Origin of the sequence: Vibrio sp. 10N.261.51.F12 (assembly GCF_041471725.1) — a bacterium.
In the GTDB taxonomy this organism is placed as follows: Bacteria; Pseudomonadota; Gammaproteobacteria; order Enterobacterales; family Vibrionaceae; genus Vibrio.
In genome coordinates, this window is sequence record NZ_JBFROV010000046.1 from 1 (window position 1) to 91,189 (window position 91,189).

The following is a 91,189-nucleotide window of genomic DNA, read 5'->3' on the forward strand; positions in this document are numbered from 1 at the left end:
TAAATCTAGAAAGCCAAAATCATATAATTTTTTTTGATGGCCCCTTACTCGAACCGGGCTCATTCCTGCGAGTCTTCCAATCTTTTTTCTACTGAGTGTATCAACGTAGCCAAAGTCATTAGAGTGATAAATTAGCAATAGTAAAACTAATCTATTAGCGAGGTTGATTTTGCTTGGAAAATTTGTGCCCGATATGATTTGAGGTGCTAGTTTGCAGAATGGTGAGCTTTTATCGATGTTGTTAACTCTATCGATAGGTGGCGTTACTTTATAATGATAACTGTGACTACCCTTTGGTGTCTTCCTGTCCCTCCTTACCAGAAGTTCTCCACACTCAAGTTCCTCGATGGCTTTACTTAACGTGCTCTGGCTTAGCCCCAATGAAAGCCTTATTTCCTTAGTTGTGCTCTTTAGCTCAAAGGAGGAGGTGTTTGAGTATAGAAGCAGCTTAATCCAAACCATTTTAGCTTCAGGTGATAAGGCTGTGACGTTAGGATTATTATCAAGACTTAATAAGAAGTTCAGTATCAATTTCAGGCTCTTCATTAGATAAACCTAGTAATAGAAGGGGTTGGTAATAGGTATTAAATAGAGATCGAATACTACGTACTTCACATGGTATTTAAAGTAGTACTCAACAAATCTGATGATACTGTCACGTTAAAATTTCCTAAGTAAGTTAAGATGGTGTGATATGAACAATTGAGACATTGAGTATGAATGGTAAAGATGACTTACAATCTTGGTTAACCAAATCTAAGGCTCAAGAGCAGTGGGCTAAGGGATACTTGCTAAAAAAGGCCAAAGGGCTCTCTGGCGTATATGGGGTTGATGTTGCTAGATCGTGGTTAGAAGGAACGAGTGCGCAGGAGTTCCTTAAAGGTTTGAGTGTTAGTGATATATCCCATCGAGAACTATTGAGAAGTGCTCGAAGTGCATGGCGCACGAAAGTAGCAAGGAAGAAGATAAAACCAAAGTCTGTATCTCTACTAATGAGACCTACTCATTAGTAGAGATAATGTCAAAAAGTCGTAATTCATCAATAAAAAACGTGGTTGAGAATCTATTAAATAGGTCGGTAAATGACGTGCACATGATTCAACAAGCGGAGTCGATTAAAGATAAGTTTGACAATATGAATCAAGAAATTGAGCGATTGGATAAACTTGTTGAAGAGTTAGAAACAAAACATGCAAAAGAAATTATTGTTAAAAGTTCTGAGATTAACGAGCTACAGTTAGCAATAGAAAAAATGAAGAATGGGAATCAATCGTTAGATGTTGAAGAGCCGAAAGCTATCTATGCAAACAAACATAGAAATGCTGTCGGTCAGTTTTAATCAGTTTATTAAACTGTGATTGAAGCTATAAAGCTAAAAGTTTTCACCAACAACTTTAATGGCTTTCCTACCCGTTAGTGAGCCAGTTCCTTGAGCTGCTGTTTCGATATGTTCACTCCACCAGTGCATCATAGGACGGCGGCGCTCTAGGTAATCAGTTCGATTGTACGTAGCACGTACTTCATTTTTATCGATATGAGCTAAGGCCGCTTCAATTAAGTCGGACTCAAAGCTTTGTTCATTGAGAGTTGTAGAGGCGAGGGCTCTTAGTCCATGAGCGTGAAGTTTTCCTGCATAACCCATACGTTTAAGTGCCATGTTTGCAGTTTGGCTATTCATCGCTTTCTTGGGGTCACTAGCACTAGAGAACACGTAGACGGAGTGACCAGATAATGCCTGCATGATTGTTAGGATTGCCAACGTTTGGTCTGTTAGTGGTATTCTATGTTCTTTGCGCTTTTTCATTCTTTCAGCAGGAATAATCCAGAGATTGTTTTCAAAATCAATTTCGTCCCAACGTGTACCACTGGCTTCACTTGGTCGCGCTAAAGTATGTAGTTGCCATTCAATAAGGCACCGTGTTTGGATTTTAATACTCGCTTGATTTAATGCGCTCATTAAGTCTGGAAGCTCAGCAGGTTCGATGGTAGCCATGTTCTTTTTGGATGGTGTATCGAAAGCTGCGCGAATTCCAGCAAGAGGGTTGGCGTGTACTAGGCCAGTGTTCACAGAAAAAATCATCACTTCATTGAGTCGTTGAGCGACTCTTTTTAGTGTTTCTAAGTTGCCTTTTATTTCTAGTGGGCGTAGTACTTTTATCACCATTGGTGCAGATATTTGGGATACCGGAGTTTTTCCCAAAGACGGGAAAAGGTGCAGCTCGAATGAGCGCCAAATATCATCAGCGTGATCCGGGGTGACTTTCTTCTTTTTCTTGTCAAACCAGCTCTCAGATACATTGCGTAATGTATGCACAGTGATGGCAATATTTTCTTCTTGTTTCTTTTGCCTATGTTCTTTGGGGTCGATACCTTGGCTAATCAATTCACGATGTTCTGCTGCAATTTTTCTTACTATCGCAAGTGATAGATCCGGATAGTTGCCAAGAGTCATACGAATTCGTTTTAGTGAGACGGGGTGTTTATAGATCAGGCACCAGACTTTATTGGCGTTCTTCCTCACTCGTAGCTGTAAGCCGTTACCATCGTAAAGGTCGTAATCTTTATCTTTCGGTTTGGCTTGTTTTACTTCTGTTGCAGTTAGTTGTGTAACTCTTCTTGCCATAATCAACATCCCCATACAAAAATAGACACCCAAGAATGGCACCTTTTTGTTTTGGGTGTCTATCTGGGTGTTTATTATCTTGAGCTGTTACCGAACAAAAGTAAACCTCAGTGGATAGTGGTGGATTGTAAGTTGTTGATTTTAATAAGTTACAGGCACAAAAAAAGACGCCCGTGGACGTCTTTAAATGTTGAATTGGTGGAGCTGGCGGGAGTTGCCATGAAACACCTTATAAGTCATTGAATTCAATGCTTTGCGATTTTTTGTTCGTGTGCTAATTAACGAATTAGTACCATACATTAGTAGGTTTTGTAGGTGTTTTCAATGAGTAAGTTGATGGTCGTAGTTAAGAAATCAATAGAATGGTTATTTGATGGGTTCAGCTCCCTACTTAGGAGTTGAACCCGCGTCCGTTTATTTTGGGTCTAGCTTTCGTTTAGATCTTGCTTCTAACTCACTTCTCAATTGGGTTACTTGCTTTCTTTGATGGCTGGGTAGTTCAGCAGTAGATAACTCTTCAAAGGTTTTGATTAGTCGATTGATCTGCCTATTTTGCTGGCGATAATCATTTTCTTCCTTGGCTTGAAACCACTTATCTGCTTGTGTTTGTAACTTAATGATAAGAAGTTGAGCATCTTTAGCCTCAGCTGCTTTTTGCTCTCTATATTTCCATGCTTCAAGTCGCCTTCCTCGAGCCTTCTCGTGAGGCTTATATTCTTTGTGGTCTAAGCCTGTATGTTTAAGTACTGCTGCATTAAAAGCCTGTTTTAGCAAAGCGGTACACTTCTTTTGTTGTAGTTTTCTTAATACTTTACCGTTTAAAACCTTTCCGATTATGAGATGAACATGATCTCCAGCCCCACGAGTACCAGATTGCTTTTGCTGATGTAATACAGCACGGATCTGATACTTGAATTGTTTTAACTCTTCAGGTTTGAGCTCTAGCAGCTTACTAATTGCTAAACAGCAATCACTTATGATTGCTTTCCAATTTTCAGGTGTTGGTCGATGGCCTCTCGGTAAGGTTAAAACATACTCCATAGCATAGCTGGATATAGGCCTACCACCCTTGCGATTAAGGTGCTGCTTTACTCGGAACTGCTCCCCAACTAGAGCAATCCTTTGTGAGGTTTTAGCGCTTCCGAACAATGAAACTATAGCTTCTGTAGTGCGGTGATTTGGGTGGTTTTCAGCTAATAGGTAACGCTCTCTTGCCATTACCCCATCGGTGCCATGTTTTGTTGCCTCGGTTGTTATCGTCCAGTTTTTAATCATACTTTTCCTAAAGCATATAAATTCAAACAACCTATTTCAATCGTGTTGTATTCATGAGTATTCCAGATAGGCAAACCTCGTGCTTCGCTGAGTATTTTGCTTCTGGTGAGATTGGGGTACCCCCTCTCAACTCCCCCTAAAAAAAGTTGAACTACTTCTACTCAATTTGTATGTTTTAAGAAAATCATGGAAAAACAGAATTTTGAGAAGAACTTAGCCAATAGCATGGCGACACCAGAAATGAAGTCAGAACAAATCCGTTTGGTTGTGTTGATGCATTGTCAAAATGCAGGTTTCGTAAGCAAAAAAGATCAGGAAGCTAACACACCCAGATATGAGTGGTTATTAGAGGTTCTAGAGTTGAATCTGTTGTCGCTAAACTTACTAGATCAAATCATCTTAGATGTGAGCAATCAGCTTTTCCCTTTAGATGTAAAAACAGAAATTGATGCTAAGGCGATTTCGATTGTTAAAGATATAGCCACAAGAGTAATGGCAACTGCAGTTATCTACCCTTCTCCTAATAGTGTTGAAGTGACCACTAGTACAAAGCAGAGGCTTGAAATGAAATAGTGTCAACCTATCAGACAGTTGATCGTTATTATGATGTTGTCCCCTGAATTATGCCTATCGCTACTTCAGGGGGTTCTCTTTCATGACTTACACAAAATTATTTCTGTTAGATACTGGGGAGGGGCAAACTTGAATCGTTTCATCAGCTAAACTCATAACTAGTTTCCCCAATGCTGTGATTTGAGTGAGAGTGTTAACCACGATCCAACAATAAATTTCATTTATTGCCGACTCGCGATTGATATGAAAAGCGATAACCAAAGTTTCAGGGATTGAAAAAAGAACCTACAATCCCTACATTTTTTAGAAATTCGTAGGTGTTGTAGGTTGGTTATTTTCTATCGGAATTCGGGATGAATCTCAAACTGCTTTCTCGGGGACTCAACCCACCTGATGTAACCTTTGGATTCAAGCTCATCTAGAGCCTCTTCCCTTGAGTTCTTCGCCGTGAGGTTGCTCCATCCCTTCTGTGCTAGCTGCTGCTTGGTGAATGAGCCATCAAATTTATCAAGCCTCTCTAGCAGAGATCGTGCTGGACTTGAGTTCTTCTTTTGTGAAGAGTGTTTTCCAATTTGAATTATTTTTTGCATATGGGCATCGAGATATTCTAGCCATTTGATAGCTCTTTCAAGGTTATGAACTCGAATTCGTTTGGAGTCAGAGGATTTAATATCCGCACAGTTTTCAGCTTCCTCAATTAGATGGAAAATCAATGATAACTTTGCCACCAAAGCAGGGTGTTTTCCTTTAATAGCCTGCCAACTCTCATCCATGTCTCGAATCTTTGTTGCGAACTCTTCTGACCAGCTTCCCCACAATAGTTGTGCATCACTATTGAACCTGCAAGTTTCAGTTTCATTGTGTTCAACATTAGCCAGTTTCATGAAGATACTGGACACAACTTCTTTGTGCTCATGGTCTGGAGCAACATCCGTATAGGAACCTTGATTTGATTCAGGAAAAACAGCCAGTTGAAATCGCTCAAACAACCCATCATTCCCTTTTCCAGAGTTTCGGTCTTGCAATACTTCTGATAACCGAGATGGTTGTATTCCTCCGAGAATTGAAACTGCTAGAGAGGGAATTACGATGTTTTCTCGACCAACTCTCTCCACTACATAAGGCGACTTTGATGCATTGAATGCCTGCAAATACATCGCACGCTCATGTTCTCGTCCATTTTTAGCCAGCTCTTTCAGCCAACCTACCAATTCATCACGGAATAAAAGTAGGCCGTTCGGGTTGCCTACAAGCTTAATCAGTAGAGCCTCGATCGTTGTATCATTAGCTATTAAAGCTCTCACTAATGCTTGAGGTTCATCTGTATTCGCAATTTTGTCTGAAAGCTCCCTTGCTTCTTGTTCACGCCCTTCGGAAAGCAAGGATTTAAGCTCAGATTTCATTTCATTTTTCTGGCTCTCAACCAACTCACGTTTTACTTCTGCGTATTCGGCACTAGCAATGTTCATTGGGTCGATGATCTTTTGTTGCACGTCATGTAGGAATGCCATTGCAGCTTCCATGCTGGGTGTTTTTTTCATTGAAGGAGTACCAATAACCATTCCCCATAGTATTGGGCTCACCTTCCACCCTGTATCAAACTCTTTAGGTTGAATCTCAACCGATTGACCGACCAATGCCCCGATACAGACGAGTAGAGATATAGCAATATAGTCCACGGGCGCATTATCCATGCGTTGCGCCTCACGTGTTGCAAACTTCTGCATTGATGAGGGCAGCAAATCAATATCGAAAGGCGGTACTGCGATCATCTCGGTTGTTAATGGCTTAGGCTGTTGCCATTCATAACTTGTTGCCTGTAGTTCAGCCGCTGGCAGTAATACCGGAGGGGTAGAAGATATCTCAGCATGGTTGACAACATGTTTAGGTGGATAACTAACCGCTACATTAGAGTCATTGACACCGTTACTAGCCACTGTACCGTTCTTGGCATCCTGTTTATTCGAGCAAGCCGTAGACCCCTTTGTAATTACAGCCGATTCTTGTTGAGGTGCTGTCTTCTTTGGTTGTATGGCATTGTAGAGTCTCTCGACAAGTTCAAAATTCATCATTGAGCGTTCCCAGTGTTACTGATGGTAAGGTGTGACGTGTTTTGTAAAGGATGTATCGATTGTATTCACGCATTCCGCAAGCAAATCAAGAGGATATGAATGACCATAGGTCGAGTAGGTAAACCCGTGCTTGCTGTGCCCAACTAGTGCGTTTGCGAGTTCTTCCTTGATACCGGATTTCATCAGCTCTGACGTAAAATTGTGTCGCAGCGAATGCAGATCATGTCCAGTTCCAAACCCATTTTTATCCCGCCAGTATTGAGCCCATTTAGTCGCGTTCGTACTTTTCATACCTTTGCGAACAGGTAGTTCTGGAAATAGCTCGCCACTTAAATTTGTGGCGAATTCAATGAACCCTAGCCGGAGTAGCTCTTTGGCGATTGGAACCTGACGAACTGAATTTTTCGTCTTGACTCGCTGTTCCTCACCCTCATCGGTAATGAGGATGTACCAAATGTTATTACGCTGAATGATATTTTCAGCCCTGAGTTGACATACCTCGTTCAGACGTGCACCTGTATAGCGCAATAACAACGGAACCCAGTAGTGATATGGTTTTTTTGGGGTACCAGATGTGAACCAACCAAACTTGAACAAAATAACCAGTTGCGCCTCGGTAAGAGGAAAGCGTTGATTTGGGGTTTCAGACTTACCTGCTTTCACCTTCATACCACAGAAAGGGTTTATGTCAGTGACCTCCATTTTCTGTAAGTATTTGAAAAAAGAAGAACATGCTTGAATCTTGCCCCTTACTGTAGCTGGTGCTAGTACTTGCTCATTTAGTGCCTTATTTATGGCGATCGCCTGAAACAAATCTAGGTCCTTAAAGCACTTCTTCTTGTGTACATTAGAAGGTACTTGCATTAACAAGCGCTTAGCCATTAGCGCATCTTTCCCACGAATGTCAGAGATTTGCTCTTTATTGGTCAGAAACAATACTTGAGAGATTTTTGCGATGTTTTCATCGACGGTGTGTAATTCTTGGCCTTCACCAAGAAGATATTTCCGATACTCGTTAACCCAATAATCTATAGGGTTATCACCTGTAAATTTATGTTTGATGTATTTAATGAGGGTTTTCATTATTGCTCCTGAAATAACCTTAGTCGACAAATTTACTGTCTTTTCGATTATTATGATGTGAGCAAATAGAATCGTATTCAATCCCCTCCGTGGCACAAAAGCTATATAGGTTGATCTTAATCAAGTTTGTAAACTACTGTTTTTAAAGTAAAAAAACACTTGATCATGAGTCGGTATAGCTTATGTTTTGGGTTGTTTTTTAAGTTCTGAATAATAACTAAAAAACACTTAAACATAATGCTAAGTGTTTGATTAATCATTGCGTGGTTATTTGTTTTTACATGACTTTTTTTATTTTTTAAAGTTTTCTATAGTTTAAAAAGTTTAAAAAACTCTAATATTTAGACTAGACATTAAGTCTATATTTATATGCTTTATGCACATATTAAGAAAGGAGCCTTAAAACCAAAAAATAAACTGGTCAGACCTCTTTTTGGTTGTTTTTTTGGTCCATCAGCGCAAGGTAGTATATCTTTTCACTTCATTGGACGTTTCATCTTTCAGATTTATGGTAGTGATCATTAGCAATTTTAGTGAAAGGCTCTTTCTAAAGTGGTCAAAAGTTGTTCTGCCATGAAAGTGTCCGATGATCTCGGATACTGCAGTTTCGGGGAATTTTCTTTTAGCTAAGCAAAAGCTCTTAGTAGTATAGGACGACCTATAAGCCAAGCTCAATGAAATCAGCGAGGAAGGGGCTTTACGGCGCGAGCTGAGGTTCTTTTGGTACTGCTTTTGAGCAATACTCCATTTGCTCAGAGAGTTATAGTTACTACATTCACAGGTAATTCGGGAAACTTAATTCAGAATAGTCATTTACACGCAGCAAGGTTAATGCAGAAGCTCAAGCGGATGTACTTGGATCTTTGAGAGCTGACTCATACACGATCTGACACTTGTGGTGGTGAAGCGTGACCTAATCGTACAGACTGTTCCTTATGTCACGAAAAAGCGCTTCTGGACAAAAATCAGTTTCATCGATTATTTTCCATTTGCATATTAAGTTACAAAAGTTGAGGAATCCGAGTAAAGGATTCCTCAAATAGCTACAGATATCTCAGTTTATGTTGAAATTAACTCTTGGAGCTGTTGGCGTACATCGCGGCCTTGTCCGTCTTGTTCAACAGCCATAATGAACAGACACTTCCCATTGCTCAGTTCTGCCCACTTATCACCGATAGCACGCTTTCCCGCTGAGTCATCATTGGTTACATATGCTTCACCTTTGTACTCTACGACCAACATTCGTCCATCGTTAAGTTCACATACAAAGTCTGGGTAAAATTTATTATGAGCCAATGGCAACCAGAATGACGCTTGATCCCGGCGTACCAGATTACGAATCCAATATTTTACCTCTGGTAGACCATCTATGGCTTTAGCACACTCGTATTCCTCACCTGTAGCTTTCAGATCCTCAATAAGGTTCTGCGGAAAGTAATGTTTTTGAAATTTGTAGCGACCAGAATAGTAAGGTGGACGAGATGGGTAATGGCTCGGCTCGAAGTGGTACATGAATTCATCGGATACACACGCTGTACTTTCAGCACCGAACAAGCACGCTTGATACCCAGTTCGCTGAGCTTGTTTACGGTACAGGCGGATGAGGTCTCGAATAGCACGGGCCAATGGGAACTTATTGCGAACCAAAGCTGTAAGGGTCAAGTTACGTTTTTGAAGCAAATTTTTGACAAGGCGACCTAAGAAGCCAACAAGCTGATGTTGCAGCACGTCCGGTTGTCGCAATTCCCTATCTAGCCAGCGGACGAGATCTTGTTCTGTAACGTCAATAAAGCCTTGGTTGAAAGCGATGACTTCCTTTTGGTCGGCAACCTTGTAGGTGAGTGACTTACCATCCATGTCAATCGCAAAACTATTGCTTGTCTCGTTCATTACAAAGTTGGTCAACTCTGCTGGGTAGTCGAGCAGATTCCAGCTGTGTGCGTGAAGGAAAACCTCTGACTCAACCAGTTCCAACTCGCCTTGTTCCATCATGCACAAATAAGGAAGCGAGCCGAATTTTTCCCCACGTTCTGATGGTGCCTTCATAGCTTCGATTGCCTGATTATGTACTCGAACATCACGTTCAAAGGCTTTACGTTTCTTGCCCGATTTTACATGTTTCGTTAGCGCTTTTTGTATGCTTGGTGAAACTTCGCCAGTCACTTTGACTACTGCGGTGTCGGTTTGCTCATCCCGAGTCATCGTAATCTGTTTCTTCTCTAATTCGGAAAGAATTGTTAAGTCTGGTAGATCCTCAACCTCTACTACAATAGCGGGAGATGGTGTCGGTTTTGCTTGAGTTTGCTTCGGCTCACCACCAAATAGATCCCCTTGACCACCCGTCGGAGCCTGCTCTCGTAAAAATGCTGCGATCTCCATTTCTTCAAAGCCCATAGCGATGAGCTTATCCGTCAGCTCTTGAGCTGCTTTTGCGAACTTCGACGTCGCAAGATGCGCATAAGCACGGTTCAAGTCTTCAATGGCTCGACGGCTGGCATACGGCATACGCAGCACACGACCAAGTAGCTGTTCAGCATCTTTACTAGAAGATACTTGCTTTACCGAGCAGAATACGTAGGCAAAGGAGCAATCCCAACCTTCTTTAAGGGCTTCGATAGTAATGATGTATTCAATTGGGCAATTTTGATCGAACAGATTGATCCCATCTAATTCTCGTTGGCTACCTGTTGCTACAGCAATCTTATCTTCAGTAATGCCAAGTTGATTGATCAGGTGGTCTTTAAGTACTTCAACAGTGACTTCACCTTTTTTGTTTTCAGCTTGGAACAAGGCTATTGGGCGGATGTAGTCCTCATCTTTTTGAGCGTCAGTCTGTAGCTTGTTACGTGTGATCACTGCATCCTGAACTGCATCTTGCCAGTTTTGATGCTCTGTCAAAACAATCGGCAATTTAATCATCTCTTCGGCTTTCAATTCGGCCGCTGAGACGTGAAATAGAATGTTACTACCGTTTGCGCTAGTGGTATTTGGTGTAGCTGTAAACTCAATGACAGCAGCAGGGTGTACACGTCGCAAGGTGTCAAAGGTTAAGCTGGTACGAGCATTATGAGCTTCATCCACGATCACCACTGGCCGATACAGGGCTAATAGGTTCGCAAAAGAGAATTTGATGTTGCCAATCTCACGACTACTCAAACCATTCTCTTGTACATCAGCCTCAGAAACCGTCTCTAAGAGCGGCAAAGAAGGGTGGTTTGCAGAAACCTTGGCAAAGTGAGGCTCAAAGTTTTCGTGATAAGCGTACACCTTGCGACCAGAGGTGTCAGTAACTCTCAGGTTAGCTAGGGTCGATACGACCACAATAGCTTTGTTGCCTAAATCTTGTGGCCGAATTTGAGTCACTTCATCAATATCGAGCACCAGTACTTGGCGATTAAAAGCGGCATCAAGTTTTTCACGATAAGGATGGCCCGGTGTTTTCAATGCTTCTACCGTTTGATCGCGAATCGTGATGCTTGGTACTAGCCACAGTGCAATAGGGGCTTCGGTCTCTAGGTAATGACGTGCGGCAACGTCAACAGCATGTGAGCCCAGAACGGTTTTACCACCACCAGTTGGGATACGCATACAAAAATACGGAACTTGCTCGAAACCGTAATCACGATAGGCATGTGGGGGGAGTTCTTGCTCTTCCAGTGCCAATTTGTAAGCATCTTCTACACTGTCGCTGCTTAGGCAGTGAGAAAGGAAAGATTGCATCACATCAACGGCACGTTGTTGATAACCTTTTAACTTAAACATTCTGTGGATTCCTTATCAAAGAGTGCCGACGTCGTACGGGATCTGCTTAAACGTGATGTTAGCTTGCTTCAAGCGAGCCTCACCTAAACGACTAGATTCACCGTAAATCACGATACGTTCATGTTTATCGATGTCCGGTAAATTGTTGAGTACTTTACTTGTTAGTACATTGCCACCTGCTGGTCGGCGATCACCTAGGATGCCGTTATATAGCAAGTAGTATGCCGTGTCATTATGGACCCCCAGTAATGGGGTATCCGCTTTATTGCCAAGTGGTGTTTTGGTTTCTAAATACCAGATATGTGACGCTAAGGTTGGGAACTTAATGTCAGTATTGAGGCAACCGTATTCGTCGAATACAGCTTCGCCTAGCTTATAGAAGCGAAAACCTCCACCGCCAGTCCATTGGACAGAACTGGAAATCCCGCCTAATTCACCATCAATAACTTGTGTTAATCGAGGAACACAGTGGGAAATAGCATGCTCGCCAATTTCTACCCCAATAAAGCTTCTTCCCATTTTGTGAGCTGTTGCTGATGTAGTTCCTGAGCCCAAAAATGAATCAAGGACTAAATCGCCTTCGTTAGTTGCGATTGTTAGAACAGTTTGAATTAGCTTTTCTGGCTTTGGTGTTGTGAAGGGGTCATCACCAAATAAAGCTAGCATCTCTTTCATTGCATCTTGAGTATGGCCTGCAAGAGTATGCTTCCAAAGGGACATGGGCATCATTCCCTTGTTTATCTCAGAAAAAAAATTCTTCAATGCTGGCTTAGTATTTTTACCTGACTTACCCCACCAAATACGATTCTCAGCGACGTGTTTACTGTGGACTTTTTTTGACATTGCCCATACACGGGTCTTACTTGGCCAGATTTCTTCACCAGTATTTGGTTGTAGGATTGGATAATACAGATTGGGTCTTTCATCTGAGGAATAACGACATGTATAGTCCATAGCCTTCCAAGGCCCTCTCGGGTCTTCATCAGGATTCTTATACCTTCCAGTTTGATCCTCTGTCATCGGCAACAAGTTTCGTTGGAAAGATGAGCTTTTTCGGTAACAAAGAATATGGTCATGGACATAGCCAAGGTCTTTGGTATCTGGCGGCGGAGCATAACGCTTTTCCCAAGCTACATCACAAATGAAGTTATTACGTCCAAAAATCTCATCCATTATTACCTTTAGATAGTGCGCTTCATTGTCATCGATGGAAACCCAAATACTACCATCTTCAGATAACAGTTCTCTTAGTAACTCTAAGCGAGGATAGATCAATGAAAGCCAACGGCTATGTTCCAAGTTGTCATCGTAATATTTGAAAGCACTCTTAGTATTGTATGGAGGATCAATAAATATACATTTAACTTTGCCTGCATAATGAGGTATCAAGGCTTTAAGCGCCTCAAGATTATCACCTTGAATCAGTAAATTTTCATTATCGGCATCACCATAGGAGTGCTCTGGTACTTCTTCCAGTAGCCTGTAAGTACATTTTTGAGACGTTGTTATCGCTTCGTCTTTGTTAAGCCAATTCAAAATGGGCATTTTAGATCCTCAAATTTTATCTACGTCTAAGCCAGCTTGCTTCAATCGGCTGGTAAGGTTTCTCATTTTGCTAAATTCGGTGCCGTAGCTGGGTTTGAGGCCGACTTCTTCGCAAAACTCTTTTGCTGTGATGTCTTGAAGTTCGTCAGCGTATTTAATCGACTGCAAGTGCAACTCAGCCATAAAGCCGTTCCGTGGAGCTGAAGCAAGTGCTTTCTTAATATCTTCTCTAATCATTTTGTCCATAATGTACTCAATATGATTTATAGTGCTCGCTGGAGATTTTAGCAAAATTAGCTAAAAAAGCTAATTGGTCTTAGACGAATGGGCACTTATGAAGTGTCATGCTGAATTGTAAGAAAGGAAAAAGCCGAGTGAAGCTAATAATGGGGTAAAAGTGAGCTAAAGTAACCTGTCAGATCTGATTGTATCGCTGTTAGATGACTGGCAGATAATGTCCTGATTAATCCAGTTTAAATTCCTCGTACCACTACAGTACAGACATAGCAAACAAGGTAAAGAGGATTCTTCAGAACACATTCCCCATATGCAATAATGAAGAGCCATTCTGATAGAGAATGGTGCTTGGGTTCTCGAATAAAGCTTTATTATTCAAACCCTTAACGGGTGCACCAATAGAGTCTGTTACACCGCTACCGCAGTAGCCTACATTGAAAGCCCCTTAAATGGGGCTTGCCTTTTGATTAGATACTAACAACTTTCCAATAACTCAACCTTTGAACAACCTCAACTTGTTGGTTTACATGCTCTTGATAGTCGACTTCTACACAACTGTTGAACCTTGAAGTCACTTTAGTTCAAGCACACAAACGTTTGAATACGTTCGGTGGCTTTATCCTCTAGCTTTACGATGTTTTCGTGCAGTAGATTGATGGACAGATTCTTACCGTACCTGTCGAAAGTGATGCTTCCATGACTGTGCCCAATAAGTTCTGCTACAACGGTCTCAGACACCAATTGTTCCTTTAGTTCAGTCGCAAAAGTATGTCGAAACGAGTGGAAATCGAGCCCTCTTCCAAACCCCAATGCCCTCTTATGACGTCCATACCACTTAGATGCAGAGGTACCATATCCATCACGTTCATGTTTTAGCTCAGGGAAGATTCTTGGTGTTTTAAGAGTCTTAATAAAGTCTATAAAGCCAAGCTTAATGAGAACAGGGTGTAATGGGACTTTACGGCGGGAATTTAGGTTCTTTAGGCGCTGCTTTGGTTGACTATCGTTGATATCGATTACCCATAGGTTGTCGACTTGGATTACGTCACAAACGTAGAGTTGGCTTAACTCATTGAGCCGTGCACCAGTGTAGCGAGCAAGCAAAGGTAGCCAGTATTGATAATTGTGTCTGAACTTCAGCTTTGTATAGATTTCTGAGCTAAAAATAGTAGATAACTGGGTAGGGGTATAGGCACTCTTTGCCTCGCTGATCTTTTTATCACTGGTAAATCTGAAAACCTTAAATGGATTTATATCGCAATACTCCATTTGCTCACACCATGTAAAGAATGAAGATGCTTTTTGGAAATAGTCTTTCACACTGCTATTGCTAAGTGTGGGTAGACCTATTTCACTATTTTTTTCAATTGCTTCTAGTCCAGAAAGTCCCGTAAATACATCGTGTTTCTTTATATTTGTAGGGTAATGATAGAGTAGTTGTCGGACTCTTTCCGCATCTGGTCTGCGAATTTGGTTGATAGATAGCTTACCTGAGAGCTCTAGTACCACTTTACACTTTAAGTAGGCGGCCATGGCTGTTTTTTCGGTAATATGACTTCGTTTGTACGTGAGGTACTTACCTAGCGCATTTATTGGTGCGAGTTTAGTTGGTTGCCTCTTTGGTGTGTGAATGGTTGGAGTGATATTACTTGAAGTAGCCAAGAGCTCGGGATTGGATTGCTTGTTTATAACTTGCCTGATCTCTAGCTCCAGCTTTAAAGCTTCTATGATAGCCAAATCCTTGGAAGAGGTATTCAGGGACTTTTTGATCTCTCTTCTTCCATCAAAGAGCGGTCTATGTTGCTTTGAGATCTGATACCGGAACTGCCAAATACCAGATGAGGATATCTTTAGATAGCGCATTTTTAGTACCAACTTTTAGTACAAGTGGCACACGAACGAAAAATAAAGACAAAAAAAGGCGGTAAGTCAATAACTTACCGCCTTTCCAAACGTTTGGTGGAGCTGGCGGGAGTTGAACCCGCGTCCAAAAATCATTCATCATTGGTACTACATGCTTAGTCGATCTTTAATTTCACCAAGTACCTGCGAACCGACACGCTAGTAAATGACTATCCTGAATTAAATTTCGAACTTCATCTCTCAGGCGGGAGAATCCGATCTAGCTAGTTTGGGTTTGACTCTTTGTTATTCCCCGTCTTACAAGCGGAAGCTAGGGCAAAGAGGCTCTCAGCAGGTTATTAAGCTGCTAGTGCGTAGTTTTCGTCGTTTGCGACTATTTTTTTGCGGCTTTTAACGTGGCCAACCGCCCCACGGCATGCACCTCAGACTTCAAAATTCCTGTCGAATCCTAAATCAGCCCCAAGTGTTATTTTTCATAGTACCAGAAAAGCTAAGCCTGTCTAGTAGCTGAAAGTTCAAGTGGTTAAGATTAGCGCAAATTACTCTTCATAACTCGTGCTTTGTCTCTTGCCCAGTCTTTTTCTTTTAAATCTTCGCGTTTATCGTGCAGCTTTTTACCTTTAGCCACACCGACTTTGAGTTTTGCCCAAGAGCGAGACCAATATAAAGAAAGCGCGATGAGTGTCATACCTTCACGATTGACACGACCGATAAGGTTATCGAGCTCCTTGCGGCGCATAAGCAGTTTGCGCACACGTGTGGGTTCGGCCACTATATGAGTAGACGCTTGATTTAGCGGGAGAATAGACATGCCACTGATGTAGGCTTCGCCATCGCGTACAAAAACGTAGCTTTCGACGATGTTAGCTTTGCCCTGACGAAGTGATTTGACTTCCCAGCCCTGTAGCTCAATACCAGCTTCGATATCATCTTCAATGTGATATTCGTGGCGAGCCTTTTTGTTTTGCGCGATAGTGTTACTACCCGCTTTATTTTTTGAGTTCTTTTTTACCATAGTGGCGCCATTATAAGGTGAGTCTGGAGTTTTAGGAAAGGCTTTTGTTTCCGCCCTATGAATTTACCACGACTCGCCAGTGCTTTGATATATTTGTCTTGAATGAGTTGGGAGCTTGAGCTGAATCATGGATATCAGTAGAATTGAACCTAGCCTTTTATTACGAGATGTATTTATGCCACAAGTGAAGCGTTCAGCGTTAGTGATGTTCAGTGCTGACCAAATGTTCAACTTGGTCAATGATGTTGCCAGTTATCAAGAGTTCTTACCAGGGTGCTCCGGCTCTCGAGTGCTTGAATCATCGTGTGTTGGCATGGTGGCATCGGTTGATGTATCGAAAGCGGGCATTAGTAAGACGTTTACAACGGCGAATACTTTGGTTCAAGGCAGCGAGATATTGATGGAACTGGTTGATGGCCCTTTTAAGGCGCTAAAAGGAGTTTGGTCGTTTATTCCTTTGGATGATCAAGCGTGCAAGGTTGAACTTAAACTCGATTTTGAATTTTCTAGCAAGATGATCGAGCTGGCATTCGGTAAAATATTCCATGATGTCACCAGTAATATGGTGAATGCTTTCACCAAGCGTGCGAAAGAGGTGTATTGAAATGAATGCTGAACAGCCATTGATCCACGTTGAAGTGGTGTATGCATTACCTCAAGAGCAACGTGTTTTTACTATCGTGGTCAATCATGAATTAACGGTAGAAGAGATTATCGAAAAGTCAGGGGTATTAGCGGTCTACCCTGAGATTGACTTAAAGATGAATAAAGTGGGTGTTTTTAGTCGCAATGTAAAACTAGATGCAACCGTGAGAGATAAAGATAGAATTGAGATCTATCGCCCTTTGCTTGCTGATCCTAAAGAAATTAGACGTAAACGTGCGGAGCAAGCTAAAGCGGGTAAGTAACTTGTCATTTATGCCGCTACAAGAGTGCGAGGAAAAGCCTCAAGTATGACAATGTTAAATAATAAAAAAGCTCGCGATGCGAGCTTTTTTATTTGGATTTAGTTCAGGCTTTCGAAAAACTGATCACTCGCTTCGTAATCACCAGAAATCGTCGTTAATGTGCCGGTGGCGTCGAAGTCGACGACAAGATTTCGTTGTACTGGGTCATTGTGGCCCTTCGTCGCATGGTAGACGTAATACCAAGTATTAGGGTAACCATTTTCGATAAGCATCGGTGATCCAAGAACAAAGCGAACCTGTTCTCTTGTCATACCAAAACGTAACTGTTCAACCGCATTTTGTTCGACAAAATTACCTTGGTTGATATCAATACGATAAACGATTTTCTCTATTACTGAACAACCCGTCAGTAACGTTAGGGCGAGTGGTATTGCTGCCAACCACTTTTTTAATTGCATAGCGTCAATTTACAACTTTGATTTTTTAAACTTAACCGATAATAAACAAGGATGAGGCAGATGTAAAAACATGTCTGCTTCATAATGTAAAAAGAACACTGATTTATGAGTCAGATTACAATCCTTGCTGAAATCTATTGGTTTAGGGAACTTAACGTCTAAGCTGCAATCAATAATTCTTTTGCATTCGCTAGGGTAGACTCTGTAATTTGGCTTCCACCCAATAAGCGAGCGAGTTCGCTTATGCGCTCTTGTTCACTTAGCGCATTCATACTCGTTTCAGTTTTATTGCCTTTGGTTGTTTTGGTGACAAATAATTGATGATGACCATGACCAGCGACTTGAGGTAAGTGAGTGACACACAGTACCTGCGTGGATTCGCCAAGCTTTCTCAACATTTGTCCGACTACGGCCGCTGTTGGTCCACTGATGCCCACATCAACCTCATCAAAAATGAGGCTAGGTGTATCGACTTTCTGAGCCGTAATAACTTGAATAGCCAAGGAAATTCGTGATAGCTCACCACCAGATGCTACTTTTGCGATAGGCTGCATGGGTTGGCCAGGGTTGGTTGATACCAAGAAGACCACCGAGTCCATTCCGGTCGGAGATGGATGTTCAGATTGAAACGTCACATCAATAGCAAATTTAGCTTTATCCATACTGAGCTCGTGCATGCTTTGTGAGATGAGTTTGTTCAGCTCTTTAGCGTAACGGCCACGTGACTTACTGAGCTTTTCACAAACCCGGGTGTATTTTTCGTAAAGAGCAGCGACTTCTTCTTCCTTAACTGACATGGTTTCTTCAGAACAATCTAGCTGTTCTATTTGAGTCAGTAAGCTTTGATGGTGCTGGTAAAGTTCATCTGGAAGCACATGATGTTTACGAGCAAGCGACATGATTTTTGAAAAGCGTGATTCCACATAAGCCATTCGCCCAGGATCCACGTCGACTTTATCAAGGTAATCACGTAGCTCTGCATTCACTTCTTCAATTTGGATCATGGCTTCTTCTAGCATCGCTGGTAAAGGTGCAAGCGCAGTATCTAGCTCTGAGAGTTGAATGAGCTTGCTGCTGGCGCTTTGCAGTAACGCTAGTGCATTGACGTCATCACCTTCGTAAATAATATCAATGGCTTGTTGGCATGAAGTCGCAAGCTCTCCACTGTTGGCTAAGCGCTTGTGTTCTTGCTCAAGTTCTGGAAATTCTTGTTCCTCAATAGCGAGCTCATTGAGTTCCTTAATTTGATATTCAAGTAACTGCAACTGAGCTTGGTTATTGGCGCTGTTTTCTTTGAGTTTACGCAACGCAATATCGGCGCTTCGCCAAGTTTGGTAACTATTACGGACTTGTTTTTGTAAGGTGGTATGACCGGAATATTGGTCCAGTAATGAAAGTTGATAGTCGCTTTTCATCAGTTGATGGTGGGCGTGTTGCCCGTGAATGTTGATCAGCGTTTGTCCCAAAGATTTAAGTTGGGATAATGGCACTGGGCTACCATTAATGAAGGCTCGAGAGCGACCTTCTTTAGTAATGCTTCGTCGCAAGATACATTCACTACCATCATAGAGATCGTTGTCTTCTAACCATCTGGTGGCGTGGATATTATCATCAATCATGAAGGCGGCGGTGACTTCGGTTTTATCTTCACCAATTCTTACCGCACCAGCGTCAGACCGCCCACCGAGACAAAGGCTGAGAGCGTCAATCGCGATGGATTTACCCGCACCCGTTTCTCCAGTGATGGTTGTCATCCCTGTACTGAGTTCTAACTGCAGAGATTTTACAATAGCAAAATTATTAACACTTAGATGAGACAGCATTTTCGTTACCTGTTTAAATCAACATTACTGTATATAAGGTCAGTATATACTGTTTCTTTATACAGTAAAGTTGTTCAATGGTTTTTTATGAGATTTAGTGCACGGATATCAGCAAGAAAGTAGATGAAGAGAGTGACAAAGCAGCGACAAAATAAGGAGGGAAAGTGGTATTCAATAGCGTTCAAAGAAATGGCAAGAAAAAGCCATGCCAGATGGGCATGGCTTTATACGCGGTGCTTAAAAGAGTTTGCTTGACCAGCCAAGCTTGTTACGCAAGACGTGATAGTAACTGTAATCTTTAGGGTGGATGAGCCTTAGTGCATTTGGGCTTTGGAAAATATGAATTTCATCTCCCGGCGATACGGGCAGTGAAATCTGCCCGTCACAGCTGACTTCTTGCGTGCCACGATTATCAGGCGACACGATTAATTTGATGCGGCAATTGCCGTCAACAACCAGTGGTCTGCTGGACAGCGTATGAGGGAACATAGGAACTAACGAGATGGCGTTGAGTTGAGCGGATAGAATAGGGCCTCCACCAGATAACGAATAAGCCGTGGAGCCCGTTGGTGTCGCAACGATTAATCCATCAGAGCGCTGACTAAAGGCAAAGGTATCGTCAATGTAGACCTCAAACTCAATCATGCGAGCCACCTGTCCGGGGTGCAATACCGCTTCATTTAAAGCAGCATTATGGCTTTTTACTTGCCCATGGCGATGGATCTCAGCCTCGAGTAAAAAACGCTTTTCCTCAACATATTCACCTTGTAAAACGGATTCAAGCGCTTGATCAAAACCTTCAGGGTTCAGATCAGTGAGAAAGCCTAGGTTGCCACGATTCACACCAATGACGGCGACATCAAAGCGTGATAGTACACGTGCTGCACCCAGCATGTTGCCATCCCCACCGACGACAATGGCAAGGTCGGCTTCTCGCCCAATTCTGACGAGGCTGAAAAAGTGCTGTCTTGGAATGTCGACAAGAATATCAATTAATCGGTCATCAACGAGGACTTCATAACCCTTAGACGTAAGCCAATGAAACAATTCTTTGTGCGTCTGAATTGCTTTCTGTGCTCGGGGTTTACCTATGATGGCGATCACCTTAAAGGTGTTTTTCATATCACTTCCAAACTTTTAGTGCTTGAATCAAAAATCTTCATCCCCATAATATACCCAAAGTATTTATATATGCAGTGTTTGGAATGAAATTAATCCAAGTTTCTGGCTTGGCCAGCATGCATTGAATTGAATAGAGTATTTCGGAGAGACCATGAACAACGAAGAAAACAAAGTAAATAAAGACGATCTGCACACACAAGATGTTGAAACACAAGACGCCGATGTGGTGGGTTCTGACGCTGATGTTGAATGGAACGAAGAATCTGAGCAAGATATCCAAGAAGCTAAGATCGCTCAATTAGAAGCAGCATTGCTGTCTAGCGAAGCTAAGATTAAAGAGCAACAAGACTCGGTATTGCGCGCAAAAGCTGAGATGGAAAACATGCGTCGTCGTACTGAACAAGAAATTGATAAGGCACGTAAATACGCGCTGAATAAATTCTCTGAAGAGTTGCTGCCTGTGATTGATAACCTTGAACGTGCAATCGCAGCAGCTGATACAGAGAATGAAGTGGTTAAGCCGATCGTTGAAGGTGTTGAACTGACGCACAAAACATTGGTTGACGTAGTGGCTAAATTTGGTCTTAAAGAGATTAACCCTGAAGGCGAAACGTTCAACCCAGAACTGCACCAAGCGATGTCAATTCAAGAGAGCGCCGATCACGAACCTAATACTGTGATGTTCGTCATGCAAAAAGGTTATGAGCTGAACGGCCGTGTGATCCGACCTGCGATGGTCATGGTCTCTAAATAGTACTCAACGAAACTTTTGATAGAGAGAGTCAGCTTTATCATTAGTCTAAGTATTTCAATTAAATGAAGCCATATGGCTTCATTTTTTTTGGTTAAAAATATCAGTAACCATGTTTGCATTAGGTTTTTATATTGTTTCATCGAGGTAACAAAATGTAAAATTAATGCTTTATTTTAACCTCTGAATCTGTAAGATGCCCTGAGTTTTCTATCAATAAGAAAGCAAATAACTAGAAATACACAGGGAATCAACACAACATTCTGGAGTCTATGAATGAATAAACCACTATCCCAAAAGATCTTCATTGGTCTATTTGCTGGTCTACTGATTGGTACTGCAATTCAATACTTGTTCGCGGGCGTTAGCCTCTTTGATCAATACCTACTTGGTCTTGCGGAAGGCGTGGGCGGTATGTTTGTATCGCTGATAAAATTACTTGTTGTACCACTCGTCTATGTATCTATCGTTTGCGGTATTGTAGAACTTAAAGACATTAAATCCTTTGGCCGCCTGGGCGGTAAAACTTTTGCGCTTTATATTCTTAATACTGTCGTTGCGATTACCTTTGCACTGACTATTGGCATGATTGTTCAGCCAGGTGCTGGCGCTAACCTTGGCGGTACCGTTGCTGCAACTGTCGAGCTTACATCGACGACGACGCCGGATATCTTCTCGCTGATCACAAACATTGTACCAAGCAACCCTTTCCAAGCGTTTGCTAATGGCGACATGTTACAGATTATATTCATGGCTATTTTGACTGGGTTAGCGATTCAAGCCCTAGACAAGAAGGGTGGCCCAGCAATCAGTGCATTTAAAATGGGCAACGATATCATGATGAAGCTTATCGGCTTGGTGATGAGTCTTGCGCCATACGGTGTGTTTGCATTGATGATTCAACTTGGCGCTACTTTAGATGCGGGTACATTGGCGTCTGTTGCCGGATATGTTGCCCTAGTGGTGGGTATTCTTATCCTGTGGATATTTGTGGTCTACCCGATTATGGTTGGGGTCACAACGAAAGTGACACCGGCTCAATTTATGCGTGCGACGCGTGAGCAAGTTCTATTTTCATTATCGACGGCCAGTTCAAATGCAACCATCCCTGTGACAATGAGAACGTTGACAGACAAGATTGGCGTGTCTAAATCTGTCGCTGGTTTTGGTGTGCCTCTTGGCGCAACTATGAACATGGCTGGGGTGTCTATCTATATTGCGATTGCGACTATCTTTATTGCAAACGCGTTTGGTCAACCGATCCAGATGACGGATCTCGTGACAATGGGCTTTACTATCTTGTTGTTGTCGATTGGCGCCGGTGGTGTACCTGGTGGCGGTGTGGTGATGATTGGTGTACTTCTACATCAACTAGGGTTGCCACCAGAAGGCCTAGCTATTGTTGCCGCCGTTGACCGTATCAATGATATGTTCTGTACCAGTTCCAACGTTGTCGGCGATACTGCTGTGAATACGATTGTTGCGCATACAGAAGGTGAGATTGATTCTGAGTCAGTCAATGATGCCGCGCCGATTCAAGGGCAAGCATAAGCCACATAAGCAGTAACGCGCGAAGCGTGAACTCGATGAAACGGAGCCTTTGAGCTCCGTTTTTTGTCTAAATACAATAAAAATGCAATTTTTTTTAGCGCTCTCCCTTGAAAAGCGCGTCGCTGCCCTTATTTATGGTTCATACAGAAAACAAACCTATTTTGAGTTGGTTTTCAAACTGGCTCTCAGTCCCAATGTTGGGCATTAGAAAGCGTAATTACAGAATTTATTCGGAGATAGCCTGATGGGTAAGATCATTGGTATTGATTTAGGTACTACTAACTCATGTGTTGCAGTTTTAGACGGCGACAAGCCACGCATACTTGAAAACGCGGAAGGCGAACGCACAACCGCATCGGTTATTGCTTATACAGACGGTGAAACTCTTGTAGGTCAACCTGCAAAACGTCAAGCAGTGACTAACCCAGAAAATACGTTGTTTGCAATCAAGCGTCTTATCGGTCGTCGTTTTGAAGACGAAGAAGTTCAGCGTGACATCGAAATCATGCCTTACAAAATTGTTAAAGCTGACAATGGTGATGCATGGGTAGAAGCGCAAGGCCAAAAAATGGCAGCGCCTCAAGTTTCGGCTGAAATCTTGAAAAAAATGAAGAAAACGGCTGAAGACTTCCTTGGTGAAGCAGTAACGGGTGCAGTAATTACTGTTCCGGCTTACTTTAACGATGCACAGCGTCAAGCAACCAAAGATGCAGGTCGTATCGCAGGTCTAGAAGTTAAACGTATCATCAATGAGCCTACAGCGGCTGCATTGGCATACGGTCTAGACAAGAAAGGCGGCGATCGCACTATCGCGGTTTATGACCTTGGTGGTGGTACATTCGATATCTCTATCATCGAAATCGATGAAGTTGAAGGTGAGAAAACGTTTGAAGTACTTGCAACTAACGGTGATACACACCTTGGTGGTGAAGATTTCGATACTCGTCTGATCAACTACTTGGTTGAAGAATTCAACAAAGAGCAAGGCATCAATCTTAAGAACGATCCACTTGCTATGCAACGTGTTAAAGAAGCAGCAGAGAAAGCAAAAATTGAGCTTTCTTCTACTTCTCAAACTGACGTGAACCTACCGTACGTAACGGCAGACGCGACAGGTCCTAAGCACATGAACGTTAAAGTGACTCGTGCAAAACTAGAATCTCTAGTTGAAGACCTAGTACAACGTTCACTTGAGCCACTTAAAGTTGCACTAGCAGATGCAGATCTATCAGTAAGCGACATCAACGACGTTATCCTAGTGGGTGGCCAAACTCGTATGCCTATGGTTCAAGCTAAGGTAACTGAGTTCTTCGGTAAAGAACCACGTAAAGACGTAAACCCGGATGAAGCAGTAGCAATGGGTGCTGCAGTTCAAGGTGGCGTACTTGCTGGTGATGTGAAAGACGTACTTCTTCTAGATGTTACCCCTCTTTCTCTAGGTATCGAGACAATGGGCGGCGTAATGACGAAGCTTGTTGAGAAGAACACAACGATCCCAACAAAAGCGAACCAAGTTTTCTCTACTGCAGAAGACAACCAAAGCGCGGTAACTATCCACGTTTTACAAGGTGAGCGTAAGCAAGCGACTTACAACAAGTCTCTAGGTCAATTCAACCTAGAAGGCATTCAAGCTGCTGCTCGTGGTATGCCTCAAATCGAAGTAACTTTCGACCTTGATGCGGATGGTATCCTACACGTATCTGCGAAAGACAAGTCGACAGGTAAAGAGCAGAAGATCACTATCCAAGCATCAAGTGGTCTGAGCGACGAAGACATCGAGAAAATGGTTCAGGAAGCGGAAGCGAACAAAGAAGCGGACAAGAAGTTCGAAGATTTAGTTGCAACACGTAACCAAGCGGACCAAATGATTCACGGTACTCGCAAGCAAATTGAAGAAGCGGGCGAAGCGCTTCCAGCGGAAGAGAAAGAAAAAATCGAAACCGCTATCAAAGAGCTAGAAGAAGTGAAGAGCGGCGATGATAAAGAAGCTATCGATGCTAAAGTTCAAGCGCTAATGGCTGCTGCTCAAAAGCTAATGGAAATGGCACAACAACAAGCGCAAGGCGCTGACGCAGAAGCTGGTGAACAGCCTAAGCAAGAAGACGACGTTGTTGATGCTGAGTTCGAAGAAGTGAAAGACGAGAAAAAATAATTCTTGTCGCTAGGCTGCCTAATCTCGGAGCCGGAGAGGCACGTTTTCCTCCTCTGATTTAGGATGGTTTAGCTGAGAGGACTCTTCTTAGAGTCCTTAAAAAAGCGATTTATACGGGCGTTTAGGGTAACCTTTACGCCCGTATAGTTATCATCTGTCTTTCTAGATAAGGAATTGCAATCTTTATCTAGAACGATACAACCCCAAAACAGCGCTGGGCTGTTTGTCGAAGTAATTGGTACCAAGCAATATGTCAAAACGTGATTTTTACGAAGTATTAGGTGTAGGTCGTGATGCGTCTGAACGCGATATCAAGAAGTCCTATAAACGTCTAGCTATGAAGTTTCACCCGGATAGAAACCAAGGTGATGAATCGGCGGCAGATAAATTTAAAGAAGTAAAAGAAGCGTACGAAATCCTAACTGACCCTCAGAAAAAAGCCGCATATGACCAATATGGCCATGCAGCTTTTGAGCAAGGTGGTATGGGCGGTGGCGGCTTCGGCGGCGGTGGCTCTGGTGATTTTGGCGATATTTTTGGCGATGTTTTCGGCGATATCTTTGGCGGCGGTCGACGTGGCCAATCACGCGCTCAACGTGGTTCTGATTTACGCTACAACATGGAGCTCTCGTTAGAGGAAGCGGTTCGTGGTGTATCAAAAGAAATCGAAGTTCCAACATTAGTTGAGTGTGAACCTTGTGACGGCAGTGGCGCTAAAAAAGGCTCATCACCACAGACTTGTGGTACTTGTCATGGGCATGGCCAAGTTCAGATGCGTCAAGGTTTCTTTGCGGTACAACAAACCTGTCCAACCTGTAATGGGCAAGGCAAGATTATTAAAGATCCATGTAATAGCTGTCATGGTCAAGGGCGTATTCAAAAATCTAAAACGCTGAACGTGAAAATCCCAGCAGGTGTTGATACTGGCGATCGTATCCGATTGTCTGGTGAAGGCGAAGCTGGCGAGCAAGGCGCACCAGCGGGTGATCTTTACGTGCAAGTTCATGTCAAAGAACACCATATCTTTGAGCGTGAAGGTAATAACTTGTACTGTGAGGTGCCGGTAAGCTTTGCTCAAGCGGCGCTTGGTGGTGAAGTTGAAGTACCAACGCTTGATGGCCGTGTTAACTTGAAGGTGCCAGAAGAGACACAGACTAGTCGTATGTTCCGTATGCGTGGCAAAGGCGTGAAGGGTGTACGTGGTGGCGGTGTTGGAGACTTAATTGTTAAATTGGTTATTGAAACACCAGTGAAACTAAGTGCCCGCCAAAAAGAATTACTTCGCGAGTTTGAAGATACTTGTGGTGGCGACGCGGCAAATAAGCATCAGCCAAAATCCGAAGGCTTTTTCAATGGCGTTAAGAAGTTCTTTGATGATCTAACCAGCTAATCAGCTCGGTGATAACAACCTAACCGAGTTGTATTACAGTAACCCGTCTAGATAAAGGTCACAGTTTAGCGAAGAGAAGCTCGCCTCATATGGCGAGCTTTTTTGTATCTGGAGCATAGATATCAATCTACTTCCAACAAGCCTCCGGAAGCGCAATACCTTTGGAATCTATGGTCATTACCCCTTCTTTTTTTAAACACGTATCTTGTGTTTGCTTGGTAGCTGCTTGGGCTAGTGCGATGATCGTATAGGCGGCATCAGCCGAGCTGACCACCTTGAATTGATAACGGTCCCACTCCGATTCACAAGCGAGACATTGCCCATTTGAGATAACTCGAGTGAAGTCATAGCCCGCACTATAGCTACGTTCGAGTTCAAGTTGTATCTCAAGCATATCCCCCAAGGCAATCATTCGATATGCCTCTCGAGTGTGTTGAGTATAGGTGGGATACACCACCGCACTTAAGACACCGAGTACGGCTAAAGTGATAAGAAGTTCGATCAAGGTCAAACCAGATTGAATCTGATGGCTTGTTTTACATTTCATTTTATTAACTCAGCCCAACTGTCTATTTTTTATGGCTTTTATAGTGTTCTCGCCTGATAGGATTTGTGCAATATCTATTCGATTGTTGTGGAAGGTTACATTGGGATTTGAGAAATGGTTCGCGGATTTACCCTACTAGAGCTAATGATTAGCGTGTTTGTGATGGCGGTGTTGATGATAGCAATCGTGCCCAACTTTTCAGGGTTGTCGAGGGAGACTAAGGTAGAGCGAGTTGCTCAAGAAATCTATGGGTTAATGATGCAAACCAAGGCCCACGCTATTATGAGAAATGAACCATTATGGGTTCACTTTAGTAATCTTCCTCATGGTTCGGAGCTTGGGGAGTGGGATATTACGGTAACGAATGATGCCTCTTCATCGACAGCTGCTGTCTTTACCCTGCATGGCCAACCTTATAAGAGTGTCTATATTCAACTCAATCACAATAGCCAGCAGATTAAGTTTGACCATTTGACCGGTGTCGTCTTATCTGCAGGGACGCTGACTATCAGTCCTTATTCTCAACAAGAGTCGGGGATTAAAATTGTTACCTCATCAGCTTCAGGTCGAATCGTCATCTGTCAGTTTGGGAGCCGAGAATATGGGGTCGGGCGGTGTTCATCGTGAGGCTTTGTCGTGAAAAAGGCGGTTCACTTATTGAGATGCTGATTGCTTCGACAATCGGTCTCATTGCGATTGGATCCATTGGTTCAATTTACCTAGTGGTGCAGCAGCACGCCTCTGAGCGCTCCCAAGTGTTATTGCTTAATCAAGCGATGGCCACCGCTGCTCGTCGTATTCAAAATGATTTACTCAGAGCAGGCTACAGCGAGTTAGGAACCACAAGCCGACCATTGGGGGCGACGTCGACGATACATGTCTCTGCAGACGGAGCTCGCGCCCAATACGTGTACTGGGACGATCATCAAGAAAGTGGTGCTGAGTATGAAAATGTATTGTGGACATTCTCTGCTGCGTCTCAATCGTTGCGAATTTGTCGGTATCGTAAGAACACGATTCTTGATACGAATTATTTCAGTGCGAAGCGTTGTACGTCGTTACTTGAGGAAGACTTGATTTCAGTGACTCACTTTGCTTTGGGGGTATTTAATGTCTCTGGCCCTAGTGCCAGTAAGCAATATCTCCATTTGTCTATGGCTGCTCAACTTAGAGGTAACTCAGAGGTCACAGCAAGTATGGAAAGAAAGTTTCTCATTAGGAATGGTCAATGACGTCTATGTCGAAGAACCCCCAAAGAGGCATGGCAACATTGATCACAACCGCTTTATTGTTGTTGGTCGCCTTAGTCGTGGCATTGGGCGGTTATAAATCGACGTTCTACGAAATAAAAAGAGCGCAAAATGAGGTGTTATCTCGTCAAATGCATTGGCTTGCCGAAGGCGGTATTGAATGCGGGTTGGCTATCAATAGAATGAACCCTAGCATCCCCCCTTTGAGTCAAAACTATTCGTTGTGCCAAGAGAGTGCTGTCACGGTTGAGGAGATACCCAATAGCTCGACGGAATTTACCCTGAGTGCGCTGGCGAAAGGGACGAAAGGGAGGAAAAAAATTAAACGCACCATTCAGTTTCAAACGAGATATACAGGGGCAATTCAAGCTCGATCTGATTTGATGTTAATCGGTTCTTATTACTTTACGCCTGAGCTCACCGGCATTGATACGTGTGTATCGGTTCGCTATCAAAATGCCCTAATTTTAAGAGGTGCTTTTAAAACCAAGTCTCCCTCCCTATCAACACCTTGTCATGCAATGATGCAAACGGACACTAGCTTGGTGACCTGCCCGGCCAATACGGCAAACGGCAACTGTGTCGAACACGGTAGTCATGACGTTTATGTCAACATAGCGGGTCAAAATGATGGGTTAGTTGGTGACGGGAAATTGTTAGAAAATGATTTTGTTTATACTGCGGACCTTGACCCGTTCCAGTCGTTCTTTGGTAAGCCTAGATCGGAATTAGAGTCAGTAAAGTCTGATTTTGAAATCGTTGCAGGCACGCTCATTCCCGACGCTCTTGGAAGTTGTCAGGAGCGGATAAGAAAGGCATTTGAATTCACTGATAAGGTTTGGGTTGAAGGGGACTGCGACCTTGAAGATGGCAGCAGCATGACCGATGCAAAACTAGGTTGGAAACCAAAAGTGTTAGTGGTTGAAAATGGGGTATTAGCAGTGCGAGGAAGTCATACCTTTACTGGGATGATCTACCATTTATTTACGTCGGGCATTGGAGATATGACAAAGCGTTGGGATCATAACGTATCGAGTTCAGCGTATATACCAGTGAGTCTAACGACGACACAGAAAGAGAACTTGGTATTTATGGTTAGCGGTTCTTTTAAACCCACTGGAGGGTATGTACTTGATACACCAGGAGGGATGAGTGTATTTGATGGTGCTGTTGACCTGGATTTCGATCGTGCCGCGATTCCTGATTTCGCGTCTTTTGTTAAATGGAAAAAAGGTGCGTGGCGTGACTTCTAATCAGCGAGGCTTTAGCTTAATTGAAGTTATGATTTCTTTTTGTTTGATTAGTGTTGGTGCATTAGGGCTAGTAAAAATGCAAACCTACATTGAGCAACGCGCCGATTATGCATCGCAAAGCATTAAGGCACTTGGACTGGCAGAGTCACAGTTCGAGTGGTTTAGAACACGCGGCGCAGATGCCGCGATGTCGACATTGTCTATTGCTGATTTTGATACAGATATTGTTGATGGTATAGATGCGACCCATCCCCCTTTTTTGATCAAATGGACCGTCAGTACTGGTTTATTAGTAGGTCGCGTTAAAACAATTGATATTGTGGTGACATGGCCTGATCGGACCGGACAACACCAATCGATAAATTTACAAACCAAGCTCTCGCAATACAACGAATTTGACTAGCTTCGTAAGCGGCGAGTACCTGCCGGATTTCTGATTTTTTCCTTTCTCATTTTTTATCATCACGAGTGATATTGTCACGCATTGCATTGGCCTCCTAACTTGGTCGATTAGTGCGCTATTATTATATAATTGGGTGTTTTACGTGCTAGTTAGAGGAATGTTTTGAATATGTGCGAGTTAATGTTGTTTTAATGTTATCTCTACTGGTGTTTTTTGCAAAATAAGTCTACAAAAATGGAAATACTTTGAAATTATCTACTATTTTCGTTTTTTTTAAATAAAATGAGCACGAAGAATTTATAACACAGTGAAGCTACCCAAAGTTCACGCATTACAACATCAAAATGGAGTTACCATGAGTAACCAAAATATCAATCAAGCACCAACTCCAAAGCCGAGTGGAATGGATCGCTTTTTAAACGCAATTGAAAAGGCAGGGAACAAGATTCCTGATCCTGCTATTCTCTTTTTCTGGGCGCTCGTCATTGTTTGGGTTGCCTCTGCTGTCTTATCTAATGTTAGCTTTGACTTAATTAACCCGCGTACTGGCGGTGTGCTTGAAGTGAATAACTTGCTAACAGGCGAAGCGCTAGCAAGCTTCTTAGCCAACATGGTTACAACGTTCACAAGCTTTGCGCCACTTGGTATTGTATTGGTTGCAATGTTGGGTGTTGGTGTTGCTGATTCATCTGGCTTTATCCAAACTGGCCTGAAGAAGATGTTGAACTTCACGCCAGCAAAACTTCTTACACCAATGTTAATCTTGGTGGCTATCGTTTCTCATACTGCAGCCGACGCTGGCTATGTATTGGTTATCCCGCTTGGTGGCATCATCTTCCATGCTGCGGGTCGTCACCCACTGGCTGGTATTGCTGCTGCGTTTGCTGGTGTGTCGGGTGGTTTCTCTGCTAACTTTATTCCGTCTGGTATTGATCCGCTATTGGCTGGTTTCACACAAACTGCCGCTCAAGTATTAGACCAAGATTATGTGATTAACCCACTTTCAAATATTTTCTTCACAGGCCTATCTTCAATCCTAGTGATTGCAATTGGTTGGTACGTAACAGAGAAAATCATTGAACCACGCCTTGCTAATCTTCCTGTTGATGAAGATGCAGAAGAAGCGCCTGATCTGGGATCGTTTAACGAAACAGAATCAAAAGCTTTCCGTGCTGCAGGCTGGGCTATGATGGCTGGTATTGCGTTGCTTGTGGTTGCGCTTATGCCTGAAAACTCGGCACTTCGTTCTCCTGAAGGCGAGCTAACAGCGTTCTCTGCTCCTATCATGCAGTCGATTGTACCTTTGATCTTTATCCTGTTTATTATTCCGGGCATTGTTTACGGCCGCGTTTCAGGGACGTTTAAAAACAGCAATGACATCATTAAGGCTATGTCACACACCATGTCTACCATGGGTGCATACATTGTAATGTCGTTCTTCTGTGCTCAGTTTTTATCCGCATTTGCTCAATCAAACATTGGTACGATGCTGGCACTTTACGGTGCAGAAGGTCTGAAAGCGATGAACCTTCCGGGTCAAGCGACTATCGTAGGGATGATTCTTCTTACTGCGTTTGTAAACCTTCTTGTTGGTTCTGCATCGGCTAAATGGGCGCTTATTGGCCCAATCCTAGTGCCAATGCTTATGGCTGTTGGTATCTCTCCTGAGCTTTCTCAGGCGGCTTACCGTGTAGGTGATTCTGTGTCTAACATCATTTCTCCACTTATGGTGTTCTTCCCGCTAGTTGTGGTTTACTGCCAACGCTACGTTAAATCAACGGGTATCGGTACGCTAGCTTCATTGATGATGCCATTCTCTATCGCTATGCTCATTGGCTGGACGGCCTTCCTGCTTGCTTATTGGGCACTTGGTATCCCACTAGGTATTCAAGCACCTTACACTTACACGATGTAAAGGTAAGGGGTCTGCGCCGATGAAATACACGGGTGCAACCTAAAGTGATAAATAGAGAAAATCCCGTCCTTGAGACGGGATTTTTATTCTGTTGAGCACTTTAAAAAAAGGGCGCTTTGGCCATGAGTTACGTTTACCCATTAAAGTAGGGAAAGAGCAACATTCAGCGCAATGCTCATCGAGAGGTATTTAAGAAACTGGCGTGAAACCGAAGGTGATCGTCTATAAAGCTTTGGATAAAGAAATAGCTGTGATCATACCCAGGCTGCATCCTAAGTTTTACATCACTACCAGAAACTTCGGCAGCGGCCAGTAACAACTCAGGCTTGAGTTGTTCTTGCAAGAAGCCATCATCTTCCCCCTGGTCGACGAGAATCGGTAGCGTCGCCATTTTTGCCTTTAGCAGCTCGACACTATCGTATTCTTTCCAGCCGTCTACATTGTTGCCTAGGTATTGACTAAAGGCCTTTTGCCCCCAAGGACAATTCATTGGGTTAGTGATAGGACTAAAGGCTGAAATAGAGCGATACTTGTCGCTATTTTTCAGGCCGATTGTCAAAGCGCCATGCCCGCCCATGCTATGCCCTGAGATGGATTTGTCTTGCGTCACAGGGAAATGTTGTTCAATCAGTGCCGGCAGCTCATCAACGACATAACGATACATATGATAGTTTCGGTTCCATGGCGATTGAGTGGCATTTAGATAAAAACCTGCACCGAGCCCAAAATCATACGCACCGTCAGGATCATCAGGAATGCCTTCGCCACGTGGGCTGGTGTCTGGTGCCACAATGGCGATGCCTAATTTAGCGGCCATCTTGAATGCGCCCGCCTTTTGCATAAAGTTTTCATCGCTGCATGTTAAGCCTGACAACCAATATAAGACGGGTACGGGCGTCTCTTTGCTGGCTTCTGGAGGAAGATAGACCGCAAATCTCATCGCGCAATCTAACGCGCTAGAGTGATGAGTATATTGTTTATGCCAACCACCAAAGGCTTTTGCTTGGCTAATGTTTTCAATAGTCATGGGGATTATTATGCTCCAAAAAAAGCCCTAGGTTTGAGCCTAGGGCTTAGTCGATATTTATTTGCTGTAGTGAATAACGGTACGGATACTTTCGCCTTTGTGCATTAACTCAAAGGCTTCGTTAATCTCTTCAAGCGGCATCGTGTGCGTAATGAATTCTTGTAACCCAAACTCACCCGCCATATAACGGTCTACAATTTCTGGCAGTTCGCTGCGGCCTTTCACGCCACCAAATGCGCTACCACGCCATACTCGTCCTGTGACAAGCTGGAATGGGCGAGTGGAGATCTCTTGCCCTGCGCCAGCAACACCGATGATAACTGATTCGCCCCAACCTTTGTGGCAGCACTCGAGAGCTTGACGCATGACGTTGACATTACCGATACACTCAAATGAATAGTCCACACCACCATCGGTCATTTCAACAATAACTTCTTGGATAGGCTTATCGAATTTGGTTGGATTGATTACATCCGTTGCGCCCAGTTGTTTAGCAAGGTCAAACTTGCTCTCATTGATGTCGACACCAATGATACGACTCGCGCCAGCCATGCGCGCGCCGATGATGGCTGACAGGCCAATACCGCCTAGCCCAAAGATAGCGACGGTGTCGCCTTTCTCTACTTTGGCGGTATTCAGTACCGCGCCCATGCCCGTCGTGACACCACAACCCAGCAGACAAACCTCTTCAAGAGGGGCTTCTTTGTTTACTTTTGCGAGTGAAATCTCTGGCAGCACGGTGTATTCAGAGAACGTAGAGCAACCCATGTAGTGGTAAATCGGCTGTCCGTCTTTATAGAAACGTGTTGTACCATCTGGCATTAAGCCTTTGCCTTGTGTTTCACGAACGGCTTGGCAGAGGTTCGTTTTACCCGATTTACAGAATTTACATTCACCACATTCAGCGGTGTAAAGTGGAATAACATGATCGCCGACTTCAACGCTGGTGACACCTTCACCAATCATCTCAACAATACCACCACCCTCGTGACCAAGGATGCTTGGGAAGATGCCTTCAGGATCGTCACCAGATAAAGTAAACGCATCTGTGTGGCAAACGCCAGTGGCGACGATTTTCACTAATACTTCACCCGCCTTCGGCAACATAACATCAACTTCTTCCATTTTAAGAGGTTGGTTTGGCCCCCAAGCTACGGCCGCGCGAGATTTAATAAATTGTTCAGTCATGATTACTTCCTTCCAAAATCGGTAGAGATAGCGTTGTTATGATTCACGGGTGAATTCAGTCTTGTAAGACTAGCTCACTGTGCGTCATTTGCATTTGATACCGCCAGTATATTTGTTTCTTAAAAAATGATAATTAGCAAGATTTGAAATAAACTATTACCACAGTGTAATAATCAGGGTGTTTTATGGCAGATTGGGAAGGCGTAAATGAATTTGTTGCGGTGGTTGAAAGCCAAAGTTTTACCGGTGCCGCGAAACGGCTTAACACATCGGTGGCCAATATTAGTCGTCGTGTGAATGCACTAGAACAGCGTCTAGGGGTAAAGTTGTTGGTGCGAACGACCCGAAAAGTATCAGTGACAGAAGCGGGGGAGAGTTACTTCCGACACTGTAAACCGCTACTTGAAGGCTTGATGAGTGCGGAGCTTGCGGTGACTCAATTGCAAATCGCCCCAAAAGGATTAATTAAGGTTACAGCGCCCGTTACGTTTGGGGAGCAATCATTAGCCCCCATTTTGCATCAGTTCCTAAAGCTCCACCCACAAATTGAGTTGGATGTTATGCTCTCAAACCAAAAAGTCGACTTAGTACAGGAAGGGTTTGATCTAGCGATTCGTTTAGGCCAGCTTGATGACTCGACAATGATGGCCAGAAAGCTGCTTGATCGGCAATTGTTTGTTTGTTGTAGTCCTGATTATCTGGCCACTTACGGTGAGCCGCATACGCTGTCTGAGCTAAAAAGGCATCAATGTCTTAGAGGATCCGTTAAACACTGGCGCTTCTCAAATGGAGGCAGTGAGCGAATGATCAATATTAATGGTCGATTACAATGTAATAGCGGTTACGCATTAGTCGATGCAGCGTTAAAAGGTTTGGGTATCGTTCAACTTCCCGATTATTATGTGCAGTCTTACTTGGAGTCGGGCGAGCTGGTTGAATTGCTCACCGACTATCGTGGTGAAAGAGAAGGTATTTGGGCGTTGTATCCACAAAATAGAATGCTAACGTCGAAGGTGAGAACATTGATCGATTATCTTGTTGAGGCATTTCGTTAACATGACAAAAGAACATACGGAAGAAGCGGTGATTTACAGCGAAGATGATCAGCGGTTTATGCGCCGAGCAATAGCGTTAGCGAATGAGGCGGAGCTCGAAGGAGAAGTTCCCGTCGGTGCGGTGCTTGTTAAAGACGGTGAGGTTATTGCTGAAGGATGGAATCGATCCATTGGCCAGCATGATGCAACTGCGCACGCGGAGATTCAGGTGTTGAGAGCGGCTGGGAAAACACTCGGGAACTATCGCCTACTTGATACCACATTGTACGTGACGCTAGAGCCATGCCCGATGTGCGCGGGTGCGTTACTCCATAGCAGAGTGAAACGAATCGTTTATGGCGCGCCAGATTTGAAAGCGGGAGCGGCAGGGACGGTACTTAATTTATTTGAGAGTCAGGCTTCGTATCATTATGCTGACGTTGAGGCGGGGTTGTTGGCTGATGAGTGCCGAGGTCAGCTTCAAGCGTTTTTTAAGCGCAGACGAAAAGAGATCAAAGACGCCAAAAAAGCCAAGCGTGAACAAAAAGAAAAAGGAACAACAAACACCTGATTGCCAGGTGTTTGTACAAAATAGTTTAAGGCGCGATAAGCTGCATGAATGCACGATTACGCCAAATGATTTTTTTCTTGTTATTGGCCAGTTTACGTTTTCGGCGATTAGCCGAGACCGTTTTACTCAGGTTTTTTGATTGTACTCGTCTCTTAGCAAGCATGAAACGATCTCCTATCACTAATAATTAGTTGTCTCAGTGGGCAGGTGAGGGGGGAATCAAACATCCCTTATCCTCAAAGTGCGCTACAGGTGTATACATTGCGGATGTGACAATATCATTAATTTAGGATGAGTTGGCGCTTTTTCATAGTTTGAGTGCCGTCGCATAATAATCAAGGGTAAAAACGGACGTAACTTTCGACGCGTTTTTACCCTTGGATGTCTGCTATCTCAGCAGGATTATTTTATCGGCACAAAGCCATTCTTATTGAGTGTCACCTGACGCGCTGGCTTCACTTGACGAGGTAGTTTTATTTTCAGGCGATGATGCAACAGCACTGCTGACCGAATGAGAGATTGAACCCTCAGCGCCAGATACCGGTTCTATGGGGGTAATGACCTCTATCCCCTCAGTGCTATTATCCAGTGCGGCCTCGGCGGCAATTTTCTTGTCAACGTGGCCAATAATACTTTGATAGTAGCGGCGAATGTTTTCGACATAGTTTTGAGCCTCATCTCCACGAGCATAACCATATCGAGTTTGACTGTAGTATTTCTTTTGGCGCAATAGAGGCAGGCGATCTTTAACATCAGCCCAAGCGTCAGGGTTACCACCTTGGCGCTTAGTTAGTCGTCGAGCATCCATCATATGACCAAACCCAAGGTTGTATGAGGCAAGCGCAAACCATATTTTTTCGTGTTCGGGAATGGAATCGGGGACTCGGCCGACGATATAGCGCAGGTACTGTACGCCACCACGAACAGACTGCTCAGGGTCAAGGCGGTTAGTCACATTGACAATTTTAGCCGTTGGTAGGGTCAGCATCATCATCCCACGCACCCCAGTTGGAGATTTGGCTACGGGGTTCCAATGTGACTCTTGATAGGCTAGAGCAGCAATTAGGCGCCAGTCGAACTCTTGAGAGTACTGTTTAAACAATGGTGACCATTTCGGTAGTTTACTGTCGAGAGCTCGAATAAAGGCGCGCGTGTCGACGTAATCGAATGTACCGATATGACCGATGTATTTCTCTTCTAGGTTGGCGAGGTCACCGCTTTGTTTGAGGTTGCCAAAAAACTCGATAAGTAATGCGTATAAACTCTCATCATCCGATTTACGCATATACCAAGATATCGGTTGGTCCTCGGTCATTTCAAAAGCAAGGGCTAAATCTGGGTAGATTCGTTGCGAAAGAGAGAGTTCGACCGAATCTGCCATGGTGAACAGTAGCTCGCCTTCAGAGACTTGCTTGAGCAGATCGTTGACATCGGCATTGGCATCGACTTTGTAGTGAAATTCAGGGTTATTTTCCGCAACGTTATCCAACGTCCGCTCAAAGTGAGAGTCTTGTACGACAGCAAAGATGTCCTCCCCCTCGGCTTTTTCGACTAATTCCGCCTGATTTGCTAAAAGCTGTTCTAGGTTTCTTGGGCGCCATTGGCCCTTTTTATAGACTACTTGTTGGCTGACGTAATAATACGCTGGACCTGCTCTAAATTGCTTAATTCGTTGAGGAGACTGGCTTAGCCCTGCGGAAATAATATCAATCTCCCCTTTCTCTAGGGCAGGGAAGAGGCTCGCTAAACGATAAGCGGGTTTCATTTCCAGTTTTACGCCTAATTCATCAGCAAACTGACGTGCGAGCTCATAATCGAGCCCTGTCGGGCCATCGGGGCCGATATAATAAGAAAGCTGATTGTTAAGCGTGCCGACTCGAAGCACACCACGCTCTTTGATGCCTTCTAGCTCACTTTTAGGATCAGAATCAATCTGGCATCCAAAGAGCCCTAAAGATAAGGTCAACAAGGAGGCAAGCTTTAGCCAACGTATATCAGAAATATTTCGCATTAATTCATTTATCTCACAAGAACTATGTTGCCTTTATACCAAAGCTAGAACTTCTGGCAAAGCAACATCATAGAAACTCTCGTTTACTATCACTTTATCGACATTGAACGACGGTTTTTTGTCTTTCGAAAAAAAATGACGAAAACGTTTGCGTTAGTGGTTACGTCACAAAAAAAAATACACTATAATACGCCCGAATCAGGGTAGGAGAAATTGGCATACGTTCATTTTTATGATGTAACCAATTGAATTTATTCCAATATCACCTCAAATCAATTGCATAAGAGACCTAAGCACATGAGAATTTTGCGTGGCTCCCCAGCTCTTTCTGAGTTTCGTGTTAACAAGCTAGTCGATCTTTGTCGTGAACTAAGCCTACCTGTAACGGGTATTTATGCTGAGTTTGCTCACTTTGCCGATCTAACGTCAGACCTAGACGCGTCTGAAATTGAAAAGTTGGAAAAGCTACTGACTTACGGACCAACAATCGAAGAGCACGAACCAACGGGCACATTGTTACTTGTCACGCCTCGTCCGGGTACTATCTCGCCATGGTCGTCTAAATCGACAGACATTGCGCATAACTGTGGTCTTAATAAAGTCTCACGCTTAGAGCGTGGTACCGCTTTTTATGTTGAGTCTTCTACTGAGCTAACTAAGCTTCAATTAGTTGAGTTAAAAGCGATTCTTCATGACCGCATGATGGAAGTTGTTTTTTCTGACTTCGATTCAGTGTCGGCGCTCTTCACGGTAGCAGAACCTGCTCCTTATGCTGAGGTTGACTTATTGAACGGTGGCCGTAAAGCCCTCGAAGAAGCGAACATCACGCTGGGTCTTGCACTCGCAGAAGATGAAATTGATTACCTTCTTGAAAGCTTCACTGAAAAGCTAGGTCGTAACCCGACTGACATCGAGCTTATGATGTTTGCACAAGCGAACTCAGAGCACTGTCGTCACAAGATCTTTAACGCTGATTGGACTATCGATGGCGTTAAGCAAGAAAAATCATTGTTTAAGATGATTAAGAACACGTTCGAAGTAACACCAGAGCATGTGTTGTCTGCTTATAAAGATAACGCCGCTGTCATGAGTGGTTCAACCGTTGGACGTTTCTTCCCTGATCCAAAAACACGTCAATATAACTATCATCAAGAAAAGACTCACATCTTGATGAAAGTAGAAACGCACAACCACCCAACGGCAATCTCTCCGTGGCCAGGTGCATCAACAGGTTCAGGCGGTGAAATCCGTGATGAAGGCGCAACCGGTATTGGTGGTAAGCCAAAAGCAGGTTTAGTGGCGTTCTCTGTATCTAACCTTAAGATCCCGAACTTCGTTCAGCCTTGGGAAACGGATTTTGGTAAGCCAAGCCGTATCGTAACGGCGTTGGATATTATGCTAGAAGGCCCACTAGGTGGCGCGGCATTCAACAACGAATTTGGTCGTCCTAATCTACTCGGTTACTTCCGTACTTACGAAGAAAAAGTTAACTCTCATAACGGTGAAGAAGTTCGTGGTTACCACAAGCCAATCATGCTTGCTGGTGGTCTAGGTAACATCCGTGATGATCATGTTCAAAAGAAAGAGATCCCAGTCGGTGCAAGCCTAATCGTGCTTGGCGGTCCAGCGATGAATATCGGCCTTGGTGGCGGTGCGGCATCTTCAATGGACTCTGGTTCTTCTTCTGAAGATCTAGACTTTGCTTCTGTACAACGTGAAAACCCAGAGATGGAACGTCGTTGCCAAGAAGTTATTGACCGTTGTTGGCAGCTAGGTGATGCCAACCCAATCGCATTCATCCACGATGTAGGCGCGGGCGGTATCTCGAATGCACTTCCTGAGCTGGTAGACGATGGTGAGCGTGGCGGTATTTTCAACCTACGTGACGTGCCAAACGATGAGCCGGGCATGAGCCCACTTGAGATCTGGTGTAACGAATCTCAAGAGCGTTACGTAATGGCGGTTGCTGATAAAGACATGGCAACGTTCGATGCCATTTGTAAGCGTGAGCGTGCACCATACGCAGTCGTTGGTAAAGCAACGGAAGAGCGTGAGCTTAAACTTGAAGATTCACACTTCGACAACACGCCAATTGATATGCCAATGGACATCCTATTAGGTAAAACGCCTAAGATGCACCGTGATGCGAAAACGCTAAAAGCAAATAACCCAGCGATTGATCGTTCTGGTATCGAAATGAATGAAGCGGTTGACCGTGTTCTTCGCTTGCCAACCGTTGCCGAAAAAACATTCCTTATCACCATCGGTGACCGCTCGGTAACTGGCCTTGTTGCTCGTGACCAAATGGTTGGCCCATGGCAGGTTCCTGTTGCTAACTGCGCGGTAACTGCAGCTAGTTACGACTCTTACCACGGTGAGGCGATGTCTCTTGGTGAGCGTACACCAGTGGCACTACTAGACTTCGGTGCATCGGCTCGTCTAGCGGTTGGTGAAGCAATCACTAACATCGCAGCGACGAACATCGGCGATATCAAACACATTAAACTGTCAGCGAACTGGATGTCTCCAGCGGGTCACCCAGGTGAAGATGCTGGTCTTTACGAAGCGGTGAAAGCCGTTGGTGAAGAGCTTTGTCCTGCACTTGGCTTAACGATTCCAGTTGGTAAAGACTCAATGTCGATGAAGACCAAGTGGGAAGATAATGGCGAGCAAAAAGAAGTCACGTCTCCGCTGTCTCTTGTTATCACTGCATTTGCCCGTGTTGAAGATGTTCGTAAGACAATCACGCCGCAGCTTCGTACCGACAAAGGTGATTCAAGCCTAGTACTTATCGACTTAGGTAACGGCAAAAACCGTATGGGTGCAACAGCACTTGCACAGGTTTACAAGCAGCTTGGTGATAAGCCAGCAGACGTAGACAACGCAGCGCAGCTAAAAGGTTTCTACGAAGGTGTTCAGGCGCTAGTTGCTAACGACCAAGTTGTCGCTTACCACGATAAAGGCGATGGTGGTTTATTCGTAACGCTAGCTGAAATGGCATTCGCAGGTCACTGTGGTGTTAATGCTAATATTGAAACATTAGGTGAAGACGCATTAGCCGCATTGTTTAACGAAGAGTTGGGTGCTGTCATCCAAGTTCGTAACGATGACCTAGACGCCGTACTTGCTACGCTTGCTGCAAATGGTCTAGAAACGTGTTCACACGTAATCGGTTCTGTTGAAGCTTCTGATGCGCTCGTGATTAAGTCTGGTGAATCGGTAGTGATTGAACGTAACCGTACTGAACTACGCACAATCTGGGCTGAGACCACGCATAAAATGCAATCACTTCGTGATAACTCTGCGTGTGCAGACCAAGAGCATGAAGCGAAGAAAGATAACTCAGACCCAGGTCTAAACGTTAGCTTGAGCTACGATGTTAATGAAGATATCGCAGCGCCATATATTGCGACAGGTGTGAAACCTAAGATGGCAATTTTGCGTGAGCAAGGTGTTAACTCTCACGTTGAAATGGCCGCGGCATTTGACCGCGCAGGCTTTGAAGCCACCGATATCCACATGAGCGATATCCTAACGGGTCAAGCGGTTCTAGAAGAGTACAACGGCCTTGTGGCTTGTGGTGGCTTCTCTTACGGTGACGTACTAGGTGCGGGTGAAGGTTGGGCTAAGTCAGTTCTGTTTAACGACGCTACGCGTGACCAATTTGAAAACTTCTTCAAGCGTGAAGATACGTTCTCTCTAGGCGTGTGTAACGGTTGTCAGATGTTGTCTAACTTGCGTGAATTGATTCCGGGCGCAGAATACTGGCCTCGTTTCGTGCGTAACGAATCTGAGCGCTTTGAAGCTCGTTTCAGCCTAGTAGAAGTTCAGAAGTCTGATTCTGTATTCTTCAACGGTATGGAAGGGTCTCGTATGCCTATCGCTGTTTCTCACGGTGAAGGCCGCGTAGAAGTGCGTGATAACGAGCACCTAAACGCGATTGAAAATTCAGGTACAGTGGCGCTACGTTACGTTGATAACAACGGTAACCCGACGCAGCAATACCCGAATAACCCGAATGGTTCGCCAAACGCTATCACCGGTCTAACGACAACGGATGGTCGTGTCACGATAATGATGCCTCACCCAGAGCGTGTATTCCGTACGGTTGCTAACTCTTGGGCTCCAGAAACTTGGGGCGAAAACGGTGCTTGGATGCGTATGTTCCAAAACGCGCGTAAGAATATCGGTTAATCGATAGTCAACGACAGAGTAAATTGAAAGGTCGTCAGCAAGAGTGCTGACGACCTTTTTTATTATCAGTCGTTTTATGGCAATTATTCATGACTTAACACGATAAAAAACCGACGCTGTTACGAAAAATAGTGGAGCGTAATTGAGCTAATTGTGTTCTAATACCGCGCTGGCTTAGGGATGGCTGACAAAGTAACGATAATTATGTTGGAACATCCCTTAACAAAACCCTTAGGAATCATCTAAATGTCTGAAAATAAAAAATTTGCTATCCGTCTTACGGAAAAGCGCAACGGTTGGTCTGCAGAAATTACTCGCCAAGTAACCTCTCGTAGAACAGTAGTATCTAAGCGTGAAATGGGTTTTGAAAGCGAAGAGCTAGCACAAGCATGGGCTGAGAAAGAGCTCCAAGGCTTTATTGCAAGCCAAGCGGAACGCAACGTTCGTAAAGCTGATGCTCGTAAAGAGAAAGAAGCGAAAGAGCACGCGAAAGAAGCCTTAAAAGCGGTAAAAGCAGCCGCTCGTCAAGCTAGCGCAGAGCAAGAAGACGAAGAGTAATAGTTTTTAGTACGGTTGACGGGTCGTGATTCGTTGATTGATACGCACAAAAAAGCCGCTGTGTTATCAGCGGCTTTTTTGTGCGTGTTTTTCATGGAAAGGGCTAATCGCCTCAGTGCTTAAATAGCATGGTGTTTAACGTCGTATGGTGCTTAACGTCGTATGGTGTTTAATGTCGTATGGTGCTTAAAGTAGCGTTGTGAATCAACGGATTGGTTAGCTTAAGACACCTGCTCTTCGAGTTTGACGACGAACTCTGACGGAAGCTGCAGCTGTTTCGCTAATTCCTGCAGGTAGGCTTTTTCCATAAAGTTTTGTTCATCCACGACGAGTAGACTTGCAAGGTAAATTTCTGCTGCTTGTTCAGGCGAGCGTGAAAGCTGGGCAATATAATGCGGATCCAGCGGTTTAGCGATTTCAGCTTGGACCAATGCCTGAACATGAGCGTCGGCATGCATTTGTTGAAGGGCTTGATCGATTTTACTCATTTCAGCATCGTCGATATGCCCGTCAGCTTTTGCTGCCCCAATCATGGCTTTGAGAACGATTTCTTCATGATTGGTATTGGCAAATTCATCGATGGTCGCACCTTGTGCGTCTGGTGTGTTCTTTTTATCCCAATCGTTATAGATTTTGAATGCAAGCGCACCAAGTGCCGCAGCACTGCCGACGCCGAGTGCGGTTTTACCCATTTTTTTTGTTTTCTTCGAACCCATTAACATGCCTAATAAACCACCGCCTACGGCGCCTGCACCCAAGGCTCCTAGGGTTTTTTTGTCACCGAGCGCTGAGCTGATGTTAGACGATGATTGTGAGGCTTTTTGAGTCGCGCTGCTAACGACATCTGACTTGAGTGCTTGATTAAGTAGTGATTTCAAATCCATCGTATTCTCCAAAATGTGGTAGAGGAACTCATGTAGGCAAGTGGTGAGTTATTGCCATTGAACGCGGTTGCCAGTTGAATAGTCCTGATGGTAAAGGAGTGAAGCTGAACAGAAGATGAAGAGGGTTCGCTTTTTTTAGTGGATATTAGGTGAATCGACGAATGAACTGGGGATCCTTATTGGCCACGTAAAGAAAAAGGCAGCCGATTGGCTGCCTTTTCGATCGTTAAGACTCAACTGGATCGTATTAATATCAATAGCGAAGTTAGTTAATCGTTAAGCTAACTGTGCTTTGATGTGCTCTACGATGTCAGTGATAGCGATTGGCGCTTTTTCACCGTTGCGACGGTTCTTATATTCGAAGTTGCCTTCGTCCATGCTGCGATCGCCAATTACTACAGTGTGCGGAATGCCAACTAGTTCGATATCTTTAAACATCACACCTGGACGTTCTTTACGATCATCGAATAGTACTTCGATACCCATCGCCGTCAATTCTGCATAAAGCTTTTCAGCGGCTTCTTTGACACGCTCAGATTTGTGCATGTTCATCGGAACAATCGCAACCTGGAATGGTGCTAGCGCTTCAGGCCAAATGATGCCGAACTTATCATGGTTTTGCTCGATGGCAGAGGCAACAACACGTGATACACCAATGCCGTAACATCCCATTTCTAGCGTTACACTCTTACCATCAGGACCAAGCACATTACAGTTCATTTTTTCTGAGTAGTTAGTGCCTAGTTGGAAGATATGGCCGACTTCGATACCACGTTTGAGTTGCAGTGTACCTTGACCACATGGGCTTAAGTCACCTTCTACTACGTTACGTAGGTCTTCAACTTGTGCAAGCTCAACGTCACGACCCCAGTTAATACCGAAGTAGTGTTTACCATCTACGTTTGCGCCCGCACCAAAGTCACTCATTACTGCAACGCTGCGATCTACAATGAATGGTAGCTCTAGACCTACAGGGCCTAGTGAACCTGGACCTGCGCCGACAAGAGCACGAATTTCTTCTTCCGTTGCCATCTCCAGTGGTGATGCCACTTGAGTTAGGTTTTCTGCTTTGATTTCGTTGAGTTCGTGATCGCCACGAATGATCAATGCAATGATGTCCGCATCAATGTGGTCAGACGCTTTAACAAATAATGTTTTAACGGTTTTCTCGATCGCGAGTCCGTGCTGCTCTACCAGCTCAGCGATGGTTTTTGCGTTGGGTGTATCAACCAGCGTCATTTCTTGAGTTGGCGTGGCAAGTTCAGCCGTTGGCGCAAGCGCTTCTGCTTTTTCGATATTTGCCGCGTAATCGGACTCAGAAGAAAAGGCGATAAGATCTTCACCACTTTCAGCTAGTACGTGGAATTCGTGAGAGTTTTTGCCGCCAATTGCGCCTGTATCCGCTAGAACTGGACGGTAGTTTAGTCCCATACGGTCAAATGCTTTACAGTAAGCGTCGTGCATCGCCTCGTAAGACTTTTGTAAGCCATCTTTGTTGATATCAAAGCTGTAAGCATCCATCATTGAGAACTCACGCGCACGCATCACACCAAAACGAGGGCGTCTTTCGTCACGGAATTTGGTTTGGATTTGATACAGATTCAAAGGAAGCTGTTTATACGAACTGATCTCGTTACGCACAAGGCTAGTGACCACTTCTTCTGCTGTCGGACTTAGAACAAACGGACGAGCATGACGGTCAGTAAAGCGAAGTAGTTCTGGGCCCATGGTTTCAGAGCGACCGGTTTCTTCCCACAGCTCAAACGGCTGAACAACGGGCATTAAGATCTCGACTGCATTGGCATTATCGATTTCTTGACGAACGATGTTTTCGACTTTACGCAGCACACGTAGACCAGTAGGTAGCCAAGTATATAGACCTGAAGCTAGCTTACGAATCATACCTGCACGTAGCATCAGCTGGTGGCTGATAACTTCTGCGTCGTTTGGAGTCTCTTTCAGAGTGGAAAGAAGGTAGTTACTGGTACGCATTCTATGGTATCCGTTTCATCATGATAATAAGAGATTCAAGCCTGAGCTCAAATCGAGTTAAGCCGACTATGATATCAGCGTATTGCTGTTCTACAAAGGTTCAATCGTTGTTACCAATACGGATTCGTCCATTATTTTGAATTTGACGTTCCAGTCATACAGTTTGACTCCGTACTCTTTGTGATCGGCTTTGCCTTTTCGGTATGCGGGCCTTGGATCTTGTGCGAGCACTTGTGAAATCACTTGCCGTTTATGATCCCCATCCTTGTTCTGACTCAGGAAAGAGTCAGCGCCTGGAGTAAATTGAACATCGATGAGTTCAGGCTCCTCTGAAGCGTATCCCCCTTGAGCATGTGGAATAGAGTCGGAATAGGGGATGTAGGGCTTGATATCAATAATTGGTGTGCCATCGACGAGATCGACACTGCCTAGGTGAATCAATGTCTGCGCACCTCTTTGTTCCACGCTTTTTAATTCAACCGCTGACATCCCAATGCTATTGGGCCGAAAAGTTGAGCGCGTCGCAAGAACCCCCATTCGTTCGTTACCACCAAGGCGAGGTGGTCGCACTGTCGGCTTCCAACCCGCGTCGATGTTTTGGTCGAATAAGAACACGATCCATAAATGAGTAAACTGCTCGATCCCCTTAATCGCTTCGGCACAGTTGGCTGAACCTGATAGCTCAATGGTTGCTGTTGCCGCTGGTACTAGGCGAGGTTGCCGTGGTACCGCAAACTTTTCTTTATAGGGGGAGATAACCGTTCCAATAGGCTCAATAGTAAAGGCCATGATGGGTACCAATCTAATTGTTAAATAATAGGGATCATTTCAAATAGCGGAAAACAATACAAGTATTGTCTCTCCTGCTATGCGCCTGATTGATGTGTTAGCGCTGTTGATTGGCTTTGTCAATATTAAACGTTGTAATTTAAGCTAAAAATAGCTCAAAAACCGCGCTTTATTAATATCTTGCAACACATTCGGCTTTAATTTGAAACTATCCTAACGTACTCTGCCGCAGCGTTTTGTATGACTGTTAGAAATTGACGCTAACGAATGTCACACGCCAGGACAATATAATAAAAGGAGGGGACAGATGAGTTCATCTGCTGCAATGAAACACAACAAACCGAAAAAGCCTATATTTACCCGTTTTTTAGACGGCGTTGAATACTTGGGGAACCTATTACCTCACCCAATTACACTCTTTGCTATATTCTGTGTCGCCATTTTAGTGATGTCCGGTATTGCCGGTTACTTCGATGTTGCGGTTGTGGATCCTCGCCCAGAAGGCGCGGCGGGTCGTGCCGCTGATGGCATGATTAAAGTAGTAAGCCTGTTTAACGCAGAAGGCTTGCAACTGATAGTGACAAACCTTGTCACTAACTTTACTGGTTTTGCACCGTTAGGTACGGTACTTGTTGCTATGCTTGGTGTGGCGATCGCTGAACACTCAGGTATGTTGTCGGCAGCAATGCGTGGCCTCGTTATGGGTGCTTCTCAGCGTATGGTTACGGTTACGGTCGTCTTCGCTGGTATTATTTCTAATACGGCTTCTGAGCTTGGTTACGTCGTTCTTATCCCGTTAGCAGCCATGCTGTTTCACTCTTTAGGACGTCACCCTCTCGCCGGTCTTGCCGCCGCCTTTGCTGGTGTATCTGGTGGGTATTCTGCAAACTTGTTAATCGGTACGGTTGATCCGCTGCTTTCAGGCATTACTGAAACAGCGGCGCAAATGATTGACCCTACTTATTCGGTGGGTCCTGAGTCAAACTGGTACTTTATGTTTGTCTCTACCTTCTTTATCTCAATCACGGGTGCGTTCGTGACGGAGAAAATTGTTGAGCCAAAACTTGGTAAATACAATGACGAAGAAGCGGCGGAAGACCTGTCAAATGACCGTATGGGTAAGCTGACAGATATCGAAAAGAAAGGCCTAAAAATGGCCGGTATTGCTGTGCTACTAGTGAGTGCGGTGATCGCGTCTACGATTGTTCCAGCAAATGGCGTACTTCGCTCTGCAACCGGAGAAGTGGCGGGTTCACCTTTCTTGAAGAGTATTGTTGCGTTTATATTTGTGTTCTTCGCGATTCCTGGTTTTGTCTACGGCAAAGTGACCGGTACGATGAACAACGATCGTGATGTGATTAATGCCATGTCGAAGTCGATGTCTTCAATGGGCATGTACATTGTGTTGGTTTTCTTTGCTGCGCAGTTTGTGGCTTTCTTTAAGTGGACTAACTTCGGTCAAGTATTCGCTGTGGGTGGTGCAGACTTTCTACAAACGATTGGCTTGACTGGACCTGCACTGTTTTTTGCGTTCATCCTGATGTGTGGTTTCATTAACCTTATGATTGGTTCTGCGTCGGCACAGTGGGCGGTGACAGCACCTATTTTTGTTCCAATGTTAATGCTTGTAGGCTACGCACCTGAGACGATTCAAGCGGCATACCGTATTGGTGATTCAACCACCAACATCATTACACCAATGATGAGCTACTTTGGTCTTATCCTTGCTGTTGCAACACGTTATATGAAGAACCTAGGAATTGGTACTTTGATCGCGACAATGTTGCCGTATTCACTGTGCTTCTTAGTGGGTTGGAGTGTGTTGTTCTATCTTTGGGTATTTGTATTCGGCTTACCAGTTGGTCCTGGTGCCGCAACTTATTACACGCCTTAGTCGATGATAGTCATCCACATGCTTTAAAAATAAAAATGCTCCCAACTGGGAGCATTTTTTTGTAGAAGAACGCTATTTAAGCTTCTCTAGATCCGCTTCAATCTCGGCAATTTTACCGGAGACGACTTTTTCCAAGTGACGAAGGTCGGATAGAATTTTTTGCTTAACATCTACTTCGCCAATCTCGACGGGCTTGGTGATGGTGTTTAATTCATCAATGACCAAGGTTAAGTTTCGATTAATCTCTGTGATTTCTTTGTAGCCTTGGCTACTACTATTTACCCGAACGTTTTTTACTTGCCTTGGGTATTTGAACTTAACACTCTTCGCAAACAATTCCCCTTTTTGCTTACGAAAATAGATTTTCAACACATCCTTGTGCGCTTCTTGTCGAATTGAGTAACGCTCAATTTGTTTAGGATCATGAATGCCTAAACTTGTGAGGTTTGGGTACATAGTTTACCTCTTTCATTGTGTGTTCTTGTTACAAATGTAGCAGTCAATTCGTGAGGTAGATAGTCAATTTGTGAGGTAGATAGTTGATAACGTGGGCGATTAAGAATAAATGTGGCGAAGATCGCTTATTCGTTGTTCACTGAAGGCGTAAATGGCTAGGCGTACAGTTTACTACTAACCATTTACGTCGAGTTGATGGGGTTAACTGGTTAATTGTTCTGAGATGGTGTCATGTAGCTTCTGTTTGAGAATTTCCTCTTCTTCTTCTGAAAGACGGCCACCTGTTGAGCTTGTTAGGATAAACAAATCTTCTGCTCGCTCCCCTATAGTGGTGATTTTTGCGGCGTGAAGGCTTATATCACACAAGGCAAAGGTTGCACCGACTTTGGCCAATAAACCCGGCGCATCAAGTGCGACCAACTCCATTAAGGTGCGTTTCTTGCTTTTTGTCGGTAGGAAATCCACCTTTGTTTTGACATTAAAATGCTTCAGATTTCGAGGTGCTCGGCGCGCTTTAATGGTGCTTGGTTTCCCGCTTTCCAATACACGCATCAGGTGTTTTATCACCGCAGCATGTCGGGTAGTATCAATTTTTTTACTGTGCTGATCGAGCACCATGAACGTGTCGAGCACAAAGCCATCTTTGCTTGTCATGATTTGTGCATCATGGACGTTGAAGTTACGTCTATCGAGTTCGGCGACCACGTTTGCAAATAATGCGGGTTGATCTTTGCTGTAGACAAATACTTCTGTGCCGCCGCGAGTGGCTTTCTTACTCATCAATACCAGCGGTTTTGCGGGGTCATCTGATTTGAGTATATGCTCACAATGCCAGGCAATTTGTTTGTGTGTATGCCGTAGGAAGTAGTCGGCTTTAAAGCGTTGCCACAGCACTTCAATCTCTCGCGCAGAAAAGCCTTGTTTGCGTAACAATGCAGATGCGAGTTGTTGATTGTGGCGAATGCGGTCTCTAACGTCGACAGGGGTTTCTAAGCCTCGTCGCAGGACTCGTTGTGTTGAATGGAAGAGTTCGGCAAGCAGGGTGCGTTTCCAGCTATTCCAGAGCTCAGGGTTAGTCGCACAGATATCGGCAACCGTTAAACAAACGAGGTATTCAAGGTGTTCTTCGTCATGCACTTTTTTTGCGAATTCAATGATGACGTCGGGATCGTAAATATCGCGGCGCTGCGCTGTCACTGACATTAATAAGTGGCTCTGAACCAGCCAAGAGACCAATTGAGCCTCTGGTTTGGATAGACCATGCTCAATACAGAAATCATACGCTTCCACAGCGCCAATTTCAGAATGATCCCCCCCTCGGCCTTTGCCTATATCATGAAAAATGGCCGCGAGAATTAACAGCTCTTTCTTTTGCATGCGAGGGTAGACTTCACAACAAATAGGGTGTTTGGAGTGATTCTCTTCCTGACTGAAGGTGTGAATATGATTCAGTAACCGAATGCTATGCTCGTCTACGGTGTAGACGTGAAATAGGTCGAACTGCATTTGACCTACGATTTGGCTCCACTGTGGCAGATACGCTGCCAGAACACCGAGCTTATGCATGAGTCGAAAAGCGCGATGCAAGGCGTTGGGGTGCCGGACAAGATCCATAAACTTATCGCGTGCGGCTGGGATTTCATGTAAAAACTTATTGAGCCTGCGTCGAGCGGTGCGAAGCTGCCTTAGTGTCGCGGGGCTCACCCCCTCAATACTGGAATCGTTGGCAATGTGAATGAACATGTCCAATATCGTTTCCGGACGAGCCTGGAATAGCGCCGGTTTTCTCGCTTCAATGAGTTGACCGCGGCGTTGAAAGTCATCATCCAAGATCTCGGCGGTAACGATCTGTCCTTTGTTTATGATGGCCTGATCGAACAATTTAAGCAGCATTTTGTTCAGCTCTGCCACTCGACGTAAGGTTCGGTAAAATTCTTTCATCATCATTTCGACAGCGACATTACCTTCACCAACAAAACCAAGGCTATCGGCGACTTGTGCTTGATGACCAAACGTGAGTCGGTTGTCGTAGCGTCTTAATTCAATGTGCAGAGCGAAACGCACCCGCCACAAGAAATTCTGGCATTCAACCAACTCACGATATTCCGCATCGGTTAGAAAGCCAAAGCGACTCATCTCATACAGAGAGGTGGCACCAAAATGTCGACGAGCCACCCAACTGAGGGTGTGAATATCACGCAGTCCACCTGGCGTCGACTTGATGTCTGGTTCGAGGTTATAGGTTGTGTCATGGTATTTGGCATGGCGAGCTTTTTGTTCAGCAATTTTTGCGCGATAAAAATCTTCAGAGGTCCAAAATGCATCAGAGTCGACAACCTTTTTAAGTTGAGTAAAGGTATCTTCGCTGCCGCATAAATACCGCGCCTCTTGCAAATTTGTTGCAACGGTAAGGTCAGATTGCCCGATATCGACACACTCCTGGATCGTTCGAACCGCATGTCCCACCTCTAAGCGCAGATCCCATAAAAGCGTAATGAATTCGCTGACAATGGTTTCTAACGCGGGGGTGAGCTTATGACGAGAAACAAAAAGAATATCAATATCCGACAGGGGATGAAGCTCCCCTCGGCCATATCCACCGACCGCGACTAAGGCGAGGTTGGTTTGATTGTTTAAGCCAGTCCGTTTCCAAAGACGGCTCAATAGTTGGTCAATGTAGTCTGAACGACCGAGGATGAGATCCGTAATCGGGTGGTGGTTCAAAAATTCATGCTTTTGATGATCAGAGAATGTGTCGAGCTGCGATTTGAGTTCAACCACTGTAAGCTGTTCATCACTTAGAGTTGTGGGCGTTTGAAAAGTCATAGAGAAGCAATCCGTGCAAGCAAAAGAAAAGACTAACTACGGTTATACCAAAATGGCGGGGATAAAAAAATATCCTCACGTTGTGAGGATATTTTTAAAAAGCGTGTTTAGCGAGTGATTATACGTTGTTCATGTGGCGAGGAATCGTTTCTTCACTGCGTAATGTGAGGACTTCACAACCTGTTTTCGTCACAACAATCGTATGTTCCCATTGCGCAGAATTTTTGCCATCGCCGGTGTAGACCGTCCAGTCGTCATCTGCATCAATGCTACAACCAAATTTCCCCGCGTTGATCATTGGCTCGATGGTAAACACCATCCCTTCTTTAAGAACACGACGGTCGGCATTTTTATAATGAACCACTTGTGGCTCTTCATGAAACTCGGAGCCGATACCGTGCCCACAAAAATCTTTCACAATAGAAAATTTAGCGCGTGGGTTATTCTTGTTGTTTGTTTTTATGTACTTCTCTATTTCAGTACCAATGGCACCGACGGTCGAACCTGGTTTGACGGTTTTCATGCCGATATACAGTGCTTCTTGTGCGACCATGCATAATCGCTTATCGGCTGGTGCTACGTCGCCGATCAAAAACATTTTCGATGTATCACCATGGTAGCCTTCAGGGCGAGTGTCTAGGGAGGCATTCTCGTCATTTGGAATGATGACGGTGACATCGACGTTGACGATATCGCCACTTTTCAATACGGCTGGTTTGGTTTTACCTGTTGTTCCCATCGTGTCTTTGTCGGCAGGGATGCCATGACAAACAATATGATTAATAGAGGTACAGATGGATTTAGGGTAGCCGTGATAGTCGAGTGGTGCCGAGTAAGCGCCATTTTCTCGAGTGTGTTCAGCACAAATTCTATCAAGCTCCTCGGTGGTCACACCCTCTTTAACATGGGGTTCGATCAGTTCTAAAAGCTCGGCCGCAAGTTTTCCTGCGATGCGCATTCTTTCGATTTCAGCTTCAGTTTTGATTTTGATAGACATTTGTGTTCTCTACTCTCTAATTTGACGCGTTATTCTAACAACGACAAGATTAAGCGCAACAAGAATAAAACTCGTTTCTTGAATTATAGTCTTGGTAACTCTAGTCCGACTAAGCAAATCTCGTCGAGAAAAAGTGGTTTTATTTTGTGCGTTTGTTGTGATTTTTCTGGTATTGAGACCATGAAATATGGTATAAAGCGCGCCAGAATCTAGAGTCTGTTTCTTCCTTGTGGCGAACTGGCTCGAGATCCTAAACATACTTTAATTTAAATCACACACATTTCGTCACATGTTCCGGGGTGCTTGAGTAATCATTCATACCAAGTCGGATTCATGGGAAGTGTGGAGGCCTAACCCCATAGAGGATTTTAAAATGGCAACTGTATCAATGCGCGATATGCTTAAAGCTGGTGTTCACTTCGGTCACCAAACTCGTTACTGGAACCCAAAAATGAAGCCATTCATCTTTGGTGCTCGTAACAAAGTTCATATCATCAACCTAGAAAAAACGGTACCTATGTTCAACGATGCACTAGCTGAGCTAGCGAAAATCGGTGAGAAGAAAGGTAAAGTTCTTTTTGTTGGTACTAAGCGCGCTGCATCTGAAGCTGTTAAAGAAGCTGCAATCAACAGCAACCAGTACTACGTGAACAACCGTTGGTTGGGTGGCATGCTTACGAACTACAAAACAGTTCGTCAGTCTATTAAACGCCTGAAAGAATACGAAGCGCAAGCTCAAGACGGTACTTTCGAGAAAATCACTAAGAAAGAAGCTCTAATGCGTACTCGCGAAATGGAGAAGCTAGAGAAGTCTCTTGGTGGTATCAAGAACATGGGTGGTCTTCCTGACGCTCTATTCGTAATCGATGCTGATCACGAGCACATTGCTGTTAAAGAAGCAAACAACCTAGGTATCCCAGTTTACGCTGTAGTTGATACTAACTCTAACCCAGATGGCATTGACTTCATCATTCCTGGTAATGACGATGCAATCCGTGCGGTACAGCTTTACCTAAATGCTGCTGCAGACTCGGTTAAAGAAGGTCGTAACAAAGATGTTGTTGTTGCTGCTGCTGCTGAAAAAGACGGTTTCGTAGAAGAAGCTGAATAATAGCAACTATAATTTATACTTAGTTTTGGGCGACATCGAGTCTTCATATAAACTGAGTTATAGTTAGCAATCAGGGGCCCAATGAGAGCCCCTGATTTTTACCTGGTTTGGAATCAACTGAGGATTTTAGAATGGCAACTGTAACTGCTGCTCTTGTAAAAGAACTTCGCGAGCGCACAGCCGCTGGCATGATGGAATGTAAAAAAGCGCTTGTTGAAGCAAATGCTGATATTGAATTAGCAATTGAAAACATGCGTAAAAGTGGTGCGGCTAAAGCAGCTAAAAAAGCAGGCAACGTTGCTGCTGAAGGCACAATCATCATTAAAGAAGACGCTGGCGTTGCCGCTCTTCTTGAAGTGAACTGTCAAACTGACTTCGTAGCAAAAGATGCAAGCTTCCTTGCGTTTGCTAACGAAGTTGCTGATGCTGCACTAGCTGAAAAGCTAGATGTTGCTGCTCTTCAAGCTAAATTTGAAGATGCACGTATCGCTCTAGTAACTAAAATCGGTGAGAACATCAGCATCCGTCGTGTTGAGTTCATCGAAGGTGCAAACGTTGGTTCTTACCGTCACGGTGAGCGTATCGGTGTTGTTGTTGCTGGTGAAGCTGACGCAGAAACAATCAAGCACATTGCAATGCACGTTGCAGCGTCTAAGCCTGAATTCGTAAACCCTTCTGACGTACCTGCAGACGTAGTTGCTAAAGAAAAAGCGGTTCAAGTTGAAATCGCAATGAACGAAGGCAAACCACAAGAAATCGCTGAGAAAATGGTTATCGGCCGTATGAAGAAATTCACGGGCGAAATCTCTCTAACAGGTCAGGCTTTCATCATGGAACCTAAGAAAACTGTTGGCGAAATCTTGAAAGAAAAAGGCGCTACAGTAACTAACTTCGTTCGTTTAGAAGTTGGCGAAGGCATCGAAAAAGCGGCAGAAATGAGCTTTGCTGATGAAGTAGCAGCGGTACAAAAAGGTTAATCCTTTTTTGTCTCGTTGATATGAAGACCGTAGCCAAGGCTGCGGTCTTTTTGCGAGTAAGCTAGATGGTATTTTTTAACCATCATGAATTAGGATTTCAATCCAAGGCGCTGAATCACAGTGACATTGGAGTCTTAATCCATGACCGTTAATCAACAACTCTCTTTGGAAGGTGAACTCCATGACAACGAACCCAAAACCAGCGTATCAACGTATTCTGTTAAAACTTAGTGGTGAAGCGCTGCAAGGCGAAGAAGGCTTTGGTATCGACCCATCTATCTTGGAGCGTATGGCTCAAGAAGTGAAAGAACTGGTAGAACTGGGTGTTCAGGTCGGTGTCGTCATTGGTGGTGGCAATCTTTTCCGCGGTGCTGGTCTTGCAGCCGCAGGGATGAATCGTGTTGTTGGTGATCATATGGGTATGTTGGCCACTGTGATGAATGGCCTAGCACTGCGTGATGCTCTGCACCGTGCTTATGTAAACGCACGAGTGATGTCTGCCATTCCTCTTAAGGGTGTATGTGATGATTACAACTGGGCTGACGCGATTCGTGAATTGCGTCAAGGTCGCGTGGTAATTTTCTCAGCAGGGACAGGTAATCCATTCTTTACGACGGACTCAGCTGCGTGCCTACGTGGTATCGAGATTGAAGCGGATGTGGTTCTAAAAGCAACGAAAGTGGATGGCGTATACAGTGCTGACCCTGTCGCTAACCCAGATGCAGAATTATATGATAAGCTTGCGTACAATACTGTTCTCGATAAAGAGCTTAAGGTTATGGACTTAGCTGCGTTTACTCTGGCTCGCGATCATAAAATGCCTATTCGTGTGTTCAACATGAACAAACCTGGTGCACTTCGTCGAGTTGTGATGGGTGAAGCAGAAGGCACACTTATCAGTGATGCAGAATAATAGTAAACTTTGTCGTTAGGATTTATCGAGCGAAATAACCTAAATGCGTACTCGCATTTAGGTGCACATTATTAAGGTGATACTGTGATTAACGAAATCAAACAAGACGCTCAAGAGCGTATGGAAAAAAGTGTTGAAGCACTGAAAAACAACCTGTCAAAAATTCGTACAGGTCGTGCACACCCAAGCCTACTTCAAGGCCTTTCTGTTGAGTATTACGGTGCGCCGACTCCTCTTAACCAAGTCGCTAACGTTATTGCTGAAGACGCTCGTACACTTGCGATCACAGTTTTTGATAAAGAACTGACGCAAAAAGTAGAGAAAGCGATCTTGATGTCAGACTTAGGTTTGAACCCAATGTCAGCGGGCACGGTTATTCGTGTACCACTACCACCGCTAACAGAAGAGCGTCGTAAAGACCTTGTTAAGATTGTTCGTGGTGAAGCTGAAGGCGGTCGTGTAGCGATTCGCAACATTCGTCGTGATGCAAATGGCGATCTTAAGGCGTTGTTGAAAGACAAAGATATCTCAGAAGATGAAGATCGCAAAGGACAAGACGAGATTCAAAAATTGACTGATATTGCTGTGAAAAATGTCGATGACATACTTGCAGCAAAAGAAAAAGAGTTAATGGAAGTTTAATCCTTAACCACTTAACTCTCAGAAAAACGCTGTGCTGACAGCACAGCGTTTTTTTATGCTACTCTACCTTCCCAAATTATTACTAAACTCTTTTATGCTAAACTCAGAACTCTTCAATGACTCCCTTCCTCAACACATTGCTATCATTATGGATGGTAACGGTCGCTGGGCTAAATCCAAGGGGAAACCACGCGTCTTTGGACACAAAAAGGGGGTTTCTGCGGTTCGAAAAACGATTTCAGCAGCGGCAAAGCTAGAAATTAAAGCCGTGACTCTTTTTGCGTTTAGTAGTGAGAATTGGCGTCGACCTGAAGAAGAAGTTGGTTTGTTGATGGAGCTGTTCATTACGGTTTTATCAAGTGAGATCAAAAAACTGCATAAGAACAACCTGCGACTTCGCATTATTGGCGACACAAGCCGCTTCAATGAACGATTGCAACGTAAGATTGCCGATGCAGAAACGCTGACTGAAAATAATACCGGAACAGTGATCAATGTCGCAGCGAATTACGGCGGCAAGTGGGATATCACTGAGGCGTTCAAGAAGGTTGCGGTTCAGATAGAGCACGGTGAGTTGAAGGCTGCAGATATCACCGAAGACATGATCTCAACGCATGTGACTATGTCTGACCTCCCGGATGTGGATCTCCTGATTCGCACCAGTGGAGAATGCCGAATCAGTAACTTTATGCTTTGGCAAATGGCGTACGCAGAGATGTATTTTACCGAAGAATTTTGGCCAGAGTTTAATGAAGATAGCTTAGTGGAAGCGATTACTTGGTTCGTGAATCGCGAAAGGCGTTTTGGTTGTACCGGAGAACAAGTCAAAGCGTTAATGGAAGCCAATTAAGGACGATCTAGTTTGAAACAACGAATTATTACAGCTCTAATCCTCGCTCCGTTGGTGGTTTGGGGTATATTTTCTTTACCACTGATGTGGTTTTTGCTCGCAGTGACCGCTATCACAATGATTGGTGCCTGGGAGTGGACGCAATTCACACTTAATCACTCACGACTCGTTGCGATGATTCCGCCAGTCTTGGTGACGGCACTGTCCTTGTTTGTTGTTCCATATGATGTGGGTGCGCTTAATCAAGTAGGACTTATCCATATTGCTATCCTAGGCATAGGAACGGGCTGGTGGTTAATTGCGAGTGGTTTGGCAATGACATACCCTAAATCTGGCTCATACTGGCAGCATTCTAATGTTCTGAGGCATCTATTTGGCCTACTTACCTTACTGCCGTTTCTTTGGAGTATCGTTATACTCCGAGCGCAAGGTTACCACCAAGACCCATATCACGGTGCCAAATTGGTGTTGTTTGTTTGTCTCATTGTTTGGGCAGCAGATAGCGGTGCGTATTTTGCTGGAAAGAGCTTTGGTAAGCGCAAAATGGCCCCTAATGTGAGCCCGAATAAGACCATTGAAGGCTTATTTGGTGGCGTAGCCACTGCTCTCCTTGTTGCGTGGGCGACATCGGTCATTTTTGATATTCAGTTTGCCAGTTTTACTAGCATGACTATTATTACGTTAGTAACAGTGGTGATTTCTGTTCTTGGAGATCTTGTTGAGAGCATGTTCAAACGCGTTTCTCAAATAAAGGACAGCAGTAATATTATCCCTGGCCATGGTGGTGTACTGGATCGCGTCGACAGCCTCACGGCTGCCTTTCCTGTTTTTGCTCTTCTTTATCTCATTTTCTAATATAGAGTAGGGAACAATCACCGTTCCCTACTCGATTTTAAAGCGGTCGTATTAGCATGCAAAATCTAACCATACTTGGTGCTACGGGTTCCATTGGTGCAAGCACTCTAAAAGTGGTCGCTGAAAACCCTTCACTCTATTCTATTTACGCTTTAGTCGGTGGTAAAAACGTCACTAAAATGGCGCTCCTATGCTTACAGTGGCAACCTAAGTATGCTGTGATGGCTGAAGAGGCAGATGCCAAGCGACTAAAAAATGAATTGAATGGGCTCGTCGAAACACAGGTCCTGTTTGGTCAGGAAGCCATGTGTAAAGTGTCTTCTGATGACGCCGTAGATATGGTGATGGCTGCTATTGTTGGCGCAGCTGGCTTGTTGCCAACACTTGCTGCTGTGAAAGCAAGTAAGCGAGTATTGTTAGCAAATAAAGAAGCATTGGTGATGTCGGGGCAGTTGTTTATTGATGCCGTTCGTAACTCTGGCGCACAGTTGCTTCCCGTTGATAGCGAACATAATGCAATTTTTCAATGTCTCCCTCAAACGATTCAAACTCAGTTAGGGCATTGCGATTTAGCGCAAGCGGGTATTGATCATATTTTGCTGACAGGCTCTGGGGGACCATTTCGCTATAGTGAGACCTCAACGTTGTCTTCGGTCACTCCCGCGCAAGCGATCGCGCATCCTAATTGGTCTATGGGGCCTAAGATCTCGGTTGATTCTGCAACCATGATGAATAAAGGTCTTGAGTTTATCGAGGCTAGGTGGCTATTTAATACAGCTAAAGAGCAACTCAAAGTCATTATTCATCCTCAGTCCGTTATTCACTCTATGGTCCAGTATCAAGACGGGTCTGTCCTTGCGCAAATGGGACAGCCAGATATGGCAACACCGATAGCATTCTCGATGTCTTATCCAGAACGCATTCCTGCAGGTGTACCGCCACTCGATTTTACAAAAATGTCGGAGTTAACTTTTTTAGAGCCCGACTTTGCACGTTATCCATGCCTAGAATTAGCCATTGAGGCGTGTTATGAAGGGCAACATGCGACAACAGCCATTAATGCGGCCAATGAAATCGCAGTGGATGCCTTTCTGTCTGAGAGTATAAAATTTACAGATATTAGCCGGATAAATGACCATGTTATGTCGAAGGTTTGTTCGTCAGGTGAATTTAAACAGTTAAGTGACTTGGAAAGCATTCTTGAGCTAGATAGAATGGCTCGAATCTATGCGAGCGAATTTGTTCGTGGCATGTAACGATAGACCTATAAATCACAAGCCATTGGCCGTGAGAGATAATTTACGATGACAGATATACTGTGGAACTTTGCCTCCTTCGTTATTGCATTAGGCATCCTTGTGGCAGTACATGAATTTGGCCACTTTTGGGTAGCAAGAAAGTGTGGGGTTTATGTCGAAAAGTTCTCTATTGGCTTTGGCAAATCCATTTGGTCAAAAATGGGTAAAGACGGCACTGAATACAGTGTTTCTATGATCCCTCTTGGCGGCTATGTCAAGATGCTAGATAGCCGTGTTGATGAAGTCTCTGAAGCAGATCACAAGTATGCTTTTGATAAAAAGCCTCTTTGGAAAAGAACCGCTATCGTAGGAGCAGGACCTGCGTTTAACTTTATATTTGCGGTTTTTGCCTATTGGTTGGTTTTTTTGATTGGTGTTCCAGCCGTTAAGCCTGTTATCGGAGAGGTAACGCCTTCTTCAATTGCTGCTCAAGCTGGATTTGAACCGGGTATGCAGATTCGTTCTATTGATGGTAAACAGACTCTAGATTGGGAATCCGTGAATCTTGGCTTAGTCTCGCGTATTGGCGATAATCAAATGACGGTCACAGTTTCATCGAGTGAACAAATAGGAACAGATAAAAAATTAACATTTGACTTGTCGAGCTGGAACTTTAATCCGGAAACAGAGTCTGCTATGGGGACGCTTGGATTTAGACCATACTCGCCAGCCATTAAAACGACGCTAGTAAACGTAAGCGATGATGGAGCAGGTGCTGCTGCTGGCATAGTGGCGGGGGATACGATTGTTGCGATTAACGAACAACCGATAGATGAATGGCAACAAGTGGTGGAAGCGATTCAAGCCAACCCAAACACACCAGTTGATATTGTTGTTGATAGGAATAATGAAAAGCGCACACTGACACTTATCCCTGATTCGAGGACACTTAAAGACGGGAGAAATATCGGATTCGCGGGCATTGCGCCAGACATGGAGGCATGGCCTGAAGATTATCGATTTGAGCTTCAGTATGGCCCCGTTGAGTCAGTAGGACGAGCGTTCGTTAAAACAGGTCAAATCATAGAGCTAACCGTGTCGATGCTCAAAAAATTGATTACCGGTGATGTTGGCTTAAATAACTTGAGCGGCCCTATTTCTATTGCTAAAGGGGCAGGGGCGACAGCCGATTATGGATTGGTTTACTTTTTAGGCTTTTTAGCGCTGATCAGTGTCAACCTAGGAATAATAAACCTGGTGCCATTACCGATGTTAGATGGTGGTCATTTGCTGTTTTTTGCAATCGAAGCAGTGATTCGCAGACCGGTGCCAGAAAAAATACAAGAAATGGGCTATCGAGTGGGAGGCGCTATTATTTTTTCACTCATGTTAATAGCAATTTTTAACGATTTTTCACGCCTCTGATATCAGAATTTAGGCAGCAGTATTAGCAAAGGATTAATTAGAGCAGGTATGGCGATTAAGCATTTTCTATTCGCGTCTCTACTAGCGACCAGTGTGTCGGCGAATGGAGCTGAGGATTTTGTTGTACAGGACATTCGTATTGAAGGATTACAAAGGGTGGCACTTGGTGCTGCTCTATTGAAAATGCCAGTACGGATCGGTGACACGGTTGACGGGAAGGATATCTCAGAGATCATTAATGCACTTTATAAATCAGGGAACTTTGAAGATATCAAAGTGTTACGTGATCAAGATGCGTTAGTGGTAAAAGTAAAAGAACGACCAACGATTGCCAGTATTTCCTTTTCAGGAAACGAGGCAATTAAAGAAGAACAGCTGCAACAGAACCTAGATGCATCCGGTGTACTTGTCGGTGAGGCGCTCGATCGCACCACACTAAGTAACATTGAAAAAGGGTTAGAAGACTTTTATTACAGCGTGGGTAAATACAACGCTAAGGTTCAAGCGGTTGTGACGCCACTGCCACGAAATCGTTCGGACCTAAAGTTTGTCTTTACTGAGGGCGTGTCGGCGAAAATAAAACAGATTAACTTCATTGGTAACAAAGTGTTTACTGATAGTGAGTTACGTTCTCGTTTTAACCTAAATGTCGATGTTGCATGGTGGAATTTCCTAGCGGATGACAAGTATCAGAAGCAAGTCCTTGCCGGTGATATTGAAGCGCTTAAATCGTATTACCTTGATCGCGGCTATCTGAAGTTTAAGGTTGATACGACTCAGGTTTCGATCTCGCCAGACAAAAAAGGCGTCTACATCACCTTAGGGATAGATGAGGGGGCACCTTATCAAGTCGAAAACGTGAAGTTTCGTGGCCAACTCATTGGTAAAGAAGCCGATTTTAAAGCCATGGTTCCATTCCAGGATGGTGATACTTACAACGGCTCTAGCGTGACCGCGTTAGAAGAGAGCATCAAGCGTGAACTCGGCCAGTCAGGGTATGCTTATCCACAGGTTCGTACGATTCCTGAATTTGATGACGAGAATAATACCGTATCGTTAGTTATTAACGTTGAGTCGGGTAATCGGATCTATGTCCGTGATATTCGTTTTACCGGCAACAACTCGACGAAAGATGAAGTATTGCGACGTGAAATGCGTCAGATGGAATCCAGCTGGTTAAACTCCAAATCTATCGATGTTGGTAAGGATCGTCTTAACCGTCTTGGCTTTTTTGAAACGGTCGATGTGCAAACGGTTCGAGTACCGGGCTCGGAAGACCAAGTTGACTTGGTGTATGACGTCAAAGAAGCGAACTCAGGCAGTGTAAACTTTGGTGTTGGTTATGGTACTGAATCGGGTATCAGCTTCCAGGTCGGACTGCAGCAAGATAACTTTGCTGGTAGTGGCGATCGCGTTGGTATCAGCGCCATGACCAATAAATACCAAAAAAATGTCACACTGGATTATCGAGACCCATACTGGAACCTAGATGGTGTCAGTCTGGGTGGTCAGATTTTCTATAACGAATTCGAGGCTTCTAAAGCTGGGATTATTGACTATACCGACCAAAGTTATGGGGCAAGTTTGACGTGGGGTTTCCCCGTTGATGAACTGAACTACTTAGAGTTTGGTGGTGGTTATACGCATAGCCGATTAGGCAACATCAAAGAATACGTTCAGATAGAAAAATTCTTACAAGCACAAGCCGATAATATTGATGCTGATGGAAATCTTCTTACCGATGATTTCCATATGACAGCAGCATGGACTCGAAACAACCTAAACCGAGGTCGTTTCCCGACAGCCGGCAACCATCAAAAACTCTATGGTAAAGTGACGGTTCCTGGATCGGATGTTCAATACTTCAAGAGTCAATATGATGTAAGACAATACTTTCCTATAACACAAAGTCACAATTTTACGTTATTGTTGAAAGGCCGATTAGGTTACGGTAATGGTTATGGGCAAACCAATGGCAACGATAACCTGTTGCCATTCTATGAAAACTTTTATGTGGGTGGTTTCTCAACACTGCGTGGCTTTAGGCAGAACTCAGTGGGGCCAAAAGCGGTCTATGATGACCCTAACGGCTGTTCCAGTAATGCTGGTGGCAATAACCCATGTTATTCCGCGACAGAACAGTCAGTAGGTGGTAATGCGGTTGCGCTTGCGAGTGTGGAGTTAATTGTTCCTACTCCGTTTGCATCGGATGAGTTCCGTAACCAGATTCGTACCAGTGTCTTTGTTGATGCTGCAAGCTTATGGGATACTGAATTTACTCATATCGCCGCTGACCCTAACATGTCCGGAAAAGAGTATTATTATGATTATTCGGATCCTTCAAATTACCGTGCATCTTTAGGGGTCGCGGTGCAATGGATGTCTCCGATGGGACCATTGGTATTTTCATTAGCAACGCCAATCAAGAAGTTTGAAGGTGATAAAACAGAAGCCTTTACCTTTACGATCGGTAATACGTTCTAGCGTTAGAACTAACACATAAACTATAGACTCACACATTAAGGCTATAGAACTTATATACACACAGAGGAATTGACCTTGAAAAAAATGATGAAAGCGGCTGGTCTTGGCCTTGTTATCCTAACGTCTTCACTTTTTGCTAATGCGGCAGAAGCGGCGCAAAAAATTGGCTATGTGAATACGCTGCAGGTATTCCAAGCTTTACCACAGCGCGAGGCAGTTCTTCAGAAGCTTCAAAATGAATTCAAAGATAAAGCGGCAGAGCTGCAAGCAATCCAAGCTGACGCAGCTAAGAAAATGGAAAAACTGCAACGTGATGGCGAGCTGCTAGGTTCTGAGGAAGTTGAGAAACTTCGCATTGAAATCGGCCAACTTGACAGCAAGTACAAGATTAAAGGTCAAGCACTTGAGAAAGCAAGTCAACGCCGCGAAGCCGAAGAAAAACAGAAACTATTTAAAGTGATTCAAGAAGCGGTTGAGAAAGTAGCGAAGAAAGAAGGCTACGATATGATTATTGATATCCAAGCGGTAGGTTACGCGAAAGAAGACTTCAATATTTCACAAAACGTTATCGACTCACTTAAGTAATAGATTAGCAACACGGTAGGACAATTATGACTGAAATGACATTGGCTCAGCTCGCTGAGATTACTGATGCGGAGCTGCATGGCGATGAGAATACTATCATTCGCGCGGTGGCACCGATGGATAGCGCTGCAAAGGGCGAGATTACGTTTCTAACGAACGTAAAGTACGCGAAACATCTCGCTCAAAGTAACGCTTCCGCAGTCATGGTTAAAGCCTCTGAGCTGAAGCATTGTCAAACCAATGCTTTGGTTGTTGCTGATCCTTATATTGCTTATGCAAAAGTGGCGCAAGCGCTAGATCATACTCCTGAAGCCGCAGATGGTATCGCACCTAGCGCCGTCATTTCACCTGATGCAACAATCGGTAATAATGTGTCGGTAGGGGCAAACGCTGTTATTGAATCGGGTGCAGTACTCGGCGATCATGTACAAATAGGCTCAGGCAGCTTTATTGGCAAGGGTGCTAAGTTGGGAGCGCACACTAAGCTGTGGGCAAATGTGAGCATTTATCACCATGTGGAACTCGGTGAGCAGTGCCTCGTTCAGTCAGGTGCCGTCATTGGCTCTGATGGCTTTGGTTATGCGAACGAGAAAGGTGAGTGGATTAAAATTCCACAAACCGGTACGGTCCGCATTGGCAACCGTGTTGAAATTGGCGCATGTACGACGATTGATCGCGGCGCCCTTGACGATACAATTATTGAAGACAATGTGATTATTGATAATCAGTTGCAGATCGCGCACAACGTGCGCATCGGATATGGTACGGCCTTAGCCGGTGGCACCATCATTGCAGGCAGTACAACGATTGGTAAATACTGTCAGATTGGTGGTGGTACGGTCATCAACGGGCACATTGAAATTGTCGATGGTGTTATCGTGACTGGTATGGGGATGGTGATGAGAGGCATTTCAGAGAAAGGTATCTACTCGTCCGGTATTCCATTGCAAACGAACAAAGAATGGCGCAAAACAGCGGCACGCGTGCATCGCATTGATGACATGAATAAGCGACTGAAAAGCGCTGAGAAACAGTTAAGTGATAAAGAAGACTAGAATCGTTTCTTCTTTTCAAAAAGGCTCGCCATTTGCGGGTCTTTTTATTGTTTGTACACTAGCATCTTACGTCCACTCACTGCCACTTCGCAGGATTTGGGTATATAATGCCTGTAGTAAGATATAAGAATTAAATTAGGAATAAGACTTTGAGTACTGATACGAAAATAATGACCATCACTGAAATTCAAGAATTGCTGCCTCACCGTTACCCGTTTCTATTGATTGATCGTGTAACTGACTATGAAGAAGCAAAATATCTTAAGGCAATCAAAAACGTATCAGTCAATGAACCTCAGTTCACCGGTCACTTTCCTCAAATGCCTGTTTTCCCTGGAGTGTTAATCTTAGAGGCGATGGCACAAGCCACAGGCTTGTTGGCATTCAAATCTTTTGGTGCGCCCCAAGGTAATGAACTGTATTACTTCGCCAGTGTTGATAAAGCAAAGTTCCGTAAACCCGTTACACCGGGCGATCAGCTGATTATAGAAGTGGAGTTCCTCAAAGAGCGCCGCGGTATTGCTGCCTTTACTGGTGTTGCAAAAGTAGATGGCGAAGTGGTGTGCTCTGCTGAGCTAAAATGTGCCCGTCGAGAGTTCTAATATGATTCATGAAACCGCTAAAATCCATCCAAGTGCAGTGATTGAAGGTAACGTCAGTATTGGTGCTAACTCCACTGTCGGTCCTTTCACTTATATTTCTGGTGATGTAACGATAGGTGCAAATAACGAGATTATGTCGCATGTCGTTATCAAAGGTAACACGACATTAGGCGATGATAACCGTGTCTTTCCACAGGCCATTATTGGTGAAGAAAACCAAGATAAGAAATATGGCGGTGAAGATACTCGAGTCATTGTAGGTAATCGCAATGTTATCCGTGAAAGCGTCCAGATCCATCGTGGTACGACTCAGGATAAGACACAAACTGTCGTGGGTGACGACAACCTACTCTGTGTGAACGCCCATATTGCTCATGACGTGATTGTTGGAAATCATACGCATATTGGTAACAATGCCATTCTTGGTGGTCATGTTACGGTTGGTGATCATGCAGGTGTGATGGCACTATCGGCTATCCATCCTTTTTGTACTGTAGGCGCCTATGCGTATGTTGGTGGTTGTTCTGCCGTCGTTCAAGACGTTCCAGCTTACGTGTTAGCTCAAGGTAACCATGCCACCCCATTTGGGTTAAACCTTGTAGGGTTAAAACGTAATGGTTTTGAAAAACCGGAGCTACGCGCGCTTCAAAAAGCCTACAAAGAGATGTATCGCTCAGGAAAAACATTAGCGGAGGCTAAGCCTCTATTGGTAGAGTTGGCTGTTGAGTTTCCTTCAGTCAATCGACTCATCGATAGCTTTGAAAATTCAGAGCGCGGCATTATTCGCTAATTATACAAAGGCTAAGCATGTAAAGGCTGAGCTAGAAAAAGATCGCGGGTACTATACTTAGCGGTCTTTTTGTCTTTTAGGAATGATAAAATCTAACACGTTTACAAAGGTATAAATCATGGCAAGAGCACTCCGAATCGGCATTGTAGCGGGCGAATTATCCGGGGATACCTTAGGTGAAGGATTCATTAAGGCGATCAAACAGCGTTATCCTGACGCTGAGTTTGTCGGCATTGGTGGGCCTAAAATGATCGCCCAAGGCTGTGAGTCTTTGTTTGATATGGAAGAATTGGCCGTAATGGGCCTCGTCGAGGTGTTAGGACGACTTCGGCGTTTACTTCATGTCAAAGCGGAGTTGGTACGTTATTTTACTCACAACCCCGTTGACGTGTTTGTCGGTATTGATGCTCCGGATTTTAACCTTCGCTTAGAGTTGGACCTGAAAAAATCGGGAACGCCAACCGTCCATTACGTGAGTCCATCAGTATGGGCATGGCGCCAAAAACGTATCATAAAAATTGGTGAAGCCACTAATTTAGTCTTAGCATTTTTGCCTTTTGAAAAAGCATTTTACGATAAACATAATGTGCCATGTGAATTTGTTGGTCATACGTTAGCAGATGCTATCCCGTTGGAATCAGATAAGGTTTCTGCCCGTGATTTGTTAGGCCTTGAGCAAGATAAAACCTGGTTAGCCGTGCTGCCTGGTAGCCGAAACAATGAACTTAAAATGTTGTCACAGCCCTTTATAGAAACCTGCCAACGACTTCATCAAGATAACCCTAATTTAGGGTTTGTTGTCGCCGCTGTGAATGACAAACGCAAACAACAGTTTGTACAAGCCTGGCAAGCATTCGCGCCTGAATTGGATTTTCATATTGTGCAAGATACCGCGCGCAATGTAATTACCGCATCTGATGTCGTGTTACTTGCCTCTGGTACGGTGGCCTTGGAATGTATGCTGATCAAAAGACCCATGGTTGTTGGTTATAAAATGAATGCCATCACGACCTTTTTAGCGAAGCGATTAGTCAAAACCAAGTATGTATCTCTGCCGAATATACTCGCTGATGATGGTATCGTTGAAGAGTGCTTAATGGACGCCTGCACGGTCGAAAATCTGTATAATGCACTGACGAAATTACTGAGCAGTGATAATTCAGAAGTGTTGTCTCAATTTACCGAGATGCATCATTGGATCCGTAAAAATGCTGACGAACAAGCCGCCAAGGCAGTACTAAAGCTCATTGATAAATAAAGAATTAAGTGAACAATATGACTAAAAAAGCGCCAGTAGAGATTCCTCCATTTGAGTACCCGCAGGGATATCGCCTAATTGCTGGCGTCGATGAGGTTGGACGTGGTCCATTGGTGGGGGATGTCGTGACGGCCGCGGTCATTCTTGACCCTCAGAATCCAATATTGGGGTTGTCGGATTCGAAAAAACTCTCAGAGAAGAAACGTTTGGCGTTATTTCCTGAAATTCAGGAAAAAGCATTGGCGTGGGCGGTTGGGCGTTGTTCGCCCGAAGAAATTGATGAGCTCAATATCCTGCAGGCCACCATGGTCGCGATGCAACGTGCCGTCGCTGGGTTGAAGGTCACACCGGACCTTGTGTTGATCGATGGCAACCGTACACCGAGCCTACCGGTCGACGCTCAAGCTGTCGTCAAAGGTGATCTTCGAGTCGCCGAAATAAGTGCCGCTTCCATTATTGCTAAGGTGATTCGTGATTCAGAGATGGAAGAGTTAGATAAGCGTCATCCCCAATTTGGCTTTGCTCAACACAAGGGATACCCGACCAAAGCGCATTTTTCTGCAATTGAGCAGTATGGCGTTATTGATGAACATCGTAAAAGCTTCAAACCAGTGAAGCGAGTGCTGGGCATTGAATAGCACGATGTTAGTGAACCAACCTGTTGCAGTATTTAGGACGTAGAATGTCAGATCCCAAGTTTATACACCTTCGTGTACATAGTGATTACTCAATGGTCGATGGCTTATCGAAAGTGCCGCCATTAGTAAAAAAAGTCGCTTCAATGGGAATGCCTGCAATGGCGCTTACCGACTTTACTAACCTTTGTGGCCTCGTAAAGTTTTATAGTAATGCTCATTCGTCGGGTATTAAGCCTATCATTGGCGCTGACTTTGCCATGCAGTCTGACGAGTTTGGCGACGAACTGACGAGTGTCACGGTATTGGCCACCACCAATGTCGGTTATAACAATTTAACATTATTGATTTCAAAGGCCTATCTACGCGGTCACGTGCAACACCAACCTGTTATCGATAAAAGTTGGTTGGCGGATCTTGCTGAGGGTTTAATTGTACTGTCAGGTGCAAAAAACGGTGAAATCGGTAAAGCATTGTTGAAAGGTAATCGTGCGTTAGCACTTCAGTGCGCTGAGTTTTACCAAACGCACTTTGACAACCATTTTTATGTCGAATTAATGCGTACTGGCCGACCGGACGAAGAAAGTTATTTGCACTTTGCCATTGAGCTTGCCCATGAGTGCGACCTACCCGTTGTCGCGACAAACGAGGTGGTTTTTGTTGAGTCCGAACTATTCGATGCTCATGAAATCCGGGTTGCGATCCACGATGGTTACACCATTGATGACCCTAAGCGTCCTAAACGATATAGCGCTCAGCAGTATCTTCGCACCGAAGAGGAAATGTGTGAGCTTTTCGCGGATATTCCCGAGGCCTTGCAGAACTCAGTAGAAATTGCCAAGCGATGCAATGTTACTGTCCGCCTAGATGAGTACTTTCTTCCCGCTTTCCCGACGGAAGGGATGTTGGAGACGGACTTCTTAGTGAAGAAATCACAAGAAGGACTGGAAGAGCGACTTGAATTCTTATTCCCGGATGCAGAGGAAAGAGAAAAGCGTCGCCCTGATTACGATGATCGCTTAAGAATTGAACTTGATGTTGTCAACCAGATGGGCTTTCCTGGCTACTTCCTTATCGTAATGGAGTTCATTCAGTGGTCAAAAGACAACGATATTCCAGTCGGTCCAGGGCGTGGTTCAGGTGCTGGCTCATTGGTTGCTTACGCGCTAAAAATCACTGACTTAGACCCGCTTGAATACGACCTACTATTCGAACGTTTTCTTAACCCTGAACGTGTATCCATGCCCGATTTTGATATCGACTTTTGTATGGATAAACGTGATCAGGTGATCGACCACGTGGCCGAGATGTATGGCCGAGACGCGGTATCACAGATCATCACGTTCGGTACCATGGCGGCGAAGGCGGTAATAAGAGACGTAGGTCGAGTGCTGGGGCATCCGTTTGGTTTTGTCGATCGAATCTCAAAATTAATTCCACCGGATCCAGGGATGACGCTGGAAAAAGCGTTTAAGGCCGAGCCAGCGTTACCACAACTTTATGAAGCCGATGAAGAGGTGCGCGACCTGATTGATATGTGTCGCATCCTAGAAGGCTGTACTCGAAATGCGGGTAAGCACGCGGGTGGTGTGGTGATCTCTCCAACGACGATCACTGATTTTGCGCCAATCTATGCGGATGCTGAGGGTAACTTTCCGGTTACACAGTTTGATAAGAACGATGTAGAAACCGCGGGTCTGGTTAAGTTTGATTTCTTGGGGTTAAGAACGCTCACCATTATAGATTGGGCGTTAGGGCTGATTAACCCAAGGTTAGAAAAAGAAGGCAAGCCGCCGGTTCGAATTGAATCGATACCTTTAGAAGACCCTGCGTCGTTTAGACTATTACAAAACTCAGAAACCACGGCCGTATTCCAATTGGAATCCCGGGGTATGAAAGATTTGATAAAACGGCTCCAGCCCGATTGTTTTGAAGATATTATCGCTTTGGTTGCGCTTTTTCGTCCGGGGCCCTTGCAATCAGGAATGGTTGACAACTTTATCGACCGAAAACATGGTCGAGAAGCGGTCTCTTACCCAGATGAAAAATGGCAACATGAAACACTAAAAGAAACACTCGAACCGACGTATGGCATTATTCTCTATCAAGAGCAGGTTATGCAGATCGCACAAATCTTAGCGGGTTATACGCTGGGTGGTGCCGATATGCTTCGTCGTGCGATGGGTAAGAAAAAACCTGAGGAGATGGCAAAGCAACGGGCTATCTTTGAAGAAGGTGCCATTGCTAATGGGGTTGATGGCGAGCTTTCGATGAAGATCTTCGATCTTGTAGAAAAGTTTGCAGGCTATGGCTTTAACAAGTCGCACTCGGCAGCTTATGCGTTGGTTTCATACCAGACACTCTGGCTAAAAACACATTATCCAGCTGAGTTCATGGCAGCAGTAATGACTGCAGACATGGATAACACGGAAAAGGTAGTCGGCCTCGTAGACGAATGTTTACGAATGAAAATCAAGTTGCTGCCACCAGATATCAACTCGGGCCTGTACCGCTTTAATGTCGACGGTGATGGTGCTATCGTTTATGGTATTGGTGCGATCAAAGGGGTGGGTGAAGGCCCAATTGACGCCATTATTGAGGCTCGAAATCAAGGTGGGCACTTCCGAGATTTATTTGATTTCTGCGCTCGACTCGACCTGAAAAAGGTGAATAAACGCGTTATTGAAAAACTGATCATGGCTGGGGCATTAGATAGATTAGGGCCTCATCGAGCCGCGTTAATGGCATCGCTTAATGATGCCGTAAAAGCGGCAAGCCAGCATCACCAAGCAGAGGCATTTGGTCAATCGGATATGTTTGGTGTGTTGACTGAAGCGCCAGAGGAAGTGGAACACAAGTACGTCCAAGTTCCGGCGTGGCCAGAGAAGGTCTGGCTGGAAGGGGAACGAGAAACCCTTGGTCTTTATTTGACTGGGCATCCAATAAATGCTTATTTAAGGGAACTGAACAAGTACACCAGTTGTCGACTCAATGAAGCGACACCGACACGACGAGATCAATCACTGACATTGTCAGGTTTGGTGATTGCCGCAAGAGTAATGACAACCAAGCGAGGTAATCGCATTGGTTTAATGACACTTGACGATCGATCTGGGCGTATGGAAGTGATGTTGTTCTCAGATGCACTAGATAAATATGCTGAATTGCTCGAAAAAGACAAAATAGTGGTCGTTTCTGGACAGGTCAGCTTTGATGACTTCAATGGTGGGCTTAAAATGTCCGCCCGCGAAGTTTTAGATTTAGGAAGCGCGCGCGAGAAATTTACTCGTGGGCTATCAATTTCTTTACTTGAACAGCAAATCGATGAGCGCTTTTATCAGCGTTTCACTGATATCCTAGCGCCACATAAAGCTGGGACCGTGCCGGTAAATATTTATTACCAGCGTGAAGATGCAAGAGCAAAACTAACGTTGGGTACAGAATGGCGTGTTACTCCTAATGACACACTGTTAGAAGAATTACAGCAGTTACTTGGTCAAGACCAGGTAGAACTCGAATTTAACTAATTGGGTCCTCGAATACTATTTTGAGGGCTGAATCGAAAAGGATTCATTGATGAGCTTAAACTTTCTTGAATTTGAAAAACCAATTGCAGAGCTAGAAGCTAAAATTGAAGCGTTACGTGATGTATCCCGCCATGGCGGTGATAGTGCAATTGATTTGGATAAAGAAATTGGACAACTAGAGAAGAAAAGCCTAGAGCTTAAAAAGAAGATCTTTAGTGACTTGGGTGCATGGCAAGTTGCGCAGCTAGCGCGTCACCCTCAACGTCCATATACGCTAGACTATCTTGAGCATGCGTTTACTGAGTTTGACGAGCTTGCTGGCGACCGAGCGTTTGCCGATGATAAAGCCATCGTGGGTGGCATGGCGCGACTTGATGGTCGTCCAGTGATGATTATTGGCCATCAAAAGGGTCGTGAGACGAAAGAAAAGGTACGCCGTAATTTTGGTATGCCGAAACCAGAAGGTTACCGTAAAGCACTTCGTTTGATGGAAATGGCTGAGCGTTTTCAAATGCCGATCATTACTTTCATCGATACGGCTGGTGCGTACCCTGGTGTTGGCGCGGAAGAGCGTGGGCAGTCTGAGGCTATCGCAAAAAACCTAAAGGTCATGTCAGGGCTGAGTGTTCCTATTATTTGTACTGTAGTAGGTGAAGGTGGTTCTGGTGGCGCACTAGCAATTGGTGTGGGTGATTACGTGAACATGCTTCAGTACTCTACGTATTCTGTGATATCACCAGAAGGTTGTGCTTCTATTCTATGGCGTGATTCTGATAAAGCGCCACAAGCGGCGGAAGCGATGGGCTTAGTTGCCCCTCGTCTTAAAGAGCTCGAATTGATTGACGATATTATCGAAGAGCCATTAGGCGGCGCACACCGCGATCCAATTCAAATGGCAGAGAATTTAAAAGAGACGTTGTTACGTCAGCTTGATGAGTTAGAGCTGCTAGACCAAGAGACATTGCTTGATCGTCGTTACAAGCGTTTAATGAGTTATGGTTACTGCTAATCCTTGATAGGATTAGTATAATAAAGCGAGCATTGGCTCGCTTTATTTGTTTTTGGATATCCCTTTATGTTTCTTTATCAGCAGTTTTCAGACACGTTGTCTACGTCATTAGACACAACCTCTAAGGTTATATTGGCTTTAAGTGGTGGGATGGACTCACGTGTGTTGCTGCGGTTATTGTCTATTTATTCTCGACAACATCCATACCGAGAGTGTCTTGCTGTGCATGTCCATCATGGCCTGAGTGAACATGCTGACGTTTGGCTTAGCGATTGTGAACGCTGGGCATCGGAAGAAGGGATAGCGTTTGTATCAAATAAGGTCACGCTTGAAATTGATTCCGGAAAAAGTATCGAGAAATTGGCCCGAGATGCACGTTATGGCGTATTGGAACAGTATATGGCGGTATCAGATATATTAATAACGGGGCAACACCTCGACGATCAAGCTGAGACCTTCATGTTGGCGCTTAAAAGGGGCAGTGGACCCAAAGGCTTATCGTCCATGGCTGAAGCTATGTCATGGGGAAAAGGGCGTATCGTTCGACCGCTGATAACCGTCCCCCAGAGTGCCATTGCTGCGTATGCTGAAACCGAGGGGTTGCAATGGGTCAATGACGAAAGTAATGCCGATACGCGCTTTGACCGAAACTTTCTGCGTCATGATGTTATGCCTATCATTAATTCTCGCTGGCCAAATTTTGCCCATTCAGTTCATCGAAGCGCGCGCTTGTGTGCGAACCAAGAGTCATTACTTCATGAGATGTTATCGCCAGAACTCGAAGCTCTGATCAATCCCTTGGGCGGTTTGTCTATATCCGATTTGCAAGCCGCGTCAGCGTTAAAGCGGGATTATTTGTTGAGACTCTGGCTTGAATCGCGTTCGGCTGTGCTACCGAGCGAGCGGCAGCTGCAAATATTGTGGCAAGAAGTCGCGTGTGCACGTCAAGATGCCAATCCAGAGTTACGCTTGGTCAAAGGCTCAGTAAGACGGTTTGATGGGCAGTTATATTGGGTTGATGAGAGGCCTGATATGTCCGCTGTTTCGATTAAGTGGACGCAACATGATGGGGAAGGTGTACCGAATGATAAATTGCAGTCTAATGAGGCGGTATCACCTGGTCAGCAATTATTACCAATGGCGCTAGATTTACCTGATGAATTAGGAACGTTGCGTCTAGCAAAAGCGTATGAAGCGTCCACGATGACGCTGAATAGGGCCCAGTTAACGTCAACAATGTACGTCAGGTTTAACCCTGAAGGGCTGAGCGCTCACCCTCACTCAAGAAATGGCTCCAGAAAACTTAAAAAACTGTATCAAGAATTGAGAATACCAAGCTGGCAACGAAGACGGCTGCCAATTTTAATGATGGACGGTGCGGTGGTTGCTGTTGCTAACTTATTTGTGGATCGAGATTTTTATGGTTCAGATTGTGAACTAATCTGGGACAAGTGACAGGCTTTCATGTCACAATCAACGCATAATAAATCGCCAGATCTGGCATGTTGACTGCAAAGATGTTGTTTTAATCTGGTTTATATGGAAGTAATGGAAGGTAATACAATGAATAAAGTCGTGATTGGTGCCGCACTTGTTGTTGGTCTGTTAAGTGGAACGGCTGTAGCGGCTGATGTCCAAGCCGGTAAAGCGAAAGCGGCGATTTGCGCTGCGTGTCATGGTGCGGACGGCATTGCTGTGATCCCAGGGTACCCAAACCTAAAAGGTCAAAATGAACAGTATCTAGCATCGTCGATCAAAGCCTATAAAAATAAAGAGCGAACAGGTGGTTTAGCGGTCGTGATGCAGGCACAAGCTTCTATGCTAAGTGATGAAGACATCGCCAATGTCGCGGCTTACTATGCAAGTATAAAGTAATTATTACAAAAAATTTTAACCTGAAGCCCGAAGATGTCCTTCGGGCTTTTTGTTTCTATTGATTGTTTTGATGCGCTACCAGATAATATCGATATAAAAGTGATGTAAGGGAACAACATGAAAAAAATTGAAGCGATTATCAAACCTTTTAAATTGGATGACGTGCGTGAAGCACTTGCTGAGGTGGGTATTACCGGAATGACCGTCTCTGAAGTAAAAGGCTTTGGTCGTCAGAAAGGGCACACTGAACTTTATCGTGGTGCTGAATACATGGTCGATTTCTTGCCTAAAGTGAAGCTGGAGATTGTGGTTTCTAGTGACGTTGCAGATCAATGTGTCGATACAATTATTGAGACGGCGCAGACAGGTAAAATCGGCGACGGAAAAATCTTTATTACCGACATCGAACGTGTCGTCCGTATTCGAACGGGTGAAGAAGACGAAGACGCGATTTAATCGCAATCGGCTAAACTATCAAAAGGAGTAGATATCTACTCCTTTTTTGTTTTTGAGAGGCGACGATAAATGAAACTTAAATGGTTTCTATGGGGCGGACTTGTCACGACAACGCTTGTCATAGCGAGTTTTCAATTGATCTTTACCACGCAAGTGACACCGGAGGTGACCTCTATTCATAGTGGTCATGTCGACACGGAGCTCAAGTGCTATCAGGGCGACGCTGATCAAGCCCTGGATCGTGCCGGTACCCTAAATGTATTAGTTTGGAACATCTACAAGCAAAACCGAGAGAATCTGTTTCCAGAATTAGAAAAGCTTTCCACTGGAAAACAGTTGGCCTTGCTTCAAGAGGCTAATCTAGATCCGACGTTTATGGATTGGCTGAAAAAATCTAACTGGAATAGCAATCAAGTCAGCGCCTTCAAAGCCTTTGATGTTTCTGCTGGAGTCTTGAATTTAAGTACGGCCATGCCGTCTATCGCATGTGCTAATCTGCAAGTCGAGCCTTGGCTAAGGTTGCCTAAATCGGGATTGTATGCAGAGTATGCCTTGAGTAATGGTGCTAAGTTGGTGACGGTGAACCTTCATTCCGTGAACTTTACTATCGGCACCGAGGAGTACATGGCACAACTTGAATCCTTCAAACAAGTCTTGATCACGCATCAAGGCCCGTTACTTATCGCTGGCGATTTTAATAGCTGGAGTGAAGAACGCTTGGGAGTGCTTCACCATGTATTAAAAAAATACGAGATTAAAGAGGTCATGTTTGCTGATGATAACCGTAAACGGTTTTTGAACGGGCTTCCTCTTGATCATATCTTTTATCGAGGTATGAAGTTAGTCTCCTCAGCATCGCCTCAGTCTACCGCTTCAGATCATAACCCATTGATTGCTGAGTTCGATGTTCGATAAGGTTTCGATATTGATATTGATATTGATATTGATATTGATATTGAGAGATAAACGACAGATAAAAAAAGCGGCACAGTGGCCGCTTTTGACTAAATTCTAATGAAGGAAACCTATACGCTGGTTTTTGTCACGTCAACGTAGAGTTTTAGTTTTTGGCCTGGTTTCAGGTAACGCTGTTTATTCAGGCTATTCCATTTCATTACGTCATTGGTTCGGACATTAAACTTATGAGCGATGCCACTCACGGTGTCGCCCGATCGTACCGAATAAAAGACAGTGCGGATGATGGCTCCATTTGAACTGTCTTTCCATATCACTAACTCTTGGCCGATTTTTAGCGTGTCCTTTGGACCCATACCGTTCCATTTTGCTAGGGATTGGTGCGAGACTTTATTAGCCTTTGCAATTAACCATAAGCTATCGCCACTTTTCACTGTATGAGTCAGCTTATAGTTTCCACGAGAGGTCGATTGAGTCGCAGCAAGACGGTTTGAGGCGCTTAATGCATAAGTATCACTGTTTTTCGTCGAGGTCGGTACCAATAGGTATTGCCCAGCACGAATCGTGTTGTTTCTTAAGCCATTGGCATTTTGAATGACTTTGACTGTCGTCTCGTGTTTTTGAGCAATCACACCCAATGAATCACCCGATTGCACCTTGTAGCGAACCAGTCGCATGCCTTTGCCACGGTTTTTATCGAGCTCGGATTTGAATTGGTCCACACTTGAAACGGGTAAAAGTAATGACTGTGGCCCTGCAGGCGCTGTTGCCCATTGATTATAGGCTGGGTTATAACCTTGCAACTCTTTCACTGAAATGCCGGCATATTTTGCAGCAATAGCAAGATCGAGCTGCTCTTCTGGGTCAATGAGTGTTAACGCAGGTTGGTTTGGAATCGCTGGAATGTCGAGACCGTACTTTTCTTGGTTCGCGATGACATCCGCAAGCGCGAGTAGTTTGGGTACATAACTACTGGTCTCTTTGGGTAAGTCGAGAGAGAAAAAGTCTGTCGGTTTGTTGAGCTTTCTATTTTTTCGGATCGCACTGTTAACACGGCCACCGCCACTATTGTAAGCTGCGATAGCGTGGTTCCAGTTGCCATCAAAACGGTTATTTAGCTGAGTGAGAAAATCCAATGCCGCACTTGTTGAGGCGCTCACATCGCGTCGACCATCGTACCAATAGGTCTGCTCTAGGCCAAAGGCTTTACCTGTTGCCGGGACAAACTGCCATAGACCTGCTGCGCTGCCATGTGAATAAGCAAAGGCGTCAAAAGAGCTCTCAACAACAGGGAGTAGCGCGAGTTCTAATGGCAAACCGCGAGCTTCAATTTCTTCTGTGATGAGATAAAGGAATGGCTGAGCACGCTGAGAAACCGTTTTTAGATGGCTTGGGTGTTTAATGTACCATTGGCGATAATAATCCACTTTTGCATGGTCAGGGATCGGCATTTCCAATTGCATCGCTATACGCTTCCACACATCTTTTTGTTCTTGTGGTGTGAGAGCTTTTGGCGCGGATGTAGAAGCATCAACAGAAACAGGTTTAGTTGTTGTATTTTTTGCTGTTTCTGAAGGAGAGTTGGTGGGCTCTGTTGTGGAACTGCTCGAATCTGGCTGAGTCATTTGACATCCAGCCAGCAACAGGGCTAAGGCCCAACTGTATTTCTTATGCATGGTCTTTACTACAACCTCTTACTTGAACGGTCGTGCATAATACTAATACGGCTGGTGCCAACACAAGCACGAAAACGTTAAAATTCGTTTTTCCACTCACGTAATGCGGTAAAAGTAGACACAGGATCGTTGTTGATAGATCTATTTGCAACGGATTTCATGACTTCTTGTTGTTGAGTGCGTAAAAATGGGTTGATGCGTTTTTCAATCAAAATCGAGGTGGGTAACGTTGGGAGACCTTGCACTCGTTTTTGGTTTGCTTGTTCTCGATAGTCGTGAAGAAAGTCATTATGGGGTTCGATGGCCATAGCAAAGGCGAGGTTGCTCAGTGTGTACTCGTGGGTGCAATACACGTCGGTTTCTTCTGGTAGTAGCGTTAGCTTTTGCAAGGAATTAAACATTTGTGCGGGCGTACCTTCAAAAATGCGGCCGCACCCAGCAGAAAACAAAACATCACCGCAGAATAACTTCGCATCGCCTACGTACCCGATGTGATCTAGTGTATGTCCGGGTAAATCAAGAACCAAAAATTCCTCGCCAAATAACTGGATGCGATGCCCCTCCGACACTTGATGAGTTAGATGTAGGATATTCGGATTTTCTGGGCCAATGACCGTGAGGTTAGGGTATTTCGCGACAAGTGCTCCAATGCCGTTTACATGGTCCCAATGATGGTGAGTGACCAAAATGGTGGTTAGCTCGAGTTGATGTTGCTCTAAATATGCGATGACAGGTTCGGCATCTCCGGGATCGACAACAGCACACAACTTCTGGTTATTTTGAATCAGCCAGATGTAATTATCATTAAATGCGGGTATGCTTTTGATATGTAACATTGTTGTTTCTCCAATTCACTTTGAGAGAGAGCGCGAAAATATGAAGCCAGCACGCAGCAAGAAAAAAGTCGATCATCCTCATTCTTGGGAAGAACTTGCCAATGGTCAATGGGTTTCTGAATCCATTCAGACTCGTTTGGATGAATGGTGCCCGAAGCTTTTTGGTTATCATATGCTTAAGCTTGGTGGTTTAAGTTGCGAATTAACAAGCTGTAATTGCAATATACAGCATCAAGTTAATTTAGACGCTAAAAATCCACTGCACAATATTATCGCAGATCGCTATGAACTGCCTTTTCTAGAAAAGAGCTTTGATGCTGTGATTCTGTCTCATCAGTTAGAGTATAGCGAGGATCCTCATCGGCTTTTACGTGAGGTTGATCGAGTAATGATTGATGATGGCTACCTGATCATTACCGGCTTTAATCCCGTTAGTTTTACGGGGTTAGCGAGCTTAATGCCTTGGCGTCGAAACAACTTCCCGTGGAGTGGGCGCATGTTTACACCAAATCGAATTCGTGATTGGTTAAGCGTGTTGAACTATCAGGTTGTGCATGCCGATAGCTACGCCTTATTTCCTATGAAACGTAACCGAACCATGTGGACATGGTTAGAGAGCAGCATTGGAGATTGGGCGTCACCGATGGGGAGTTTATATTTTATCGTGGCGCGGAAACGGACGTATCCATTGAAGCCTATTAAGCCTCATTGGAACTTGAAAAAGAAGCTCACGCCTGTGAGCTTAAACTATCGAACAACAGATAAACGCAACACCAACTAGGTTCGTGCTCTCTGATTAGTGGTTAGCTTAGTGGTTAGCTTAGAGGTTAGCTTAGTGGTTAGCTTAGAGGTTAGCTTAGGGGATGTTAGTCAGGTAACCGTCGTATTAACTCGGTTGATAACCCACATCTTCTTCGCTTGGGTTTTCGGCGCCGTGTCTTGCAAGCTCGTCGCACATTTCATTTTCACGATGACCGGCGTGACCTTTAACCCAACGCCAATCGACAGAGTGGCGCGCTGTTTCTTCATCCAGTGCTTTCCAAAGATCCGCATTTTTTACTGGTTTTTTGTCTGCTGTCTTCCAGCCACGTTTTTTCCAATTATGGATCCACTGCGTAATACCTTGGCGCACATATTGGCTATCCGTGGTGAGGATGACATTGCAGGGCTCTTTTAGTGTCTTGAGCGCGACGATCGTCGCCATCATCTCCATACGGTTGTTGGTCGTTAGCTGGTAGCCCTTCGACAGTTTTTTTTCTGTTTGCTTATAGCGTAGTACGATGCCGTATCCACCAGGTCCCGGATTGCCTAAGCACGATCCATCAGTGAAAATTTCAACCTGTTTCGTCATGATTTGATACTATGTCGGTCTGTAACTTTATTAATATAGTCTGACATACAAAACATCATGAATACCAGCCTCAATTCAGAACAGCGCAGAATCATCGTACTCGATACCGAAACGACGGGTATGAACCGTGAAGGTGGCCCTCATTATCTCGGGCATCGGATCATTGAAATTGGTGCTGTCGAGATCATCAATCGAAAATTCACAGGTAGACATTTCCATGTCTACATTAAGCCCGATCGCCTTATCCAGACTGAAGCGATTGCGGTGCACGGTATTACGGATGAGTTTTTATTAGATAAACCGGAATACAAGCAAATTCATGATGAGTTTCTCGAGTTTATCAAAGGCGCTGAGCTGGTGGCTCATAATGCCCCCTTCGATGTCGGCTTTATGGATCTTGAGTTTTCCATGGTTAATGCCAACGTTGGAAAAACGGAAGATTACTGCAAGATCACCGATACGCTGGCGATGGCCAAACGCATGGCTAACATGCCAGCAAGGAAAAACCTTGATTCGTTAGCAAAGCATTACACGATAGATACGTCAGCTCGTATCTTGCACGGCGCTTTACTCGATGCGGAGATCCTCGCCGACGTTTACTTGTCCATGACCGGTGGGCAAACCAATTTACAGTTTAATGCTGGACAATCTGGGGACTCTGACTCAGAAATGATCAAAAGATTAACGACGGGACGAAAAGCGCTAAAGGTTTTGCAGGCAACGGCCGATGAAATAGAGGCGCATAATTCGCGTTTGGATATTGTAGAAAAAGGCGGTAACTGTTTGTGGCGCCAGTAGGAGAGAAACATGCAGAGGGTTTTTATCGCGTTTGGCCTGTGGCTAGTGCTGCTGGGGAGCGCCGTCGCCAGTGAGTCCTCGATGTCCTTTTTGGATAACCGGTTTCGAGTCGACGAAACCGTTGAGCAAATAACCTTTCTCGTTTATCGACAAGACAATTCACGCCCGGTCACCCTCGTTCGTCCTGATGGGAAAAAATATTACGCGTGGAAGCACCCTGACAATGTCAATTGGATTGAAGAACCCACCGCTGATATTATTACGGTTGAACATCCAATGCCGGGTCCATGGCAAGCCATTGGTAAGGTTACCCCAAAAAATAATATTCAGTTAGTGTCTAAGCTAAGCCTAAAAGCGGAGACGTTACCTGAACGTTTGTATCAAGGTGAGAAGGTTAAATTTACCGCGCATCTATTGAGTGATGATCAGCCTTTGATTATCGAAAATATTCTCACGCACGTGAACCTAAAAGTAGTGATGACACGCTATCTCGAAGAGCAAGAAGCTCAAACGTCTGATACGCGCCCCATCCCAATTGTCATTGGTGAGTTTTTTGATAATGGGCAAGGGTTAGATGAGCGAGCGGGCGATGGGATTTTTACGGTTACGTTACCCATTACAATTGAACCTGGAAAATACAATGTTCGTATTACGACCGGGAATGGTGTTTTTTTGCGAGCACTAGAACAGGAAGTGTTTGTGTACCCAACGCCGTTTACGACTCGGTTTGTTCAAGGCGATGTCAACTCGCCGCATGAAGTCGTGATGCGCGGCGAGCCCGCCACAATTCAAGCCGGAAGCTTAACAGCGTCAATTGAACTCACGTCACCGAGCGATAGCGAGCAGGTCGTTCAGGTTCAGGCACAAGCGAATGAAATGATGCTCACTTCTTTGTTCACGGACCTTAATGAAATGGGCACCTATAAGTGGACAGGGCATGTTTATGCGAATGAGGCATCGACAGATCGAGAACTAGTATTCGACTTACCTGAGCGGTCTTTTAGCGTGGTTGGCGCGATTGATTTAGTGAAGGCTAAGGCGCTGCAAGAAGCGGCACGCAAGGCAAAGAAGAAAGCTGAGCAAGAAGCTCAAATTGCTCTGCATCGTGAAACGGTTCGGCAGCGCGCCATTATGGCGATTGTGATAGGCAACACCGTATTGTTGGTCATTGGTGGACTGATTTGGTGGCTGATAAGGCGCAAACGAGCGATAAAAGCCGTGACACCAGAAATGCAGTTAAAGATGCCAGGGTAAGGGAAGCCGTATCTCGATACGATTCTGCTTTATGGTAAAAGTGTTAGATGATTGCCGCGATGTGGGGATGTGCCAAAGACAAGCGTTGAAAACGGAATCATCTAATAAATGGCCTAACACGAGTAATGGCAAAATAATCCCGTCTTAAAAACAAAAAATGCCAACCGCAAAGGTTGGCATTTTTTAGTTTAACGCATGCACTGTCGTGTCATATCAATAGTCGTTATATCCTATTTACAGTCACGTTATAACAAGGTTACGCCACTTCCTCCATCGTTGGATAAACCGGCTTTGCTGCCAGCTCCTCAGGGGAGAAATCGTCGACATTGATGGTATACAGGCGGTGCGCTTCAGCGGTATGAAGTATGACGGCTTCTTCTTTGCTAATGAGCCCCTTCTCTAGACCGATTTCTGCAACCTCTCCAAGGTTGGTAAATGGTCGGCGCTGTCCGAGTTCTTTACAGATTTTATTGAAAATAGGCTCTGCTTTTAACACCATCTCAAGCGCTTGTTCAATACGGCCTGCCGGGTTGAATTCGGTTGGTTCTAAGTATTGTCCGCGACCTAAGCGGCTACGTGCCCCTGACGGTGTTTGTAAGATTCGAGCAACTTGGCTATCAAGTTTATCTGATGGTGCTTGTCGTACGGTACCTAGTGGCATTACAACCCAACGTAACACACGCCCAATCATTCGGTTAGGGAAGTTAGCAAGGAAGTCATCAAGTGCTTGCTCTGTTTGTTTCAAGCTGTCTTGTAGACCCCAGTGCAAGAGAGGTAAATCTTCACTCTGACGGCCTTCGTTGTCAAAACGCTTGAGTGCAGCAGTGCTCAGGTAGAGCTGGCTTAAGATATCACCAAGACGCGCGGATAAACGTTCTTTGCGTTTTAGTGAACCACCCAGTACGGCCATTGAGACATCGGATAACAACGCTAGGTTAGCGCTGTAGCGATTGAGTTGCTGGTAATAACGCTTGGTCGCATCTTTATACGGTGCGTCTGAACCACGACCATCGGTGAGGCCGAGCCATAAACTGCGGACAAAGTTACTCACCGCAAACGAAACGTGACCGGCTAATGCTTTGTCAAACTCTGAGACTGCGCTGTTATCTGTTGAGTAAGCCGCTTCCATCTCTTTCAGTACGTAAGGGTGGCAACGAATCGCACCTTGACCATAAATGATCATAGAGCGTGTAAGGATATTAGCGCCTTCGACCGTTATCGCAATGGGTGCGCCTTGATAACCACGGGCTAGGAAGTTCGACGGACCTAAGCAGATGCCTTTACCGCCAACGATGTCCATGGCGTCAATAATGCATTGCTGTCCTCTGTGGGTGCAGTGATATTTGACGATGGCAGAAATAACCGAAGGCTTCTCACCTAAATCAATGCCGGCTACTGTTAAACTGCTGGCCGCATCCATAACGTAGGTGTTACCAGCAATGCGAGCCAATGGCTCTTCAATGCCTTCCATATGACCAATCGGTTGTTTAAATTGTCGACGGATTCGAGCGTAAGCACCAGTCGCCAGTGCCGCCGTTTTTATACCACCGGTCGAATTGGATGGTAGGGTAATTCCGCGCCCTACGGATAAACATTCAACCAGCATACGCCAGCCTTGTCCGGCCATTTTAGGGCCACCGATGATGAAATCGAGAGGAACGAATAGTGACTGTGCTCGTGTTGGACCATTTTGGAATGGCAGGTTCAGTGGGAAGTGGCGGTTACCAATTTCCACACCTTTTAAGTCGGTCGGTATTAGTGCACATGTAATGCCTAGGTCGGCTTTATCTCCGATTAGACCATCGGGGTCTCTAAGCTTAAATGCGAGCCCAAGCACTGTTGCGACAGGTGCAAGCGTGATGTAACGCTTGTTCCATGTCAGGCTCATACCGAGTACTTCTTTTCCTTCCCATTGGCCTTTGCAAACCACACCAAAGTCTGGAATGGACCCAGCATCAGATCCCGCTTCAGGGCTGGTGAGGGCAAAGCACGGAATTTCTTTCCCAACAGCAAGCCTTGGAAGGTAATAATCTCTTTGTTCTTCTGTACCATAATGTTGAAGTAATTCACCGGGACCTAACGAGTTTGGTACGCCGACGGTCGACGATAAAACACTCGAAACACCGGTGAGTTTTTGCAATACCAAAGACTGTGCATAGGCAGAAAACTGCAATCCGCCGTATTGTTTCTTGATGATCATCGCAAAGAACTTGTGATCTTTGAGGTATTGCCAGATCTCAGGAGGAAGGTCGGCAAGCTCGTGGGTGACTTGATAGTCATTCACCATTGCGCAGACTTCATTGACTGGGCCATCTAAGAATTCTTGCTCTTCTTTACTTAGCTTGGGCGCGCTGATTTGCTGCAGTTTTTGCCAGTTAGGCTTGCCTTTAAACAGCTCTGCTTCCCACCAGACTGTTCCTGCATCCAGTGCTTCTTTCTCTGTTTGAGACATCGCAGGCAAGACCTTTTTAAACACAGCGAGTGCTTTTGCTGAGATCAGAGATTGGCGCAGTGCAGGGATGCAAGTGATAGAGATGAGAACAACATAAACACTCCATGCGATGACACCAAAGGTGCCAAGTAGTGTTCCTATCGCCATTGCTGCAGTAACGAGTATAAGAGATTTTGCTAAGGATGAACGTTGATAAAAGCTAACGCAAACCGCTCCGAGCAAAATGACAGTAGAGAGCAAGATGTCCATGATGGTTCCTTTATCTGGTAGTGATGATGTTTTGATTGTTATCGTTATTGGGTTGTTATCGTTATCGTGGGTTTGACGGCTACACGTTAACTCGCGTTAAAGGTAAGAGGTCAAACCAGTTGGTAGTGTAACTGAAATATTGCACAAATGTAAAATTTGAGGGTGTTTGTCATCACATAACTGGCAGAACGCAAAGTTTGCTCGCGAGAGAGAGGGGGGTAGTAAAAACAATAAAAAATTGATGATAGGAGGCGTATTGAGGGGGGCTAGCTATCGACAGCCTCTCTGATTTATAGGTACACTCAAGTTAATCGATTACTGCCGACCCTATCGGTGAAACAAAGAGAAGAGTCCTATGTACCAAGATCTGATTAAAAGTGAATTGAGCGAAGCCGCTGATGTCTTGAACCAATTTCTAAGTGATGACGATAACATTGCCAAAATTGAAGCGGCTGCGAAAATGATTGCGGCTTCATTTAAAGAAGACGGTAAGGTTTTGTCCTGTGGTAACGGAGGGTCTCATTGTGACGCCATGCATTTTGCGGAAGAGCTAACAGGGCGCTACAGAGAAAATAGACCGGGTTACGCGGGTATTGCTATTTCTGATGTTAGCCACTTATCGTGCGTGAGTAACGATTTTGGTTATGATTATGTTTTTTCGCGTTACGTCGAGGCGGTAGGGCGTAAAGGCGACGTGTTGTTTGGACTGTCTACCTCTGGTAACTCTGCGAACATCTTAAAGGCAATTGAAGCAGCAAAAGAAAAAGGTATGACGACCATCGCGCTAACAGGTAAAGATGGCGGAAAAATGGCGGGTTTAGCGGATATTGAAATTCGTGTACCGCACTTCGGTTACGCGGATCGTATTCAAGAAATACACATCAAGATCATCCATATTATTATTCAACTGATTGAAAAAGAGATGGAATAATCGAGTTAAGCGTCGTAGAAAATCGTTGTAGCGTCATCGCATCGTAGAATAAAGATTATGGAGAATAAGGGACGTAATGTGTGAATTGCTTGGCATGAGCGCCAATGTGCCAACTGACATCTGTTTTAGCTTTACAGGTTTGATTCAGAGAGGCGGCAATACGGGGCCTCATAAGGATGGATGGGGGATCACTTTCTATGAAGGAAAGGGGTTCCGCACGTTCAAAGATCCTAATCAAAGTTGTGATTCGCAGATCGCTGAGTTGGTGCAAAGTTACCCTATTAAAAGTCGGGCGGTCGTCAGTCATATTCGTCAAGCGAACCGTGGCCAGGTGAACTTAGAAAATACCCACCCATTTACACGCGAGCTTTGGGGACGGTATTGGACATTTGCGCACAATGGGCAGCTGAGCAACTATGATAGCTTAGCAATCGGGCGCCATAGACCCGTTGGTGAAACGGATAGTGAGCTATCATTTTGTTGGCTGCTAAACAAATTGGAAGCTCGCTTTCCTGAGCCACCTCAAGATATGATGGCCATGTTCCAGTATGTTGCTGAATGTTGCGATGAATTGCGTCAGTTTGGTGTCTATAACATGCTCTTAAGTGACGGTGAGTTTGTGATGACGTTCTGTACCAATCATTTGTATTGGATTACACGTAAAGCGCCATTTGGCCAAGCCACATTGCTGGATGAAGATGTTACGATTAACTTCCAAATGGAAACGACGTTGAACGATGTCGTATCGGTCGTAGCGACTCAGCCATTAACGGGTAATGAGACTTGGCACCGAATGAAGCCCGGTGAATTTAATCTATTTCACTTCGGTGAGCGGGTGCTGAGTAATTCTGATGATTTATCTGATGTGCCTCATGCCGCCGTAAAACCTGCGAGTCAGGCGCCAACAGAATCATTGTAATGATTTGTTTTAAATATAAAAAAAGCGAGTGTTAGACACTCGCTTTTTTATGTTTACTATTTGGCTATTTATCGGCGTACCCTTGGGTACCGAGAGCTTGACCATCCAAAATAGCTTTGCTGCCATCCATGGAAAGCCTATCTTCAACAAACCATTTAACCACAAGTGGGTAGATCTGATGCTCTTGGACTTGAATACGTTGTTCTAGTAATTCCACAGTATCATTATCAAACACAGGCACTTTTGCTTGTAGGATGATTGGACCGCCATCTAATTTCTCAGTGACGAAGTGGATACTGGTTCCATGGTGTTCATCGCAGTTATCAATAGCACGTTGATGTGTGTGGAGACCCGGATATTTCGGCAACAATGAGGGATGAATATTGATCATCTTCCCCATATAGTGACGAACAAACTCACCACTCAAAATGCGCATGTAACCTGCTAAAACCAGTAAATCAGGGTGGTGCTTGTCAATGCGTCGCATTAGCTCTGCATCAAAGGCTTCTCGTGATTCACTTGCTTTTGGGTCAAGGAATTCAGCTTCGGCACCTGCATTTCTAGCACGTTCGAGAGCAAATGCTGACTCTTTATTAGAAAATACAGCACGAACTTTAGCGTTCGTGATTGAGCCTTCACAAGCATCAATAATTGCCTGTAAATTCGTGCCATTCCCTGAAACTAAAACAACGATATTCTTCATGAATTACTTGATCTCTACTTGCTCTTCGCCGGCTTCAGCTTGTGCAATCTCACCAATAACCCAAGCGTTCTCGCCTTCAGCTTGTAAAAGTGCAACTGCTGCGTCAGCTTGCTCTTTAGGAAGTGCGACAATTAGGCCCACACCACAGTTGAACGTACGATACATTTCGAATGTCTCAACGTTGCCTTTTTCTTGTAGCCAGTTGAAAATTGCAGGCCATTCCCAGCTCTTGCCGTCGATGACTGCTTTAGTGCCTTCAGGAAGTACGCGAGGGATGTTTTCCCAGAAACCACCGCCTGTGATGTGAGAGATCGCATGGATATCATGCTCAGCAATCATTTTAAGCGCTGATTTGATGTAGATTTTCGTTGGTTCGAGTAGGTGCTCACCAATGGTGCGCTCACCGAGAACTTCATTTTTGTCTGCGCCAGATACTTCAAGTACCTTGCGAATCAAAGAGTAGCCGTTTGAGTGTGGGCCACTTGAACCAACAGCGATAAGTGCATTTCCTGCGGCAACTTTAGTTCCGTCAATAATGTCTGCTTTTTCAACAACGCCAACACAGAAACCAGCGACGTCGTAATCGTCACCTTCATACATGCCTGGCATTTCAGCAGTTTCACCACCAATCAGTGCACAACCAGCTTGTACACAACCTTCTGCAATACCAGATACAACATCCGCTGCTGTGTCGATATCTAGCTTACCTGTTGCGTAATAATCCAAGAAAAATAGTGGCTCACCACCTTGAACGATAAGATCGTTCACACACATTGCGACTAAATCGATGCCAATGGTGTCATGTTTTTTAAGGTCGAGTGCAAGACGTAGTTTTGTACCAACGCCGTCTGTACCTGATACGAGTACCGGCTCTTTGTATTTAGTTGGCAACTCACATAAAGCACCAAATCCACCGATGCCTCCCATTACTTCAGGGCGACGAGTGCGCTTAACCGCGCCTTTAATACGGTCAACTAATGCATTACCAGCATCAATGTCTACACCAGCGTCTTTATAGCTTAGGGAAGTGTTGTTTCCGCTCACGGGACAGTCCTCGATAAATAATTGGAAGTGAAAAGCGGCGCTATTCTAACAGGGGTTTATACAAAAAGGGAAACGTTTGCGTAAGAAAGTTTAAACTATTTTCTGTTCTCTTGTTTTGTAAGAAGGCAGAAGAATATCGCCGTTGATTTGACTGAAAAAGGAGGGAAATGTCGAAACTCAACTGAAATAAAGGAACAAAGCATGTATAATTTTGTGGTTTTGTAAAAATTGCCGGAGTTGGACATGAAAGTTGTTGAAGTTAAACACCCTCTTGTGAAGCACAAACTAGGTTTGATGCGTGAAGGGGATATCAGCACAAAGCGTTTTCGTGAGCTTGCTACTGAAGTTGGTAGCTTATTAACTTATGAAGCGACAGCAGATTTTGAAACAGAGAAAGTGACCATCAATGGTTGGAACGGTCCTGTTGAAGTCGATCAAATTAAAGGCAAAAAGGTCACGGTAGTGCCAATCCTGCGTGCTGGTTTAGGCATGATGGATGGTGTACTTGAGCATATGCCAAGTGCTCGTATCAGTGTCGTTGGTATTTATCGTGACGAAGAAACACTAGAGCCAGTGCCTTACTTTAATAAATTGGCATCCAATATTGATGAGCGTATTGCTTTAGTTGTTGACCCAATGCTAGCAACGGGTGGCTCCATGATTGCCACCATCGACCTGCTAAAAGAGAAAGGCTGTAAGTCGATCAAGGTGTTGGTACTAGTGGCGGCGCCAGAAGGTATTGAAGCATTAGAAAAAGCACACCCAGAGGTTGAGCTGTATACGGCGGCTATTGATGAGTGCTTGAACGATAAAGGTTATATTGTTCCTGGGCTTGGAGATGCAGGCGATAAGATTTTTGGTACTCAATAATCAATTGAGTCCAGTATGAAAAAGGCTGACATTTGTCAGCCTTTTTACTTTTTACTTTTTACTTTTTTACTTTTTTACTGTGTTTGCGTTTTAGTCTTCGATCTGTGCATTGTCTACGACCTTGTTGTCACCTAGGTCATCAGGGAGGATAAGATTAAGAATAATCGCGACGATACCGCATAAGCTGACGCCCTGTAGGCTAAACTCGCCAATACCAAATGCCATTCCACCAATACCGAAAACTAATGTAATCGCCACAATGACAAGGTTGCGAGATTTATGTAGGTCAACGTTATTTTTAATCAAGGTATTCAATCCTACTGTTGCGATAGAACCAAACAATAAGATCATGATGCCACCCATTACCGGAACAGGGATTGTTTGCAAAATCGCGCCTAGTTTGCCGACTAAAGCAAGAACAATGGCGGTGACCGCAGCCCAGGTCATGATTACAGGATTAAATGCTTTCGTTAGCATAACTGCACCTGTCACTTCGCTGTATGTCGTATTGGGTGGCGCGCCCATCATGGATGCGGCAATCGTTGCAATTCCGTCACCGGCAATGGTGCGATGCAAACCTGGCTTCTTGAGGTAGTCTTTGCCCGTTACGTTCGAGATCGCAAGCATATCCCCCACATGCTCAACGGCAGGTGCAATGGCGACGGGTAACATAAACAGTATCGCATTGATGTTGAATTCTGGGGCTGTGAAGTTTGGCATGGATAACCAAGAAGCTTGCACGACAGGGGTGAAATCAACAACGCCGAAGAACAAGCTAGTAATATAGCCAGCAGAAATTCCGCTCACAATCGGTAAAAGCTTTAAAAAGCCTCGAGAGAAAACACTGACACCAATAGTGACGAGTAAAGAAATGCTCGAGATCCACAGCGCTGCATCAGAATCGATTAGCTGAATGCCACCATCGCCTGATTTGCCTAACGCCATATTGACCGCAACCGGTGCCAAGCCCAAGCCGATGACCATAATGACAGGACCGACGACAACGGGTGGTAGTAGCTTGTGGATGATGGCGACACCACGAACCTTAATCAACACCCCCATTAGTACATAAACAACCCCTGCGGCCATTAGGCCACCCATAGTTGCTCCTACACCCCATGTTTGAACGCCGAACATAATCGGCGCAATAAACGCAAAAGAAGAGGCGAGAAAAATAGGCACACTGCGTTTAGTCACGAGTTGGAATAATAAGGTACCGACACCCGCTCCGAAGAGGGCGACATTTGGGTCGAGTCCAGTCAATAAGGGGACAAGTACTAAGGAGCCAAATGCAACGAACAGCATTTGAGACCCTTGAAGGATAGTTTTCATGATATCAATTCCAGGCAAGTCATAAGCACACCTAACGGTCGTCAGGCAAACGCGCGAGATAGTACCATCTTGTAATCGATTACTTAATGATCTTAGTAAATAAAACCGGTTTATTGTTACAAATATCGCAATACTTGGCTTGACAACCTATTGCTAAAGCCAATTAGATTGCTTGTGCGCAATAATTTAACCAAACCTTGAAGCAGTCTGCTTGCTCCTACTCCCATGTTTGCTTATTATTCCGACTTATATCTTTGTTATTTAGGATTCCTATGCGTTATTTTGCTTGGTTGTTGGTTGGACTGTGTTCATTACCAGCGTATGCGTTGACTAAAGTTGATGTTTATTCAACTCAAATAGTGGTTAACACTGAAGAGCCAAATGCCGATGAGATCGCTCGTCAGCAAGGAATGCTAGAGGTGTTGGTGCGTGCGAGTGGTGATGTCAATATTGCTTCAAACGCCGTGGTGAAAAAGGCACTGAGTAAGAACTCTCGCTATATTTCTCAACTGGGTTACACCCAAGTAGAAGGCAAGCAGGCGTTGAGCATGAAGTTTAATAGCACTCAAATTGGTGTGTTACTTCAACAAGCGGATTCAGCAATGTGGCCTGCTGAACGCAGTAATATTATGGTCTGGCTAGTGGAAGACAACGGCTATGATCGATCAATAGCGTGGGAACATACTAACTCTCAAACGGCGCAGCAATTACGTGACGAAGCGAAAAAACGTGGCTTACCACTGACTTTTCCTGTCGGTGATTTTGACGATATGACGGGCATTCAAACCACAGATTTGTGGGGAGGATTTGTTGGCGCTATTGGACAAGCGACGCAACGTTATCCCGTTGATGCCGTTATGGTTATTAAAGCGAACGGAAAGCAGTTACGTTGGTCGCTTTATGACCAAAGTCCCGCCAGTATGGGAAATACGCAAGTCGCGCCAATAACAGGCGGAGCGTCGGGTGAGCTATCGGCCCAAAGCTTGATTGCTCAGGTGAGTGATTACTACGCATCTAAAAACACTACCCTTGTGAGTGGTGATAGTGCCGGCTCCGTGACGGTGTCCTTTACGGGGATGACAAGCGCCGATGCCTTTTTTACTTTAGAGCGAGCGCTAGGTCGATTAGCGTCAACAGCAAAAGTTGACGTTGCCGAAATCCGCGGTGAAACGGTGATTGTACGAATCGCGTTGTTGGGGTCGATTGATTCTTTTGAGCAAGAAGTATTGAAGCTTGGTTTGGTCAAAAAAGTGGAAGTGATTGAAGAAGTGCCAAACTCAGTAGATGAAAGCACCTTAGTCAACGACAAGGTTGTCGGCGCTCTGGATGAGGTCGAAAACAGTAATGCGACATCTCAAGCCGTGTCACCTCAAATCTCTGAAAACACAGCTACGAGTGCAGAGGCCGCCAGTGCGTCTGATATTGGTGCTGCGGTCAGCGATGTATCTCAACCCGAATTGCTCCCTGCAGACAATGCTGTCAGCGAAAAAACCGCCTCAGGCCTTATCGATAAACCGAAACTGGCATTTGAATGGCTGTACTAATTCTATTGCAATAATCAAATAACAGACATAAAAAAG

Annotated in this window: 77 protein-coding genes, 1 other RNA gene and 1 pseudogene; 47 read left to right on the forward strand and 32 right to left on the reverse strand. The window is 44.6% G+C overall.

Annotated elements, in window-relative coordinates; genetic code table 11:
- Positions 1–546 (reverse strand): LysR family transcriptional regulator (locus tag AB4405_RS21720; protein ID WP_372062796.1); only part of this gene is annotated, 546 nt, incomplete at its 3' end.
- Positions 547–716: 170 nt separating this feature from the next.
- Between AB4405_RS21720 and AB4405_RS21725 the strand changes: the two genes are divergently transcribed.
- Complete coding sequence (locus AB4405_RS21725; protein WP_372062797.1) at positions 717–1,010, forward strand: hypothetical protein; 294 nt, start codon at positions 717–719, stop codon at positions 1,008–1,010.
- A gap of 83 nt (positions 1,011–1,093) precedes the next feature.
- Positions 1,094–1,339: a hypothetical protein gene (locus AB4405_RS21730; protein WP_372062798.1), complete on the forward strand. Its 246-nt coding sequence runs from the start codon at positions 1,094–1,096 to the stop codon at positions 1,337–1,339.
- A 33-nt stretch (positions 1,340–1,372) separates the two neighbouring features.
- Here the strand turns inward: AB4405_RS21730 and AB4405_RS21735 are convergent, their stop codons facing one another.
- Together AB4405_RS21735 and AB4405_RS21740 are read right to left on the reverse strand one after the other, a co-directional pair.
- On the reverse strand, positions 1,373–2,623 hold the full coding sequence (locus AB4405_RS21735; protein WP_372062799.1) for an integrase domain-containing protein: 1,251 nt from the start codon (positions 2,621–2,623) through the stop codon (positions 1,373–1,375).
- A gap of 414 nt (positions 2,624–3,037) precedes the next feature.
- On the reverse strand, positions 3,038–3,898 hold the full coding sequence (locus AB4405_RS21740; protein WP_372062800.1) for a hypothetical protein: 861 nt from the start codon (positions 3,896–3,898) through the stop codon (positions 3,038–3,040).
- 186 nt (positions 3,899–4,084) lie between these two features.
- On the opposite strand from AB4405_RS21740, the gene AB4405_RS21745 reads away from it, so the two are divergent.
- Entirely contained in the window at positions 4,085–4,471 is a 387-nt protein-coding gene (locus AB4405_RS21745) for a hypothetical protein (protein WP_372062801.1), read from the forward strand.
- A gap of 338 nt (positions 4,472–4,809) precedes the next feature.
- Here AB4405_RS21745 and AB4405_RS21750 read toward each other — a convergent pair whose 3' ends face one another.
- From AB4405_RS21750 to smpB, 8 genes are all read right to left on the reverse strand, one after another.
- The gene (locus tag AB4405_RS21750; protein ID WP_372062802.1) at positions 4,810–6,543 is read right to left on the reverse strand and encodes a YfjI family protein; all 1,734 of its coding nucleotides are present in this window, start codon (positions 6,541–6,543) and stop codon (positions 4,810–4,812) included.
- A 15-nt stretch (positions 6,544–6,558) separates the two neighbouring features.
- A complete protein-coding gene (locus AB4405_RS21755; protein ID WP_372062803.1) occupies positions 6,559–7,626 on the reverse strand; it encodes a site-specific integrase in 1,068 nt (355 codons plus the stop codon).
- A 1,059-nt stretch (positions 7,627–8,685) separates the two neighbouring features.
- Positions 8,686–11,388 (reverse strand): DEAD/DEAH box helicase, encoded by a 2,703-nt coding sequence (locus AB4405_RS21760; protein ID WP_372062804.1) that lies wholly within the window; start codon positions 11,386–11,388, stop codon positions 8,686–8,688.
- Positions 11,389–11,403: 15 nt separating this feature from the next.
- The gene (locus AB4405_RS21765) at positions 11,404–12,933 is read right to left on the reverse strand and encodes a site-specific DNA-methyltransferase (RefSeq protein WP_372062805.1); all 1,530 of its coding nucleotides are present in this window, start codon (positions 12,931–12,933) and stop codon (positions 11,404–11,406) included.
- Between the two features lie 9 nt (positions 12,934–12,942).
- The gene (locus tag AB4405_RS21770) at positions 12,943–13,179 is read right to left on the reverse strand and encodes a transcription factor (protein ID WP_372062806.1); all 237 of its coding nucleotides are present in this window, start codon (positions 13,177–13,179) and stop codon (positions 12,943–12,945) included.
- Positions 13,180–13,746: 567 nt separating this feature from the next.
- Positions 13,747–15,033: a tyrosine-type recombinase/integrase gene (locus AB4405_RS21775; protein ID WP_372062807.1), complete on the reverse strand. Its 1,287-nt coding sequence runs from the start codon at positions 15,031–15,033 to the stop codon at positions 13,747–13,749.
- Between the two features lie 94 nt (positions 15,034–15,127).
- Positions 15,128–15,494, reverse strand: a transfer-messenger RNA (tmRNA) gene (gene ssrA / locus AB4405_RS21780).
- A gap of 68 nt (positions 15,495–15,562) precedes the next feature.
- Positions 15,563–16,048 carry an SsrA-binding protein SmpB gene (gene smpB, locus AB4405_RS21785; protein ID WP_102469622.1) on the reverse strand — a complete coding sequence of 162 codons (486 nt, stop codon included), beginning with the start codon at positions 16,046–16,048 and terminating at the stop codon, positions 15,563–15,565.
- 175 nt (positions 16,049–16,223) lie between these two features.
- On the opposite strand from smpB, the gene AB4405_RS21790 reads away from it, so the two are divergent.
- Entirely contained in the window at positions 16,224–16,652 is a 429-nt protein-coding gene (locus AB4405_RS21790; protein WP_372062850.1) for an SRPBCC family protein, read from the forward strand.
- Position 16,653: 1 nt separating this feature from the next.
- The gene (locus tag AB4405_RS21795; protein ID WP_372062808.1) at positions 16,654–16,956 is read left to right on the forward strand and encodes an RnfH family protein; all 303 of its coding nucleotides are present in this window, start codon (positions 16,654–16,656) and stop codon (positions 16,954–16,956) included.
- 98 nt (positions 16,957–17,054) lie between these two features.
- Here AB4405_RS21795 and bamE read toward each other — a convergent pair whose 3' ends face one another.
- The 3 genes from bamE to nadK all read right to left on the reverse strand — a co-directional run bounded on the left by bamE (position 17,055) and on the right by nadK (position 20,359).
- Positions 17,055–17,414 (reverse strand): outer membrane protein assembly factor BamE, encoded by a 360-nt coding sequence (gene bamE, locus AB4405_RS21800; RefSeq protein WP_372062809.1) that lies wholly within the window; start codon positions 17,412–17,414, stop codon positions 17,055–17,057.
- Positions 17,415–17,572: 158 nt separating this feature from the next.
- On the reverse strand, positions 17,573–19,237 hold the full coding sequence (recN, locus tag AB4405_RS21805) for a DNA repair protein RecN (protein WP_372062810.1): 1,665 nt from the start codon (positions 19,235–19,237) through the stop codon (positions 17,573–17,575).
- A 237-nt stretch (positions 19,238–19,474) separates the two neighbouring features.
- The gene (gene nadK / locus AB4405_RS21810) at positions 19,475–20,359 is read right to left on the reverse strand and encodes an NAD(+) kinase (protein WP_102469626.1); all 885 of its coding nucleotides are present in this window, start codon (positions 20,357–20,359) and stop codon (positions 19,475–19,477) included.
- 151 nt (positions 20,360–20,510) lie between these two features.
- Here nadK and grpE point away from each other — a divergent pair, with 151 nt between their 5' ends.
- The 4 genes from grpE to dnaJ all read left to right on the forward strand — a co-directional run bounded on the left by grpE (position 20,511) and on the right by dnaJ (position 26,203).
- On the forward strand, positions 20,511–21,113 hold the full coding sequence (gene grpE / locus AB4405_RS21815; protein ID WP_372062811.1) for a nucleotide exchange factor GrpE: 603 nt from the start codon (positions 20,511–20,513) through the stop codon (positions 21,111–21,113).
- 273 nt (positions 21,114–21,386) lie between these two features.
- Positions 21,387–22,661: a dicarboxylate/amino acid:cation symporter gene (locus tag AB4405_RS21820; protein WP_372062812.1), complete on the forward strand. Its 1,275-nt coding sequence runs from the start codon at positions 21,387–21,389 to the stop codon at positions 22,659–22,661.
- 244 nt (positions 22,662–22,905) lie between these two features.
- Positions 22,906–24,813, forward strand: coding sequence for a molecular chaperone DnaK (dnaK, locus tag AB4405_RS21825; RefSeq protein ID WP_102469629.1), 1,908 nt, complete (start codon positions 22,906–22,908; stop codon positions 24,811–24,813).
- A gap of 250 nt (positions 24,814–25,063) precedes the next feature.
- A complete protein-coding gene (gene dnaJ, locus AB4405_RS21830; RefSeq protein WP_102469630.1) occupies positions 25,064–26,203 on the forward strand; it encodes a molecular chaperone DnaJ in 1,140 nt (379 codons plus the stop codon).
- Positions 26,204–26,330: 127 nt separating this feature from the next.
- Here the strand turns inward: dnaJ and AB4405_RS21835 are convergent, their stop codons facing one another.
- Positions 26,331–26,750 (reverse strand): type IV pilin protein, encoded by a 420-nt coding sequence (locus tag AB4405_RS21835; protein WP_372062813.1) that lies wholly within the window; start codon positions 26,748–26,750, stop codon positions 26,331–26,333.
- Positions 26,751–26,864: 114 nt separating this feature from the next.
- On the opposite strand from AB4405_RS21835, the gene AB4405_RS21840 reads away from it, so the two are divergent.
- The 5 genes from AB4405_RS21840 to AB4405_RS21860 all read left to right on the forward strand — a co-directional run bounded on the left by AB4405_RS21840 (position 26,865) and on the right by AB4405_RS21860 (position 31,571).
- Complete coding sequence (locus AB4405_RS21840) at positions 26,865–27,377, forward strand: GspH/FimT family pseudopilin (protein WP_372062814.1); 513 nt, start codon at positions 26,865–26,867, stop codon at positions 27,375–27,377.
- The gene (locus tag AB4405_RS21845) at positions 27,374–27,982 is read left to right on the forward strand and encodes a PilW family protein (protein WP_372062815.1); all 609 of its coding nucleotides are present in this window, start codon (positions 27,374–27,376) and stop codon (positions 27,980–27,982) included. Before AB4405_RS21840 ends, AB4405_RS21845 begins: the two co-directional genes overlap by 4 nt.
- Positions 27,979–29,253, forward strand: a complete 1,275-nt coding sequence (locus AB4405_RS21850; protein WP_372062816.1) for a hypothetical protein — start codon at positions 27,979–27,981, stop codon at positions 29,251–29,253. Before AB4405_RS21845 ends, AB4405_RS21850 begins: the two co-directional genes overlap by 4 nt.
- Positions 29,243–29,656, forward strand: coding sequence for a prepilin-type N-terminal cleavage/methylation domain-containing protein (locus AB4405_RS21855; RefSeq protein WP_372062817.1), 414 nt, complete (start codon positions 29,243–29,245; stop codon positions 29,654–29,656). The genes AB4405_RS21850 and AB4405_RS21855 overlap by 11 nt, the downstream gene beginning before the upstream one ends.
- A gap of 355 nt (positions 29,657–30,011) precedes the next feature.
- Positions 30,012–31,571: an AbgT family transporter gene (locus AB4405_RS21860; RefSeq protein WP_102469635.1), complete on the forward strand. Its 1,560-nt coding sequence runs from the start codon at positions 30,012–30,014 to the stop codon at positions 31,569–31,571.
- Positions 31,572–31,746: 175 nt separating this feature from the next.
- Here the strand turns inward: AB4405_RS21860 and fghA are convergent, their stop codons facing one another.
- Positions 31,747–32,598, reverse strand: coding sequence for an S-formylglutathione hydrolase (gene fghA / locus AB4405_RS21865; protein ID WP_372062818.1), 852 nt, complete (start codon positions 32,596–32,598; stop codon positions 31,747–31,749).
- Between the two features lie 57 nt (positions 32,599–32,655).
- The gene (locus AB4405_RS21870) at positions 32,656–33,786 is read right to left on the reverse strand and encodes an S-(hydroxymethyl)glutathione dehydrogenase/class III alcohol dehydrogenase (protein WP_372062819.1); all 1,131 of its coding nucleotides are present in this window, start codon (positions 33,784–33,786) and stop codon (positions 32,656–32,658) included.
- Positions 33,787–33,971: 185 nt separating this feature from the next.
- Here AB4405_RS21870 and AB4405_RS21875 point away from each other — a divergent pair, with 185 nt between their 5' ends.
- Together AB4405_RS21875 and tadA are read left to right on the forward strand one after the other, a co-directional pair.
- Positions 33,972–34,841, forward strand: coding sequence for a LysR family transcriptional regulator (locus tag AB4405_RS21875; RefSeq protein WP_372062820.1), 870 nt, complete (start codon positions 33,972–33,974; stop codon positions 34,839–34,841).
- 1 nt (position 34,842) lies between these two features.
- On the forward strand, positions 34,843–35,391 hold the full coding sequence (gene tadA, locus AB4405_RS21880) for a tRNA adenosine(34) deaminase TadA (protein ID WP_372062821.1): 549 nt from the start codon (positions 34,843–34,845) through the stop codon (positions 35,389–35,391).
- Positions 35,392–35,416: 25 nt separating this feature from the next.
- On the opposite strand, the gene AB4405_RS21885 is transcribed toward tadA, so the two are convergent.
- A complete protein-coding gene (locus tag AB4405_RS21885; RefSeq protein ID WP_198593089.1) occupies positions 35,417–35,554 on the reverse strand; it encodes a hypothetical protein in 138 nt (45 codons plus the stop codon).
- A gap of 264 nt (positions 35,555–35,818) precedes the next feature.
- On the reverse strand, positions 35,819–37,402 hold the full coding sequence (gene mltF, locus AB4405_RS21890; protein WP_372062822.1) for a membrane-bound lytic murein transglycosylase MltF: 1,584 nt from the start codon (positions 37,400–37,402) through the stop codon (positions 35,819–35,821).
- Positions 37,403–37,699: 297 nt separating this feature from the next.
- Between mltF and purL the strand changes: the two genes are divergently transcribed.
- A complete protein-coding gene (gene purL, locus AB4405_RS21895) occupies positions 37,700–41,596 on the forward strand; it encodes a phosphoribosylformylglycinamidine synthase (protein ID WP_372062823.1) in 3,897 nt (1,298 codons plus the stop codon).
- A 246-nt stretch (positions 41,597–41,842) separates the two neighbouring features.
- Positions 41,843–42,154 (forward strand): DUF3622 domain-containing protein, encoded by a 312-nt coding sequence (locus AB4405_RS21900; protein ID WP_102469642.1) that lies wholly within the window; start codon positions 41,843–41,845, stop codon positions 42,152–42,154.
- 221 nt (positions 42,155–42,375) lie between these two features.
- Here AB4405_RS21900 and AB4405_RS21905 read toward each other — a convergent pair whose 3' ends face one another.
- The 3 genes from AB4405_RS21905 to tsaA all read right to left on the reverse strand — a co-directional run bounded on the left by AB4405_RS21905 (position 42,376) and on the right by tsaA (position 45,819).
- On the reverse strand, positions 42,376–43,038 hold the full coding sequence (locus tag AB4405_RS21905; protein ID WP_372062824.1) for a tellurite resistance TerB family protein: 663 nt from the start codon (positions 43,036–43,038) through the stop codon (positions 42,376–42,378).
- 276 nt (positions 43,039–43,314) lie between these two features.
- The gene (locus AB4405_RS21910; protein ID WP_372062825.1) at positions 43,315–45,030 is read right to left on the reverse strand and encodes a proline--tRNA ligase; all 1,716 of its coding nucleotides are present in this window, start codon (positions 45,028–45,030) and stop codon (positions 43,315–43,317) included.
- 90 nt (positions 45,031–45,120) lie between these two features.
- A complete protein-coding gene (tsaA, locus tag AB4405_RS21915) occupies positions 45,121–45,819 on the reverse strand; it encodes a tRNA (N6-threonylcarbamoyladenosine(37)-N6)-methyltransferase TrmO (RefSeq protein ID WP_372062826.1) in 699 nt (232 codons plus the stop codon).
- A gap of 307 nt (positions 45,820–46,126) precedes the next feature.
- Here tsaA and AB4405_RS21920 point away from each other — a divergent pair, with 307 nt between their 5' ends.
- Positions 46,127–47,713, forward strand: a complete 1,587-nt coding sequence (locus AB4405_RS21920; protein WP_372062827.1) for an AbgT family transporter — start codon at positions 46,127–46,129, stop codon at positions 47,711–47,713.
- A gap of 72 nt (positions 47,714–47,785) precedes the next feature.
- Here AB4405_RS21920 and AB4405_RS21925 read toward each other — a convergent pair whose 3' ends face one another.
- The 3 genes from AB4405_RS21925 to map all read right to left on the reverse strand — a co-directional run bounded on the left by AB4405_RS21925 (position 47,786) and on the right by map (position 51,992).
- The gene (locus AB4405_RS21925; RefSeq protein ID WP_372062828.1) at positions 47,786–48,169 is read right to left on the reverse strand and encodes a DUF3461 family protein; all 384 of its coding nucleotides are present in this window, start codon (positions 48,167–48,169) and stop codon (positions 47,786–47,788) included.
- A 201-nt stretch (positions 48,170–48,370) separates the two neighbouring features.
- Positions 48,371–50,995 carry a bifunctional uridylyltransferase/uridylyl-removing protein GlnD gene (glnD, locus tag AB4405_RS21930; protein ID WP_372062829.1) on the reverse strand — a complete coding sequence of 875 codons (2,625 nt, stop codon included), beginning with the start codon at positions 50,993–50,995 and terminating at the stop codon, positions 48,371–48,373.
- A gap of 118 nt (positions 50,996–51,113) precedes the next feature.
- Positions 51,114–51,992, reverse strand: coding sequence for a type I methionyl aminopeptidase (map, locus tag AB4405_RS21935; RefSeq protein WP_102469649.1), 879 nt, complete (start codon positions 51,990–51,992; stop codon positions 51,114–51,116).
- A 373-nt stretch (positions 51,993–52,365) separates the two neighbouring features.
- Between map and rpsB the strand changes: the two genes are divergently transcribed.
- The 21 genes from rpsB to AB4405_RS22040 all read left to right on the forward strand — a co-directional run bounded on the left by rpsB (position 52,366) and on the right by AB4405_RS22040 (position 75,194).
- Positions 52,366–53,103 (forward strand): 30S ribosomal protein S2, encoded by a 738-nt coding sequence (rpsB, locus tag AB4405_RS21940; protein ID WP_102469650.1) that lies wholly within the window; start codon positions 52,366–52,368, stop codon positions 53,101–53,103.
- 131 nt (positions 53,104–53,234) lie between these two features.
- Positions 53,235–54,080: a translation elongation factor Ts gene (gene tsf, locus AB4405_RS21945; RefSeq protein ID WP_102469651.1), complete on the forward strand. Its 846-nt coding sequence runs from the start codon at positions 53,235–53,237 to the stop codon at positions 54,078–54,080.
- 181 nt (positions 54,081–54,261) lie between these two features.
- On the forward strand, positions 54,262–54,993 hold the full coding sequence (gene pyrH, locus AB4405_RS21950) for a UMP kinase (RefSeq protein ID WP_102469652.1): 732 nt from the start codon (positions 54,262–54,264) through the stop codon (positions 54,991–54,993).
- Between the two features lie 84 nt (positions 54,994–55,077).
- Positions 55,078–55,635, forward strand: a complete 558-nt coding sequence (frr, locus tag AB4405_RS21955) for a ribosome recycling factor (RefSeq protein WP_102469653.1) — start codon at positions 55,078–55,080, stop codon at positions 55,633–55,635.
- A 94-nt stretch (positions 55,636–55,729) separates the two neighbouring features.
- A complete protein-coding gene (locus AB4405_RS21960) occupies positions 55,730–56,485 on the forward strand; it encodes an isoprenyl transferase (RefSeq protein ID WP_372062830.1) in 756 nt (251 codons plus the stop codon).
- Between the two features lie 12 nt (positions 56,486–56,497).
- A complete protein-coding gene (locus tag AB4405_RS21965) occupies positions 56,498–57,340 on the forward strand; it encodes a phosphatidate cytidylyltransferase (protein WP_372062831.1) in 843 nt (280 codons plus the stop codon).
- Positions 57,341–57,396: 56 nt separating this feature from the next.
- Entirely contained in the window at positions 57,397–58,596 is a 1,200-nt protein-coding gene (gene ispC, locus AB4405_RS21970; RefSeq protein ID WP_372062832.1) for a 1-deoxy-D-xylulose-5-phosphate reductoisomerase, read from the forward strand.
- A 48-nt stretch (positions 58,597–58,644) separates the two neighbouring features.
- The gene (gene rseP / locus AB4405_RS21975; RefSeq protein WP_372062833.1) at positions 58,645–60,003 is read left to right on the forward strand and encodes a sigma E protease regulator RseP; all 1,359 of its coding nucleotides are present in this window, start codon (positions 58,645–58,647) and stop codon (positions 60,001–60,003) included.
- A gap of 48 nt (positions 60,004–60,051) precedes the next feature.
- Positions 60,052–62,487, forward strand: coding sequence for an outer membrane protein assembly factor BamA (gene bamA / locus AB4405_RS21980; RefSeq protein WP_372062834.1), 2,436 nt, complete (start codon positions 60,052–60,054; stop codon positions 62,485–62,487).
- 84 nt (positions 62,488–62,571) lie between these two features.
- Positions 62,572–63,072 carry an OmpH family outer membrane protein gene (locus AB4405_RS21985; RefSeq protein WP_198593091.1) on the forward strand — a complete coding sequence of 167 codons (501 nt, stop codon included), beginning with the start codon at positions 62,572–62,574 and terminating at the stop codon, positions 63,070–63,072.
- Positions 63,073–63,098: 26 nt separating this feature from the next.
- Positions 63,099–64,127: a UDP-3-O-(3-hydroxymyristoyl)glucosamine N-acyltransferase gene (gene lpxD / locus AB4405_RS21990; RefSeq protein WP_372062835.1), complete on the forward strand. Its 1,029-nt coding sequence runs from the start codon at positions 63,099–63,101 to the stop codon at positions 64,125–64,127.
- A 170-nt stretch (positions 64,128–64,297) separates the two neighbouring features.
- The gene (gene fabZ / locus AB4405_RS21995) at positions 64,298–64,729 is read left to right on the forward strand and encodes a 3-hydroxyacyl-ACP dehydratase FabZ (RefSeq protein ID WP_372062851.1); all 432 of its coding nucleotides are present in this window, start codon (positions 64,298–64,300) and stop codon (positions 64,727–64,729) included.
- 1 nt (position 64,730) lies between these two features.
- The gene (gene lpxA, locus AB4405_RS22000) at positions 64,731–65,519 is read left to right on the forward strand and encodes an acyl-ACP--UDP-N-acetylglucosamine O-acyltransferase (RefSeq protein WP_372062836.1); all 789 of its coding nucleotides are present in this window, start codon (positions 64,731–64,733) and stop codon (positions 65,517–65,519) included.
- 118 nt (positions 65,520–65,637) lie between these two features.
- Positions 65,638–66,777, forward strand: coding sequence for a lipid-A-disaccharide synthase (lpxB, locus tag AB4405_RS22005; RefSeq protein WP_372062837.1), 1,140 nt, complete (start codon positions 65,638–65,640; stop codon positions 66,775–66,777).
- A gap of 17 nt (positions 66,778–66,794) precedes the next feature.
- Complete coding sequence (rnhB, locus tag AB4405_RS22010; RefSeq protein WP_372062838.1) at positions 66,795–67,415, forward strand: ribonuclease HII; 621 nt, start codon at positions 66,795–66,797, stop codon at positions 67,413–67,415.
- 44 nt (positions 67,416–67,459) lie between these two features.
- Positions 67,460–70,939, forward strand: a complete 3,480-nt coding sequence (gene dnaE / locus AB4405_RS22015; RefSeq protein WP_372062839.1) for a DNA polymerase III subunit alpha — start codon at positions 67,460–67,462, stop codon at positions 70,937–70,939.
- 49 nt (positions 70,940–70,988) lie between these two features.
- Positions 70,989–71,948 (forward strand): acetyl-CoA carboxylase carboxyl transferase subunit alpha, encoded by a 960-nt coding sequence (accA, locus tag AB4405_RS22020; RefSeq protein WP_102469665.1) that lies wholly within the window; start codon positions 70,989–70,991, stop codon positions 71,946–71,948.
- A gap of 66 nt (positions 71,949–72,014) precedes the next feature.
- The gene (gene tilS / locus AB4405_RS22025) at positions 72,015–73,403 is read left to right on the forward strand and encodes a tRNA lysidine(34) synthetase TilS (RefSeq protein WP_372062840.1); all 1,389 of its coding nucleotides are present in this window, start codon (positions 72,015–72,017) and stop codon (positions 73,401–73,403) included.
- A 108-nt stretch (positions 73,404–73,511) separates the two neighbouring features.
- Positions 73,512–73,823 carry a cytochrome c gene (locus AB4405_RS22030; RefSeq protein ID WP_102469690.1) on the forward strand — a complete coding sequence of 104 codons (312 nt, stop codon included), beginning with the start codon at positions 73,512–73,514 and terminating at the stop codon, positions 73,821–73,823.
- 117 nt (positions 73,824–73,940) lie between these two features.
- Positions 73,941–74,279, forward strand: a complete 339-nt coding sequence (glnB, locus tag AB4405_RS22035) for a nitrogen regulatory protein P-II (protein WP_102469667.1) — start codon at positions 73,941–73,943, stop codon at positions 74,277–74,279.
- Positions 74,280–74,348: 69 nt separating this feature from the next.
- Positions 74,349–75,194, forward strand: a complete 846-nt coding sequence (locus AB4405_RS22040) for an endonuclease/exonuclease/phosphatase family protein (protein ID WP_372062841.1) — start codon at positions 74,349–74,351, stop codon at positions 75,192–75,194.
- A 110-nt stretch (positions 75,195–75,304) separates the two neighbouring features.
- Here the strand turns inward: AB4405_RS22040 and AB4405_RS22045 are convergent.
- A pseudogene (locus AB4405_RS22045) lies at positions 75,305–76,702 on the reverse strand (LysM peptidoglycan-binding domain-containing protein); the annotation flags it as partial.
- 245 nt (positions 76,703–76,947) lie between these two features.
- Complete coding sequence (gloB, locus tag AB4405_RS22050; RefSeq protein ID WP_102469670.1) at positions 76,948–77,706, reverse strand: hydroxyacylglutathione hydrolase; 759 nt, start codon at positions 77,704–77,706, stop codon at positions 76,948–76,950.
- Positions 77,707–77,746: 40 nt separating this feature from the next.
- Here gloB and AB4405_RS22055 point away from each other — a divergent pair, with 40 nt between their 5' ends.
- A complete protein-coding gene (locus AB4405_RS22055) occupies positions 77,747–78,487 on the forward strand; it encodes a class I SAM-dependent methyltransferase (RefSeq protein WP_372062842.1) in 741 nt (246 codons plus the stop codon).
- 105 nt (positions 78,488–78,592) lie between these two features.
- Here the strand turns inward: AB4405_RS22055 and rnhA are convergent, their stop codons facing one another.
- On the reverse strand, positions 78,593–79,057 hold the full coding sequence (gene rnhA / locus AB4405_RS22060; protein WP_372062843.1) for a ribonuclease HI: 465 nt from the start codon (positions 79,055–79,057) through the stop codon (positions 78,593–78,595).
- A gap of 57 nt (positions 79,058–79,114) precedes the next feature.
- Between rnhA and dnaQ the strand changes: the two genes are divergently transcribed.
- Together dnaQ and AB4405_RS22070 are read left to right on the forward strand one after the other, a co-directional pair.
- Positions 79,115–79,855 carry a DNA polymerase III subunit epsilon gene (gene dnaQ, locus AB4405_RS22065; RefSeq protein ID WP_372062844.1) on the forward strand — a complete coding sequence of 247 codons (741 nt, stop codon included), beginning with the start codon at positions 79,115–79,117 and terminating at the stop codon, positions 79,853–79,855.
- A gap of 9 nt (positions 79,856–79,864) precedes the next feature.
- A complete protein-coding gene (locus AB4405_RS22070; protein ID WP_372062845.1) occupies positions 79,865–81,109 on the forward strand; it encodes a TIGR03503 family protein in 1,245 nt (414 codons plus the stop codon).
- Positions 81,110–81,365: 256 nt separating this feature from the next.
- Here the strand turns inward: AB4405_RS22070 and fadE are convergent, their stop codons facing one another.
- The gene (gene fadE, locus AB4405_RS22075) at positions 81,366–83,810 is read right to left on the reverse strand and encodes an acyl-CoA dehydrogenase FadE (protein ID WP_372062846.1); all 2,445 of its coding nucleotides are present in this window, start codon (positions 83,808–83,810) and stop codon (positions 81,366–81,368) included.
- A 355-nt stretch (positions 83,811–84,165) separates the two neighbouring features.
- Between fadE and lpcA the strand changes: the two genes are divergently transcribed.
- Both lpcA and AB4405_RS22085 read left to right on the forward strand, forming a co-directional pair.
- A complete protein-coding gene (lpcA, locus tag AB4405_RS22080) occupies positions 84,166–84,741 on the forward strand; it encodes a D-sedoheptulose 7-phosphate isomerase (protein ID WP_102469675.1) in 576 nt (191 codons plus the stop codon).
- A 76-nt stretch (positions 84,742–84,817) separates the two neighbouring features.
- Entirely contained in the window at positions 84,818–85,660 is an 843-nt protein-coding gene (locus tag AB4405_RS22085) for a class II glutamine amidotransferase (protein WP_102469676.1), read from the forward strand.
- 64 nt (positions 85,661–85,724) lie between these two features.
- Here the strand turns inward: AB4405_RS22085 and purN are convergent, their stop codons facing one another.
- Positions 85,725–86,363 carry a phosphoribosylglycinamide formyltransferase gene (gene purN, locus AB4405_RS22090; protein WP_372062847.1) on the reverse strand — a complete coding sequence of 213 codons (639 nt, stop codon included), beginning with the start codon at positions 86,361–86,363 and terminating at the stop codon, positions 85,725–85,727.
- Positions 86,364–86,366: 3 nt separating this feature from the next.
- Positions 86,367–87,407, reverse strand: coding sequence for a phosphoribosylformylglycinamidine cyclo-ligase (gene purM, locus AB4405_RS22095; protein WP_102469678.1), 1,041 nt, complete (start codon positions 87,405–87,407; stop codon positions 86,367–86,369).
- 243 nt (positions 87,408–87,650) lie between these two features.
- Here purM and upp point away from each other — a divergent pair, with 243 nt between their 5' ends.
- Positions 87,651–88,277: a uracil phosphoribosyltransferase gene (upp, locus tag AB4405_RS22100; RefSeq protein WP_372062848.1), complete on the forward strand. Its 627-nt coding sequence runs from the start codon at positions 87,651–87,653 to the stop codon at positions 88,275–88,277.
- 90 nt (positions 88,278–88,367) lie between these two features.
- Here the strand turns inward: upp and AB4405_RS22105 are convergent, their stop codons facing one another.
- Positions 88,368–89,609 carry a uracil-xanthine permease family protein gene (locus AB4405_RS22105; protein WP_102469680.1) on the reverse strand — a complete coding sequence of 414 codons (1,242 nt, stop codon included), beginning with the start codon at positions 89,607–89,609 and terminating at the stop codon, positions 88,368–88,370.
- Between the two features lie 272 nt (positions 89,610–89,881).
- On the opposite strand from AB4405_RS22105, the gene AB4405_RS22110 reads away from it, so the two are divergent.
- Positions 89,882–91,153 carry a DUF2066 domain-containing protein gene (locus tag AB4405_RS22110; protein ID WP_372062849.1) on the forward strand — a complete coding sequence of 424 codons (1,272 nt, stop codon included), beginning with the start codon at positions 89,882–89,884 and terminating at the stop codon, positions 91,151–91,153.
- The last annotated feature ends 36 nt before the right edge of the window (positions 91,154–91,189 follow it).

Coding starts and splice junctions, on each gene's coding strand:
- AB4405_RS21725 (WP_372062797.1), top strand. CDS start 717: ATGAATGGTAAAGATGACTTACAATCTTGGTTAACCAAATCTAAGGCT.
- AB4405_RS21730 (WP_372062798.1), top strand. CDS start 1,094: ATGATTCAACAAGCGGAGTCGATTAAAGATAAGTTTGACAATATGAAT.
- AB4405_RS21735 (WP_372062799.1), bottom strand. CDS start 2,623: ATGGCAAGAAGAGTTACACAACTAACTGCAACAGAAGTAAAACAAGCC.
- AB4405_RS21740 (WP_372062800.1), bottom strand. CDS start 3,898: ATGATTAAAAACTGGACGATAACAACCGAGGCAACAAAACATGGCACC.
- AB4405_RS21745 (WP_372062801.1), top strand. CDS start 4,085: ATGGAAAAACAGAATTTTGAGAAGAACTTAGCCAATAGCATGGCGACA.
- AB4405_RS21750 (WP_372062802.1), bottom strand. CDS start 6,543: ATGATGAATTTTGAACTTGTCGAGAGACTCTACAATGCCATACAACCA.
- AB4405_RS21755 (WP_372062803.1), bottom strand. CDS start 7,626: ATGAAAACCCTCATTAAATACATCAAACATAAATTTACAGGTGATAAC.
- AB4405_RS21760 (WP_372062804.1), bottom strand. CDS start 11,388: ATGTTTAAGTTAAAAGGTTATCAACAACGTGCCGTTGATGTGATGCAA.
- AB4405_RS21765 (WP_372062805.1), bottom strand. CDS start 12,933: ATGCCCATTTTGAATTGGCTTAACAAAGACGAAGCGATAACAACGTCT.
- AB4405_RS21770 (WP_372062806.1), bottom strand. CDS start 13,179: ATGGACAAAATGATTAGAGAAGATATTAAGAAAGCACTTGCTTCAGCT.
- AB4405_RS21775 (WP_372062807.1), bottom strand. CDS start 15,033: ATGCGCTATCTAAAGATATCCTCATCTGGTATTTGGCAGTTCCGGTAT.
- smpB (WP_102469622.1), bottom strand. CDS start 16,048: ATGGTAAAAAAGAACTCAAAAAATAAAGCGGGTAGTAACACTATCGCG.
- AB4405_RS21790 (WP_372062850.1), top strand. CDS start 16,224: ATGCCACAAGTGAAGCGTTCAGCGTTAGTGATGTTCAGTGCTGACCAA.
- AB4405_RS21795 (WP_372062808.1), top strand. CDS start 16,654: ATGAATGCTGAACAGCCATTGATCCACGTTGAAGTGGTGTATGCATTA.
- bamE (WP_372062809.1), bottom strand. CDS start 17,414: ATGCAATTAAAAAAGTGGTTGGCAGCAATACCACTCGCCCTAACGTTA.
- recN (WP_372062810.1), bottom strand. CDS start 19,237: ATGCTGTCTCATCTAAGTGTTAATAATTTTGCTATTGTAAAATCTCTG.
- nadK (WP_102469626.1), bottom strand. CDS start 20,359: ATGAAAAACACCTTTAAGGTGATCGCCATCATAGGTAAACCCCGAGCA.
- grpE (WP_372062811.1), top strand. CDS start 20,511: ATGAACAACGAAGAAAACAAAGTAAATAAAGACGATCTGCACACACAA.
- AB4405_RS21820 (WP_372062812.1), top strand. CDS start 21,387: ATGAATAAACCACTATCCCAAAAGATCTTCATTGGTCTATTTGCTGGT.
- dnaK (WP_102469629.1), top strand. CDS start 22,906: ATGGGTAAGATCATTGGTATTGATTTAGGTACTACTAACTCATGTGTT.
- dnaJ (WP_102469630.1), top strand. CDS start 25,064: ATGTCAAAACGTGATTTTTACGAAGTATTAGGTGTAGGTCGTGATGCG.
- AB4405_RS21835 (WP_372062813.1), bottom strand. CDS start 26,750: ATGAAATGTAAAACAAGCCATCAGATTCAATCTGGTTTGACCTTGATC.
- AB4405_RS21840 (WP_372062814.1), top strand. CDS start 26,865: ATGGTTCGCGGATTTACCCTACTAGAGCTAATGATTAGCGTGTTTGTG.
- AB4405_RS21850 (WP_372062816.1), top strand. CDS start 27,979: ATGACGTCTATGTCGAAGAACCCCCAAAGAGGCATGGCAACATTGATC.
- AB4405_RS21860 (WP_102469635.1), top strand. CDS start 30,012: ATGAGTAACCAAAATATCAATCAAGCACCAACTCCAAAGCCGAGTGGA.
- fghA (WP_372062818.1), bottom strand. CDS start 32,598: ATGACTATTGAAAACATTAGCCAAGCAAAAGCCTTTGGTGGTTGGCAT.
- AB4405_RS21870 (WP_372062819.1), bottom strand. CDS start 33,786: ATGACTGAACAATTTATTAAATCTCGCGCGGCCGTAGCTTGGGGGCCA.
- AB4405_RS21875 (WP_372062820.1), top strand. CDS start 33,972: ATGGCAGATTGGGAAGGCGTAAATGAATTTGTTGCGGTGGTTGAAAGC.
- tadA (WP_372062821.1), top strand. CDS start 34,843: ATGACAAAAGAACATACGGAAGAAGCGGTGATTTACAGCGAAGATGAT.
- AB4405_RS21885 (WP_198593089.1), bottom strand. CDS start 35,554: ATGCTTGCTAAGAGACGAGTACAATCAAAAAACCTGAGTAAAACGGTC.
- mltF (WP_372062822.1), bottom strand. CDS start 37,402: ATGCGAAATATTTCTGATATACGTTGGCTAAAGCTTGCCTCCTTGTTG.
- purL (WP_372062823.1), top strand. CDS start 37,700: ATGAGAATTTTGCGTGGCTCCCCAGCTCTTTCTGAGTTTCGTGTTAAC.
- AB4405_RS21900 (WP_102469642.1), top strand. CDS start 41,843: ATGTCTGAAAATAAAAAATTTGCTATCCGTCTTACGGAAAAGCGCAAC.
- AB4405_RS21905 (WP_372062824.1), bottom strand. CDS start 43,038: ATGGATTTGAAATCACTACTTAATCAAGCACTCAAGTCAGATGTCGTT.
- AB4405_RS21910 (WP_372062825.1), bottom strand. CDS start 45,030: ATGCGTACCAGTAACTACCTTCTTTCCACTCTGAAAGAGACTCCAAAC.
- tsaA (WP_372062826.1), bottom strand. CDS start 45,819: ATGGCCTTTACTATTGAGCCTATTGGAACGGTTATCTCCCCCTATAAA.
- AB4405_RS21920 (WP_372062827.1), top strand. CDS start 46,127: ATGAGTTCATCTGCTGCAATGAAACACAACAAACCGAAAAAGCCTATA.
- AB4405_RS21925 (WP_372062828.1), bottom strand. CDS start 48,169: ATGTACCCAAACCTCACAAGTTTAGGCATTCATGATCCTAAACAAATT.
- glnD (WP_372062829.1), bottom strand. CDS start 50,995: ATGACTTTTCAAACGCCCACAACTCTAAGTGATGAACAGCTTACAGTG.
- map (WP_102469649.1), bottom strand. CDS start 51,992: ATGTCTATCAAAATCAAAACTGAAGCTGAAATCGAAAGAATGCGCATC.
- rpsB (WP_102469650.1), top strand. CDS start 52,366: ATGGCAACTGTATCAATGCGCGATATGCTTAAAGCTGGTGTTCACTTC.
- tsf (WP_102469651.1), top strand. CDS start 53,235: ATGGCAACTGTAACTGCTGCTCTTGTAAAAGAACTTCGCGAGCGCACA.
- pyrH (WP_102469652.1), top strand. CDS start 54,262: ATGACAACGAACCCAAAACCAGCGTATCAACGTATTCTGTTAAAACTT.
- AB4405_RS21960 (WP_372062830.1), top strand. CDS start 55,730: ATGCTAAACTCAGAACTCTTCAATGACTCCCTTCCTCAACACATTGCT.
- ispC (WP_372062832.1), top strand. CDS start 57,397: ATGCAAAATCTAACCATACTTGGTGCTACGGGTTCCATTGGTGCAAGC.
- rseP (WP_372062833.1), top strand. CDS start 58,645: ATGACAGATATACTGTGGAACTTTGCCTCCTTCGTTATTGCATTAGGC.
- bamA (WP_372062834.1), top strand. CDS start 60,052: ATGGCGATTAAGCATTTTCTATTCGCGTCTCTACTAGCGACCAGTGTG.
- AB4405_RS21985 (WP_198593091.1), top strand. CDS start 62,572: ATGATGAAAGCGGCTGGTCTTGGCCTTGTTATCCTAACGTCTTCACTT.
- lpxD (WP_372062835.1), top strand. CDS start 63,099: ATGACTGAAATGACATTGGCTCAGCTCGCTGAGATTACTGATGCGGAG.
- fabZ (WP_372062851.1), top strand. CDS start 64,298: ATGACCATCACTGAAATTCAAGAATTGCTGCCTCACCGTTACCCGTTT.
- lpxA (WP_372062836.1), top strand. CDS start 64,731: ATGATTCATGAAACCGCTAAAATCCATCCAAGTGCAGTGATTGAAGGT.
- lpxB (WP_372062837.1), top strand. CDS start 65,638: ATGGCAAGAGCACTCCGAATCGGCATTGTAGCGGGCGAATTATCCGGG.
- rnhB (WP_372062838.1), top strand. CDS start 66,795: ATGACTAAAAAAGCGCCAGTAGAGATTCCTCCATTTGAGTACCCGCAG.
- dnaE (WP_372062839.1), top strand. CDS start 67,460: ATGTCAGATCCCAAGTTTATACACCTTCGTGTACATAGTGATTACTCA.
- accA (WP_102469665.1), top strand. CDS start 70,989: ATGAGCTTAAACTTTCTTGAATTTGAAAAACCAATTGCAGAGCTAGAA.
- tilS (WP_372062840.1), top strand. CDS start 72,015: ATGTTTCTTTATCAGCAGTTTTCAGACACGTTGTCTACGTCATTAGAC.
- AB4405_RS22030 (WP_102469690.1), top strand. CDS start 73,512: ATGAATAAAGTCGTGATTGGTGCCGCACTTGTTGTTGGTCTGTTAAGT.
- glnB (WP_102469667.1), top strand. CDS start 73,941: ATGAAAAAAATTGAAGCGATTATCAAACCTTTTAAATTGGATGACGTG.
- AB4405_RS22040 (WP_372062841.1), top strand. CDS start 74,349: ATGAAACTTAAATGGTTTCTATGGGGCGGACTTGTCACGACAACGCTT.
- gloB (WP_102469670.1), bottom strand. CDS start 77,706: ATGTTACATATCAAAAGCATACCCGCATTTAATGATAATTACATCTGG.
- AB4405_RS22055 (WP_372062842.1), top strand. CDS start 77,747: ATGAAGCCAGCACGCAGCAAGAAAAAAGTCGATCATCCTCATTCTTGG.
- rnhA (WP_372062843.1), bottom strand. CDS start 79,057: ATGACGAAACAGGTTGAAATTTTCACTGATGGATCGTGCTTAGGCAAT.
- dnaQ (WP_372062844.1), top strand. CDS start 79,115: ATGAATACCAGCCTCAATTCAGAACAGCGCAGAATCATCGTACTCGAT.
- AB4405_RS22070 (WP_372062845.1), top strand. CDS start 79,865: ATGCAGAGGGTTTTTATCGCGTTTGGCCTGTGGCTAGTGCTGCTGGGG.
- fadE (WP_372062846.1), bottom strand. CDS start 83,810: ATGGACATCTTGCTCTCTACTGTCATTTTGCTCGGAGCGGTTTGCGTT.
- lpcA (WP_102469675.1), top strand. CDS start 84,166: ATGTACCAAGATCTGATTAAAAGTGAATTGAGCGAAGCCGCTGATGTC.
- AB4405_RS22085 (WP_102469676.1), top strand. CDS start 84,818: ATGTGTGAATTGCTTGGCATGAGCGCCAATGTGCCAACTGACATCTGT.
- purN (WP_372062847.1), bottom strand. CDS start 86,363: ATGAAGAATATCGTTGTTTTAGTTTCAGGGAATGGCACGAATTTACAG.
- upp (WP_372062848.1), top strand. CDS start 87,651: ATGAAAGTTGTTGAAGTTAAACACCCTCTTGTGAAGCACAAACTAGGT.
- AB4405_RS22105 (WP_102469680.1), bottom strand. CDS start 89,609: ATGAAAACTATCCTTCAAGGGTCTCAAATGCTGTTCGTTGCATTTGGC.
- AB4405_RS22110 (WP_372062849.1), top strand. CDS start 89,882: ATGCGTTATTTTGCTTGGTTGTTGGTTGGACTGTGTTCATTACCAGCG.